This window comes from Variovorax sp. dw_308 (genome assembly GCF_019207085.1).
In the GTDB taxonomy this organism is placed as follows: Bacteria; Pseudomonadota; Gammaproteobacteria; order Burkholderiales; family Burkholderiaceae_C; genus Variovorax.
This window is the reverse complement of sequence record NZ_JAATOM010000003.1, coordinates 449,370-558,116: the sequence shown is the minus strand read 5'-3', so window position 1 is coordinate 558,116 and position 108,747 is coordinate 449,370. Positions and strand designations below refer to the sequence as shown.

Below are 108,747 nucleotides of genomic sequence, written 5' to 3'. Positions count from 1 at the left end.
GCATCAGCCTGGCCACACTGGCTCTGACGCAACTGCTCAACCTCGCACTGGTGCCCTTCCTGCAGCATGCGGGGCTGACGCTCTCGATCGGCATTGCGCAACTGGTCAACGCCACGGCGTTGCTGATCGGGCTGCGCCGCGTCGGCAGCTTCAAGCCGGGGCCGGGATGGTGGCTCTTCATCGCGCAGGTGACCGCGGCCACGCTGTTGATGGGCGCCTTGCTGGTCTGGGCCAATGGCCATTTCGACTGGATCGGCCTGCGCGAGCAACGCCTGCTGCGCATCGGCCTCCTGGCGGCCGTGATCGCAGGCGCCGCTGCGCTCTATTTCGGGGCGCTGGCGCTGGCGGGCGTCAAGCTGCGCAGTTTCATGCGGCGCTGAGGCCCGCAACAGGGCCGCACAGGGCCGCACATGGCTGCAAATGCGCCGGCTGGCGTACTCCGCCTTGACGCTCCCCGCCCGCTCTACTACAAAGACACATGCCGTTGAGCCTTTCCGCTCCCACCGCCCTGGAGTACTTCCGTACCCTGGTGGAGAGCGACGACCATTTCCCCCTCCTGGAGGCCGCTGCCAGCCTCGCGCAGGACGAATACCCCGACCTCGACGTGCAGCAGGTGCTAGGCGACATCGATCAGTTGCTGGCCCGTTTGAAGCGCCGCCTGCCCGCCGATGCAGCGCCCTTGCAACGGTTGCGACTGCTCAACCAGTTCTTTTTCCATGACCTGAACTTCGGCGGCAACGTCAACGACTACTACGACCCCGACAACAGCTACCTGAACGCCGTATTGCGCACACGCCGCGGCATACCGATCTCGCTGGCCGTGCTGTGGATGGAACTGGCGCAGGGCCTCGGCCTGCAGGCGCGCGGCGTCGGGTTTCCGGGGCACTTCATGCTCAAGGTCACGCTGCCGAAGGGGCAGGTGGTGATCGATCCGTTCACCGGCCGCTCGCTCTCCCGCGAGGAACTCACCGAGCGGCTGGAGCCCTACAAGCGCAGCAACGGCCTGGTGGGAGATTTCGACGTTCCGCTGGGCCTCTACCTGCAGCCCGCCACGCCGCGCGACATCATCGCGCGCATGCTGCACAACCTGAAGGAAGTGCATCGCACGCAGGAAGACTGGCAGCGCGCCATCGCGGTGCAGGACCGGCTGATCGTGCTCCTGCCCGAGGCTTGGGGCGAGCATCGCGACCGCGGCCTGGCGCATGCCGCGCAGGGCAATGCATCGCTCGCGGTGCGCGACCTCGAAACCTACCTGGCCCATGTGGAAGACGCGCTCGACATCGACGCGATTGCCGAGCGTGTCGCGGCCTTGCGCCGCGCCGAAAACTGATGGCTGCGGACCGCGACGGCGGGCCCCTCGGGCTGCCGCGCAGGACCGAGGCGGCGCCAGGCGTCGGTGTCGCGGGCGGCCTGGGCGCCCGGCATCAATTCCATGGCATCCAGCCGGTGTTGCCGGTTTCCGACGTGACGCGCGCGGCGCGCTATTTTCGCGACGTGCTGGGCTTCGAGCTGGACTTCATCGCCGGCGAGCCGCCGAGCTATGCGCGGGTTCGGCATGTGCCCGCTTTCGATGCCTTCGATGCGGACGCTCGAAGCGGCGGAAATGGACTCGTCCGGCACGCCATCGTGCCGGACGGCCACGGCCAGGGCGACGCCGTCTACATCCGCCTGTGGCAATGCAATGCGCGGGAAACGCGCCAGTGGCGCGGCGAAATCGTCATCCATGTGGGTTATGACGTCGATGGATTGCATGCGACCTACCTCAAGCGCGGCGTCGAGGTGGTCGAGCCGCCTGCGTCGCAGCCCTGGGGCTTGCGCGAATTCGCCATTCGCGAGCCGGACGGCCACGTGCTGCGTTTTTGCGGCTATCTGTAGGCGTGCGTCAGCGCCGTGCGGGCGCTGCCTGCCTGGACGGTGACCCGGGCAGTCCGAACTGCCGCCAAGCGCGGCGCAGTTGCGTGTCGGAACTGAATCCCGCCCGCTCCGCCGCGCGCGTGACCGTGGCGCCGGAGCCCAGCGCGAGCTGTGCACTGGCCAGGCGGATGCGGCGCAGGTACTCCAGCGGCGGCACGCCTGCATGCTCGACGAACAGCCGCGTCAGGTGCCGCGGCGACGTCAGGGCGACACCGGCCATGCGTGGCACGTCCCACTTGTTGCCGGGTTGCTCGCTCACCGCGTCCTGCACACGGTGCAACGCGGCATGCATGTGGTTGCGATAGGCGAGGAAGGGCGACAACTCCGGGTCGTGCGGGCCGCGTCGCAGCGCCACCACCATCGTCTGCGCCACCTGCGCCGCGAGCGCCTCCCCGCAGGTCTCGCCGATGCGGTGCAGCACCAGGTCGATGCCGGTCGTCACGCCGGCGCTGCTGTAGAGGGGCGCGTCGAGCACGAACACGCGATTGGCGACCACGTCGCAGCGTGGCTCGATACGTTGCAACTCGTCGAGGTGATGGTGGTGCGTGGTGGCGCGCCGGCCGGCGAGATGGCCTGCGTGCGCGGCGAGCACGGCACCTGCGCAGACCGTCACCAGTTCGAGCCGGCCGGCCTCCAGCCGCAGGCCACGCAGCCAGTGCAGCAGCGCGCGGGCCTCAGGGTTCTCGACGTCAATGGCGTCGCCCGGCAACCCGACCAGCACCACCCAGGTGGCCCGATCGTCCCAATGCGTCGGCAGCGGCGCCAGGCCTTGCAATGCGACGCCCACGGACGTGACCGATGCAGACTCGGCACTGACGAATTCCAGCGCGAATCGGGCCGCGTCGCCACGAGCCACCAGCTGCTGGTTGGCGATACGCAAGGCCTCGGCCGGCCCGGCCCAGTCGAGCACCAGGCTGCGGGCCTGCAGCACGAAGACTACGCGGGTTCTTGGGTCTCGTTCTCGGTCCATTCGAAGTCCATCTGACGCGCCGTGCGCTCGGCCAGTGCGCGGCCGGCCAGGCGTTCGACCAGGTGCAGGCTCATGTCGATGCCCGCGCTGATGCCGGCCGATGTGACGACGCGGCCGTTGTCCACCCAGCGGGGGCCTTGCTGCACCTGCAGCGCCGGAAACTGTCGACGCAGATCAGCCACGTCTTCCCAGTGCGTCGTGACGATGTCGCCATCGCCGGCCACGCCGGCCGCGGCCAGCAGGAAGGCGCCGGTGCATACGGAGGCCGTGATGCGCGCCGCGCCCGCCTGCCTTGCGATCCAGGCCAGCGTGGCGCTGCTGGCCATCGGCGTGTCGACGACCCCGCCGGGCACGATCAGCACATCGGCCGGAGGGCTCTGGGCCAGGGTGTGGTCCGGCAGCAGGCGCAGGCCGGCGCGTGCGGCGACCGCCTGCCCTGTATCGGCAACGTCCGCCACCGAGGCCACGGAGAACAAGGGCGCGGCATCGGGATGCAGGCGCTGGTGCATGCGGGTGGCTGTGGTGAAGACCTCGAACGGTCCTGCGAAGTCCAACGCTTCCACGCCATCGAAGGCCAGGATCAGCACCTTAGACATGGACCGCCGCCTTCCTGTCCGCGAGCAGGTCGGCGGGCGCAGCCCAGCCGGGCAACTGGCTGATGCGCTCGAGCCAGCCGGCCACGCCCGGCGGCACATCGACCTGCGCCTGGTCGGCCCAGTAGAGGTAGCCGCACAGGCTGAAGTCGGCAACGCTCGGCGCGTCGTCGAGGACGAAGCGGCGACCATCGCGGAACTCCTGGTCCAGCCGATGGATGTCGTGCGCATAGCGTCGCTCGAACCACACCAGCGAGCCCTCCGGATAGCTCAGCGCATCGAAGCGCCGCGCGAAGCGCAGGTGCGCCAGGCTCAGGCCCAGCCGGTTGGCCTCCCAGAACAGCCACTCCTGCGCACGCGCCAGGCGGGCAGTGTCCTCTCCGCCGAAGCGGTGCGTCTGCGCCGCCAGGAAGAGCAGGATCGCGTTGGACTGCACATAGGCCTGCTGCCGGTACACCAGCACCGGCACCTCGCCATAGCGCGCCAGGCTGCGGAAGGGCTCCGGGCGCTCGGGGTGCGGCCCGGAGATGTCGACCACCTCGTAGTCATGCGGGATGTCGGCCACTTCCAGCGCGAGCTTGACCTTGAACGAGTGGCCGGATTCGGGATGCCCGTAAAGCGAGTAGTCCATCGGTGTCCTGACTTTCCTGACCTGTCAGCCCAGCCTGGCCAGCGCTTGCGACACCGTGCAGACATGGGCGAAGCGGCCTTCGAGCACGGTCGCGGTGCGCGCCTTGATGTCCGCGGCGGGCAAGGGCCGGCCGTCCGGCTGCACCATGTCGTAGGTGAGGGTGGCGTCGAGCACGTAGTCGACCTGCCAGCCGCTGTCCCAGGCGTGGCGGGTGGTCGTCTCGCAGCATTGCTCGGTGCGGATGCCGCTGACGATGATCTTGCCGATGCCGTTCTGCGTGAGCCACACGTCCAGGCCGGTGCCAACGAGCGCGCTGTGGCGATGCTTGGTGAAGGTGGCTGCGGGTGCGAAATCGGTGAGCCCTTCCAGCGGGCGCACATGGCCCGAGGCCAGCGCAAAGGGGTTGCCGGCGACTTCCGGCCCGTCCGAATGAAGCACCCGTACGACCGGCACATCGGCCGCCACGCAGCCCTCGATCAACGCATTCTGCGCAGCCAGGTACGGCGTCATGTCGCGTTCCGTCGAATAGGGGCGATGGCGGAACGACTCCTGGACGTCGATCACTATGAGACAGCTTTTCATGGGCGCGCCCTTTTCGGCGAAGTGGATGGTGCGCCTGATCTTCCTTCGCGACAAGCCCGCCGTCCCAGCCGGGAAGGACACGAACCGATCAATAACGGACAACAAGCGTCTGTCGCGCGTTCAAACGAGCTTGGCCGCCTGGAGCTCTTTCTTGAGATACGCGTAGAACAGCGGCGCCGCCACCAGCCCGGCCGGGCCGAACACCGCCTCGGCCACGAACATCACCGCCAGCAGTTCCCACACGGCCATGTGCGTGCGGCTACCTACAACCTTGGCGTTGATCACGTACTCCGCCTTGTGGATCAGGATCAGGAAGACCAGGCACGCGGCCGCTGCCATCGGCGACACCGACAGCCCCACCAGCGTGAGCACCGCGTTGCACAGGAGGTTGCCCACGATCGGCACCAGTCCGGCCACGAAGGTCAGCGTGATGAGCGCCGGCGCATACGGCAACTCCAAGTCCCAGAGCGGCAGGATCAGCAACAGGAACAGCGCGGTCAGCATCGTGTTGAAGGCTGCAATCCAGAACTGCGCCGCCACGATCTGCCGAAAAGCCTCGCCAAACAAGCGGATGCGCCGGCGCAATTCATTGGCTAGCGGCCCCTGGAGCTTGCTGTCGCGCGCCAATCCGGCCAGCGAACCGACGATCAGGCCGACGTATGAAAACAGCAATCCACCCAGCCAGGCCCGTCCCGTGTTCGCCAGGGCGCCAGCCTGCGCGCGCAGATAGTTCGCCACCATGCGTTGAACCTCGCCGGAACCTTCAGGCAGGTACATCGCCACTTCCGGCGGCAGCTTGAGCTTCAATTCAAGGATGGTGCGGGCGATGTAATCGAGCAGTTCCTGGTATTGCTCAGGTGCATTGAGCACGAACTCGCGCGCTTCCGTGTAGCCCAGCGCCAGCAGCCCGATGGGCGCCAGCACCACCAGCGCGGCGGCAGCGCCTCCGGCCCAGGAGGACTGTCTCGTGCCGTCGCCGAATGTCCATGCGCGGCGCAGCAGGCCGTGGAAGAGCCGCGAGAGACGGCGCGTGCCAAGGAAGCCGATGCAGACGAACAACAAGCCCGGGAGCAAGTTCTGCCACAGCACCAGCAACAGGCCGCCGGTGATCAGCAGGTAGCTGGCGATCACCACGTTGCGGGAGGCCGGCGTGCCGCGGCCCGCCACTTCGCGCAAGTCAGGATTCGCCGCCGCGGAGGCGCGTTTCTCCTGTGTCGGGACGCGCTGCGGCCGGAGTTCCTTCACGTCAGCGGACCACCACCACAGCGCCCTCGCCGCGAGCGGCGATCACGCCAATTTCGTGGACCGATTCGCCGGCTGCGCGCAGCGTCGCGGCGCAGGCCGCCGCGTGCGCGGGGTCGATCACCACCACCATGCCGATGCCATTGTTGAAAGTACGGTTCATCTCGATGTCGTCGATGCCGGCCACCTTCTGCAGCCAGGCGAAAAGCTCAGTTTGCGGCCAGCTGCCCTTTTGCAAGTGGGCGGCCATGCCCTCGGGCAGCACACGCGGGATGTTCTCCAGCAAACCGCCGCCGGTGATGTGGGCCAGTGCCTTGATCGGGTGCAGGCCGAGCGCCTCGAGCACCGGCTTCACGTAGAGCCGCGTCGGCGCCATCACGGCCTGGCGGAAGGGCCGGCCATCCAGCGTCGCAGGCAGGTCGCTGCCCGCGCGTTCGATCACCTTGCGCACCAGGCTGAAGCCGTTCGAATGCACGCCCGCGGAGGCAAGCCCCAGCACCACGTCGCCCGGCTTCACGCTGGCGCCGGTGAGGATCTTCGACTTCTCGACCGCGCCGACCGCGAAGCCCGCCAGGTCGTATTCGCCGGCCGGGTACATGCCGGGCATCTCCGCCGTCTCGCCGCCGATCAGTGCGCAGCCGCTCAATTCGCAACCGCGCGCAATGCCGCCGATGACCGCCGCAGCGGTGTCGACTTCGAGCTTGCCGCAGGCGAAATAGTCCAGGAAGAACAACGGTTCGGCGCCTTGCACCAGCACGTCGTTCACGCTCATCGCGACCAGGTCGATGCCGACCGTGTCGTGCATGTTCCATTCGAAGGCCAGCTTGAGCTTGGTGCCGACGCCATCGGTGCCGCTCACCAGCACCGGTTCCTTGTAGCGCTTGGGCACTTCGAACAGCGCGCCGAACCCGCCGATGCCGGCCAGCACGCCTTCGCGCATGGTTTTCTTCGCAAGCGGCTTGATGCGGTCGACCAGGGCATCGCCCGCGTCGATGTCGACTCCTGCATCCTTGTAGCTGAGAGGGGCGGGCGAGTTCGAGGTCATGGTGTGTGCGGGGACAGCGGGAAGCCGAGGGAGTGGGGAGGGGCGCCGGGCGCGATGCCCGGGCCGATAGAATTCGACACGATTTTAAGGGCCGCCGGCCCGCGCCTCTTCCTGCTCCATGAACCTCAGCACAGCGCCCACGATTGAATTGGCCGGTCACGGCACGGTACAGCGTTGCCGCGTCGGGGCATGAAACAACTCGCGCTCGATATCGGCCTGGCAACCAGCCCGACCCTGGCCGGCTTCTTCGCCGGTCCGAACGAGGCTGCCGTGCGCCACCTGCAGGTGTGGGTCGGCGAGGGCGCGCAGGCCTTGCATTCGCCGGTGCCCACCTACCTGTGGGGCGACGGCGGTTGCGGCAAGACGCATCTGCTGGAGGCGGTTTCCTCGGCGCTTCATGAGCAGGGCGGCACGGTGGGCTGGCTGCACGCGGACCTCGCGGAGCCGCCGGATTTCGACGAACGCTGGGTCGCCGTGCTGATGGACGATGTGCACCTGTACTCGGCGGTGCAGCAGCACGCCGCGTTCAACTGGTTCGTCAATGCACAGAGCCTGCAGCGCGGCGTGGTGGCAGCCGGTGCGTTGCCGCCGGCCGACCTGCCGCTGCGCGAAGACCTGCGCACCCGGCTCGGCTGGGGCCATGTGTTCCAGTTGCAACTGTTGAGCGAGGCCGAGCGTCGCGCGGTGCTGCGCCGGGCCGCCGACGCGCGCGGCGTCATGTTGTCGGACGAGGTGCTCGACTACATGCTGCACCGCTTCAGCCGCGACCTGGGCAGCCTGATCGAGTTGCTCGACCAGCTCGACGGCTTCGCATTGCGCACCCAGCGCGCCATCACGATCCCGCTGATCCGGGCGATGCTCGAGAACGAATGAGCGGCGCGAGCCGCGAACAGAACCCATGATCAAGAAATTCATAGACAAGCTCCTTGGCAAATCCTCCGGCGCCACGCGCTTCGGCAAACGCCAGGAAGTCCCTGCCAGCGTGCACGGCATCGACCCTGCGCTGGTCGACGAGCGTGCGAAGAACGTCGTCACCACGCTGCAGCAAGCGGGCTACGAGGCCTACGTGGTCGGTGGCGCCGTGCGCGACCTGCTGCTGGGACTGAGGCCCAAGGATTTCGACGTGGCGACCAACGCCACGCCCGAGCAGGTCAAGAGCCTGTTCCGCCGCGCCTTCATCATCGGCCGGCGCTTTCGCATCGTGCATGTGGTGTACGGGCGCGGCCGTGAGCATGAAGTCATCGAAGTCTCGACCTTCCGCGCCTACATGGACAACGCCGCCGCCGAGCAGGTCAAGGGCAACGAGCGCACCAGCAAGGGCGAGCTCGCGAGCATGAAGCATGCGGTGGATTCGTCGGGCCGCGTGCTGCGTGACAACGTCTGGGGCCCGCAGGACGAAGACGCTGCGCGTCGCGACTTCACCGTGAATGCCATGTATTACGACCCGGCCAACCAGGTCGTGGTCGACTACCACAATGGCATCAAGGACGCGAAGAAGCTCACGCTGCGCATGATCGGCGACCCGGCCACGCGCTATCGCGAAGACCCGGTGCGCATCATTCGCGCCATCCGCTTCTCGGCCAAGCTCGCCGGGCTCGGCTTCTCGCTGGAGCCCAAGACCAAGGCCCCGCTCGTCGATTCGAGCAAGCTCTTGGCCGACGTGCCGCAGAGCAGGCTGTTCGATGAAATGCTCAAGCTCCTGCAGACCGGGCACTCGATCGCGACCATCGCGCAGCTCAAGAAGCTGGGCCTGAGCACCGGCATCTATCCGCTGCTCGACGTCGTCGTCGAGCGCGCGGACCAGCCCTTCGTCACCGCCGCCTTGCAGGACACCGACCGCCGCGTCGGCGAGGGCAAGCCTGTCGCGCCGAGCTTCCTGCTCGCCTGCGTGCTGTGGGCCGACGTGCGCGACGGCTGGGCCGCGCGCATCGCAGGTCAGCACGGACAACGCGGCCAGCCCTCGTATCCGGCGCTGCAGGATGCGATCGATGACGTGTTCAATTCGCGCATCGGCGACGTGTCGGGCCGCGGCAAGCTGGCCGCCGACATGCGCGAGATCTGGATGATGCAGCCGCGCTTCGACAAGCGCGTCGGCGCCACGCCCTACAGCCTGGTTGAGCAGGCGCGCTTCCGTGCTGGCTTCGATTTCATGCGCCTGCGTGCGGACGTGGGCGAGGTCAGCGAGGAAATCGGCGAGTGGTGGCAGGAGTTCAGCACCGCCGATGACATGCGCCGGCAGGACCTGATGGACCAGGTGCGCGACGAGCAGAAGAAGGGGCCACGCGTGCGCGTTCGTGCGCCGCAGTCGCAGCAGCCAAAGCAGGAGGTGTCGCAGCCTCGTGCCGCCGCAACGTCCGCGTCGGCGCCGGAGATTGCCGTTCCACCCGATGGCGAGGCTGTCGCGCCGCGCAAGCGCCGGCGCCGCCGCAAGCCGCGCCCGGAGGGCGGTGGCGGCGGCGATCAGAACGCATCTTCGGGCGAGTGAGCATGCGTGCCTACGTCGCCCTCGGCGCCAACCTGGGCGACGCGAAGGCCACCGTGGAGCAGGCAATGGGAGCGCTGGATGGCCTCGCGCAAACGCGCGTCGTGGCGCGTTCGTCCATGTACCGGAGCGCACCCTTCGAGGCATCGGGGCCGGACTTCTACAACGCCGTCGTGGCGCTCGAATCGGGCCTGGATCCGGTCGCCCTGCTGGCCGAATTGCAGCGGCTCGAATCGCAGGCCGGCCGTGAGCGCCCGTACCGCAATGCGCCGCGCACGCTGGACCTGGACCTGCTGCTGCATGGCGCCTGCGCGCTCGACACGCCCGCGCTGACCTTGCCGCACCCGCGCATGCTGCAACGCGCGTTCGTGTTGCTGCCCCTTGCCGAGATCGCGCCAGACCTGGTCACGCCGCAACAGATCGCGGCGGTGGCAACCCAGGCGATAGAGCGCATTTGAGGTCGAGTGGTTCGCGACGAGAGGACGCAATCTGTTACACCAAATCCGGATCCTTGTCCAGTCCGCGGGCTACGGCCTAACCCTATTACACTTGCGCGGTTTTTCACAGCGGCGTCACGGACATGTGGTAGCCGCAACACTCCCAGGAGAGGCCATGTTCGGCAAGCTGCTGCCCCGCGAGGGGAATTTTTTCGAGATGTTCAACCAGCATGCCGACCGCATCGTGGAGGCGGCGCGTGCTTTCGAGCAACTGGTTGCCAACTACAACGACGTGCACCTGCGCGAGCAGTACAACCGCGACGTCGATAACGCTGAGCGTGCCGCCGATCGCGTGACCCACGACGTCAACCGCCTGCTGCACAAGACCTTCATCACGCCGATCGACCGCGAGCAGATCCACAAACTCATCAACACGATGGACGACGTGGCTGACCTGATCCAGGACTCGGCCGAAACCATGGCGCTGTACGACGTGCGCCACATGACCGATGAAATCGTGCGCCTCACCACGCTGAGCGTGAAGTGCTGCGACAAGCTGAAGGACACCGTCAAGTTCCTCGGCCGCATCGCCGAACCGGCCATCGCCGAGGCTGCGCTCAAGGGTTGCGAGGAAATCGACCGCATCGAATCCGATGCCGACCGCGTCATGCGCAGCGCCATGAGCAAGTTGTTCCGCGAAGAGCCCGACGTTCGCGAAGTGATCAAGCTCAAGGCGATCTACGAACTGCTGGAAACCATCACTGACAAGTGCGAGGACGTCGCCAACGTCATCGAAGGCATCATCCTCGAGAACTCCTGATGGAAGCGGTTCAGGTCAGCTTCTGGGTGGTCGCCCTGCTGGTCGCGCTGGCGATCGGCTTCGACTTCATGAACGGGTTCCACGACGCGGCCAATTCGATCGCGACCGTGGTGTCCACCGGCGTGCTCAAGCCGGGCCAGGCGGTGGTGTTTGCGGCCTTCTTCAACCTGATTGCGATCTTCATCTTTCACCTGAGCGTGGCCGCGACCGTCGGCAAGGGCATCGCGGACCCGGGCGTCATCGACGTGCACGTGGTGTTCGGCGCGCTGGTCGGGGCCATCAGCTGGAACCTCGTGACCTGGTACTACGGCATTCCGAGCAGTTCGTCGCATGCACTGATCGGCGGCATCGTCGGCGCGGTGATTGCCAAGTCCGGCTCCGGCGGACTGGTGGCCAGCGGCATCTGGAAGACGGTGGCCTTCATCTTCGTGTCGCCGCTGCTGGGCTTTTTCCTCGGCTCGATGATGATGGTGCTGGTGGCCTGGATCTTCCGCAAGTCGACACCGTCGCGCGTGGACCGCTGGTTCCGGCGGCTGCAACTGGTCTCGGCCGGTGCCTACAGCCTGGGCCACGGCGGCAACGATGCGCAGAAAACCATCGGCATCATCTGGATGCTGCTCATCGCCACCGGCTATGCCACTGCCAGCGATGCCAATCCGCCCACCTGGACCATCGTGAGCTGCTACACCGCGATCGCGCTCGGCACCATGTTTGGCGGCTGGCGCATCGTGAAGACCATGGGGCAGAAGATCACCAAGCTCAAGCCCGTCGGCGGCTTTTGCGCCGAGACGGGTGGAGCGCTGACACTCTTCCTCGCGACCGCGCTAGGCATTCCCGTGTCGACGACGCACACCATCACCGGCGCCATCGTCGGCGTGGGCTCGGCGCAGCGCGCCAGCGCGGTGCGCTGGGGCGTGGCGGGTACGATCGTGTGGGCGTGGATCTTCACGATTCCGGCGTCGGCCTTCGTGGCCGCGATCGCTTACTGGGTCAGCTTGCAGTTGTTCTGACCATCTCTGCATTCGGACGAGACGTCTGCGCGAACCGCTTCCGTCATCGCGACCTGGTGCGCCTGACGGGCTGCGTGGCCTACTGCGAAATCTTCCGGCCTTCCTCGACCTGGTATTCGAAGTAGCGCTGGAAGCTGAACGCGATGCTGGCCATCAGGATCGTGCTGCCAAACAGCAACGCCAAGACCACCGCCCCGATCGTCAGCCACTGCGTGCGGCCCGGCGGCGCGTCGAGCGGCGCACTGGCGTTGTAGCGGGCATTCCACTTCTCCGGCGTCATCAGGCCGTAGACGATGGCCGTCAGGGCGCAGCCCGCGATGGTGAAGCCGAGCAGCGGCACCAGCACCCAACTCCATGCGTCGTCCATCCCGTACATCCGGGCGCGCTCCAGGCCGTAGGCGCCGAGCGCAGTCGGGATGGGCAGCAACCAACCGGGCAGGCTGCCGAGGCCGCGCAGGTAGAAGCAGTGCAGGCCCAGCGGCCCGCCCAGGAAGGCGAGCCACGCGGCAAAGGTCTTGTTCTTCATTCGGGGTTTGTCGTGCTGCCTTGGCCGATCACTTTTTCCATCAGGACGATGTCGCGCCATTGGCCGAATTTCCAGCCGCAATCCTTGAGCACCCCGACGTGGCCGAAGCCCTGCGCGCGATGCACGCCGACGGAGCCGAGGTTTGCGGAATCGCCGATCACCGCGATCAGCTTGCGCACGCCGACAGCTTCCGCTGCCAGCGTCAGTTCGGCGAGCAGTTTCGCGCCCAGGCCCTGACCGCGCGCTGATTCGGCGATGTAGATGGAGTCCTCCGCTGAGAAGCGATAGGCCGGACGCGGCTTGAACCAGTTGCAATAGGCAAAGCCCACCACCTCGCCGTCCTGTTCCGCGACAAGGTAGGGCAGGTTTTTGGAGAGCACATCGGTGCGGCGCCCGGTCATGTCGGCCTCGGTCGGTGGCTCGGTTTCGAAGGAGCCGGTGCCATGCAGCACGTGGTGGGCGTAGATGGCGGTGATGGCTGCGACGTCTTCGTCGCGGCTCGGGCGAATGGTGAGCATGGGGAAGGGAAAAACGAGAAAAACGGCCTGTTGCCGGAGCAGGCTATAATAGAAGGCTTTTCAGCGTGTCGCTGGCCGGGTGGTCATTGCGCGTGTCTCAACGCTGAAAGAACTCGCTGGAAGAAATTCCACCACCCCAAGGATAAAACATGGTCGTCATTCGACTCTCCCGCGGCGGCTCCAAGGGCCGTCCGTTCTTCAACATCGTCGTGTCGGACAAGCGCGTTCGCCGCGATGGCCGTTTCATCGAGCGCCTGGGTTTCTACAACCCGATCGCCAAGGAAAACGAAGAAAGCATCCGCATTGCGCAAGACCGCCTGACCTACTGGAAGAGCGTCGGCGCCCAGGCTTCGCCCACCGTGGCACGCCTGATCAAGCAAGCCGCCGCAGCGGCTCCCGCGGCGGCAGCCTAAGCCGCGCCGGCGATGCTGACCACGCTCGAAGCCGCCGAACTCCCGGCGGACGCGATCGAGGTAGGGCGCATCGCCGATGCCTGGGGCATCAAGGGCTGGTTCAAGGTCCTGCCCCACAGCGCCCAACCCGAGGCGCTGTTCTCTTCCAAACGCTGGTTCCTGCAAGCCCCCGGTGCAGCAGCCGGCGTTTTCCGCTTGCCCATCCGGGAAGCGAAGGACCATTCCGACTGCATCGTCGCCTGCTCCGAAGACGTGGTGGACCGCACTGCGGCCGAGGCCCTGCGCGGCGCGCGCGTGTTCGTGCCGCGTTCGAGCTTTCCCACGGCGGGCATTGACGAGTACTACTGGGTCGACCTGATCGGCCTGGACGTGGTGAACCGCGAAGGCGTCAAGCTCGGCACGGTGCGCGAGTTGCTCGCCGCGGGTCCGCAGACCACGCTGGTGCTGGCGGCGGAAGAGGGCGGCGTCGCGGTCGAGCGGCTGGTGCCATTCGTCTCGGCATTCGTCGACAGCGTCGATCTGGCGGGCCGGACCATCACGGTCGACTGGCAGCCTGACTACTGAACGGCCTGCCGTCCCGGCAGCCGGCGCATCCATGCGCTTCGACGTTCTCACGCTTTTCCCCAAACTGTTCGCTCCGTTCCTCGTGAGCGGCGTGACGCGCCGCGCGTACGAATCGAAGCAGGTCGAGGTGGTGCTGTGGAATCCGCGCGACTTTACCGCAGGCAACTACAAGCGTGTGGACGACCGGCCCTTCGGTGGCGGCCCGGGCATGGTGATGATGGCGGAGCCGCTGTCCGCCTGCCTGGACGCCGTGCTGGCTGCGCGCGGCGAAGCGCCAGTGCCGGTCCTGCTGTTCTCCCCCATCGGCGAAAAGCTGCAGCACGCTGCAATCGAGCAATGGTCCGGCAGTGCTGGCGCGGTGCTCGTCTGCGGCCGCTACGAGGGCATCGACCAGCGCTTCATCGACGCCCGCGTTACGCACCAGGTGAGCCTGGGCGACTTCGTACTGTCAGGCGGCGAGATTCCCGCCATGGCCCTGCTCGATGCGGTCGCGCGCCTGCAACCGGGCGTGCTGGGCGACGAAGCGAGCCATGTGCAGGACAGTTTCAATCCGGCACTGGACGGCCTGCTCGACTGCCCCCACTACACGCGGCCCGAGCAATGGCAGGGCCGGCCGGTGCCGGCGCCGCTGATGTCGGGCCATCATGCGAAGATCGAGCGCTGGCGACGCGACCAAAGCTTGGCTATCACCTCTGCGCACCGCCCCGAATTGATCGAGGTGGCGCGCGCCGCAGGCCGCCTGGACAAGGTCGATGAAGCTGTGCTCAAAAAAAAGCTATAATCTTTGGTTCCCCGATCCTCTGGCCGGCCGCGTCCGCAATCATCCACTCTGCTGGATTCGATCAGCGAACGCCTTTAGTGCAGCGCGGACAAGATCAATCACAGGAAATCATGAACCTCATCCAGACCCTCGAGCAGGAAGAAATCGCCCGGCTCAACAAGAAGATCCCCGATTTCATGCCTGGTGACACCGTCATCGTGAGCGTGAGCGTCGTCGAAGGCACCCGCAAGCGCGTGCAGGCCTACGAAGGCGTCGTCATTGCCAAGCGCAATCGCGGCCTCAACAGCGGCTTCACCGTGCGCAAGATCTCCAGCGGCGAAGGCGTGGAGCGTACGTTCCAGACCTACAGCCCGTTGATCGCCGGCATCGAAGTCAAGCGTCGTGGCGATGTGCGCCGTGCCAAGCTGTACTACCTGCGCGAGCGCAGCGGCCGGTCGGCACGCATCAAGGAAAAGCTGCCGGGCAAGTCGACCAACGCTGCCGCCGCCCAATAAGCTGCGCCTTCCGTTGTGCAAAAAGCCGCCAGTCCAGGCGGCTTTTTGCATTGGGCCCGGCCCATGTCTTGCATTGAAATTCCAAGGAGCCTCAACTGACCGACCGATCCCCCATGGAATCCGCCGCCGTTGTCGAACCCGCCACCACCATTGCGGCTGCGTCCCTGCTTTCCTTCGACCCGCGCGCAGTGCCGGTGGTGGCCGTCGACCGCGGTCTGCCGGCGGTCGCTCGTGCCGAACTCACGCCCGCGGCGCTGCGCGCACGCTTTGCCGCGCCACCCGATTGGGTGCCGGAACTGCGCCGCGAACCCCGTCTGATGGATCGGGCCCCGGCGCAGGCAGCGGTGCTGGTGCCGATCGTGCTGCATGACGGCGAGCCCACGGTGCTGTTGACCGAGCGCGCGTCGCGCATGACGACGCACTCGGGCCAGGTCGCGTTTCCGGGGGGGCGCGTCGACCCTGAAGATGCCAACGTCGCTGCCGCGGCGCTGCGCGAAGCCTGGGAAGAAGTGGGGCTGTCGGCTGGATATGTCGAGATTCTCGGCAGCCTGCCGACCTACACCACCGTGACTTCATTCATCGTCACGCCGGTGGTGGCGCTGGTGCAGCCGGGCTTCACGCTGATGCCGAACCCCGACGAAGTGGCCGATGCCTTCGAGGTGCCGCTCGCGTTCCTGATGGACCCCGCCAATCACCGCCGCCATGCGATGCCCGATGCCGAGCGCAAGTCGCGCGAGTGGTACTCGATGCCTTACCAGGATGGGGTGAACGAGCGCTTCGTGTGGGGTGCGACAGCGGGGATGCTTCGCAACCTCTATCGCTTCCTGATCGCCTGAAAGAAACCCACCCGCGAATGTGCCTGCGGCGCTCCCTCGAGAGTGCGCACCCGGCAGCCCGGCAACGCGCCTTCCGCGGGCACCCACGAAGGGGCTCTTTACCTGACTCCCGGGACGCGTGACGAGGGGCGCTGGATCGGAAATCGAGCGGTGCTCGCTATCATCGAAACATGAGTTTCTTCGCCATCCTGTGCGCTTTGCTGATCGAGCAGGTCCGGCCGCTTGCGTATCACAACCCGGTCTACGGTGCCGTATTGGCCTGGACGCGCTGGGTCAGTCGCAACTTCGACGCCGGCAAGTCTCACCACGGCTGGATTGCCTGGGGCTTGGCGGTCGGCTTGCCGACGCTGTTTTCATTTGGCATCTACTGGGGGCTGGTGCTCACGCTGGGCCTGCCTTTTGCGGTGGTCTGGAGCATCGCAGTGGTCTATACGACGCTGGGATTCCGGCAGTTCAGCCACCACTTCACCGGCATTCGCGATGCCCTCGACAGCGGCGATGATCCGCTCGCGCGATCGCTGCTGGCCCAGTGGCAACGGGTCGATGCTGCCAACCTGTCGCGCAGCGAAGTCATCCGGCGGGTGATCGAGCATTCGGTGATCGCGGCGCATCGGCACGTGTTCGGCGTGCTGGCCTGGTTCTCGATTCTTGCGGCGTTCGGCCTGGGGCCGGCTGGCGCGGTGTTCTACCGCATGAGCGAGTTCGTGGCGCGGTACTGGGCCCACAAGGATGGCGCATCGGTGCAGCCGTCGAGCAAGTGGGTCCAGCATTCGTCGGCCGGCGCCTGGAATGCGATCGACTGGGTGCCGGCGCGCATCACTGCGCTCGGTTTTGCGGTGGTGGGCAGCTTCGAGGACGCGATCGATTGCTGGCGCAATGATGCCCGGCGTTTCCCGGATCCCAACGACGGCGTGATCCTGGCCGCGACCTCGGGCGCGGTGAATGTGCGGCTCGGCGGCGGCGGGCTGCGGCCCGCGCCTGTGACCGATCCGCTCTCGCGCGCCCAGGCGGGCGAGTCGATCGCGAGCATCCATGGGCCGGACAGCGGCAGCACGCCGGGGCGCGAGCCCGAGCCGGGACACCTGCGCAGCGTGGTCGGGCTGGTCTGGCGCTCGGTCGTGATGTGGATGCTGTTGCTTGCGTTGCTCACGCTGGCCCGCTTGCTGGGCTGATCGATGTCCGCATCCCAGCCGAGCTTCTACAGCCCGCGCCTCGCCGCGCTCGAGCCGTACGTGCCCGGCGAGCAGCCGCGCATCGCGAGCTTGGTCAAGCTCAACACCAACGAGAACCCGTATCCGCCGTCGCCGCTCGCTGTCGATGCCGTCCAACGCGCTGCGGCGGCGGGGCTGGAGCGCTATCCCGATCCGGAGTCGCTGGAATTGCGTGAAGCGGTGGCACGGCGGCATGGTCTCCACGCCGATCAGGTGTTTGCCGGCAACGGCTCCGACGAAGTGCTGGCGCATGCGTTCTTCGCGTTCTTCCGGCAGGCCGAGCCGCTGCTGTTCCCGGATGTGACCTACAGCTTCTACCGCGTCTACGCACAGCGCTACGACATCCCTTGCGAGTTGCTTCCGGTGGACGATGGCATGCGCATCGACGTCGATGCGCTGGCCGCGCGTGCCGCGCGTGGCTGCGGCGGCATCGTGCTGGCCAATCCGAATGCGCCAACCGGCATCGGCCTGCCGCTCACGCAGATCGAGCGCCTTCTGCAGGCTTGCCCGGGTCGAGTGGTGCTGGTCGATGAGGCGTACGTCGATTTCGGCGGCGAAAGTGCGTTGCCGCTCGTCGCGAGGTATCCGAATCTGCTGGTGGTGCAGACGCTTTCCAAGTCGCGCGCCTTGGCGGGCCTGAGGGTTGGCTTCGCGTGCGGCCAGGTGCACCTGATCGAGGCCATGACGCGCGGCAAGAATACTTTCAATTCGTACCCGCTGGGGCGCCCCGCGCTGGCCGGCGCCGTGGCCGCGCTGCAGGACGAAACCTGGTTCGACCGGACCTGCAAGGCCGTCATGGACACGCGCGAAGGTTTGAGCCTGCAACTGGAAGACCTGGGCTTCGAGGTGCTCCCATCGCAAGCGAACTTCGTCTTTGTGCGGCACCCGCAACATGACGCAGGCGAGATGGCCGCTGCGCTGCGCGAGCGCGCCGTACTGGTGCGGCACTTTGGCGCGCCGCGGATCGCCCAGTACCTGCGCATCAGCATCGGCACGCGCGATCAGTGCGGTGCGCTGATCAACGCACTGAACGGCATCCTCGCGCCCTGAATCGACTCATACGACTTCGCGATCAAACGCATGACTGCGTTGGGTCGCCTTGCCGTGCTACAGCACTGTCTGCGGCCTCGCCTTGTTCTGCGCTTGATTTCAAAGTCGTATCAGGGGAAGCGCCGCTGGCTCAATTCGGCAAAAAGCTCGCCGTAGATCCGGTAGCGCGTTGCGCTGATCGGGCCGGGCTGCGTGGCGGTTTCCACGTGTGGAATCACGCCGCAGCCGGGTTCATGCAAATGCGTGCAGTTGTAGAACTTGCAGTTCGATGCATGCTCGGCAATGTCGGGCATCAGGCCGGCCAGTCGCATCGGCTCGATGTGATTGAGGCCGAATTCCTGGAAGCCCGGTGAGTCGATCAATGCCGTCTCGCTGTACTTGTCGACCCAGTACCAACTGGTGCTGGTGGTCGTGTGCTTGCCGGAATTGAGCGCCTTCGAGATCTCGCCGGTCTGGGCCAGCGCGCCGGGCACCAGCAGGTTGATCAGCGTGCTCTTGCCTGCGCCGGAGGGGCCGAGCACCAGCGTTGTCTTCCCGGCAAGCAGCTTGAGCAGTGACGCATGGTCGACCTCGCCGGATGCCTTCAGCGACAGCGGCAGTACGCCGTGGTGCATGCGCCGGTAGGGCGCCAGCCGTGCCCAGGCGCGTTCGAAGGGGACGACCAGGTCGCTCTTGTTGAGGGCGATGATCGGCGCGATGCGCTCGGCCTCGGCCGCGATGAGCGCGCGCGCCAGTTGGTGCTCGGAGAATTCCGGTTCGGCCGCGATCAGGATCAGCACATGGTCCAGGTTTGCGGCAAAGGACTTGGTGCGGATTTCATCCTGGCGGTAGAAGAGGTTGCGGCGCGTCTCGACGCGCTCGATCGTGCCTTCGTCCTCACTCGCCTGCCAGCGCACGCGGTCGCCAACGACGGCCTGGCTCTTCTTGCCGCGCGGATGGCAGATCACCTGTTCGCCCTCGGGCGTCTCGACCACGCAGTGCCGGCCGTGACTGGCCACCACGATGCCGACATCCAGTTCGGCCATGGCCGGCGCGCTGTGCTGCTTAGCCACCGGCTTGTTCCATGGTTGCGGCGGCGTTCAATGGGCGAGCAGCGCGTCGGCTTGCGTGGCGCAGTCGAAGTCGCTCGACGAGATGCCGCCGACATCGTGCGTGTTGAAGCGGACCACGCAGCGGTTGTAGTGCACGGAGAGGTCGGGATGATGGTCTTCGCGGTGCGCGATCATCGCCAGCGCATTGACGAAGGCGATCGTCTCGAAGTAGTTGGCGAAGGTGTAGGTCTTCTCGATGGCCACGTTGGCGCCGTCGCCGGCGAGCTTCCATCCGTCGAGGCGCGCGAGGCTGGCCACGACTTCGGTGGCGCTCAGCGCGCGGCGCGCATGGCCTTGCCATTCCTTGGCCTTGAACATGCTGGTGGACATTCCCGGGGATTCCGTTCGGATCAGCTGGCGGCCATGCGCGCGAGGCGCTCGGACGCAGGGGGGTGCGAGTAGTAGAACTTCACGAACACCGGATCGGGTGTCAGCGTCGCCTTGTTGTCGTCATAGAGCTTGAGCAGGGCGGCGCGCAGGTCGTTGCCGTTGGTCTGGGCCACGGCATAGGCATCCGCCTCGAACTCGTTGCGCCGCGAGAACTGCGCGAACAACGGTCCGATGAGGAAGGTGAACACCGGGATCGCCAGCATGAACAGCAGCAGCGCGAGGCCGTTGTTGGGCGCGGCCATGTTCGGCTGCACGCCCAGTCCGGTATAGAACCAGGACTGCGCGCAGAGCCACCCCAGCAACGCGAATCCGATCAGGCTCATCGTGAACGACAAGGCGAGGGCCTTGATGATGTGGTGCCGCTTGTAGTGGCCGAGTTCATGCGCGAGCACGGCTTCCATTTCGCCGGCGCTGAGCTGGCGCAGCAGCGTGTCGTAGAACACGACGCGCTTGTTGGCGCCGAAGCCAGTGAAGTAGGCGTTGGAATGGGTGCTGCGCGTGCTTCCATCCATCACGAACAAACCCTTGGCGACGAAGCCGCAGCGCTTCAGCAGCGCGGTGACGCGCGCCTTGATCGTGGGGTCGTCCAGCGGCTTGAACTTGTTGAAGAGCGGCGCAATCAGGTTGGGATACACCAGTTGCGCGAGCAGCATGAAGAGGGCGACCGCACCCCAGGCCCAGATCCACCACAGGGCGCCGGTGGCGCCCATGAGCCACAGGACCAGCGCGGTGATCGGCAGTCCGAAGGCGATGAACAGTCCCGCCTTGATCAGCGCATCCAGCACCCAGCGCTTCCACGTCATCTTGTTGAAGCCGAAGCGTTCTTCGAGCACGAAGGTACGCCAAAGCGCAAACGGCAGTTCGAGGAGGCTGCCGATGGCCGTGAATGCGCCGAGCAGCGCCAGTTGCTGCACCATGCCGCCGCCCAGCCAGGCGAGCAGCGCCTTGTTGAGCAGGTCGACGCCGCCGAGCAACGTCCAGGCCAGCAACAGGGCGGCGCCCCAAGCCACTTCGATCAGGCCGAAGCGGGCCTTGGCGATGGTGTAGTCGGCTGCCTTCTGGTGCGACTCGAGCGTGATGGCCGAGGCATAGTCGGCCGGAACGACGTTTCGGTTTTTCGCCACATGGCGGATCTGCCTTGAGGCCAGCCAGAACTTCAGCAACAAGTCGACCAGCAGGGCGGCCGCAAAGGCGGAAGTGAAAAGGAGTGAGGCATTCATGGGCCGCCGAGTTTAGTCGTCGCGCCCGGAGCCGGCGAGCCTTCGACGACAATCCCACGATGCCCGAATCGACAGAACAGACTCCCCCGACCCTGAAGAAAAGCGACCAGAACCTGGTCTGGCTCGACTGCGAGATGAGCGGGCTCGACCCCGAGAAGGAACGCCTCCTCGAAATCGCCGTGGTCGTCACCGGCCCCGACCTGACGCCGCGCATCGAAGGCCCGGTGCTCGTCATCCACCAGACTGACGAGGTGCTCGACGCCATGGACGCCTGGAACAAGGGCACGCATGGGCGCAGCGGCCTGATCGACAAGGTCAAGGCTTCCACCCTGGACGAAGCGGCCGCCGAAGAGCAGTTGCTGGAGTTCATCAAGGGCTACATCCCCAAGCAGGGCTCGCCCATGTGCGGCAACACCATCGGGCAGGACCGCCGCTTCCTCGTCAAGTTCATGCCCAAGCTCGAGGCCTACTTCCACTATCGGAACCTCGACGTCAGCACCCTGAAGGAAATCGCCAAGCGATGGAAGCCGACGGCCTACAACGGCTTCAAGAAGCAGCAGGCGCACACTGCGCTGGCCGATGTTCATGAGTCGATCGATGAACTAGTTCACTATCGGGAAACGTTACTGAATCTTGAATGATTAGGTAAATACCCGAATTCGTGCCATAATCTAGGGCTTCGCTACACGTTGTAGCGACTTCTTGCATCTCCCCGTCTTGCACTAGCGCCCAAACGAATGGGCCCGGCTTCGCGAAAGCGATCGCTGTATGTCGTTGGATGGTTGATGTTTTTAACCACCCGACGGGGCGCCGCCTGCGGCAGCGCTCGCGTAGAGAAAAAAGTTACATGACCGACGCTTTTGAAGCGCAGGGCGAGTTCGCGCCTGTGCAATCCGCATCCGCATCCATCAACGATTTCGCGCCCGTGGAGTCGCATTCCGACATCACCTTGCTCGACACGCTCGACGTGGCCGCAGTGCCCGCCGACGAACCCAAGGCGCCCAACGGCTTCATCCGCCTCGGCCTCGCCCAGGAACTGGTCGCCGCCGTCGCCGACCTCGGCTTCGAGCAGCCGACCACCGTGCAGGACAAGGTCATTCCCCTGGCCATGGGCAGCGCCGACGGCGCCGCCAAGTTCATCGACCTGATGGTCTCGAGCCAGACCGGCAGCGGCAAGACCGCCGCCTTCCTGCTGCCCGTTCTGCACACGCTGCTGAAGCAGGAAGCCGAAGCCGAAGCCGCCGCCAAGGCCGAGTTCCAGCGCCAGTCCGACGAAGCCATCGCCCGCGGCGAAGCACCGCCGAAGAAGGCCAAGCGCAAGGACCCGACCAACACGCGCAATTTCAAAGCCGCCACCCCCGGCGCCCTGATCCTGTGCCCGACGCGCGAACTCGCGCAGCAAGTCGCGCACGACGCGATCGACCTGGTTCGCCATTGCCGCGGCCTGCGCGTCGCCAGCGTAGTCGGCGGCATGCCGTACCAACTGCAGATCGCCAAGCTGCAGAACGCCAACCTGGTGGTTGCAACGCCCGGCCGCCTGCTGGACCTGCAACGCTCGATGCAGATCAAGCTCGACCAGGTGCAATTCTTGGTCGTCGACGAAGCCGACCGCATGCTCGACCTGGGCTTCTCGGACGACCTCGCCGAAGTCAACCAACTCACCATCGAGCGCAAGCAGACGATGATGTTCAGCGCGACCTTCGCGCCGCGCATCCAGCAACTCGCCGCCCGCGTGATGCGAGCGCCGCAAAAGGTGCAGATCGATTCGCCGCAAGAGAAGCACGCGAACATCAAGCAGTCGCTGTTCTGGGCCGACAACATGGTCCACAAGCGCAAGATGCTCGACCACTGGCTGCGCGACACCACCATCAACCAGGCGATCGTTTTCGCCAGCACCCAAGTCGAGTGCGACGGCCTCGCCAACGACCTGCAACAAGACGGCTTCAGCGCTGTCGCACTGCACGGCGCGCTGAGCCAAGGCCTGCGCAACCGTCGCCTGATGGCGCTGCGTCAAGGCCAGGTGCAGATCCTCGTCGCGACCGACGTGGCTGCCCGCGGCATCGACGTGCCGACCATCACGCACGTGTTCAACTTCGGCCTGCCGATGAAGGCCGAGGACTACACCCACCGCATCGGCCGCACCGGCCGTGCTGGCCGCGACGGCATCGCCGTCACGTTCGCCGAGTTCCGCGATCGCCGCAAGATCATGGACATCGAGCACTACAGCCACCAGAACTTCAAGGCCGAGACCATTCCTGGCCTGGAACCACAGCAACGCATGCCGCAGTCGCGCCCGCAAGGCTTCGGCGGCGACCGCGACCGTGGTGGCGCCCCGCGCGGCGACTTCCATTCGCGTGACCGCAAGTTCGGCGGCGGCAATGGCGGTGGCCATCGCAGCGCCCCGAGCGGCGGCTATGCCGGCGCCAGCGGCTTCAACGACCGTGGCGCGCGTCCCCCGATGGGCGGCGGCGCCCCGGCACCGCGTGGTTTTGGTGGCGGCCGCGACCGTGATGAAGGCAGCTTCGGCCGCAAGCCGGGCTGGGGCGACAACGCCGCACCGCGCGGCAACTTCGGCGGCGGTGGCCGCAACGAAGGCTTCGGCGCACCGCGCGGCAACGGCGGTGCTGGCAAGGTCTTCGTGCCGCGCGACGCGCAGCAGAAGCGTGGCTTCAAGCCCAGCCGCTGATCAGCGAATAGCACCATGAAAAAGGCCCGCTGCCGAAAGGAGCGGGCCTTTTCCAATTCGGCATTGCGTCAATCAACGCCAAGGGGCCAGTTCTTCGCGCGGTTCGAGTGACCAGTTGGCCATGGCCTTCTCGGCTTCGCGTGCGTTCTGTTGGTCGATGCGGCGCGCCGCAAGCTGGGCCGACATCTCCAGCTTCTTCAGGTCGCGCTTCGTGAGTTCGTCGTTCGGCGCGTAGCTGAAGCAGCAGAGGGTGCCGTACACGCGGCCATCGTTCAGGATGATCGGCGTGCTCAGGTGCGCGCCGACGGGGAAGGGCGTCGCGGGCAGGTCCGCCGAGAGGGCATGGGCGGCTGCGTTGGCCACCATGCGCGGCAGGCGGCCGTCGATGACGCGCTGGCAGAAGCTTTCTTCGAGCGGATCGGACTGGCCGACTTCGATCGGGCGCTTGCGGGTGCCGGTCTCCACGCGCCGGAACACACGCCGGTTGTCCACGAACTCGGAGACGAACACCACGTCCATCTTCAGGTGCTCGCGCAGCAGGCGCAGGACGTCGGGAACCACGTCGCTGATCAGGGCGTCAGCGCCTTCCGGCGTGGCCACCAGCAGCTCGGAGATGCGGACTTCCAGCATGTCCGGTTCGTATCCGTGGTCTTTGGTTAACAAGTTCAATGAAATGGCCCTCAAGCATGATCAGTTGAATCAAGTTTAGACAAGGAAACATTGTTTTCGCCAGCATACTGGCGCCGTGCCCCTCAACCTTTTGCATCGCCTGGCTGATCAAAAGCTTCCCGTTGCCGTCACGCATGGCAGGGATGTGGATTCGGTGCGCGTGCTCGCCCTTGCCGGGCACGTCAAGGCGTCCATTCCAAAGCCGGTGCGAACGCTCGACGGCTTCGACCAACCGCCAGCGGTGGTCGCTTCGATCACATCGCTGGGGCGCAGCATGATCAAGCGCTTTCCGAGGCGGTAGGGCGGCAATGGCCTCGGCGCGCCACGCCAAAAAATACCCGCCGAAGCGGGTAAAGGAGTCCAGCGCAAGATTAAAGCCGGGCTCTGAGGAATAGAGGTCCCGTGAAAGCCTGCCATCCGCGCACAATTCGCCGACTGTGTCGTCGTTGGCTTCGGCCGAAGGCAGCCCGGGGCTGCCCGCGAAATGACGTTACTTCGGCGTGCCGCCCTGAGTTGAACGGCGCTTCTTGGTGCCATCCTTGTTGGTGCGGCGCGTGTCGCGGGTTTCGGCGCGCGCTTCGCCACTGGTTGCAGCCTTGTCTGTGCCGATTGCACCGCCTTCAGGGGTCTTGGCAATGTCCCCGGCCGGAGCCTTCACCTGACCTTGGGCCTTCGAGTTTTTCTTGGCCTCAGCGCGTTGCTGCGACTTGCTGTTGGTGGCGTTGCCTTGCTCATCCGAGGTGCCGGAAGGGTTCTGGGCATACGCACCTGCTGCGAAAAGGCCGGCGATCATGACGGCGAGAAACTTGCTCATGAAAAATGTCCTTCGGAAGTTGGTTTTAAGAACCTCTTGATCAACAGAGAGGTATGCCGACAACGAGCGATCTTCAATGTGCGTTGACAGTGTTTCAACACGGCAACTTTGAAGTAACCCCGCCTGCATCCTGCCTACTTTTTACCTCTGCCCTCTGCCAATTGCAACGCACGGTTAATTCCTCGGTGAGAAGCGGCGCCGCGAATCTGAACGGCGCTCTAAGTGAAACGCCGGGCTTGATGCCGGGCCGAGGAAGGTCGCGACAGGAGTTTCGATGGTCGAGAAATCGGCGCGGCGCACCCGCCGCAAGCACACGCCGGCGTTAAAGGCTCAGGCGGCGGTGGCCACTTTGTGTGAAGACGAGACTCCGGCCGAACTTGCCACGCAGTTCGAGTTGCATCCCAATCATGGAGCGGACGCGGCAATTGCCCGGGCACGCGGCCCAAGCCTTCGGCGGCGGCGCAGCGGCGCCAGCCGAACCGGTCGACCTGAGCCCGCCGCACGCCAACATCGGGCAGTTGACGCTGGAGCCAAGGTGGCGTGACACGATTGCACCCGAACTACGCAGAAGGCTCGGCAATGAAAAAAGCCTGCTACCGATGAGATAGCAGGCTTTTCAACGCTGACGCGAGTGTTGGTGGTGGGCCCTGAGTGACTCGAACACTCGACCTACGGATTAAGAGTCCGCTGCTCTACCAACTGAGCTAAGAGCCCCTGAGTTCACATTGCTGTGATCAGGATTGGGTGGGAAGTGTCTATTGCCGGCATCCGGTTCAAGAACAACATCCTGTTCATCCAAGCCCGCTAGTATAGCATGGTTTTTGGAGAGGTTCGGTGTCTCGCGGACTCGCTTCGCAACTTTCAGACATGCGCATCCATCCTGCCTCGTCGCGACAGGGCGCGGCGCTAGGATGCGCGCCTCATCCCACCTTCCCGCGCTTTCACCGCTACACCTCAAGGACGCCTCCATGACCGAGCCTACTTCCACTCCCGCGCATGTCGTGTTGACCGGCGCCGCAGGCGCGCTTGGCCGCGCAGTCGCACAACAGTTCCTCAGCATGGGTGCGCGCGTTGCCTTGCTCGATCACCACGCCGACAAGCTCGCCGATGCCTTTCCCGGACTCGACAATTCACGGCACTTGCTGATGGCCTGCGACGTGACCTCTGCGCCATCGATGCATGAGACTTCGGCGAAGGTTCTAGAGTCGTTCCGGCACGTCGATACCCTGGTGCACGTGGCGGGTGGCTTCGAGATGGGCGCGCCGGTGCAGGCGCTGGAGCGTGCGAGCTGGGACCGGATGATGAACCTCAACGCCTGGTCCTTCGTCGCGGTGAGCCAGGCTTTCGTGCCGGCCATGATCGAACGCAAGAGTGGTTGCGTGGTCGCGGTCTCTGCCGGGTCCGCCTCGCGTGGCCTGGCCGCGATGTCCGCCTATGTGGCATCCAAGAGCGCGCTGCAGCGCCTGGTGGAAGCGTCGGCCGTGGAACTGAAGCCGCACGGGATTCGCGTCAATAGCATCGCGCCCACGATCCTGGACACCCCGGCCAATCGGCAGGCGATGCCTGACGCCAATCCTGCCGATTGGGTGTCCACCGCAGTCGCCGCGCAAACCATCGCGTACCTTGCGTCGGCGGGTGCGGCGGCGCTGCATGGGCAGCACCTGCTGCTGGACTGACAGAAGCAAAGGCCCAGGCAGATGCCGAGGCCTTCTTGATTCGTTGCAGGAGAAGATGAGGATCGAACGCACGTCCTCCAGATTGCGAAGGCGTGCGCCTGTTTTTGTTCAGTCGATCAACGATCCTGACAAAAGAGCGTGCGAGGCGTCAGCCTTGATACCGTGCGCATCAATCGAGACGTATGTTCTTTTCCTTGATCAACTGGCTCCAGCGAATGGACTCCTTCTTGACCTCCGCAGCCATCTCATCCGGTGTGGACGTGACAGGTTCGGCGTAGGCCAGTTTCAGCTTCTCGATCAGTTCGGGATCGCGGCTCGACTTGGAGACTTCCTGGTTCAGTCGCATGACGATGTCTCTTGGCGTCCCGGCGGGTGCCCAGAACCCTTGGAAGCTCGCGACGTCGGCGCCGGGGACGAGCTCGGCGATGTTCGGGACGTCGGGCGTTGCAGCGTTGCGTTTGCCATAGCCCCAGACGGCCAAGGCCCGCACGCGCCCTTCCTTCATGAAGGGAATCGCGTTCGCAGCAGGTTCCCACACCATGGGCACCACGCCGCCGACGACATCCGTCAGCGCCCCGCCTTTGTAGGGAGCGTGGACCATGTCCACCTTTTCCTGGTTGAGCACAAATTCCATGACCAGATGCGGAAAGCCTCCCAACCCATAGGATGCGTAGCTGTACTTTCCGGGGGCGGCGCGAGCCAGCTTCATCGCCTCGGGCAAGGTCTTGGCAGGGAAGTCCTTGTTGACCACGAGGTAGAGGCCATTGCGTACCGTCTGGGCCACGGGAACGAAGTCCTTGTTGACGTCGAACGGGAGTTTGCTGAAGGCATAGGGGTTGCTGACAAACGAATTTGAAACGGCGTAGAGCAGCGTGTAGCCATCCGCGGGCGCCTTGGCCACCGCGTCTTGCGCGATGTTGCCGGTCGCTCCTGGCCTGTTGTCGACGACGATCGGCTGTCCGAGGGCCTTGGAGAGCTTTTCGCCGTACATGCGTGCAATGACGTCCGCGGCCAGTCCGGCAGGCAGGCCAATGACGATCTTGATGGGTTTGGTCGGCCACGTCGCCTGTGCCGATGCGCCTGCGCAGGCGGCTGCCACCGAGGTAGCGGTGAGAAGTTTGCGAATGAGGGAAGCGGTGGTCATCTTGTCTCCTTTGTGGGCTTCTATCGAGTTGCGAGTGGAACGGGCGGATCCCCTTGTCGAATGCCTCGCAGCGTTCCGCAAGGAGCTGGGCACCGTCGTTGTCCGTGCCCTGGCAATGCGCGGCGCAGGCTTCACCTGGACGGATCGGCCGCCCACGAGGACGTTGACGCGAAGCGGCGCAGTCACCTTTGCTTCACCTCGTCAATGACGCGGTTGCGCAGCAACCCGACACTCTCGACCTCCACCTCAACCACGTCGCCGTCGAACAGGAAGAGCTGGGGCGTCCTGGCAAGCCCGACGCCGGAGGGTGTGCCCATCACGATGACATCGCCGGGTTCCAGTGCCATCGCCTCGCTGACGAGAGAGACGACTGTTGCCGTGTCGAAGACCATCTCCGATGTGTTGGCGGACTGCACCGTCTCGCCGTTCACACGCGTCTCGATCTTCAGGCCGGCGCCACCTGCGGGAAGCTCGTCAGCCGAGACGAACTCCGGTCCGATCGATCCCGAGCGGTCGAAGTTCTTGCCGATCGTCCATTGCGGAGACTTGAACTGGTAGTCCCGCACGGAGCCTTCGTTGGACACGGAGTAGCCCGCGACATGGTCCAGCGCAGACGCCTTGTCGATGTGCCTGCCGCCCTTGCCGATGAAGGCGACGAGTTCCCCTTCATAGTCGAATTGCTGCGAGCACTGCGGTCGCTCGATGGGCTCGTCGTGGCCCACGAAGCTCGACGCCACGCGCAGGAACAGCGTCGGGTACGACGGCTGTTCGAACTTGCTTTCCTTGGTGTGGTCCAGGTAGTTCAGGCCGACGCAGATGATCTTCGTGGGGCTCGGTACGGGCGGAAGGTACTCGATGCCCGCTTCGTCCAGCGGCTGACCCTCTTGCTCGATGGCGATCGCCGCTGCGCGCATGGCTGCGGGGCCTTGCTCGATCAACGCTTTCAGATCCTGGGGGTGGCGATGGGCTTGGCTTTCGCTCAGGGCGCGCAGGCCCGAGGCAGTACGGAGCGCAAGGCGCGGGGACTTCGCAGCCTGGGTCGTGTAGGTCACAAATCGCATGGTTATTTCCGGTGGGACAAGAGGTGTTTAGTAGGTCGGGCTGAATGGCGCCGGTTTGAGAATCCTGGTTTCCTGCGTCTCGATGTACTGGAAGATCCTTGGCGCGTATTCCTGCCACTTCGGATCTGCAGACAAGGCCGCACGGCGCTGCTCGCGGTCGTTCAGGTCGTCGTAGGCCCAGAGATGAACGATCTCGTTCAAGGGGCCGATCTCCGTGTTGAAGTAGCCGACGAGTCGGCCGAGATACTTTCGCTGCAACCCAAGGCCGCCTTCGTGCTCATAGGTGCGCAGGTAGTCGCGGACAGTGCCGGCCTTGACGCGGTAGGTCCGTTGCTCAACGATCATGGCGGTCTCCTTTTTGGACGTGCGCCTGCCCAGCCGGGGCAGGAATGCCTGTACCGGATGCCGGGCAAACGCGGGGTTGCTCAGTGCGGCGCGGGGAAGTTGGTGTCGTGCCTCTTGCTGATCTCCGCCACCTTCTCGCCGGAGAAGCCTGGCCCGGCAAGCGCCGAGATCTCCTTGAAGTAGCGGTCCTGTCCGCCCGGTACGCTCCAGTCGAGCATGCGGGCCGTGGTGGTGCCCGCGTTCTTGAAGCGGTGCACGACACCTCGCGGCAGGTAGACGATGCTGCCCGGACCCACGGTGCGCGTGACGTCGCCTACCGTCAGTTCGTAGGTGCCTTCCACGATGAAGAAGCACTCCTCCTGCGTGAAGTGCAGATGGTCCGGCGGTCCTTCGCCCGGCCTGTGGCACGCCATGATCACGGAGATCGTCCCGCCGGTGTCTTCGCTGCTGAGCAGCACCTGCATGTCGAGTCCGAATGGCTTGATCGCGGTCGCTTCCTCTGGCGTGACGATGAGTCCGCCGCTCTTGAAGTGCTCTGCTTGCATGCTATGTCTCCTGTGGGGAAAGGGTCGTTCTGGAAGCGGCAATGAACGCTTCCATTGGAAGCACCGAGCGGCCGCGCACCATCGGTACGCAGTCAGGCGGAAACTCCTGCCGGAAGGTGAATCCTTCCGCGAGGGCCTTGTCAAGATAGGCCTCGAGGTTTCGCATCGCGCCGGTCTCGTAGTCGTGCAAAACCGTGAGCGCCCATTCCAGTCGGCGCGCTTGCGCAAGAGCCGTTTCGACCCAGCCGTCCGGGTCTTCCCAATCGCGTGGGATGGAATTCCAGAACACGCACGTGTAGCGATTCGTCTTCAGAAGCTCGAATGCTTCCGGACTGAGCAAATGCGTTCCAAGCACGCCGCCGCCGCCGAACGGGCGGAACAGCCTGTCGGGGTGGGCAAGGCGACCGATCAGGTCTTGGGTGCGGCCGATTTCCTTGAGGGGCGCGTCGGGGTCGGTCGTCTCGCCAAGAGGTACATCGTGGGTGTACGTGTGATTGCCGATCCAGTGGCCTTGTTCAGCAGCTCGTTGCGCCAGCGCCATGGTTTCCCTGGACATCAGGTTCTGGCCGAGCACGAAGAAGGTTGTCCGGATGCCGTAGCGTGCCAGCACATCGAGGACGTGAGGCGTGACCGCTGTGGTCGGCCCGTTGTCGAAGGTGAGCGTGATCGGCCGGCTCATTGGCGCTCCGTTGCCGTCCGCTGGTCGACCGGGTCACATGCTTCGGGGGGTCTTGCCACCTGTGTCTCCAGAACTGTTGTTGAACCTGGTGCTGATGATCAACAGTCGGGCATTTATGCACAATACGGAAACTAAAGAAGATACTTTTTCCAGAACGAGAGGAATGCCACACCATGCCCGACTTCCTGAATCAGGCGAGCGTGCTCTCGCTGCGATGCTTCGTTGCGGTCGTGAATGCGAACAGCTTCTCGACTGCCGCTCGTCAGCTGCGCATGGCGCCGTCGTCGGTCACCAAGCATCTGCAGCTTCTTGAGCGTGCAACGGGCGCAGCACTGGTCCACCGGACAACGCGGCGCATCAGCGTCACCGACGCTGGCGAGGCGTTCTATGCGCGGTGCGTGGACATCCTCGAACAGCTCGAGGGCGCGGTCGCCGGCATCGCTGGCGAGCAGGCAGCCGGAGGTCACTTGCGCGTGACCGCGCCGCCGTCTTTTGCCTCCGCTGTGCTGGCGCCCGGATTGCCCAGGTTCCTTGAGCAACATCCCGGCGCCACGGTGGACCTTGTCGTGAGCAGCGATGTTCCCGACCTGGTCCGCGAGCGGGTGGATCTCGCCATCTTCATCGGGGATGAACTGCCTACGAAGCAGGCGCAAGTCGTCCTCGCCGAAGGCCCTCAAGTGCTGTGTGCGTCGCCGGCATACCTGAAAGCGCATGGCACGCCGCTGTCATTGGCCGACCTTGAACAACACCGCTGCTTGTGTCCACGCTTTTCTGAGGTGGCCGAGACGTGGCACTTGCGATCCGGCAAGGAGTGGCAGTCGATGCGGCCAAACGCAGTGCTTCTGTCGGACAACGGCGACGCGCTAAGGAGCGCGTGCATTGCGGGTGCGGGCATCGGCAACTTCTATCGCTTTCATGTCGCGGAAGGCCTGGCGAAGCGCACGCTTGTCGAGGTGCTGCCGCAACATCCCCTCCGCGCCAAGACGATCTACGCGGTCCTGCCGCATCGCCACATGATCCGGCCGCTGGTGCGGGGCTTTACAGCCTTCCTGCGAGAGGAGGTGGAGGGTGCGCTGGGTGCAACCGCAAAGTTGACGTCGCAGCGATCGGGCAGGAAGGCGAGGACTGCGAGTTGACCTGGATTGACGTGCGGCCGGTGTGGCCGGTCCGTTTGCCGATGGGTGCCATCGGCGTGTCCCACGGTCGTCCTGCCGATGGCAGAACGTGCTTCCGTAGGACACTCGATTCGTTGGTGGAGAGGATGAGGATCGAACTCACGACCTCCGCATTGCGAACGCGGCGCTCTCCCAGCTGAGCTACCCCCCCAACGCGGTGCGAGTGTAGCGCGATTCACGGGAAGTTTGCGCGCGTGCAAAGATCATGTCCTCACTGCTCGCACAAGGAATGACGCATGGTGCCGTACGACGATCCGGACTGGCTCGACCGCATGTACAACAACCGGGCGCGCGTGCCCGAACACCCCGCGTATTTCGCCCAGTGGGCGGAAAAATCGGCGAGCGTGCGGGCTGCGCAACCGGACGGTATCGACCTGGCCTACGGCAGCGGCGTGAACGAGACGCTCGATGTGTTCCGTGCCGCCAAGAAGGGCGCCCCGGTGATGGTTTTCATCCACGGCGGCTACTGGCGTTCGCTCGACAAGAGCGACCACTCGTTCATTGCGCCGGCGTTCACCAAGCGCGGCGCCTGCGTGGTCGTGACCAACTACGCCCTTTGCCCCGGCACCGTCGAACAGCCCCTCACCATTCCCGACATCGCGTTGCAGATGGTCAAGGCGCTCGCCTGGACTTCACGGCACATCGCGCAGTTCGGCGGCGATCCGGCACGCATCACGGTCGCCGGTCACTCGGCCGGCGGGCATCTGGCGGCGATGTTGCTGGCCTGCCATTGGGATGCGCTCGGGCTGCCGCCCGGCACGGTGCGCAATGCGCTGTCCTTGTCGGGGCTGTATGACCTGCGACCGCTGATGCACACGCCCTCGTTGCAGGGCGCACTGCGCCTGACCGAAGAAGACGTCCGCCGCGCCAGTCCCGCCTTGTGGCAGGCACCTGCGATCGGCCAGCTCTACAGCGTGGTCGGCGGCAGCGAGAGCGAGGAATTCCTGCGCCACAACATGCTGATCCGCGAGGCCTGGGGCTCGCACGCCGTGCCGGTGTGCGAGGTGTTATCCGGGCTCGACCACTTCAGCATCGTCGATGCGCTGGCCGAGCCGGGCCACAGGCTCCATCGGCTCGCGATGGAGCTGCTTTCGGCTACATGAGCAGGTGTTCGCCGGCGTTGTCGCCGCCCAGGGTGACGTAGTTGACCTTGCGGATGTCCATCAACTTCTTGCCGCCGGCGTAGCTGATGGAGCTTTGCACGTCCTGCTCCATCTCGACCAGCGTGTTGGCCAGCTTGCCCTTGATCGGCTCGAGGATGCGCTTGCCTTCGACGTGCTTGTACTCGCCCTTGTTGAAGTCGCTGGCCGAGCCGTAGTATTCCTTGAACAGCACGCCGTCCACCTCGACCGTCTTGCCAGGCGATTCCTCATGGCCCGCGAACAGCGAGCCGATCATCACCATCGACGCACCGAAGCGGATGCTCTTGGCAATGTCGCCGTGGTCGCGGATGCCGCCGTCGGCAATGATCGGCTTGGTGGCGACACGGGCGCACCACTTCAGCGCGCTGAGTTGCCAGCCGCCGGTGCCGAAGCCGGTCTTGAGCTTGGTGATGCAGACCTTGCCCGGGCCGATGCCGACCTTGGTCGCGTCGGCGCCCCAGTTTTCCAGGTCGATCACGGCTTCAGGCGTGCCGACGTTGCCGGCGATGACGAAGGACTTCGGCAGCTTCTCCTTGAGGTAGCCGATCATGTTCTTCACGCTGTCGGCATGGCCGTGCGCGATGTCGATGGTGATGTATTCGGGCACCAGGCCCTTGGCGACGAACTTGTCGACCGTCTCGTAGTCGGCCTTCTTCACGCCGAGCGAGATCGAGGCGAACACGCCCTTGCCCTGCATGTCCTCGACGAACTTGACGTTGTCGAGGTCGAAGCGGTGCATCACGTAGAAGTAGCCGTTTTGCGCGAGCCAGAGGCAGATGGTCTCGTCGACCACCGTCTTCATGTTGGCGGGTACGACCGGAATGCGGAAGCTGCGGCCGCCCAGTTCGACGCTGGCGTCGCACTCGGAACGGCTTTCCACGCGGCACTTGCGCGGGAGCAGGAGGATGTTGTCGTAGTCGAAGATTTCCATGATGAACCAAGGCTCCTTGAGAGGATCGTTTGAACGAACGAATGAGCGCTTGGTCCGGCCGGCTTTTGCGACGCCCCGCGAGGGACGCCCACAAAAAACCGGGCGCAAGAAACTTGGGCCCGGTGTCTGATTCTACGCCCTCGCGGCGGCGTCCGGCCAAAGCCTGTTCGTATACACCCTATACGTCGCGCAGATGCGCGGCGACCGGGGCGGGCGCGCTTCCTACAATCGACGGATGCTCATCGATCTTGCGCCACAGACTGGCTCGCCCCTGCTCCAGAACCTCAATCCGGAGCAACTGGCCGCAGTCACCTTGCCCGCCGGCAACGCGCTGATCCTGGCCGGCGCCGGCTCGGGCAAGACCCGCGTCCTGACCACGCGCATCGCGTGGCTGCTGCAGACAGGACAGGTGTCGCCGGGCGGCATCCTGGCCGTGACCTTCACCAACAAGGCCGCGAAGGAAATGATGACGCGGCTGTCGGCGATGCTTCCGGTCAATGTGCGCGGCATGTGGATCGGCACCTTCCACGGGCTGTGCAACCGCTTCCTGCGCGCGCACTGGAAACTGGCCGGCTTGCCCTCGACCTTCCAGATCCTCGACACGCAGGACCAGCTCTCGGCCATCAAGCGGCTGATGAAGCAATTCAACGTCGACGACGAGCGCTTTCCGGCCAAGCAGACGCAATGGTTCATCGCCGGTGCGAAGGAGGACGGGCTGCGTCCGCGCGACGTCGAGGCGCGCAGCGAAGACGATCGCAAGAAGATCGAGCTGTATCAACTCTACGAAGAACAATGCCAGCGTGAGGGCGTGGTCGACTTCGGCGAACTCATGCTGCGCAGCTACGAACTGCTGCGCGACAACGATCCCATTCGCGAGCACTACCAGCGCCGCTTTCGCCACATCCTGATCGACGAGTTCCAGGACACGAACCGGCTGCAGTACGCCTGGATCAAGATGCTCTCGGGTGCGACCATCGAGGGCACGTTCCGGCCGGGCGGCAACAGCGTGATCGCGGTGGGCGACGACGACCAGAGCATCTATGCCTTCCGCGGCGCGCGCGTCGGCAACATGGCCGACTTCGTGCGCGAGTTCCATGTGCAGCAGCAGATCAAGCTGGAGCAGAACTACCGCAGCTACAGCAACATCCTCGATTCGGCGAATGAGCTGATCGGACACAACACCAAGCGGCTCGGCAAGAACCTGCGCACCGAGCAGGGGCCGGGCGAGCCGGTGCGCGTGTATGAATCGACCAGCGATTTCGCCGAGGCCCAGTGGATGGTCGACGAGATTCGGCAACTGGTGCGGGATGGCATCGACCGCAGCGAAATGGCCGTGCTCTATCGCAGCAACGCGCAGAGCCGGGTCATTGAGACCGCGCTGTTCAATGCGTCGGTGCCGTACCGCGTGTACGGCGGCCTGCGTTTCTTCGAGCGCGCGGAAATCAAGCATGCGCTGGCCTACCTGCGGCTGCTGGAAAACAAGGACGATGACACGAGCTTCCTGCGCGTCGTCAACTTTCCGCCGCGCGGCATCGGCGCGCGAAGCATCGAGCAGTTGCAGGACGCGGCGCGGGCGCGGGGGCAGTCGCTGCACGATGCGGTGGGCTTGCTCGGCGGCAAGGCCGGCTCGAACCTGTCGGCCTTCGTCGCGAAGATCGATGTGTTGCGCGAGCAGACGCAGGGCATATCGCTGCGGGAGATCATCGAGCTCGTGCTCGACCACAGCGGGCTGGTGGAGCACTACAAGGCCGACCGCGAAGGCGCCGACCGCCTGGAGAACCTGGACGAACTGGTGAACGCCGCCGAGAGCTTCGTCACGCAGGAAGGCTTTGGCCGCGACGCGGTTGCGCTGCCGGTCGACGAGTTGCGCCAGAGCGCCGCGAGCCAGGGCATCGACTCCAGCCGGCCGCTGCTGGACATCCCGCTGGCAGATCTTGCGCCCGACGCGGACACCGGCGAAACCCTGAGCCCGCTGGCCGCCTTCCTCACGCATGCGGCGCTCGAGTCCGGCGACAACCAGGCCAAGGCCGGACAGGATGCCGTGCAACTCATGACGGTGCACGCCGCCAAGGGCCTGGAGTTCGACTGCGTGTTCATCACCGGCATGGAAGAGGGCCTGTTCCCGCACGAGAACTCGATGAGCGACCGCGACAGCCTCGAGGAAGAGCGCCGCCTGATGTACGTCGCGATCACGCGCGCACGCAAGCGCCTGTACCTGAGCCATTCGCAGACACGCATGCTGCACGGCCAGACGCGCTACAACCTCAAGAGCCGGTTCTTCGAGGAGTTGCCCGAGAGCGCGCTCAAGTGGCTGACGCCGAAGAACCAGGGCTTTGGCCAGTTTGGCGGCGGTACGTCGAGCGCGGGACGCGCGGGTGGCGGAAGCTACGGCAGCCGGTTCGGAGCGGGGTCAGGCTACGGCAGTGGCAGTCGCGCACCCGAAACCTACGGCAGCGGCGCGGTGCCGGTCCAGAAGGCCGCACCGGCGCACGGCCTGCGTATCAGCCAGCAGGTGTTCCACAACAAGTTCGGCGAAGGCACGGTCGTGGCGCTCGAAGGCAGTGGAGACGATGCGCGCGCGCAGATCAAGTTCTCGCGGCACGGCATCAAGTGGCTGGCGCTGTCGGTGGCCAAGCTGACGCCGGTGTGAGCGGCGCGCCGGCCGCGACCCTGGCCGGTAGATTCAGTCCGCGTCGAAGGTATCGCGGAAACTGAACCAGGTGGAACTGAGCGGCATCGCCGCCAGCGACAGGGCGCAGGCGATCATGAGCGCGCCGCCGAGCACCGATGCCGCGTCCCCCAGCGCCAGCGCGCCGACGCCGACCAGCAGCGTGGCGATCAGCGCGAAGCCGACGGCCGCGAGCATGCACACGCCGAACCACGACAACAGGAACATCGCATACGCGCTGAAGTTGCGAAACAGCGCCACCAGGCTGAAGAAAAGGCTCTTGACCGGCTCGACGCCGTGCCAGTGCACGAGCCCTGGCGCATGCCACATGGCCAGCGACAGCGGCAGGTTCAGGCACATCACGAACAGCTGCGCCAGCTGGAACCGGCGGCCGGCCATGACCTCCGGCGCGACGCTGCTGTTGAACAGGTAGGCGCCTGCAACCAGTCCGCCGTCGATCAGCGCGGAAAATCCGACCACCACTGCGAAATACAGGGCGGAGATGACGCCCAGCACCATCATCGGTCGCCACCGCAGGCGAAAGGCCTGGATGGCCGCGGAGAACATGGCGGCACCGACGGGCTTTGGCGTCTCGGCGTTGCTCGCTACCGACGCCGCGACCATCATGCCCAGCGTCAGCACCGGCACGAACAGGAAAGGCAGGAAGCCGCCGAGGAACGGCACTTGCGCGACGATCGAGATCAGCGCCATCAAGGCGAAGAACAGCGAGATGAAAGCCAGCGGCTGCCGCCAGAAGGTGCGCAGGCCGAGCCGGACCCATTCGACTCCTGCGCGGGCTGGTACGAGGTGGAGTTTCATGGGCGGGCGGTTTGCAATGCGGGCCGCACGTGCAGCGGGGCGTCCAGTTGCCGGACACGCTGGCGCAGGACACGCTCGAAGTGCGTCGGGTCGTGCGGCTTGAGCATGCTGGCTTCACGCGGCAGGTGGAAGTCCCACAGGCGCGAGATCCAGAAGCGCAGCGCGGCGGCGCGCAGCATGGCGGGCAGCAGCTTGCGTTCGGACGGGTTCAGGGGGCGCACGGCGCAGTAGGCGTCGAGCAGGGCGGCGGAGCGGTCTTCGTCGGGCGCGCCGGTGGGCAGGTCGATGGCCCAGTCGTTCAGGCACACGGCAAGGTCGAACAGCCAGGTGTCGGTGCCGGCGAAGTAGAGGTCGAACACGCCGGTCAGGCGCGGCTTGCCGTCCTCGTCCACGGAGAACATGGCGTTGTCGCGGAACAGGTCGGCATGGATCGGGCCGCGCGGCAGGGCGAGGTAGGCGGAGGACTCGGCCACATGGTTCTGGTAGGCCAGTTCGCCTTGCAGCAATGACGCCTGCGGCGCATCGAGATAGGGCAGCACGACCGGGGTGGTTTCGTTCCACCAGGGCAGCCCGCGCAGGTTGGGCTGGATGCGCGGGAAGTCGCGCGCGGCGATGTGCATGCGGGCCAGCAGGCGGCCCAACTCGGTGCAATGCGCTGCAGTCGGCTGGAGCTCGCTGTGGCCGGCCAGCTTCTGCACCACGGCGGCCGGCTTGCCCTGCACCGTGTGCAGCAGTTCGCAAGGCGCGTTGGCGGCGCGCTCCAGCGCATGGCCCATCGGCGCGAGATGGATGGCCGGATCGGCGGCCGGCGCGGGCACCGGAATGCCGCGCTCCGCCAAGTGCTGCATCAGGCAGAGGTAGTAGGGGAGCTGGTCGCAGTGCAGCCGCTCGAACAGCGTCAGCACGTATTCGCCACGGTCGGTGGTGGCGAAGTAGTTGGTGTTCTCGATACCGCCCTGGATGCCGCGCAACTCGCGCAGTTCACCGAGGTCCAGGCGTTGCAGCAACGCGCGCGCTTCATCCGGCGCGACTTCCGTGAAGACAGCCACGGACGCTCAGAACTTGAAGACGTTCCAGACCCGCGGGCCATTGCCCCCGGCGTCGGATTGGCCAGGCTGGTTCTGCTGCGCGCGGGCGCCGGTGCCTGGCAGCACCTCGTACTCGGGAGCGGTGCCCTTGGGCTTGACGGTGATGCTCTGGGTCTGGCCGCCGTAGCGAACCTCGTCGACCGTGGCGTTGCCGTCTTCGACGTGGATGTTCTCGATCTTCTGGTTCTGCCGGCCCGACGCGCCCTCGGGGACGGGCGGCACCTGCGGCGCGGCTTGCGCAGGCGCCGGCTGTGGCGTCTGGGCATGGACGGCTGCCAGCGGCAATACACAGGCGAATACCGCAAGGGTATGGCGAACGGGCAGCAAATGGAGTCGGCGCATGAGCGGGATTGTAGGCCGCTGCACATGCCCGCGTTGTAAGAAGGTGCCAGCGGCGGGCGCCCGTCGGAGGCGCTTTCGGCGCGGGGCAAAATGGCCCGATGACCGACAAGAAAACGCTGCTGCTCGTCGACGGATCGAGCTACCTTTACCGTGCCTTCCACGCCATGCCGGACCTGCGCGCCGTGCCCGGCGACGCGACCAGCCCCGCCACCGGCGCGATCCGCGGGATGATCAACATGACCCAGGCGCTGCGCCGCGAAGTGCGGGCCGACTATGCCGCCTGCGTCTTCGATGCGCCGGGCAAGACTTTTCGCGACGACTGGTATGGCGACTACAAGGCCAACCGCTCACCGATGCCCGACGACCTGCGCAGCCAGGTGCCGCCGATCTACGAGGTGGTGCGGCTGCTCGGCTGGCCGGTGATGGTGGTGCCGGGCGTGGAGGCCGACGACGTGATCGGCACGCTGGCGCGCACCGCCGCCGACCAGGGCGTTGAAGTCATCGTGTCGAGCGGCGACAAGGACATGAGCCAGCTGGTCGACGAGCACATCACCATCATCGACACGATGAACGGCAAGAAGCGCGACGTGGCGGGCGTGACGGCGGAATTCGGCGTGCCGCCCAAGCTGATGATCGACTACCAGACGCTGGTGGGCGATTCGGTCGACAACGTGCCGGGGGTGGAGAAGGTCGGGCCCAAGACTGCCGCCAAATGGCTGCTGGAATACGGCTCGCTCGACGGACTGATCGCGCGGGCGGCAGAGGTCAAGGGGCAGGCCGGCGAGAACCTGCGCAAGGCGCTGGACTGGTTGCCGCAGGGCAAGCGCCTCGTGACGATCCGCACCGACTGCGACCTGGCGGAACACGTGGCCGGCCTGCCTGCGCTCGACGCGCTGGTGCCCGGTGCGCAGCAGGTCGAGGAGCTCAAGACCTTCTACGAGAAATACGGTTTCAAGAGCCTCGTGAAGACGCTTGAAACGCATGCCGTTCCGCCGGAGCTCATCGAGGAAAGCAACAAGGGTCAGAAGAGCGCCGATCCCAACCCCGGCCTGTTCGACGAGCCGGCGATGGCGGCGGCCGAGAAGGTCAGCAACCTGTCCTACGACACCGTCACGACGTGGGAGCTGTTCGACGCCTGGCTGGCGAAGATCGAGGCGGCAGAACTGGTCGCGATCGATACCGAGACCACCTCGCTCGACGAGAGTCGCGCCGAGATCGTCGGCGTCAGCTTCAGCGTGAAGCCGGGCGAGGCGGCCTATGTGCCGGTGAGCCACGACTACCCCGATGCGCCCGCGCAGTTGCCGCGCGACGAGGTGCTCGCCAGGCTCAAGCCCTGGCTTGAGAACGGCGCGAGGAAGAAGCTCGGTCAGCACGTCAAGTACGACCGCCATGTGTTCGCGAACCACGGCATCGAGGTGCAGGGCTATGCACACGACACCATGTTGCAGAGCTATGTGCTCGAAGTGCACAAGCCGCATGGCCTGGCCAGCCTGGCCGAGCGCCACCTGGGCCGCAGCGGCATCGACTACGAAGACCTTTGCGGCAAGGGCGCTCACCAGATCTCGTTCAACCAGGTGTCGATCGACAAGGCAGCGGAATATTCGTGCGAGGACAGCGACCAGACGCTCGACGTTCACCTCGCGCTCTGGCCCCGGTTGCAGGCCGACGAGAAACTGAACTTCATCTACCAGCTGGAGATGCAGAGCAGCGAGGCGTTGTATCGCATCGAACGCAACGGTGTGCTGATCGACGCGGCGCAGCTCTCGGCGCAAAGCCACGAGCTGGGCACGCGCATCATGGCGCTGGAACAGGAGGCCTACGAGATCGCGGGGCAGCCCTTCAACCTCGGCTCGCCGAAGCAGATCGGCGACATCTTCTTCAACAAGCTCGGCCTGCCGGTGATCAAGAAGACACCGAGCGGCGCGCCGAGCACGGATGAAGAGGTGCTGGAAAAGCTGGCGGAGGACTATCCGCTGCCGGCCAAGATCCTCGAGCACCGCGGCCTGTCGAAGCTCAAGGGCACCTACACCGACAAGCTCGGCCAGCTCGCGAACCCGCGCAGCGGCCGCGTGCACACGCACTACGCGCAGGCGGTGGCGGTGACGGGGCGGTTGAGCAGCAACGATCCCAACCTGCAGAACATCCCGATCCGCACGCCGGAAGGCCGGCGCGTGCGCGAGGCCTTCGTGGCGCCGGCGGGCAGCGTGATCGCGAGCGCCGACTATTCGCAGATCGAGCTGCGCATCATGGCGCACCTGAGCGACGACGCGTCGCTGCTGCGCGCCTTCACCGAGGGAATCGACGTGCACCGCGCGACCGCGGCGGAGGTGTTCGGCAGCACGCCGGACCAGGTGTCGAGCGAGCAGCGGCGCTATGCGAAGGTGATCAACTTCGGCCTCATCTACGGCATGAGCAGCTTCGGACTCGCGCGCAACCTCGGCATCGAGACCAAGGCTGCGGCAGCGTATATCGACCGCTACTTCCAGCGCTATCCGGGCGTGAAGGTCTACATGGACGAGACCAAGGCGCTGGCCAAGGAGAAGGGCTATGTCGAGACCGTGTTCGGGCGCCGCCTCTACCTGCCGGAGATCAATTCACCCAATGGCCCGCGCCGCGGCGGCGCGGAGCGCGCGGCCATCAACGCGCCGATGCAGGGCACGGCGGCCGACCTCATCAAGCTCAGCATGGTCGAGGTGCAGCGCGTGCTCGATGCCGAGCAGCGCGGAACGAAGATGATCATGCAGGTGCACGACGAACTGGTTTTCGAAGTGCCCGAGACCGAAGCCGACTGGGTGCGCACCGAGATCCCGCGCATCATGGCCGGCGTGGCCGCGCTGAAGGTGCCGCTGCTGGCCGAGATCGGCTTCGGGCCTAACTGGGACAAGGCGCACTGAACGCCTTCGTGCGGACGGCCTTGGGATAGGACGTCGCGGATGCGGGATCGGGCAGCCGAACGCAGAAGTCGCAAAGGTTTCGCAGAAGTCGCAAAGGGAAGACCAAGAAAATTCTTGAATCTCTCTTTTGCGACTTTTGCGACTTTTGCGACTTTTGCGACTTTTGCGACTTTTGCGTATTTTTGACTTCCTTCTGCGTTCGGCTGTCCGCTTTTCGATCCGCGTTGCAACGACTGAAGTAGGTGCATTCCTTCACCACGCGGGGGCGTGCGCCGCTTTCCGTCACAGCGCCTGTTTTTTCTCATCGGCTCGGTGATTCCACGCCAAAGGAATGTCGATGCTCCACCCAGACCTGAAGAACGAATTCGATTCCCTGCACCCCGGCGATTCCAGCGCGGCGGGCGCGTCGCGCCGCACCGCGCTCAAGATCGCGATCGGCGTGGGCTATGCGGCGGCGACGCTGCCGATCGCGGCGCAGACCGTGGTCAACACGACAGGCGAAGGCCTGAAAGCCGGGCCGGTGAGGTACGCGGTGAATGGCTTCGACGTGCCGGCCTACATGGCCATGCCCGCCGGCAAGGCGGACCTGCCGGTGATCCTCGTGGTCCAGGAGGCGTTCGGCGTGACCGACTACATCGCCGACACCTGCCGCCGCTTCGCGCACCAGGGCTTTCTCGCGATCGCGCCGGAGCTCTATGCGCGCCAAGGGGATCCGCGCAAGTTCGCCGACACCTCGAAGCTCATGGGCGAGATCGTGTCGAAGGTGCCGGATGCGCAAGTGCTGGCCGACCTGGATGGCGCACTCGACTTCGCGGGCGCGAATGGCGGCAACGTGGCCAAGGCCGGCATCACCGGGTTCTGCTGGGGTGGGCGCATCGTGTGGCTGTATGCGGCCACGGGCAAGGTCAAGGCTGGCGTAGCCTGGTATGGCCGGTTGGTGGGACAGGCGAGCGCGCTCACACCCCGGCAACCGGTCGACGTCGGCGCGATGTTGCAGGCGCCGGTGCTGGGTCTCTACGGCGGCCAGGACCAAGGCATTCCGCTTGACACGATTGATAAGATGAAATCGGTCCTGGCGATCGGTACGCCTGCTGCCAGGGCCTCGCAGCTCGTCGTGTACGCGGAAGCGGGTCACGCCTTCCATGCCGACTACCGCCCCAGCTACGTGAAGAGCGCGGCCAATGATGGCTGGCGGCGCGCGCTGGAGTGGTTCACGGCCAACGGCGTGGGCTGACGACGACAATCGCCACCACGGCATTCGCGCTGAGCGCATACGAGCCGTCCTTCGGGGCGGCTTTTGTTTTACCCATGAACCTGATAGCCATCCTCGTCGCTACCCTGATTGCCGGCATCGGCAGCGTCTGGATCGCGGCCCTGCTGCTGCGCCTGGGCGTGCAGCGCAACGACAGCGCGCAAGGCGCGCAATACCTGCTGAGCCTGGCGGCCGGGGCGCTGCTGGCCACGGCCTTCATGCACCTGTTGCCCGAGGCCTTCGAAAGCGGCCTGGAGCCGGCCACGCTGTTCGCGATGCTGCTGTTCGGGCTGGTGGTTTTCTTCCTGCTCGACAAGGCGGAGTTGTGGCATCACGGGCATGAACACCACCATGACCACGACGACGCGCATCAGGGCCACGACCATGGCCACGCGCACCATCATCACCACCACGATGACGCGCCGCGTTCCGGCAGCTGGGCCGTGCTGACCGGCGACAGCGTGCATTGTTTCGGCGACGGCGTGCTGATCGCCTCGGCGTTCATCGCGGACCTGCGCCTGGGCATGGTGGCCGCGCTGGCCGTGCTGGCGCACGAGGTGCCGCATCACATCGGCGACCTGGTGGTGCTTCGCCAGACCTCGGCCAACCCGCGTGCCGCACTGGTGAAGGTGTCGCTGGCCGGCACCATGACCGCTCTTGGCGGGCTGGTCGGCTGGGCGCTGGTCGACTCGCTGCACGGCCTGCTGCCGTACTTCCTGGTGCTGGCCAGCAGCAGCTTCATCTACGTGGCGCTGGCCGACCTGATCCCGCAATTGCAGAAACGCCTGACCACGCGCCAGACCGTGGCGCAGATCGCCTGGCTGGCGCTCGGCATCGTCCTTGTCACAGGCGTGAGCCGGCTGGCGCACGGCGGGCATGGGCATGAGCCCGGCCACGGGCATGACCATGGCGCGGCGCACGCGGCGTCTCGCCCGACGGCATCGAATGCCAGCGTATTTCAACGGCTGTTGACCCTTTGAACCCAAATCAGGCGCACCATTGGGGGTCTGAGAGGAAATCCAAGGAGCACGAACATGAGCAGGGCCCCATCCACCCGCCGTACCGTCAAGCCGCCTCCGGGCGCACCTGACGTTCCCATGCTTGGCGATGGCCTGGAGGCGTCGGACGACGACCTGGCCGACGAACTCGAGGAAGAAACCGGCATCGACCTCACCGATGCCAGCGAACTCGATGCCGACAACGTCCCGATGGACGAGGAGTTCGACCGCGTGATGCAGGCGCCTGACTGATCGGCCCCGCTCCGCCGACAGCCCGCAGCGGCTTCAGGCCCTGCGCACGGCGGCGCGCACGGCGGCCTTGACGGAGGGCTGGTCTGCGTAGAAGTGAAGGTCTTCCACGCCTTCCGATGTCGCCTTGGCGGCGTAGGCGTTGATTTCCGCAGCCGTCACCTTGTCCAGCGGGCCGGCCACGGGCACGATCAGGTCGTGCTCGGCGCCGGCGGCCTCCCACAGCTTGATCGAGGTGGCGTAGTTGTCGGCGGGATCGCCATGGTCCACCTTGCCCCGGCCGCCGCGCCACCATGCCTGCGGCAGCAGCACCGTCGCATGCTCGAAGAATGCGGCCCAAGGCAGGTGCGGATGTCGGGCCATCGCGCGATAGTGCGAGGTCACGCCGAAGGGGCGGCCGTTGGCCGCGCCGCAGACGGTCTCGCAGAAGCGGCTGGCCAAGTCGGCCAGGCCGGGACGGTCCCAGTCGCAGGTGGTCTGTCCAGGCGCGCCCTCGGGGCCGACGTAGTAGCCGTCGAGGCCGTGCGCGAACAGGGTGACCGCCTGCTGCGCTTGCTGCATGGCCGGATCCCGCAGGGCCGAGGGACGGCCCCATCCGTACACCGCCATGCCCGCTGCGTGGAACACGCCGATGGCCTTGCGCACGTTGTTGTCGGTGTGGATCGCCACGCCGGTGGCGCCGTATTGCTGCGCGCTCTCCAGGAAGCCATGCACATCGTCATAGTGGACGACCCAGAGGACCTTTTTTCGAGACATGACACTGCCGCCCGTCAACATGGGATGAATGGTGTCGGTAGCGTGCGCGTGCCAGGGCGATTCGGCATCCCTTCCGCGAGGGAGTCGGTGGGCATGCGGGGGGCATAGCATCCGCACATGACGAGCTTCATGATGCGCGGCTTCTCCATCGCTCTCGCAAGCGTTGCGAGCATGTTTGCAGCCGCGGCGGCGACGCAGGAGGTGCAGGTCTACCGCGGCACCTGCGATGCATCCGCCGCCTCTGCGCTGGGCCCCGACCACTTCGTGGTGGCGAGCGACGAAGACAACATCCTGCGCATCTACCGCCACGGCCAACCGGAGCCGGTGTCGACGCTGCCATTGGCCGCATTCCTCGGGAGCGGCGACGAGGAATCCGACATCGAGGGCGCGGCCACGGTCGGCAATCGCATCTACTGGATCAGCTCGCATGGGCGCAACCGCAATGCCAAGCCGCGCCCGGCACGCCAGCGCTTCTTCGCGACCGACTTCGACCTGTCGACCACGCAGCCCACGCTGCGGCCGGCCGGCAAGGCTTATGCGGGGCTGCAGGCCGACCTGCTGGCAACGCCGGCAGGGCAGCGGCTGGGGCTGGCGCAAGCAGCCCAACGCGCGCCGGAGGCGGAAGGCGGCTTCAACATCGAGAGCCTGGCGGCCACGCCGAAAGGTCCGCTGCTGGTGGGATTTCGCAATCCATTGATTGGCAGTGACGCGCTGCTGATGCCGCTGCTGAATCCGCTCGATGTGCTGGAAGGCCGCCCCTCCGAATGGGGCGCGCCGATCACGCTGGCGCTGGGCCAGCGCGGCCTGCGCAGCATGGAAACGACGAGCACGGGCTACCTGCTGGTGGCCGGCCCGACCGCCGACGCGGGCACGTTTGCGCTGTTTCGCTGGTCTGGGCAGGCGGCGGACGCGCCCGTGCAATTGAAGCAGGTGGACCTCGGCACCCTGCGGCCCGAGGCGCTGTTCGCCATCCCCGGCAGCAGCGAGATGCAGTTGCTCAGCGACGACGGCGGCCTGACCACCGGCGGTGTCGAATGCAAGGCCCGCCCGGCCGCCGAGCGCACATTCCGCAGCCTGCGCTTCAAGCCCTGAGTCGGGCTCTGTCGATCACTCGAGGGTGAAGCCCACCTTCAACGTCACCTGCCAATGCGCGACCTTGCCGTCCTTCACATGGCCGCGCGTTTCGAGCACCTCGAACCACTGGATGTTGCGCACCGACTCGCTGGCCTTGGCGATGGCGTTCTTCACCGCGTCGTCGCTGCCGTTGGGCGACGAGCCGGTGAGTTCGATGTGCTTGTAGATGTGCGTGCTCATGGTGTCTCCGTCGGGTTGGAAGCTGATCACGGGCATCTTATGACCGAAGAGGCTGTCAGTGCACGCCGACAGACAGGCGCGCCGCGCCGCGGCCCAATCCGGCAGGGCTGCTGGAGATTGCACCGATGACGCCCATCGATTCCACGCGCTGCTGCATCGTCGGCGGCGGACCGGCCGGCATGATGCTCGGCTTCCTGCTCGCGCGCGCCGGTGTGCCCGTGGTCGTGCTGGAGAAGCACGGCGACTTCCTGCGCGACTTTCGCGGTGACACGGTACATCCGTCCACGCTCGACGTGATGGCCGAACTGGGCTTGCTCGACCGCTTCCTGGCCCGGCCGCATGACGAGGCGCATCAGTTGCGCGCGCACATCTCGGGGCAGACGGTGGGGCTGGCCGACTTCTCGCACTTGGCGACACACTGCAAGTTCATCGCATTGATGCCGCAATGGGACTTCCTGGATTTCATCCGCGACGAAAGCGAGCATTACCCGGCGTTCCGCCTGATGCTGAACACCGAGGCCATCGGGCTCGTCGAGCGCGATGGACGCGTCGTGGGTGTCAAGGTCGTCACGGCGGAGGGGCCATCGCAGATCGACTGCGACCTGGTGGTGGCGGCCGATGGGCGCCGCTCGGTGCTGCGCGGCGCGGCGGGACTGACGGTGCGCGACATCGGTGCGCCGATCGACGTGTTGTGGATGCGCCTGCCCAAGCACCCCGACGACCCGGACGGCTCGGGCGGCTACATCGACGCGGGCCACTTCATGGCGACCATCGATCGCACCAGTTACTGGCAGTGCGCCTATGTCATTGCGAAGGGCGGCATCGCGGCGCTGCAGGCGCGCGGGATCGAGAATTTCCGCAAGGAGGTTGCCGCGATCGTCCCGCCGTTTGCGGACCGCGTGGACCAGATCGGCAGCTGGGACGATGTGAAGCTGCTGAGCGTGACGGTCGACCGGCTGGAGAAATGGTGGAAGCCGGGGCTGCTGTGCATCGGCGATGCGGCACATGCGATGTCGCCGGTGGGCGGCGTGGGCATCAACCTCGCGGTGCAGGACGCGGTGGCCACCGCCAACATCCTGCGCGACGTGCTGGCCGACCCCGACAAGGACGCCGACGCCGTCACGACCTTGCTGGCACAGGTCCAGGAACGGCGCGAGTTCCCGGCCAAGGTGACGCAGGCGGTGCAGGTGGCCGTGCAGAACCGCGTGCTCGCGCCGGTGCTGGAGGGTGCCGCGGAAAAGGGCAAGCGATTCACCGTGCCGTGGATCTTGCGTCTCGCGCAGCGCTATCCGATCCTGCAGGGCATTCCGGCTTATGCGGTCGGGATCGGCGTGCGGCCGGAACACGTGCGGAAGGGATAGTTCGCGTCCTCGCCTCGTAATGCCGTGCGATTCCGGCCGGCGCCAGGCCGTATTGAACGGGAGCGGCGTCACGGTTTGTTCGGGTCGTCGGGGCGTTGGCCGGGTCGGCCGGGGGCGCCGTGTGCCTGCTGTTCCTGTGGACGATGCTGTTGCGACTGCTGTGCTTGTGCTTGCTGCGCCTGGCGGGCCTGGGCTTGGGCAAGCTGCTGGGCTTGCTGAGCCTGTTGCTGGTGTTGCTGCTGTTGCTGTTGCTGTGCCATTTGCTGCTGGCGCTGCGCCTGTTGTTGCTGCGTTTGCTGCTGCATCTGCTGCTGGTGTTGTGCTTGTTGTTGCTGCGCCTGCTGCTGGTGGGCCTGCTGGGCTTGTTGCTGTTGCAACTGCTGCTGATGCCGTGCCTGGTCCTGCTGCTGTGCCTGGAGCTGACGGGTCTGCGCTTGCTGGGCGGCCTGTTGCGCTTGTGCTTGTTGGCGGCGTGACTGCTCCTGAAGCTGCTGGGCCTGCTGCTGGTGGGCCTGGTCCTGCTGCGCCTGCCGGGCTTGCAACTGTTGCTGCTGTTGCAGCACCTGCTGCCGCTGCGCATCCTGCTGCTTGCCCTGCTGCTGCGCCTGCTGTTGACGAAGCTGCGCCTGTCGAGCGTCGTCCTGCGCCTGCCTGGCCTGTTGCGCCTGCTGTGTCTGGAGTTGACGTGCCTGCTCCTGCTGCTGGCGCATCTGCTGCTGTTGCTGTTGCTGCCGCATCGATGCCTGCTGCTGCGCTTGCGCCTGTTGCGCCGCCTGTTGCTTGCGGATCTCGTCAAGCTGGGCCTGTTGCTGCCGTTCCTGCGCCTGTTGCGCCTGCATCTGCTGCGACCTGGCGCCGTTGTTGTTGAAGAAGTTGTTGCGGGTGTTGTTCTGGATCATCGTTTCCGAGCGCGACACGTAGGCTGTGCGGTTGTAGATCACGGCCGGCCTTTCTGGGACCGCCATTGCTTGCCGCGGAAGCGCACCGCGTGGGTAGGGCGCCGGCCGACCCCAATTCATGTTCCACGCGTGCCAGCCCCAGTCGTGCCGCTCCAGCGCGCTGCCGACCATCACCCCGGCGCCGAAAGTCAGCAGGCCGGCCGTGGCAATCTGCGCATTGCTGTAGCGCGGCTCCGCGTAGACGGGAGGCGACCAGGCATAGCCGGGGTACGCGGGAACGGGTTCGCCATAGATGACTTGCGGGTCATAGCTCGGCACGTAGACCATGTCGGGCTGGGTCGGCGCAATGGTGATGTAGGGGTCAGGACCCGGTGCGGCGGCGACGCGGAGCTTCGGCGTGCTCTTGAGCTTGCCGGCGCGCGAGGCGCGCTGGCGCATCGCCTGGATGGCGTTCAGCGTGCCGTCCGGGTCGTTGTAGTAGGCCTGGCCGAGCGCCGTGGTCCATGGCAGGTTGTTCGCCATCTGGTCGAGCACGGGCCGGAAGGCGGTCAGCGACTTGATGCTCGGGTCCCATGGTTGCGATTCGGCGGCATCGGCGAGCGGGCCGGCCTTCAGCGTCCGGTTCTGGTCCAGCCAATGGTCGGCGGCGCTGACCTGGTCGGGCCAGGTGGCGCCGGCCAGGACCTGGGCGACCAGCTTGTCGGGATACAGCGCGATCGGGGCGACGAGCTGGTCGAGCTCTTCCCCCCTGGGGGGCGTGTAGGCCGGTGGCTGCGCCGGCGCTGCAACGGCGACGGGCTGCGGCGGCGGTTCGGCCTGCGGCGGCGCCATCCCGGATGTCGGTGGAGGCGCTGGCGGCGCGGTGGGGTTGGGAACGCCCTTGAGCTTGTCGCAGCCGCCGAGCGCCAGGGCACCCGCGCAGATCGCCAGGATCAGGAGCCTGGAAACGGGGCCAACGCGGCCGATAGGGAGGGGAGCGGGAGCAGAGGTCATCGCGTCATTCGCATGCGTGTGGTCGTGGTCCTCCCCAGCTTTCAACGTGGATGGTCCGCAGTTCGACGACATCCGGCTGCCAGCCAGCGCCGCCGCGCCCTGTCGGCGCAGCGCTTCCGGCCCGCTATTTCGCGCCGCCGGTGTAGCGGGTGACGCTGTCCGCCGCGACGTGGTAGCCGCTCGTGCCCATCATGGAATCGTTGCGCAGGGTCTGCATCTTGCCGGTGACCCAGATCGTGTCCATCGCGCGCAGGCCCTTGTCGGCGCTGGCGGTTTGCACATGGATGATCTGGTTGGCCGGTGGCGGCGGCGTGTGGATGCAGGCGCCGAAGTAGGGCACCAGCAGGAACTCGCTAACCTGGCCGTTCTTCTCCTCGAGCGGCACCAGGTAGCCGGGGATCCTGACCATGACACCGTCCATCGCGGGGTTGGTGGGCGCGTTGTCGGAGGCCTTCTGCAGCTTCATCAGCATCTCGTTGGCGCGCGGATCGTTGTCGTCGAGCTTGCTGAAGTCGATGCCCTTGAAGGCCTTCATCGGGTCCCAGTCCTTGGGCACCAGTTCTTCCCAGGCGATCAGGCGGGGTTGCCCCGGCGCGATCTTGGCGGGCACGGCCTTGCCGCCGAGCGGATTGGCGGCGCTGGTTCCCGAAGGCGCGAGGTCGCCAGCCCAGGCGGCAGCGCCGAGTGTCGTGATGATCAGGGCAAGGGCGAGGCGACGCGGCATGGTGTTCAAGTCAGTTCAAATGCGTGGCGAGAGGCCGTCGGCCAGCGACAAGCGATAGGCGCGAATGCTGGGCAGCAGCCCGGCGAGCCAACCGGCCACCAGCAGGCTGCCCATCAGCCACCACTCGTTGAGTGTAGGTTCGGACAGATGCAGCGCCAGGCCGAACCGCGATTGCAGCCACGGCGACAGCAGGGCGATGCCCAGCGCGGTTACGAGCACACCCAGCAGCACGCCCAGCAGCGTCACGATGCCGCCTTCCAGTGCCAGCAGCGCCAGCACATGGCGCAGGCCCGCGCCGACTGCGCGCAGCACCGCCAGCTCACGCCGGCGCTCGTTGAGTCCGGCCAGCACCACCGACACCAGGCCACCCAGGCTGACCAGTGCGACCAGCGCCGACATCAGCAGCAGCGCGTTCTCGCCGACACCGACGACACGCCACAGCTCGTCCAGCGCCACGCCGGGCAGGATCGCCATCAGCGGTTCGTCGGGATCGTTCGCCACCCAGCGCTGCACGGCGAACACCGCGGTGCGGTTCTTCAACCCGACCAGCACGGCCGTCACGGACTTCGGCGTGAGGTCGAACTTGCGCACTGCATCCGCGGGGATCGTCACGCCCGGCATCGGCGCGCCGCCGGCCCAGTCGAGATGGATGGCCTCCATCGCGCTCAATCCGATGTGCACCGTGCGGTCGACCGGCGTGCCGGTGCGCGCCAGCACGCCGACCACGGTGAAGGGCTTGTCGGCATGCGCATTGGCGTCGAACTCGCCGCTGCCGTGGGCCAGCGTGATCTTCTCGCCCAGGCGATAGCCGAGCTGCGACACCACCTCCGCGCCGATCACGGCGTCGAAGATCTCGCCGAAGGGCTTGCCTTCCCGAAGCGCCAGCGGCTGCCTGTCGCCGTAGCGAAAGTGCGTGAAGTAGTCGGGCGTGGTGGCCAGCACCGGAAAGCCTCGATGCGAGTCGCCGAGCGACAGCGGCACCACCCACGCCACGCCCTTGTGCCCGGCCAGCGCCTGCACGCTTTTCCAGGACATGTTGCTGGTGGCGGCGCCGATGCGGAACACCGAATACAGCAGCAGCTGCGTCGAGCCGGTGCGCGGGCCGACGATCAGGTCGGTGCCCGAGACGGACGAGGCGAAGTTCTGCCGAAGCTCGGTGCGGATGCGCTCCACGCCGAGCAGCAGGCAGGTCGACAGGGCGATCGACAGCAGCGTGAGCGCCAGCGTGAAGCGGCGGTTCCAGGCGCTGCGCCAGGCGATGCCGAACAGCGCGGTCATCGGGCAACCTTCGCGCTGCGCGTAGCGGGGGCGCGCCGCTCGTTCATCGGCCTTCGCTCGCGAGACCGGCCCGGTTGATGTCGGGCAGCCAGACATGCCGGCCAAAGCGCTGCGCGATGCGCCTGTCGTGGCTGACGAACACCAGGGCGCTGTGGTTCGCCTGGCAAGCACTCATCAAGGTGTCGAGGAAGGCCTCCCGTCGGTCTTCGTCGAGGGCGGAGGTGGGCTCGTCGGCGATGACGAGTTCGGGATGGCCGATGAGCGCGCGTGCCGCCGCCACGCGCTGCTGCTGGCCCACCGACAGTTGCAGCGCCTGCCGTTGCCAGAGCGGCTGGTCGAGGCCCATGCGGGTGAGCAACTGCTCGGCCTGTGCGCGCGGCGAACCGTCGGCCCGTGCCGCGCGGCGCGGGGAGAAGCGGCAGGGCAGCAGCACGTTGTCGATCACGCTGAGGTAGGGCAGCAGGTTGAACTGCTGGAAGATGTAGCCCACATGCGCCACGCGCGTGCGGTCGCGCTGCCGGCGGGAGAGCTGCGCCCAGTCGTGCCCGAGCAGGCGCGCTTGGCCCGCGTCGGCCACGAGCACGCCGGCCATCAGCGACAGCAGCGTGCTCTTGCCGCAGCCGCTCGGCCCGTGCAGGAACAGCGCCTCGCCCGCGCTCACCGTCAGCGTCTCGATGTCGACCACCGGTGCCGCGTGGCCGGGCCACGCGAAGCGCAGCTGGTCGACGCCGAGGACGGCCGTCACTTGCTGCCCCAGGTGAGACGGCCCGAGGGGCGCTTCAGCGTGCGCTGGAACTGGCCATCCGGCGCGGCGATCTGCACGTCGATCTGACGCACGCCGGGGAAGGCCTCGAACAGCGCGACATCGATGTAGCGCGCCTGCACCGGGCTGCGGCATTCGAAGACGATGTTGCCTTCGACGTCGCCATGACCCTGCGCCTGGCCCGGCACGGCATCGCCGAGCCCGAGCGCCGGTGCGTCGAGGTCGACCTGGGCCAGCGCACAACCGGCGGCCGGGTCGATCGTGAACAGCTTGCCGGCCGAGCGGAGCTGGGCCAGGGCCTGCTGCGCAGTCTTGCGCTCGGCCTCGGTGCGTGGTGCACGCTCGAAGCCGACGATGTTGTCGAGCGGCGAATCGACGTGGAACGTGATGGCCCGCACGTCGATCGCGACGTCGAGCTTGAGTTGGCCGTGCACGTGGGCATGCCGGGGTTGTGCCTGCGCGTGCAGCATGCAGAGCGCCAGCAAGGGCGCGACTGCGGCGCAAAGGAAGAATCGATTCATGCGAGCTCTGCCTTTCGGCTTGCGTTGATGCGTGACTGCAATGGGAGCGCCCCGCGGGCTTGCGGTTCCCGCGGCCTCGCTGTCGGTGGCAACGCCGTTCGCGGGGTGACCGTCGTCAGCCCCTGGCCACCGGCCTCGCCGCATCGCTGCACCATTCGCTCCAGCTACCGGCATAGAGGCTGGTCGCGTCATAGCCCGCCACGCGCATGGCCAGCAGGTTCGGCAGGGCGCTCACGCCGCTGCCGCATTGGTGCACCACGCCGGCCGGGTCGCGCCCGGCCAGCAGCGCATCGAATTCCTGGCGCAGTTGCGCGGCCGGCTTCAAGCGGCCGTCGGCGCCGAGGTTCTCGCTGAAGGGCCGGTTCAGCGCACCGGGAATGTGGCCGGCCACCGGATCGAGCGGCTCCACTTCGCCGCGATAGCGCGGCGCGGCGCGCGCATCGATGACGGTCTGGCCGCTGTCGCCCAGCCGCTGCAGCACCGTGTCGGTCACGACCAGCCGCGCCAGTTCCGGCCCCAGCACGAAGTTCGACTGGAAGTGCGATGGCTCCTCGCGCCCCGTGACCTCGCCGCCCGAGGCTTGCCACGCCTGCAGCCCGCCGTCGAGCACGGCCACGGCTTCATGCCCGACCCATTGCAGCATCCACCAGAGCCGGCCGCAGTAGTTGAGGCCGTTGCGGTCGTACACCACGGCCTGCATGTCGTTGCGGAAACCGATGCTCGACAGCCATTCGGCGAAGCGTTCGCGGCTCGGCAGCGGATGGCGACCGCCCGAGGCCGGCAGGCCCATGTCCGCGGCGATCACGGTGCCGCCCTTGCCCGGCGCACCGTGCGGCGCGCTCAGGGCGGTGTCGAGGTTGGCATACACCGCGCCGGGGATGTGGGCTTCGCGGTATTGCTGTTCGCCGGCATGCGGCCGGGCCAGGTCGAAGGTGCAGTCGAACACCATCAGCGGCGCGCCCGCGGCCTGCAGCGCCTTCAGTTGTTCGACGGAGATCAGGGTCGTGTACATCGCGATCGGTCCTTCGTTCAATGTTCTTCTGCCGGTGCCCTGGGAACGGCGCGCTGGCGCAGGATGGTCGCGGCAATGCCGCTTCCCACGATCATCGCCATGCCGCCCCAACCCATCCCGTCGATGCGGTCGCCGAACCACACCACACTGTAGATCGCGGCGAAGACGATGCCCGAATATTGCAGGTTGGCGACCAGCAGCGTGCCGCCCGGCGTCTTGGCCCGTGAGTAGGCGCGCGTCATGCAAAGCTGTCCGAGGGCGGCCAGCACGCCGACCGGCAACAGCCACATCGCGTGCAGGCCGCCGGGCCAGTCGGAGAAGCCGGTCGCGACCGTGCCCATGCCGCCTGCCACCGCCGAGCCCACGGCAAAGTAGAAGACCGTGCGCGACTCCGGCTCGCCCATCTTCGACAGCGCCACCACCTGCATGTAGGCGAAGGCCGCCGTCAGCCCCGACATGAGGCCGACCAGCCCGGCGAAAGCCTGGCGGTCGCCGATCGTCGGACGCAGCATCATCACCACGCCGGCAAAGCCGACGACCACGGTGAGCATCAGCGTCCCTTGCAGCGGCGGTCGCCTCACGCGGCCGTCGCGTCCGGGCAGCGGCACCCACGCGAGCAAGGTGCCGCCGATGAGGAACACGGCAATCCACACGCTGCTCATGTAGTTGAGCGTCATCGCGGTGGCCAGCGGCAGGTGGGCGATGGCATAGAACCAGGCGCCCAGCGACACCACGCCGATAAAGCTGCGCCAGGCATGCATGCCGGGATACTGCGTGCGCAGCGACACGCCCTGGCTGCGCGCCAGCAGCGCCAGGAACGCGATGCCGATGAGGCCGCGGTAGAAGACCAGTTCAGCCGGGTTGAACCATTCCGAGGCGATCTTCACGCAGACCCCCATGGTCGCGAATATCAGTGCGGCCAGCACCATCCAGAGCGCTTGCATCTTGCCTCGAACGTCGAAAAAGAAGGGAAGCGGCGCCGGTTGCGGCGGCGCCGCGCAGGATCAGGCCGAGAGGGCCTGCTGGGGCAAGGTGTCCGCGGGCAACATCGCGCGCCGATACCACTCGTGGAAGTGCTCCATGCCGTCTTCCATCGGGCTCTGGTACGGGCCGCTCTCGTCGTCGCCGCGCAGCATCAGCGCGCGGCGGCCGGCGTCCATGCGCTCGGCGATCTCGTCGTCTTCCACGCAGGTTTCCATGTAGGCGGCCTGCTGCGCCTCGACGAATTCGCGCTCGAAGGCGACGATTTCCTCGGGGTAGAAGAACTCGACCATGTTGAGCGTCTTCTGCGGCCCGATCGGGTGCAGCGTCGACACGGTCAGCACGTGCGGGTACCACTCGACCATCACGTTCGGATAGCAGGTGAGCCAGATCGCGCCGTACTTCGGCGGCTTGCCTTCGCGGTATTGCAGCAACTGCTCCTGCCACTTCTGGTAGACCGGGCTGCCCGCGCGGCCGAGCCGGTTGGCCACGCCCACGGTCTGCACCGAGTACTTGTCGCCGAACTCCCAGCGCAGGTCATCGCAGGTGACGAAGCTGCCCAGGCCGGGGTGGAACGGGCCGACGTGGTAGTCCTCGAGGTAGACCTCGATGAAGGTCTTCCAGTTGTAGTTGCACTCGTGGAGTTCGACGCGGTCGAAGGCGTAGCCGGAGAAGTCGAGGTCGGCGCGCGGGCCGAGCGTGGCCAGGTCGGCCGCGATGCTGCGGCGGCTGCCGCCGGGGCGCGTCTCGAACAGCAGCCCGTTCCACGCCTCGAGCGGATAGTTGTGCAGGTTCAGGCAGGGGTCCTGCGCGAAGTGCGGCGCGCCGATCAGCGTGCCGGTGGTGCGCGGGTCGGCCGCGGCATAGGTCCAGCGGTGCAGCGGGCAGACGATGTTGCCGCCGGTCTTGGCGTCGAGCGCGCCGCGGCCTTGCAGGATCACGGCCTGGCGATGGCGGCAGACGTTGGAGATCAGCTCCACGCCCTTGGGCGTGTGCACCAGGGCGCGGCCTTCGTGCTCCTGCTGCAGCGTGTGGTAGTTGCCCAGTTCGGGCACCGCGAGCTGATGGCCGACGTAGCGCGGGCTGTCCGCAAACAGCGTGGCCATCTCGCGGGCGTAGAGCGCCTCGTCGAAATACGAGGAAACATGAAGAGGGCTTGAGGCCTGCTGCAGTTGAAGACTTAAATCAGACATGAGGACCTGACCAAGCTCCCCACAGGGAGAAAGATGGAAACGGGAGACGCCGTCGCGAAGGAAGAAACGGCCCAAAAAAGATATCGGCAACCTGCCGGGGCAGGAAGGGCGGATTGTACCCGCCGGGTTTCATTCCGGCCTCCGCCGGTCGTACCATGCGGTTCGTCACGCTCTGGTACCGGAGGGGGACGCCCGCGGGTCGGACCCGATTGCGGTCCCCACCCTAAAATGCCCGGTTTGACCGACGATCCCCGCATGCCCAAGCCAACCCCTCCCGCGTCCGCGCCGGCCGCGCCGCTGCCGGCCAGCTACGAAGCCGGCCTGCAGGAACTCGAACAACTGGTGGCCGCCCTCGAATCGGGCCAGTTGCCGCTGGACGAACTGCTCGGCAGCTACCAGCGCGGCGCTGTCCTGCTGCAGTTCTGCCGCGAAAAGCTGCAAGCGGTCGAGGACCAGATCAAGGTCCTGGATGCCGGCAGCCTGAAGGCCTGGACACCCGAATGACAGTGCGCCAACTGGAATCCTTGGAGTCCTGGAATGGCGCCCGCCTGGCCGCCTGGTGCAACCCCTTGCTTGCCGAGGTCGAAGCGGCGCTGTCGCGCTGGGTCGGCGTCGACGGGCCGCCGCAGCTTGGCGACGCGATGCGCTATGCCGTGCTTGATGGTGGCAAGCGCCTGCGTCCGCTGCTGGTGCTGGCCGCGAGCGAGGCGGTCGGCGGCGACCCTCAAGCCGCGTTGCGCGCCGCCTGCTCGACCGAGTTGATCCACGCCTATTCGCTGGTCCACGATGACCTGCCCTGCATGGACAACGACGTGCTGCGCCGCGGCAAGCCGACGGTGCACGTGAAGTTCGGCGAGGCCGATGCGCTGCTCGCCGGCGATGCCTTGCAGGCGCTGGCCTTCGAACTGCTCACACCCGGCGACGGCAGCGTTGCCGATCGCGTGCAGGCGCGCCTGTGCCGGCTGCTGGCCCTGGCCGCCGGCAGCCACGGCATGGCCGGTGGCCAGGCCATCGACCTGGCCAGCGTCGGCGTGGCTCTCGATGAGCCGCAACTTCGGCGCATGCACCAGCTCAAGACCGGCGCGCTGCTGCAGGCCAGCGTCGAAATGGGCGCCTCATGCGCCGAAGGCGTCCCCGCCGAAGCCATGCGCGCCTTGCGCGAGTACGGCGCGGCGCTCGGCCTGGCCTTCCAGGTGGTCGACGACATCCTCGACGTGGTCGCCGATTCGGCCACGCTCGGCAAGACGGCGGGCAAGGACGCCGAGAACGACAAGCCCACCTACGTATCGCTGCTCGGCCTCGACGGCGCCCGCGCCCGCGCACAAGCGCTTCTGTCCGACGCACTGGCCGCCCTGGGACGCACTACGCTGCCCGACACGGCGGCGCTGCGCGCGCTGGCCCACATGGTCGTGGACCGCGACCGATAAAAGACAAACATGGCTCCGCTCCTCCCCACATTGCACGACCCTTCGGCCTTGCGCCGCTTCGACCGCGTCCAGCTCAAGCAACTGGCCGACGAGGTGCGCGACTGCGTGCTCGACAACGTGTCGCGCACCGGGGGCCACCTCAGCTCGAACCTCGGCACGGTCGAGCTGACCGTCGCCCTGCACCACGTCTTCAACACGCCGCACGACCGGCTGGTGTGGGACGTGGGCCACCAGACCTACCCCCACAAGATCCTGACCGGCCGGCGCGAGCGCATGCCGACGCTGCGCCAGCTCGGCGGACTGTCGGGCTTCCCGCAGCGCGGCGAGAGCGAATACGACACCTTCGGCACCGCGCACTCGTCGACCAGCATCTCGGCCGCGCTCGGCATGGCGATGGCGGCCAAGCAGAAGGGCGAGGACCGGCACTCGGTCGCGATCATCGGCGACGGCGCGCTCACGGCGGGCATGGCCTTCGAGGCGCTCAACAACGCCGGCGTCTGCGACTGCAAGCTGCTCGTCATCCTCAACGACAACGACATGTCGATCAGCCCGCCGGTCGGCGCACTGAACCGCTACCTGGCGCAGCTCATGAGCGGCCAGTTCTATGCAGCCGCCAAGAACGTCGGCAAGAGCGTGCTGCGTGGTGCGCCGCCGCTGTTCGAGTTCGCCAAGCGCTTCGAGCAGCATGCCAAGGGCATGGTGGTGCCGGCCACGCTGTTCGAGAAGTTCGGCTTCAACTACGTCGGCCCGATCGATGGCCACGACCTCGACTCACTGATTCCCACGCTGGAAAACCTCAAGCACCTAGACGGCCCGCAGTTCCTGCACGTGGTCACGAAGAAGGGGCAGGGCTACAAGCTGGCGGAGGCAGATCCGGTGGCCTATCACGGGCCCGGCAAGTTCGATCCGTCAGTCGGATTGGTCAAGCCCGCGACCGCGCCCAAGCAAACCTTCACGCAGGTCTTTGGCACATGGCTGTGCGACATGGCCGCGAACGACGGCCGGCTGGTCGGCATCACGCCGGCGATGCGCGAAGGCTCGGGCATGGTCGAGTTCGAGAAGCGCTTTCCGGGGCGCTACTACGACGTCGGCATCGCCGAGCAGCATGCGGTGACCTTCGCCGCCGGCCTGGCCTGCGAAGGCCTGAAGCCGGTGGTGGCGATCTACTCGACCTTCCTGCAGCGTGCGTACGACCAGCTGATCCACGACGTGGCGATCCAGAACCTGCCGGTGGTGTTCGCACTGGATCGCGCCGGCCTGGTCGGCGCCGATGGTGCGACGCATGCGGGCGCGTATGACATCCCGTTCCTGCGCTGCATTCCGAACATGAGCATCGCCTGTCCGGCGGACGAGGCCGAATGCCGGCAACTGCTGTCGAGCGCCTATCAGCAGAACCACCCGGTGGCGGTGCGCTATCCGCGTGGCGCCGGCGCGGGCGTCACGCCGCACCTCACGCTGGATGCGCTGCCTTTCGGGAAGGGCGAGATCCGGCGCAAGGGCGAGCGTGTCGCGATCCTCGCCTTCGGCACCTTGCTTTATCCGGCGCTGCAGGCGGCCGAGGCGCTGGGCGCCACGGTGGTCAACATGCGCTGGGTCAAGCCGCTCGACGTCGAACTGCTGCTGCAGGTCGCCAGGTCGCACGAGGCCATCGTCACGGTGGAAGAGGGCGCGGTCATGGGCGGCGCCGGCAGTGCGGTGACCGAGGCGCTGAACGCCGCCGGCCTGCTCAAGCCGGTGCTGCAACTGGGCCTGCCGGACCAGTTCATCGAGCACGGCGACCCGGCCAAGTTGCTGGCCCTCCAGGGGCTGGATGCAGCGGGCATCGAAGCCAGCATCCGCGCGCGCTTCCCGAAAGCGCGCCTTGAATCGGTGGCTCCGGTTGCGGCTCAACTACCCAGGTAGGCGTCCTGGACCCTCGGGTTGCCGAGGAGTTCGCGCCCACTGCCTTCCAGCACGATCGCGCCGGTCTCGATGACATAGGCGCGGTCGGCGATCTTCAGCGCCTGGCGCACGTTCTGCTCCACCAGGAAGATCGTCAGGCCCTGCTTGTTGATCTCGCGCAGCGTGCGGAAGATGTCCTGCACGATGATCGGCGCCAGACCCATCGACGGTTCGTCCAGCAACAGCACGCGCGGCCTGGCCATCATGGCGCGGCCGATGGCCAGCATCTGCTGCTCGCCGCCCGAGAGGTTGCCGGCCAGGCCTTCGGCCCGGTCCTTCAGCACCGGGAACAGCGTGAAGATGCGCTCCATGTCCGCGGCACGCGCGCCGGCCCCGTCGCGACGCGTGTAGGCCCCGAGCTCCAGGTTCTCGCGTACCGTCAGCGTGGTGAGCGTGGCGCGGCCCTCGGCCACCTGCACCACGCCGCCTGAGACGATCTTGTGCGGTGCCAATCCGGTGATGTCGTGTCCATCGAACGTCACGCGGCCCGCGGTCTTCTTCACCAGGCCCGAGAGCGCGAGGAGGGTGGTCGACTTCCCCGCGCCATTGGCGCCGACCAGCGTGGTGATCTGGCCCTCGTGCAACTGGAAGTCGATGCCCTTGACGGCCTCGACGTGGCCGAAGGAAACCTTCAGGCCCTGGACCTGCAGCAGGGGTGCGCTCATGCGGCGGCTCCTTCGTCGTTGGTCGCTTCGTCGTCCTCGCGGCCCAGGTAGGCCTCGATGACTTGCGGATCGTTGCGGATCTGGTCCGGTCCGCCGCGCGCGATGATGCGGCCGAAGTTGAGCACGGCGATCTGCTCGCACAAGCCCATCACGAAGCGCATGTCGTGCTCGATCATGAAGATGGTGTAGCCGCGTTGGGCAATGTTCTCGATCTCGCGCATGAGATCCGTTTTCTCGGTGCTGTTCATGCCGGCGACGGGTTCGTCGAGCAGCAGCAGGCGGGGCTCGGTGGCGAGGGCGCGGGCCAGTTCGAGCTTGCGCTGGTCACCGTACGAGAGGTTGTCGGCGAGCTGGTCGGCCTTGTGGTCGAGCTTGACCCAGCTCAGCAGTTCGCGCGCCCGGTCGCGCGCGCGGCGCTCCTCGCTGCGGAACATGCCCGTGCTGGCCAGCAGCCCGAAGGCGCCGTAGCGCAGGTGCGCATCCATGCCGACGATGACGTTCTCGGTCAGCGACATTTCCTTGAACACCCGGATGTTCTGGAAGGTGCGCGCGATGCCGCCACGGGTGATCTCGAAGGGCTTGCGGCCGACCAGGTCCTGCCCGTCGAAACGGATGCTGCCGCTGGTGGGCGGAAGCAGGCCGGTGATCAGGTTGAACACGGTCGTCTTGCCGGCGCCGTTGGGGCCGATCAGCCCGAACACGCCCTTGTCGGGCACGGCCAGGTTCACGTCCTGCAGGACCTTGAGGCCGCCGAAGTGGCGCGAGACGCTCGTGAGTTCGAGCAGGTTCTTTGAAGCGGTCATGGGTGCTGGCGCTGCGCTCATGCGGCTTCTCCCTTGCGGCCGAACCATTGGCGGAAGCGCGCCGGATCCCAGATGCCCTTGGGCAGGAACAGCACGATCAGCACCAGCACCAGCCCGTTGACCACGAGGCGGAAGCCGCCGAGTCCGCGCAGCACCTCGGGCAGGATCGTCAGGATCACGCCGCCGAGCACCGGGCCGGTCAGGCCGTTGATGCCGCCGAGGATGGTCATCGTGAGGATGTCCACCGCGCGGTTGAAGCCGTATTCGCCGGGGCCGATGAAGAAGGTCAGGTGCGCGTTCAGCGTGCCGGCCAGCCCCGCGATCGCGGCGCCGAGCACGAAGGCCAGCATCTTGTGGCGCGCCACGTCGATGCCCATCAGGCCGGCGGCCGTCTCATCCTCCTTGATGGCCTCGAAAGCGCGGCCCACCTTGGAGCGGCGCAGGCGCCACAGCAGCAGCAGCGTGAGCACCAGCGCCAGCAGCACATGCCACCACTGCGTGAGTTGCGGAATGCCATTGAGGCCCAGCGCGCCGCCGGTGATGGATTCGGTGTTGAGCACCGCGATGCGGACCACCTCGCCGAAGGCCAGGGTGGCCATCGCCAGGTACACGCCCGACAGCCGCAGCGTCGGCCCGCCCATGATGGCCGCGACCAGCGCGGGCGCCGCCATGCCGCCGAGGATGGCGACCGGGAACGGCATGCCGTAGTTCATCGTGAGGATGGACGCGGTGTACGCCCCGATGCCCATGAAGGCCGCGTTGGCCACGGACAGCATGCCGCAGGCCAGCGTCAGCCAGATCGAAAGCGCCAGCAGTCCGTTGATGCCCAGCGAGAGCACCAGGTTGCTGTAGACGGCCCAGAAGTTGTCGAGTGAAGCCATATCAGACCTTGCGCTCCTGCAAGGAGCCGAACAACCCTTTCGGCCGCACCAGCAACACGAGGAACAGCAAGCCGAAGGCCACCGCGTCGCGCATGCTGGAACCGATGTACGCCACCGACAGCACCTCCGCAAAGCCGAGGAACAGGCCCGCCAGCATCGCGCCGCGGATGTCGCCCATGCCGCCGAGGATGATCACGGCGATGCCCTTCTCGAGCATCGGCTGGCCCATCAGCGGGAACAGCGCGTTCGAATACAGGCCGATCAGCACGCCGGCCAGGCCGCCGAGGCCGGCTGCGATGAACGACGTCAGGTAGAACAGCCCTTCGACGTTCACGCCGACGAGGTACGCCGCCTTGGGCGACTCCGCGATCGCGCGCAACGCGCGTCCCATCTGCGTGCGCTTGAGCGCCAGCATCAGCACGCCCATCAGCACGAAGGACACCAGCACGATGCCGAGTTCCAGCACGGTGACGTGGATGCCCGCGAACTCCAGCGCGTTGTCGGGAATGGTGCCGGCCGGGAAGCGCACGTTCTCCGCGCCGAAGATGGCTTGCACGCCGTTGTTGAGGACGATCGCCACGCCGATGGTCGCGATCATCGGGATCAGGTGGGGCGCGTTGCGCTTGCGCAGCGGCTTGAGCACCAGCACGTCGATCAACAGGCCGAACAGGCCGCTGAACAGGAACGCAGCGAGCAGGCCGGTCCACAGCGGCAGCGAGAACACGCGCATGAAGGTGGCCGCCGCATAGGCGCCCACCATGAAGATGGCGCCATGCGACAGGTTGATGACGCCGAGCACGCCGAAGATGAGGGTGAAGCCCAGCGCAAAGAGTGCGTAGACGCACCCTAGCGACAAGGCGTTGACGAGTTGCTGATCGAGCACGATGGGCTCCTGACTGCCACGGCACCGCGCCGCGGCCTGACAAAAAAGAAAACGGCGCAGATGTCTGCGCCAGAAGCAAGGGCGAAACGCAAGGCCGCGCGTGCGACCCTGCGAATCGGGCGGCTTACTTTTCGATTTCGAACTGCGTGCCCTTGGTCACGCTGACGATGGCTTGCTGCTTTGCATCATAGCCAGCAGGCTTGCCGGCCTTGTCGTTGGCGCGCGTGAAGCTGAAGGCGCCGGTGGCGCCGGTCCACTTGGCGTTGGGCAGCGCGTCGCGCAGGGCGGCACGGTCGGCCGGCAGCGTACCGGTCAGCTTGACCGTCTTCAGCGCCTGCGTGGCGATGTACATGGCGTCGTAGGCCTGCGCCGCGAACTGGTCGGGCGCGGTGCTGTACTTGGCGGTGTAGGCCTTGATGAACTTGCTGTTCTCCGGCGTCGCGTTGCTGGACGACCAGGGGCTGCCGACGTACAGGTTGTCCGAAGCGCCCTTGGCCAGTTCGAAGACCTTGACCGAGTTCATGCCGTTGCCGCCGATGAAGGGCACGTTGATGCCCAGCTGGCGTGCCTGCACCATGATCGGTGCGCCTTCGGCCAGCAGGGCCGACAGCACGATCGCGTCAGGGTTGGTGGCCTTGATCTTGGTCAGCTGCGCCTTGAAGTCGACGTCGCCCTTGGCGAAGGTCTCGGTGGTGGTCACCGGCATCTTCGCGTCTTCGAGGGCCTTCTTGAAGTTGTCGTAGCCGCTCTTGGTGAACACGTCGTCGTTGCCGTAGAGCACCGCGACCTTCTTCACGTTGGCATGCTTGACGGCCACGCGCAGCGTCTCGGGCAGCACGTCGGCTTCGGTGACCGAGTTGCGGAACACGTAGTCGCCGATGGAGGTGATGCCGTCGGCGGTGTTGGAGGTGCCGAAGGCCACGGTCTTGGCGGCTTGCGCGATCGGGTCGGCGGCCTGGGCCGAGTTCGACAGCGTGGGGCCGAAGACCATCAGCACGTTGTCCTGGAAGATCAGCTTCTTGAAGACGTTGATCGCGTCTTCCTTCTTGCCCTGCTCATCCTCGACCACCAGCACGATCTTGTTGCCGTTGATGCCGCCGGCGGCATTGATCTCGTCGGTGGCCAGCTGGAAGCCGTTCCGGATGGCCGTGCCGTACTGGGCGGCGCCGCCGGACAGCGCTTCCGCGACACCGATCTTGATGTCGGCAGCCTGCGCTGCGCCAACGAATGCGGTGGCAGCGAAGGCCGCGAGAAGCGCAGGTCTGAATCGGGTTGAGTTCATCTTTGAAGGCACTTTGGATAGAGTTGGAAGATAAGCGGGTTGACATTTTAAGACGGGCCTGCAGGGCCAAAGTCCGCCGGTGCGCATTGGCTTGCAGGGGTATCCCCTCGTCGCCGCCGGGGCAGCGTTCATGATGCGGCGTGCTGCAATGCCCCGAACCACATTCTTGGAGAACGATTCAATGGACCGTCGCGGGCTGATGAGAAACGCAGGGGTGGCGGGCGTGCTGGCCGCAGGACTGGCGCCAGCCGTCCATGCGCAGGTGGCCGTGCGCTGGCGCCTGGCATCGAGCTTTCCGAACTCGAACGCCAACCTTTTCGGCGCAGCGGTCGCTTTCGCCGATGCGGTGCGGGCCATGTCGGGCGGCCGCTTCGACATCTCGGTGCACGCGGGAGGCGAGCTCATGACGCCGCTCGGCGTGCTCGACGCGGTGCAGCGCGGCTCGATCGAGATGGCCCATACCTTGCCGTCGTACTTCTATGCGAAGGACCCCGCCTTCGCGATCGGCGCGGGGCTGCCATTCGGGCTCGACGCGGCGCAAACGGCCGCCTGGATGCAGGCGGGCAATGGCCGCAAGCTCATGAACGGGTTCTACGCGGCCTATTCGATGGTGGGGTTCGACGCAGGCAACACGGGCGTGCAGATGAGCGGCTGGTATCGCCGCCCGATCCGTGGCGCGGGCGACTTCCAGCAACTCAAGGTTCGCGCCACCGGCGGGCCGATGGACGCAGTCATGTCCCGCCTGGGCGCCGCTCCCCAGCCCGTTGCTGCGGCCGACCTGCGCCAGGCGCTGGCAAAGCGGCGCATCGATGCGGCAGAGTGGCTGGGGCCGACCGACGACCTGGCCCTGGGCCTGCCGGGCTCGGTGCCCTACTACTACGCGCCGGCCTGGTGGCCGGGCGGCCTGAACATGAGTTTCCTGATCAACCAGAAGTCGCTGGCCACGTTGTCGGCCGAAAACAAGGCGATCGTCGACGCCGCCGCGGCGCAGGCGAGCGCGGCGATGCGGGCGCGCTATGACGTATCGAACGCCGCTGCGCTGAAGGACCTTGCGGCGCGCGGCGTCGTTGTCCAGACGATCCCGCCGGCGGTGATCCGGGCCGTGTTCGCGGCGGCCAGGGAGGTCCATGACGACAACGACCAGAAAAGCCCCGAGTGGAAAAGGATCCATGCGGACTACCTGGGCTTCCAGCGCGCGCAACTGCGCTTGTCGCGCCTCGGCGGCAGTCGCATGGAAGCGTTCGTGTCCAGAATGCAGCCCTGATTGCCAGGCCCACCATGCCCACGTCCTACACCGACCTGCCTGACTCGATCGACTCGCCATCGATGCGCCGCGCCGGTCGCGAGTTGTTGTCGCTCGCGCTGATCGACGCGCGCAATCACACGCTGCACCTGCTTTCGCTCTACGAGCAGGCGATGGGCACCGCCACCTTGCCGGTCGAGCGTCTCGACGGCGTGCTCCCGCCGATCTGGCTGGCAGGTCATGTCGCCTGGTTTGCCGAATGGTGGATCGGCCGCAACACGCAGCGCGCCTTCGGCATCGACTGCCCGTCGCGGCCCACGCGGCTGGCGGCCATCGACCCGCAAGCCGACGAGTGGTGGAACCCGCAGCAGGGGGGCGCCGAAGGAGCCTGGTCGCGAGACATTCCGGATCTTGGCCAGACCAAGGCCTACCTGCTCGAGACGCTGGAGAGCACGCTCGAACTGCTGGAGCGTGCCGCCGAAACCGACGCCGGCCTGTACTTCTATCGGCTCGCGCTGTTCCACGAGGACATGCGCGGCGAGCAACTCGTGGTGATGGCGCAAACGCTGGGCCTGCCGATCGGCATCGAGATCGCGCCCGCCCCGCCGCCGCGCGAACCGTTGCTCGTGCCGGCCGCGCGGTGGGAACTCGGGCTGCCGGCGCAGGGTTTTTCATTTGCGCAGGAGCAGGGCCTGCACGAGGCCGAAGTACCCGAGTTCGAGATCGATGCGCAGCCCGTCACCTGGAGCCAGTACGTCGAGTTCGTCGATGACGGCGGCTATGACCGCAGCGACCTCTGGCTGTCCGAAGGCCTGGCCTGGCTGGCGCGGCATGCCGAGGAAGGGCGCCGCGGCCCGCGCCATGTCGAGCAGATCGGCGTCGAACGGCACGGCACGGGCGGCTCGGTGCTGCAGCACCGCTTCGGCCGCACCGTGCGCGCGGCGGGGCATCAAAGCGCCGTGCACCTGAGCTGGTGGGAGGCCGATGCGTGGGCGCGCTGGGCGGGGCGGCGCATCGCCACCGAGGTCGAGTGGGAGATTGCCGCCGAGACCGCATCGCGCCGGGGCTTCAGGTGGTCCGACGTGCACGAGTGGACTGCCGGCACGCTCAGGCCCTGGCCCGGGTTCCGTGCCGACCCGTGGAGCGAGGGCACGCCTTTCGACCCGGTGCCCGCATTCGGCCAGGCGCGTGTGCTGCGCGGCGCCTCGCTGGCGACGCGCGCCAGGCTGCGCTCGACCAGGTCCCGCGGCTTCGCGCTGCCCGCGCGCGACGAAGGCTTCTACGGATTTCGTACCTGCGCGATCTGATCGCGCAAGGCGGTGCGCCTATCCGACCGACCTGCCGCGCATGGCGTGCTGCACCAGGCGCGCAAACTCATCGACTGCGAATGGCTTGGCAATCATCTCCATGCCCGGAGCCAGGAACTCCGCCCGCGTGCGTACGTGCTCGGCATAGCCGGTCATGAAGAGCACCGGCAACCCGGGCCGAACCCCGCGCGCGATTTCGGCCACCTGCCGCCCATTGATGCCGGGCAGTCCGACATCGCTGACAAGCAGGTCGATGCGCTCCTTCGATTGCAGGATGGGAATCGCGGATGCCCCGTCTTCGGCATGCACGGTGCGATAACCCATCTCGGCCAGCACGTCGAGCACCAGCAGGCGCACGGCCGGGTCGTCCTCGACCACCAGCACCACTTCGCCCCGGCCCTGCGGCAGGTGGGCATCGCCGGAAATTCTCGAGGTGTCGCCACGGACTGCGACATGAGCGCGCGGCAGATACAGCGTGACGGTGGTCCCCGTTCCCGGCTGGCTCTGGATGCGCACCAGGCCACGCGACTGCTGCGCGAAACCGTACACCATCGACAGGCCCAGCCCGGTGCCCTGGCCGATCGGCTTGGTCGTGAAGAAGGGGTCGAAGGCCTTGGCCAGCACCTCGGGCGTCATGCCGGTGCCGGTGTCGGCCACGGAGATGGCGCAGTAGTGGCCGGGGGGCAGGTCGTGCTGGTGTCCGGCCGCTTCGTCGAACATCACGCAGGAGGTGCCTATGCGCAACTCGCCGCCATCGGGCATGGCGTCGCGCGCGTTGATGGCCAGGTTGAGGATCGCGCTTTCGAGTTGGGCCGCATCGCCGAATGCGGCGCCGGTTCCCGTATCGGCGGCGATGGCCAGGCGCACGTGTTCGCCGAGCGTGCGGTGCAGCAGTTCCCCCATGGAGCCGAGGAGTTCGTTCACGTCGGTCGGTTTGGGGTCGAGCGTCTGGCGCCGCGAGAAAGCGAGCAGGCGCTGGATCAATGACGCGGCGCGCCGCGCTGATTGCGCGGCCGAATCCATGTAGCGCTCCAGGCCCTCGGTGCGGCCGAGCGCGACGCGCCGGCGCATGAGTTCGATCGGTCCGGTGATGCCCTGCAGCAGGTTGTTGAAGTCGTGCGCGATGCCGCCGGTGAGCTGGCCGATGGCTTCCATCTTCTGGCTCTGGCGCAGGCGGGCTTCGGACTCGCGCAGGGCCGTGACGTCGCGCCCGACCGCATGCAGGAGACCCTCGTCAGGCACGGCCGTCCACGACAGCGTGCGGTAGCTGCCGTCCTGGTGGCGCACCCGGCTCTCGATGCGCGATTGCGCCTGTCCCCCCTTGAGCCGGCGGCTTTCGGCGATGACGGGCGCGAGATCGTCGGGATGCAGCAGCCTGAGGAGCGGACGTCCAAGCAGTTGCGCCTCGCTCCAGCCGAGCAGTGCCTGCCAGGCGGGGTTGACGGCCACGATGCGGCCCCGGATGTCGGCGATGAGCATGATGTCGGCCGAGAGTTGCCACAGGCGGTCGCGGTCGCGCGTGCGCTCGGCCACGCTCTGGGCGAGCCGGTGCTGTGCCGCTTTCTGGTCTTCGATGTCGGTGTTGATGCCGACCCAGCGCAGCGGCGTGCCGACTTCGTCGCTGCCCAGCGGCTGGGCGCGCGACAGGTGCCAGCGCCATGCGCCGTCGTGGCGGCGCAGGCGGCCTTCGTTTTCGTACGGAGTGCCGGTGGCCAGCGCATGCGCCCAGCGCTTCTCGGCGTGCGGGATGTCGTCCGGATGCACGAATTGCCCCCAGCCGTCGCCCAGCAATTCGACGTGGCTGAGTCCCGCATAGGTGCTCATGCTCTCGCTGACCCAGTCGAGCCGCCCGTCGGCCGTCGCCGTCCAGACCTGGTTGGGCATTTGTCGCGCCAGCGTCCGAAACCGCGCTTCGCTCTGGCGCAGCGTGGCTTCGGTCAGCTTGCGGTCGGTGATGTCCTGCACCACGCCGCGCATCAGCACCGGCTTGCCCGCGCTGTCGCGCACCAGTTCGCCGCGGCGCGAGATCCAGCGCACGGCGCCATCGCCGGCGCGCCGGATCTGGTATTCCACATCGAGCGGCGCCGTGCCGGCGACCCGGGTTTCGCGCGTGGACATGTGCTCGCCCCGGGTGATGCGCAGGTGCTCGATCGCGGCGAGCGGAAGCAACTCCACCAACGGCAAGCCGAAGACGCTGCAATACTCGCTCGACACGCTCAGCATGTCGGTCTGGATGTCGAGCGAGAAGACACCGACGCCGCCGGCCGACTGCGCCATCTGCAGGTGCTCGCCCCCCTCGCGCGCGGTTCTTTCACTGTCGGCAAGGGCTTGGGTCGCATGCATGCGTTCCGTGGTTTCGGTGGTGATGCAAAGGACGCCGCCGATGCGGCCGTTGTCGTCGAACACTGGTGACCATGCGTAGTCGAAATACGCCTGCTCGAGTTCGCCATTGCGATTGATGGAAAAGGGCTGGTCGCGGCCGCTTGCGCTCTCGCCGCGGTAAAGGACGTTGTCGAACTGCGGCTCGAGGCTGTCCCAGATTTCCGTCGTGAACTCCCGCGCCGGTCGCCCCAGGCTGCCGGGGTGCTTGTTGCCGATCATGCCGGCGTGCGCGTCGTTGTAGATGGCGACGTAGTCCGGCCCCCAATAGACGGCCATCTCGGCCGATGAGCGCAACAGCAGGTCGACAATGTTGCGCAGCGCCCTCGGCCATTGATCCGGTGCGCCGAGCGGCGTGGCGTCCGGGCCGAAGCCGCGTATCAACTTCGCGCATTCGCCAGCGCACGCCGGCCAGCGGCCTGATCGATCGGTATCGTTCATCGAGTGTCCCCCCTGTCCTTCGGCCTTGACGCTGCGCCATCGCGACGCAGCGAGCCGCCATCCTGCCAGCCTCGTGCATCATGCGCACCCGTGCGCGTGCGCGCCACCTGTTTTCGTGCTTTTCAATGAATACCTTCGAGTCAAGTCTCCTGTCCGCGTGGCAGCTGGTCGTGTCGGGCGACCCGGTGCTGCTCGGCATCGTCGGGCGGTCGCTGGCCGTGAGCGCCAGCGCATGTGCGCTCGCCTGCGGCCTTGGCCTGCTGGCCGGCGCTTGGCTGGGTGTGGCCCGTTTCCGTGGCCGCGGCGCGGCGCTGGCGCTGCTCAACACACTGCTCGCGCTGCCTTCGGTGGTGGTGGGGCTGGTGGTCTACCTGCTGCTGTCGCGCTCGGGGCCGCTGGGTTGGCTGGGCTGGCTGTTCAGCTTCAAGGCGATGGTGCTGGCGCAGGCGGTGCTGGTGCTGCCCGTCGTGACGGCGCTGACGCGGCAGGTCATAGAAGACGCCGACCGCGCCCATGGCGAGCAGTTGCGCTCGCTCGGCGCCGGTTCGCTGGTGCGCGCGCTGCTGCTGGTGTGGGACGAGCGCTATGCGCTGGTCACGGTGCTGATCGCGGCCTTTGGCCGGGCCGTGTCGGAGGTGGGCGCGGTGATGATCGTGGGCGGCAACATCGACGGCTTCACCCGCGTGATGACCACCGCGATCGCGCTGGAGACCAGCAAGGGCGACTTGCCGCTGGCGCTGGCATTGGGATTGGTGCTGCTGCTGGTGGTGCTGGCGCTGAACGTGCTGGTGGCGCTGGTGCGCAGCTGGCGCGAACGCGTCGACGGCGGCGCGGCGGTGGCGATGCGGATCGCCGCATGACGTCGCTGTTTGCGCTGAGCCATGTCGACGTGCGCTTCGGCCGCGTGACGGCATTGCGCGATGCTTCCCTTGCGATTGATGCGGGCGAGCGCGTCGCGCTGATCGGCGCCAACGGCAGCGGCAAGAGCACGCTGCTGCGCTTGCTCCATGGCCTGGTGCCGCATGCGTCCGGGCAATTCGCCAGCCATGCACCCCGGCGCGAACTGGCCATGCTGTTCCAGCGTCCGCACATGCTGCGCGCCACAGCGCGGACCAACGTGGCGATCGCCCTCTGGCTGCGCGGCACGCCATGGGGCGAGGCGAAGCGCCAGGCCGGCCCCGCGTTGGCGCGCGTGGGCCTCGAGGCGCTGATCGGACGCAATGCGCGAACGCTCTCCGGCGGTCAACAGCAGCGCCTCGCGCTGGCCCGTGCCTGGGCCCTGCAGCCCAAGGTGTTGTTGCTCGACGAGCCGACGGCCAGCCTCGACCCCACCGCCAAGCACGAGGTCGAAGCCTTGCTGGCGGAGGCCGCGCAGGGTCGCACGCTGGTGTTCGCCAGCCACAATCTGGGCCAGGTCAAGCGGCTGGCCAGCCGCGTGGTCTACCTTGAGCAGGGCAGGGTCGTGGCCGACCTGCCGGTGCATGATTTCTTCAACGGGCCGCTGCCCGAGGCGGCCCGTTTGTTTGTCAAAGGAGAGCTGGTATGAAGGTGTTTTTCAAGCGGTTCGGCGTGGGGCCGACCGCGCAGGCGACCGTCGCGCTGGTGCTGCTGGGCGCCAGCATCCTGGTGGCGCGCGCCGAGACGATCACCATGGCCTCGACCACGTCGACCGAACAGTCGGGCCTGTTCGCCCACATGCTGCCGGCGTTCAAGCAGGCGACCGGCATCGACATCAAGGTGGTGGCGGTCGGCACGGGGCAGGCCATCGACATGGCACGCCGGGGCGATGCCGACGTGCTGTTTGTGCACGACACGGCGGCCGAGGAGAAGTTCGTGGCCGAGGGCTATGCAGCCAAGCGCTATCCGGTGATGTACAACGACTTCGTGCTGATCGGGCCGAAGAACGATCCGGCCGGTGTCAAGGGCAATGACATCGTCGCGGCGCTGAAGAAGCTGGCGGCGGGCAATGTGGCCTTCGTATCGCGCGGCGACAAGAGCGGCACCGATGCCGCCGAGCGTCGCCTATGGAACCAGACCGGCCTGGGCGATGCGGGCCAGCCCCTGCCGAATGAGAAGAAGGGCAGTGGCTACAAGGAATGCGGCTGCGGCATGGGCCCGGCGCTGAACATCGCGGCCTCCACCGGCGGCTATGTGCTGTCGGACCGCGGCACCTGGCTGAGCTTCAAGAACCGCGCCGACATGGCCGTGCTGGTGGAAGGCGACAAGCGCCTGTTCAACCAGTACGGCGTGATGGTGCCGAGCGCCGCGAAGTTTCCGAACCTCAACCACACGGGCGCGCAGAAGTTCGTCGACTGGGTGATCTCGCCTGCGGGGCAGAGCAATATCGCGAGCTACAAGATCGACGGCGAGCAGTTGTTCTTCCCGAACGCAAAGTAGGCTCGCCCCCGGGCTCCGCGGCACTTCGTGCCGCTCCTCTCACCCCCTTCCGAGCCCAGCGGGGGCAATGCCCGGGGCCCGGCAAGGCGGGTTCCACAGTATTCCTGGAATGAAGGCGCTAATCGCCCGCAGGCTTCAAGGTCCCCGCGATCGCCGCATCCACGCCCCGGTGGAATCGCAGCACGTCGCTCTCCAGCCGCCCCGCAACCAATCCTGCGTTGGCGCCGCTGAGCAGGCCCTTCTGGATGCCGACGGCCGTCGCGATGTCCTCCTGCTGGAACACCGTCTTCTCGATGAGGTTGAAGGTCTTCTCCCAGTGCGCGTGCCAGTCATCGCCGGTGCGATCGGGCGGGATCAGCATGGTGTGCACCCAGCGCACCTCGTCCGGCGCCGGCGAGAACATGCCGATCAGGCTGACGTAGTCGGGGTGCCAGATCAGGAATGAATTCGGGAACAGGAACTGCGTCGGCGTGGCCACCTTGCACAGCGCGCTGCGGTCGCGCGGTGGCTCGAAGCCTTCGAGGGCCGTGCGCCGCGCGACCAGTGAATCCTGGTGCGGGCCGGCACGCAGGTTGACCGCCATCGCGTCGGCAAAGAACGGATAGATCGTGTCGCGGTGCAGCACGCGGATGTGATAGCCCTCGAGGAAGGCATCGGCGGTGAGCTTCCAGTTCGCGCGGTACACATGGTCGACCTTGCGGAACACCTTCATGTCGGCCAGGCCCAGCCATTGCAGGTGCGCGTCGAGGCCCTGCAGGAAGGTGGCGGCGGAGAAGGGCGGGCCGGGCGTGCGTTTCACGAAGATCAGGCCGCCCGCTTCGTCGCAGGGCAGCTCGACCAGGTTCAGCGTGGCGGGGTCGATGCCGTCGAAGGTCTCGGCATGGAGCCGGTGGCGCAGGCGCCCATCCAGTTCGTAGGTCCAGCCGTGGTAAGGGCAGACGAGCGCCTTGCAGGGCGTTGCCTTTGGCGGTGCCGAGCCCTTGGTCGTGACGAGCGCCATGCCGCGGTGCCGGCACACGTTGAAGAAGGCGCGCGCACGGCCCTCGATGGACCGGGTCACGACGATGGGCACGCCGAGCGCGTCGAAGGGCAGCGCCGAGCCCGGCGCCACCTCCGCGCTGTGGGCCGCGACGATCGGCCAATGCGCGAACAGCGAATCCTGCTCGTTCTGCCAGTGCACGCGGTCGGTGTAGTGGCTGGCGGGAACGCTGCCCGTTTCGGCGCCCAGTTCGCGGGTGCCGGTGCGGCAGCTCCGATCGAGGCGCGCCATCAGGTCCGCCAGCGCGGGCGGCGGTGGGGCCGTGTCGAGTGTGAGGTCCGTCAAGTCCAGTGCTCCCAAAACCCCATCGTAAGAGCAGAGGCCGTTTCATGGCCAACGCGATTACCCGCGGGCATGACCTCCGGAGTCATCGACGCGACACACGCGGTTCGCGACCATCCGTTCACCCCGCGCTGTTGCGGGTTCCAACCCTGAAAGGAATCGCGCCATGGACACCACCACCGCCACTCTCGATGCCGTCGACGCCGTCGGAATTGCCCACCGCTACATCGCCCTCTGGAACGAGTCCGACGCCGCGCGCCGCCAGCAGATGCTTGAAACCGGCTGGGCCGAAGATGCGCGCTACGTCGACCCGATGGGGCGGGCCAGCGGACATGAAGAGATCAGCTCGATGATCGGCGTCGTGCAAGCGCACTACCCGGGCTTCCGCTTTGCCCTGGCTGGCAAGGCCGATTCGCACGGTGACAACCTGCGTTTTAGCTGGACCCTCGGGCCGAGCGGTGCGGCGGACCTGATCCAGGGCACGGACTTCGCGCAACTCGACGACGGCAAGCTGCAATCGGTGACCGGCTTCCTGGACAAGGTGCCGGCCGGCGCCTGATCAGGGGACTCTCCTTGGGGCAGGCCCATGCAAGAGCAACGCCTCCTCAGTCCAGCGGACGGACCTCGATGCGCGCCAGGTTGCGCACATAGCGCGCGCCCAGGTTGCGATCTGCGGTGGACATGAGCGCGATGCGGCCTTCGCGCTCATCGAGCGGCTTGCCGTCGCGTTCGAACAGCAACAGCACGCCGTCGCCGCCGGCCGTGTTGGTGACCTCGGGCCAGGCGAACACCGCGCGATAACCGTCCGTCGCGGTGGCCACGATGACCAGCGTCTTCCATCCGTCGCGGCCCTTCGCCACGAGGCCCGCGCGCTCGATGAGGGCGGACAGCTTCACGCCGCGCACCGTGCTTTTGGTCTCGACACCCTGTGCGCTGCGCGTCTGCACGAAGGTGACGATCTGCTGCGCTTCCGACGTGGCCAGCTCGGTGGCGTCGAGCCGCAGCGTGCGCTGCACCGCGCCCGACACCTCGACCTGCATGCTCACCTGGGCGGCTGCGCCGCTCCACAGTGCGCAGAGCGCGAACAACATGGTGGCGCATCGAAACAGTCGAATCATCATCGTCAGGCTCCAGTGGTTTCGGCTGGCACGACATGGCCGTTGTCGAGATGGATCGCACTGTGGGCCAAGGCCTCCACGTCGTGCGGGTCGTGCGTCACGAGCAGGGTCGGCACCTGCACGCGGTCCAGCATCTCGGCCAGTTCCGCCCGCAGGCGGGTGCGCAATTGCGTGTCGAGGGCGGAAAGCGGCTCGTCGAGCAGCAGGAGCCGTGGATTCGGTGCCACCGCGCGCGCCAATGCGACGCGTTGCTTCTGCCCGCCGGAGAGATGCCGTGGATAGGCGCTGGCCAACTGCTCTAGCCCGAACTGATGCAGCAGTTCCTCGATGCGAGCCGTGGTCGCCGGCGACGCGGCACTGCCGAGACGGTGCATGCCGAACATGATGTTCTGCATGACCGTCATGTGCGGGAACAGCGCGTAGTCCTGGAACACGAAACCGATGCGGCGCTCGCGCGCGGGCAGGTCGACATGGGCCGCGGTGTCGAGCAGCGTGGTGCCGTTCAGCCGCACATGGCCCTTCGCACCCGGAACCAGTCCGGCCATCGCCAGCAGCACGGTCGACTTGCCCGCGCCCGATGGCCCCAGCAGCGCCGTGCGCATCGATTGCGTGCGGAAGCAGGCATGCAGCGCGAAGTCACGCTCGTCGGAGTGCAGGGCGACGTGCAGGTCGACGTCGAGCAGGTCGGCCATCAATGCTTCGCCTGCAACAGGCGCCCCGAGATCACCAGCACGACGATGCAGACCACCGAGATGACCAGCGTGAGCCACAGCGCCTGCGCGTCGTTGCCGGCCTGCACCGCGTCATACACGGCGATCGACAGCGTCTGCGTCTTGCCGGGCAGGTTGCCGGCGATCATCAGCGTCGCGCCGAATTCGCCCATGGCGCGCGCAAAGGCCAGCATCAGGCCGGCCGCGATGCCGCGCACCGCCAGCGGCAGGCTCACGCGCAGGAACACTTCCAGCTCGCCAGCGCCCAGTGTGCGTGCCGCATGGGCGAAGCGGTGGTCGACATCCTCGAAGGACGCGCGCGCCGCCTTGTAGATCAGCGGCAGCGAGACGATCGATGCCGCGATCACCGCGCCCTGCCAGGTGAAGATCAGGTTGATGCCGAACCAGCGGTCAAGGTACTGGCCGAAGACGCCGTTGCGGCCGACCAGCACGATCAGGTAGTAGCCGAGCACCGTGGGCGGCAGCACCATCGGCAGCATCAGCACCGCATCGAGCACGCCCTGGCCGAGGAAACGGCGCCGCGACATCCACCATCCGAGGCCGATCCCGGCCGCGCCTGCGATCAGCGTGGCGATCAGCGCGACCTTGAGCGTGAGCCAGAGAGGAACCAGCAAGGGTCAGGGTTTCGAGAAGCCGTAGCGCGCCAGGATCTCCTGGCCTTCCGCACCGCGCACGAAGGCGATGAACGACTTGGCCGATGCCGCGTTCTTGCTCGCGGCCAGTTCCGCGATCGGATAGGTCACGGGCGTGCTGGTCGGCACGGTCAGCGCGATCTTCGCCTTGTCGCGCTCGATCATTGCGTCGGTGCGGTAGACGAAGCCGGCATCGACTTCACCGCGCGCGACGTAGTTGAGCACCTGGCGCACGCTTTCGCCATAGATCCACTTGGGCTCCAGCGCGGCGGTGAGGCCGGCTTGCTGCACGGCCTCCATCGTGTAGCGGCCCACTGGCACCGAGGCGGGCGTGCCGGTGGAGATCCGCTTGTACGCATCGCCGGTCAGGTCGCCGAGTCTCTGCGGCGTCGCGGTGGCGGTGGCGGGGACGATCAGCACCAGCGTGTTCTGCGCGAAGTCGACGCGCGTGCCGTCGGCGATCAGTTTGGCGGTGACGGCGCGGTTCATCGTCTCCTGGTCCGCGGAGGCGAACACGTCGACCGGTGCGCCCTGCGTCATCTGCGCCAGCAGCGCGCCCGAGGCCGCGAAATTGAAGGTGACCTTGGCGCCCGGTTGCGACTTCTCGAAGGCCTTGCCGACTTCCTGGAAGGCGTTGGTCAGGCTGGCCGCGGCCGACACCACGATCTCTTGCGCCTGCGTGGCCACGGCGCCCAGCGAGAGGGTGGCCAGTACGGCGGCGGTGCGTAGCCAGCGAGGGCAGGTCTTCATTGCGGGCGTCCTTTCGCGTCGTGCGCTATTCATCTTTGGAATAGCGAATCATAGCGGCGTGGCTGCGCCCGCGAGGGGCGCGCCGTCAGGTCATGCGGCGGTCGGACAAGGCCGTGGGCAGGGCGCCAAGCTTGTCGGCGAACCAGCCGATGCGGTCGGTCTCGCGCACGTCGAAGCGCGGCACGTAGGGCTTGATGTCGAGCACCGGCGTGCCGTCGACCATGTCGTTGCCGGCGAAGTGCAGCGTGGCGCCCTCGACCCGCAGCAGGCGGACGATGGACAGGCCGAGCCGGTTCGGCCGCGTCGGTGCGCGCGTGGCGAACACGCCGTGCGGCGTGTTGTCCAGGAAGGGCGTGACCTCCAGCGGCTCGCGCGTGCACAGGTGCATGTGCGTGATGAAGATGAGGTAGTCGAAGCCTTCGATGTCGCGCAGGCCCGGCGCAAAGTCATCGCGCACTTCGAGGCGCGCGATGTCCTGCGACGCCACGGCCTGGATCGGCATGCCTTCGACCTGCACGAAGTGGCTGCGCACGAAGCCGATCGGGTGGCAGGCGACCTGGCCCGCATCGGCTGTCATGGTTCCATGTCGTTGAAGTTCCAGGCCACGCGGGGACGCTGTGCCGTGCGCAGCGGCACGACCTGCGGCGACCAGCAGGACCAGACGGTCTGCGACAACGGCCGCGTCGTGTCCGGCGGCGGCTCGGCGATGGTGCCGATGCTGATGAAAGCGGCCAGCGTTTCGCCTTCGACCAGGCCCAGTTCGGCAGCGATGTGCGGGTCGAAGCAGCGGTCGCCGCTCAGGACGATCGCGCCGAAGCCGAGTTCGTGCGCTGCGTTCATCAGGTTGCCGAGGGCCGCGCCGGCAGCGATCCACTGTTCGCGCAGCGGCACCTGCTTGCGCTGGCGCAGCGACACCACGAAGGCGAGCAGGCACGGCGGCTCCGTCGCATGACCGCGGGCGCGGCGGATGTCATGGGCGCTCGCGATGGGGTCGCGACGGCGCTTCTCGTCCTCGAACAGGTCCGCAAGACCTTCGCGCGCATCGGAGCGGAACTCGATCACGCGCCACGGATGCAGGCGGCCATGGTCGGGCGCGCTGAGGGCGGCTTGGAGCATCAGGTCCAGCTGATCGGCCTCGGGGCCGGGTTCCATCAGCCGACGCGGCGACACCGAGCGGCGTCCCAGCAGCATCGGCAACGGGCCTGTGGGTTGCGGCGTCGCCAGCATCTCGACGTCGCCGAATGCGTGATGGCGCGCCAGTCGTCCGGCTGCGGGATGGGTCAGCACCGCCCAATAGGCGCCGGGCATGTCCGGCGTGCCGGCGGCTGCGGTCCACAAGGCCAGCAGCGCGATTTCGTTGCGCGCGGATTCGAAGCGCCGGATGGCCTCGTGATGCATCTCGTCGAGCGCGCGGTGCAGCGCCTCGGCCTCGCGAGCGTCTTCGGCCACGATCCGCACCGCCGCTTCGACCAGCAACGCGTCGGAGCCGCCGCTTGGCAGGCCACCGTGGCGCATCGCTGCGCGCAGCGCGTCGGCCGGCAGGCAGGTACGCAGCACCGAACGATGCAGATGCCGTCCCAGGCTTGAGAAGGGGTGGCGGTGGCCGGTGGATTGCGGCGGGGCTGCAGGCATGGAAGCGATCGGTGATGGCGCCGGCCTGACGCCAGCGCTATTCAATGGGTGAATAGCGAAAGTGTAGACCGGGCCCGAAGTCCTTGTCAGGCCGCCAGCGCCGCGCCAACGGTGGCCGGCATCGGCGTCGTCGGGCGGCCGATGAGCTTGCCGAGCTGGCCGCCGTCGTCGAACAGCGCACCCTTGGACGCGCCGACGTCGGAGTCCGCGAGCATGGCGGCGATGGGTCCGGGCAAGCCGAAGCCGAGCAGCGCGGCCTCGTGCTCGGCCTCCGACACGTTCCTGTAGGCCACGGGCTTGCTCGACTGCTTCGCGATCTCGGCGGCCAGGTCGGCCAGGGTGTAGGCGGAATCGCCGGCCAGTTCGTACACCAGGCCCGCCTGGTTGTCGCGGGTGAGCACGGCGGCAGCCGCTTCGGCGTAGTCGGCGCGCGCGGCCGAGGCGATGCGGCCATCGCCCGCGCTGCCGATCAGCGCGCCGCCGGCAACGGCTGCGCCGGTCCAGCCGGTGTAGTTCTCGGTGTACCAGCCGTTGCGAAGCAGCGCGAAAGGCAGGCCCGATTCCCCGAGCATCACCTCGGTGGCCAGGTGCTCGACGGCCACGCTCAGCGGCGAGGTGTCGGCCCTGAGGATGCTGGTGTAGGCGATGAACTTCACGCCCGCGTCCTTGGCCGCGTCGATGGCGGCACGGTGCTGTGATGCGCGTTGACCGAGCTCACTCGACGAGATCAGCAGCAGCCGATCCGCTCCGGCGAAGGCGGTGCGCAAGGTGTCGGGCTTGGTGTAGTCGGCCTGCCGGACGGCGACGCCCAGGGCGGCCAGGTCCTTCGCCTTGTCGGGGCTACGCACAGCCGCGACGATGTCGCTGGCAGGGACGGTGCGCAGCAGCGCGCGGATGACGAGGCGGCCCAGTTGGCCGGTCGCGCCGGTGATGACGATCATGGTGAGTGTTCCTTGTTGCAGTGAGATGGGGTGAGGTGCAGAATAATCCCCTAACTCACTTTTTGTAAGTACGTACCAAAAGGTTAGCTTGATGAAATCCACCGAAGCCGCCGCCATCGCGAAGCCCGGCACCCTCGCCGACGTGATCCGGCGCGGCGAACTCCTGTCTGCCGAATGTCCCTCGCGCGAGGTGCTGAAGCACGTGACGAGCCGTTGGGGCGTGCTGCTGCTGGTGGTGCTGCTGGGCGGCACGCACCGCTTCAGCGAACTGCGCCGCAAGATCGGCGGCGTGAGCGAGAAGATGCTGGCGCAGACGCTCAAGTGGCTGGAAACGGATGGACTGGTGCTGCGCAAGTCGTATCCCACCGTGCCGCCGCACGTCGAATACACCCTGACGCCGTTGGGCCTGGAGGCGGGCCGGCGCGTGGAGTCTCTCGCCGACTGGATCGAGTTCAACCTGCCGCGCATCATGGAGGCGCGCCGCGAGGAGCCGGCGGTGGCGGAGCCGATGGAAGCGAGGATGTCGTGATGCGTTTCGGACTGGTGGCCCATCGCCTGCACAGGCAGCGTGTCGACGGTGCGCTCGTGCGTTGGGCGCGCGCCTGCGAGGACGATATTCGCACGCTGGGGCTCGGCCTGCATGCGGTCGGCGGCACCTACGATGCGCTGGCCGGGCAGCAGCTGCTGTCGGGCGCGTCGCTTGTGCGGTTGCCATCGGGCGTCGAAGGCGGCGTGATGCGGCTGGCCTCGTGCATCGCGGGCGGGCTGACGCCGGCTGACGAACTGGATGGCGTGATCTATTTCATCGACCCTGTCGATCCGTCGTCGCTGTACCCGGAGACGCAGGCGCTCAAGCGGCAGTGCGTGATCCACGGCAAGCCATTCATCTCCACCGCTGCGGGCGCGACGGAATGGATCGCGGTGGAACTGGCACACGCCGGCAAGGGCGACGCGGGCTTTGCGTCGGCCATCGGAAAGCAGACTGTCGCGCTGATCGCGCACGATGCCTTGAAGACGCGCATGGTGGACTACGCGTCGAGGCACTTCGACCTGCTGTCCCGCTTTGCGATGCGCATCGGCACGGGCACGACGGGCGGGCTGCTCAACGACCTGGCCTGGTCCCGTGGCTGGCCCGCCGACGTACCCTGGGTCACGCGCTACCTGAGCGGCCCGATGGGCGGCGATGCGCAGATCGCCGAGCTGGTGCTGGACCGGCGCTGCGACAAGGTGATCTTCTTCGAGGACCCGCATGTGGCGCGCCAGCATGAAGCCGACATCCAGTTGCTGGAGCGCGCCGTGTGCGCCGCCACGTACGACACCACCTGCTTCAACTCGCCGGCCACTGCCGAGCGATGGGCCGCCGCCGTCACCGCATAGCGCTGCGCCGTGAGGCTGGCGCCTGCCAGCACAATCCGGGCATGACAGTCCCCCGCTTCAGCGACGCGCTCGGCCACGGCATGAGCGACAAGCGCATCGACATCCTGCGCGGCATCGGCCGCACCGGCAGCATCTCGCAGGCCGCGCGCGACGCCAGGGTCAGCTACAAGGCGGCCTGGCAGGCGATCGCGACGCTGACCAACCTGGCCGGCGTGCCGCTGGTGGAACGCTCGGTGGGTGGCGCGGGCGGTGGGGGCGCGGTGCTCACAGGAGAGGGCCGTCAACTGCTGGAGCTGGCCGATGCGCACGAGGTGGCGCGACGCGCCGTGCAGACTGTCGGCACCGCGTCCACGGCGATGGCGCGACTCTCGATTCGCACCAGCATGCGCAACCAGCTGCCCGCCACGGTGAGCGCGCTGGAACGCGCCGGCCGAGTGGTGCGCGTGCGCATGAGCCTGCCGGGCGGCGATGGCATTGCGGCACGCATCACGCAGGAGAGCGCCGAATTGCTCGGTCTCGCGGAAGGGATGGCGGCCATCGCGTTGTGCAAGGCGACGGCGGTGCGCGTCGAGCGCGCGGATGCCGCCGCGCAACTGCACGCACAACCGCTGGGGAACCAACTCGGCGGCACGGTGGCGCGCATTGCGCGAGAGAGGGACAGCGACAGCGGTGACGAGGTGGTGGTCACCTTGGCCGGTGGCGTGCAGGTCGTTGGCTTTGCGGCGGGTGGCAGCGCCTTGCGCACGCGTCAGCGCGTCACTGCCGTGGTCGATGAAGCAGCAGTCGTCGTGGCGCTGCCCGGTTGATTCCTCGCGGGATTCCGCGCCAGGTTGCTGAAGGCATCTTCGAGCACGGGATGGCGCCAGGCATAGCCCGCGGCCAACGCGGCGCGTGGCACGACGTTCTGCCCGTCGAGCAGGATCGTCGCCATCTCGCCGACCAATGCACGCAGCGGTGCGGCCGGCATGCGCAGCCACGCGCGGCGGCCGAACGATGCAGCCAGTGACCTGGCGAAGCGCGCTTGCGGCGGCGTGTCGGGCGCGACGGCATTGAGGGGGCCGCTGATGCTGTCGTCGTCCATCGCGAAGCGGATCATGCCGACGGCATCGTCCAGGTGAATCCACGGCGCCGGCTGGTGTCCGCTGCCCAGCACCGCCCCGAAGCCCATCCGCGCGCTCAGCGCCAGCATCGGATACGCGCCATCGCCACGGCCCAGTACGACGCCGAAGCGCATCCGCACCACGCGCACCTTCAAGGCTTCGGCGCGACGTGCCTCGTGCTCGATGGCGGCGCACAGGTCGGACTGGAATTCGCCTGGCCGCGCGGGACTGTTCTCGTCGAGCAATTCGATGGCGTCCCCGGGCGAAGTGCCGTAGTAGCCCACCGCCGACGCGCTGACCAGCACCCGCGGCGGCTGCTGCAGGCGGCGCATCAGGTCCACCAGCGCCGACGTCACGTCGACGCGGCTCGCCAGCAGTTCGCGGCGCCGCCTCGCCGTCCACGGCATGCCGAGCACGCGCGCGCCGGCCAGGTTGACGATGGCATCGATGCGCGTGCGCTGCATGCCTGCAGGAGGGCCGCGGCTCCAAGCCTGCCTGCGCAGCCTTGGACGGCCCCGCAAGAGCAGCCGCCTCTGGCGTCCGCCCGTGGCGCCGCAGGTGCATTCGGGGGTGGGTCAGCTCTAGGGCGCTGACATGCCCTTGTCCTTCATCACCGTGCGCGCCTCGGGGCCAGCCAGCATCGCCAGGAATGCACGTGCCGCATCCGCGTCGCGTGCGGCCGAACCGACGCCGCCCGCATACACCGTGTAGTTCTGGATCTCCGCAGGAATCGGGCCGAGCACCGTCACGCCGGGAACCATCATGAGTTCACTGATCTGCTGCAGCGCGATGTCGGCTTCGCCGCTCACAAGCTTCTGCGCCGTCAGGCCGCCGGGCACGAGCACGGCCTTGGCCTGCATCTGCGGTGCAATGCCCATCTTCCCGAAAAGCTGCGACAGGTAGATGCCGCTGGAGCCCCCGGCGGCCGGGTCGATCATCGCGACCGCGCGGGCTTTCAGCAACGCCTGCTGGAAGGCGGCAACGCTCCCGATGTCCTGCGCCGGGCTGCCTTGCTTGATGGCCACGCCGATGCCGACGCGGGCGACGGGCATCGACGTGCCAGGCGCGACCTTCCCGCCTTTCGCCTGATCGTCGATCCCGGCGGTGGTGAGGATCGCCACATCAAAGGCCTCGCCGCCGGCGATGCGCTTGGCGAGCGCGCCGGCCGTGTCGGAGTCGATCGTCAACCTGTGGCCGGTGCGCTGCTCGAACAGCGGCGCCATGGCTGCGACGACGGGCTTGAACGCGCCGGCCGTGAGGACCTTGACCTCCGCTGCGACAGATGTTGCCGCCGCTGTCAGCGCGACGAAGGCCAGCACGGCCGTACGGAAGACATTGCGTTTCATCGCCCGCGGTGCCCCAGTTTTCGATACACGGTCGCGCGGCTGATCCCCAGCACACGCGCTGCCTCGGCCACGTTGCCGCGGGCCTCGGCAACGGCCTTGCGAATCAGCGCCGCCTCCACGTCGCGCAGCCTGGGACGCGGCGTTGGCGCGCCCGCCGCCGTCATCGCATCGTCAGACCCACGCCCGGCCAGCGGCAGTGCCTGCAGGCGCAGCCCGGACCACAGCGGCACCTCGATCGGCGTCGCGTCGGCGCGCCGCGCGGCGTCCCACAGCACGGTCCAGGGCAGAGCGAACAGATCGCTGGCGTGCAAGGGTGAAGACGAAGCGGCCGTCATCGCGGACTGATTGACCATCTCCCGCGCCGCTGCATTGCTGGCCGTCACATGGCCATCGCTGTCCAGGCACAGCAGGCCCTCGGATTCCGCGTGGCCGCCCCAGCCCGGCCAGTTCAGGCGCACCAGCAGGTCATGCGGCTGCCGCAGCACAAGCGCGTTCTCGATGCTGCGCGCCGAGAGCGCAGCCAGTTGCCTGAGTTCCGGCCGCTCCACCGCATTCACGGCGCTCAGGTCCAGCATGCCGACGCAGCGCCCGTCATGTCCGAACAACGGGGCGCCGGCGCAACTGAACACGCTGGTGTCGTCGAAGAAATGTTCCCCGCGATGCAGCCACACCGGCTGCAGCTCCGACAGCGCCGCCCCGATGGCGCTGGTGCCAACGGCGCGTTCCGACAGGTCGACGCCGACGCGCGCAATGTTGGTGGCCGCTCGCTCGGCATTCGGCGGCAGGCCGCGCGCATCGATCACGACGCCGCGCGCATCGGTCAGGATCGCGAAGTAGCCAGTGTCGGCAATGGCCCGCGCCAGCCGGTCGAGCACCGGCCGCGCCGCGGCAACGAGGCCTCGGTTGCGCTCCGACATGCGGCGTGCGTGCTGCGCCGACACGGCATCGAAACTCACGCGCTGCTGCGGCCTGTGGCCGGCGGAAAGACAGCGCAGCCACGAGCGCGAAATCCAGGGTGCGACGCGCGGACTGTCGGGGGCGGCGGATTCGATCACTTCGCGGCGCGCCTGGGCGATTTGCGCGGCGCGTTCAGGCGGCAGGGCGGGAGGGTTGGAATGCATCAAGGGCGGATTGTGAACGCGCTGTTCAATTTTGAGAATTTCACCGCAACCGTACAAACGTCTAGGGTTTTGCCTAGCATTCGGCCACGGACCCGCGCCGAAGATTCAACTCGCCGAATTCGGCCATCAGCCATCCCCATAAAAGGAGTCAGCCAAATGCAGGTCAAGCTCACGGTCAACGGACGCGCGGTCACTGTCGACGCGCCGCCCAACACCTTCCTCGTGCACGCCATCCGCGAGCATCTCCACCTGACCGGCACCCACGTCGGCTGCGACACGGCCCAATGCGGCGCCTGCACCGTCCACGTCAACGGCCGCGCCGTCAAGTCCTGCAACGTGCTGGTCGGCCAGGTCGCCGGCGCCGACATCACCACCATCGAAGGCATCGCCCAGCCCGATGGCACCATGCACCCGATGCAGGCGGCGTTCAAGGAATGCCACGGCCTGCAATGCGGCTTCTGCACGCCCGGCATGGTGATGAGCGCCATCGACCTGTGCACGCACCATCCCCGGTCGAGCGAGACGGAGATCCGCTCGCTGCTCGACGGCAACCTGTGCCGCTGTACGGGCTACCAGAACATCGTCAAGGCCGTGAAGATGGGCGGCGAGGCGATGCTGGCCGAGCCGGCCAAAGCCACCGTCCCGGCTTGAACGAGGAGCACACGACATGGGTGCATCCGACTTCTCCAAACTGCCGCACATCGGCGAATCGATCCGCCGCAAGGAAGACTATCGCTTCCTGACCGGCGCCGGCAACTACACCGACGACATCAACCTGGCGCAGCAGTCGCACGCCGTTTTCGTGCGCTCGCCGCATGCGCACGCCACCGTCAAGTCCGTCGACACTGCCGAGGCGCTGAAGATGCCCGGCGTGATCGGCATCTTCAGTGGCAAGGACATCGAGGGAAAGATGGGTGGCCTGCCTTGCGGCTGGCTCATCAACAACCCCGACGGCACGCCGATGAAGGAGCCGATGCACCCGATCCTCGCGATCAAGAAGGTGCGCTACGTGGGTGACCACGTCGCGATGGTCGTGGCCGAGACGATCGAGCAGGCCAAGAACGCGGCCGAGGCCGTGGTCGTCGACTACGACGTGCACACGCCGGTCGTCAGCGTGGCCGACGCCGCGAAGAAGGCCAGCGGCGTGACCATCCACGACGAGGCGCCGGACAACCAGTGCTACAAGTGGGTGCTCGGCGACAAGGGCGCTGTGGATGCCGCTTTTGCCAATGCCGCGCACGTCACCAAGCTGGACCTGGTCAACAACCGCCTGATCCCCAACGCCATCGAGCCGCGCGTCGCCATCGGCAGCTACAGCCGCGCGACCGAGGAGTACGTGCTCTATGTGTCGAACCAGAACCCGCACGTCGAGCGCCTGCTGATGACGGCCTTCGTGCTCGGCCTGCCCGAACACAAGGTGCGCGTGATCGCGCCGGACGTGGGGGGAGGATTCGGCTCGAAGATCTACCTGTATGCCGAGGACGTGGCGCTGACTTGGGCCTCCAAGCAGCTCAACCGCAGCATCAAGTGGGTGGCCGAGCGCTCGGAATCCTTCCTGAGCGATGCGCATGGCCGTGACCATGTGAGCCACGCCGAAATGGCGATGGACAAGGACGGCAAGTTCCTCGCCCTGCGCGTGCACACCGACGCGAATCTCGGTGCCTACCTGTCGACCTTCGCGACTGCCGTGCCGACGATCCTGTATGCGACCCTGCTCGCGGGCCAGTACGCGACACCGCTGATCTACGCGGAGGTCGACGCCTGGTTCACCAACACCGCCCCGGTCGATGCGTACCGTGGTGCCGGGCGACCCGAGGCCACGTACCTGCTGGAACGCCTCGTCACGCGCTGCGCGTGGGAGATGAACCTGAAGCAGGACGAGATCCGCCGCCGCAACTTCATCACCAGCTTTCCGTACCAGACGCCGGTCGCATTGCAATACGACACGGGCGACTTTCCGCCTCTGCTCGAGCGTGCCAACGAACTCGGCGACGTCGCAGGCTTCGATGCCCGCCGCGCCGAGAGCGAGAAGAACGGCAAGCTGCGCGGCATCGGCTACTCCAGCTACATCGAGGCATGCGGCATCGCGCCGTCGAACGTGGCGGGTGCGCTCGGTGCGCGCGCCGGCCTGTTCGAAGCCGGCGAAGTGCGCGTGCATCCGACTGGCAGCGTGACGATCTTCACCGGCTCGCACAGCCACGGCCAGGGCCATGAAACGACCTTCGCGCAACTGGTCGCGGCAAGGCTCGGCATCGCAGTGGAAGCCGTCGACATCGTGCACGGCGACACCGGCCGCGTGCCCTTCGGCATGGGCACCTACGGTTCGCGTTCACTGGCCGTCGGCGGCACGGCGATCATGAAGGCCCTTGACAAGATCGAGACAAAAGCCAAGAAGATCGCCGCGCATCTGATGGAAGCCAGCGATGCCGACATCGAGTTCGCGAACGGCGAGTTCACGGTGAAAGGCACCGACAAGAAGATCCCCTTCGGCCAGGTGGCACTGACGGCCTACGTGCCGCACAACTACCCGCTCGACAAGCTGGAGCCGGGCCTGAACGAAACCGCGTTCTACGACCCGACCAACTTCACCTACCCGGCCGGCACCTACATCTGCGAGGTGGAGATCGACAAGGGCACGGGCGAGGTCAAGATCGACCGCTTCACCGCGGTGGACGACTTCGGCACCATCATCAATCCGATGATCGTCGAGGGCCAGGTGCAGGGCGGCATCGTGCAGGGCATCGGCCAGGCGCTGATGGAAAACTGCGTGTACGACCACGAGACGGGCCAGCTCCTCACCGGCAGCTTCATGGACTACGCCATGCCGCGCGCCGAGGACTTCCCGAACTTCAAGCTCGACACGCTGAGCACACCGTGTACGCACAACCCGATCGGCTCCAAGGGCTGCGGCGAGGCGGGCGCGATCGGCTCGCCACCAGCGGTCATCAACGCCGTGCTGGACGCGCTGGCGCCGCTCGGCGTGAAGGACTTCGACATGCCCGCATCGCCGCACCGCGTGTGGGAAGCCATGCAGAAGGGCAGCACCACGCCCACGCAGCAACCTGAAACCCCGTCGCTGGCCGCCAGCACCCAGGGCCGTCCGGCCGTCTAAGACAAGAAGGAAAAACAAACCATGTACGCCTTCACCCTCGAACGTCCCGCCACCGTCGCCGATGCCGTCAAGCTGGCTGGCGCAGGCGGCAAGCCGCTGGCCGGCGGCCAGACGCTGCTGGCCTCGATGAAACTGCGCCTGTCGGCACCCGAGCAACTCGTCGATCTCGGCGGCATCAAGGAACTCACCGGCATCAGGAAAGACGGCAACACCATCGTCGTCGGCGCCATGTCGCGCCACCTCGACGTGGCCAACAACGCCGACGTCAAGGCCGCCTACCCGGCGCTGGCCAACCTGGCCTCGCGCATCGGCGACCGGCAGGTGCGTGCCATGGGCACCATCGGCGGCTCGGTGGCCAACAACGACCCGGCTGCCTGCTACCCGAGCGCGGTGCTGGGCTCCGGCGCGACCATCGTCACCAGCAAGCGCGAGATCGCGGCGGACGACTTCTTCCTGGGCCTGTTCACCACGGCGCTTGAAGACGGCGAGCTGATCACCGCGATCCGCTTCCCGATCCCGAAGAAGGCGGTGTACGAGAAGCTGCGCCAGAAGGCCTCGCACTTCCCGCTGGTCGGCGTGTTCCTCGCGCAGTACGACAGCGGCGTGCGCGTGGCCGTGACCGGCGCAGGCAATGGCGTGTTCCGGCACAAGGGGCTGGAAGATGCGCTCAACAAGAGCTTCACGCCCGAGTCGGCAGCCGCGGTGAAGATCGATGCGAGCGAGCTCAATTCCGACCTGCATGCTTCGGCCGCCTATCGTGCCAACCTGATCAGCGTGCTGACGCAGCGGGCGGTCAAGGCGCTGGCTTAACCGGGCTCGCCCAGGTCGCCGCGCGCTTTTCGCGGGCGACCCAAACCCCTGTCGCAGGCAACATTGCGGACCGGCCCCCTCCCGATCCGCGATGTTTCCCGACGAAACGCCGAGCGAACTCGCGGTAAAAAGACATATGACTTCTGAAACGCCGACCGCTCCGTTCGCCTCCATCGACGAGGTCACGCAAGCGCTGCAGGCGGCCGGCTATTTCGCGGACCGCCGGCTGGCAACCGCCGTCTTCCTCGCACTCAAGCTGCAGCGCCCGCTGTTGCTGGAGGGCGAGCCCGGCGTCGGCAAGACCGAACTGGCCAAGGCCCTTTCCAAGGCCCTGACGCGCGAACTGCTGCGTCTGCAGTGCTATGACGGGCTGGAGCAGCGCGAGGCACTCTACGAATGGAACTACGCCGCCCAACTGTTGCACATGCGCGCGGCCGAGGCGCATGGCGCGTCGAGCGACATCGAGTCGGAGGTGTACCAGCCCCGCTACCTGGTGCGCCGGCCCCTGCTGCAAGCCTTGCAGGCGCCAGCGCCCGGCGCCGTGTTGCTGATCGACGAAGTGGACCGCGCCGACGAGCCCTTCGAGGCCTTCCTCCTCGAATACCTCGGCGAATACCAGGTCAGCATTCCCGAGCTGGGCACGATCAGCGCGCTGGTGCCGCCGGTGACCATCCTCACCAGCAACCGCACGCGCGACCTCAATGACGCGGTCAAGCGCCGCTGCCTCTATCACTGGCTCGACTATCCCGAGCGCGAACGCGAACTCGCCATCGTTCGCGCGCAGGCGCCGCAGGCCAGCGCCGTGCTGTCCGCGCAGGTGGCTGCCTTCGTCGGCAAGCTGCGCTCCCAGCCCTTCAGCAACGCCTTCCAGCGCGCGCCCGGCATTGCCGAAAGCGTTGAATGGGCCAAGGCGCTGGTCGCGATGGACACGCTCGAGCTCGACCCCGAAGTCATCGTCAACACTGCCGGCATCCTCTTCAAGCAGCGCGACGACGTGGCTGCGCTGACGCACACATTGGCAGCCGACCTGCTCAAGCCGGAGGAGGCCGGGGCATGAAAGCCGGAGCAGAACGCAGAAGTCGCAAAGGTCTCGCAGAAGTCGCAAAGGAAAACCTTCAAAGTTTTCCTTGTCTTTTTCGCGTCCTTTGCGAAGCCTTTGCGAGCTCTGCGTTCGGTCCCCGTATTTGCATCGGACAGCCATGCAACAACTAGGCGACGCCCGCTCCGGCAAGCTCGCCGGCAACATGGCGAGCTTCGGCCGTGCGCTGCGCCGCGCCGGCGTGCGTACCGATGCCGCGCGCATCGCGCTGGCGGCAGAGGCGGCCATGCTGGTGGGCGTCGACACCCGCTTCGACTTCGCGGCCGCGCTGGAATCCGTGATGGTCAGCCGCGAACAGGACCGCATGGTGTTCCGCGAACTCTTCGACGCATGGTTCCGCGATCCGGAGCTGGCCAAGAAGATCCTGCAGCAGATGCTGCCCAGCGCCGAAGGCAAGGCCGAGCCCGTCAAGCGCCGGCCGCGCGTGCGGGAGGCGCTGGCCGCGCCGCGCGCCAAGGTCATGCCGGCCAGGACCGAGCGCGAGGTCGAGTTCGACGCTGCCATGACAGCCAGCGACCGCCAGCGCATGCAGCATGCCGACTTCAACGCGCTGGGCGCGGCCGAATACCAGCTGGTGGAGCGCCTTGCCCGCGACATCTCCTTGCCGGTGCCGAAGCTGCCCGCGCGCCGCTTGCGTGTGGCCAGCGGCGCGAGCAGCCATTCACGCATGCACTGGCCCGGCGTCCTGCACCAGGCCGCGCGCACCGGCGGCGAGTTGATCCGCCTGCCGCGCCTGGAGCGGCGCAAGCAGCCCTTGCCCCTGCTGATCCTGGTCGACGTATCGGGCTCGATGGAACGCTACGCCCGCCTGCTGCTGGCCTTCCTGCATGCGGCCACACGCAGGGCCGGCCCGCGCGACGTGTTCGCCTTCGGCACGCACCTGACCGATCTCACGCCCGCGTTCCGCATCGCCGACACCGACGTCATGCTCGAAGCCGCCAGCGCCGCCATCGACGACTTCGCCGGCGGCACGCGGCTCGGCGGTTCAATGACCCAGCTGCGCCGCCGCCACGCGAGGCGGCTGGTCGGCCGCCGCACGCTCGTGCTCGTGATCAGCGATGGCCTCGACACCGGCGAGCCGGCCGAACTGGAGCAGGAGTTGCTCTGGCTCAAGCGCCACTCGCGCAAGCTGCTCTGGCTCAACCCGCTGATGCGCTACGAGGGCTACGCACCCCTTGCGCGCGGAGCGGCTTTGCTGCACCGCCATGCGGACGCGATGCTCGCGGTCCACAATTTGAGCGCGCTGGAAGAGCTGGCCGCGAGCCTTGCCGCGCTGATGCGGGCGGGTCGATAGCCCTTCGGCCGCGAACGACAGAACAAAGAAGGAAACACCATGGAAATGCTCGGCACCCGCCAACTCGGCGTCACCCAACAACAGGCTTGGGAAGCGCTCAACGACCCGGCCACGCTGAAGGCCTGCCTGGCAGGTTGCGACAAGTTCGAGCCCGCCGGCGACGACACCTATGTCGTCGGCATGGCGGTCAAGGTCGGCCCCGTGTCGGCCAAGTTCAACGGCAAGGTCGCGCTGACCGAGATCGTGCCGCCGCAGAGCTACAAGCTGTCCTTCGAAGGGCAGGGCGGCGTCGCCGGTTTCGGCAAGGGCGCATCGAGCGTCTCGCTGACCCCGAACCCGGGCGGCTGCGAGCTCGGCTACACCGTGCAGGCCCAGGTCGGCGGCAAGATCGCGCAGTTGGGCCAGCGACTGGTGGACGGCGCCGCCAAGTCGATGGCCGACGACTTCTTCAAGCGCTTCGACGCGCTGATGGCCGAGCGCTATCCGGCGCCCGCCGCCGCCGTGGCCGGCGCCGACGACGAGGAGGAAGGCGGCACCTCCTTCGGCAGCATCGATTCGCTCGCGCCGCGCACCCGGCCGATGTCGCCCTCGGGCGAGTCCGCCGGCGGGTCGAGCCAGAAATGGATCTGGGTGGTCGTGGCCGTCGTGGTGGCTGTGGGCGCCTACCTGTATCTGCGCGGCTAGGACGGGCGGCCATGGAAAACCTGGACGTGATGGTGCTGCGAACCCTGCGCGACTGGCGCCTCGCCGGCCGTCGCGCCATGCTGACCACCGTGGTGCGCACCTGGGGTTCGTCGCCCCGGCCGGTCGGATCGATCATGGCGCTGGCGGAAGACGGCGCGGTGTCCGGCTCGGTCTCGGGCGGCTGCATCGAAGATGACCTCATCGCTCGCTATTCGCGCGCCCATGGCGGGCCCGGCACCATGCCGCATGGCGCGCCGGCGCTGGTCAAGTACGGTATCACCGCCGACGAGGCACACCGCTTCGGCTTGCCCTGCGGCGGCACGCTGGAACTGCTGCTCGAATACGACCCCGATGCCGCGTCGCTGCAGGCGCTCGTGGCCGAGCTGGAGCAAGGCACGCTCATGCAGCGCAGCGTCTCCCTGGCCGACGGCAGCGTGAGGCTGGCCTCGGCTTCCTCGCCAGCCGCGCTCAGGGTGGATGAGCGCGAATTGGTCAACACCTTCGGCCCTGAATACCGCATGCTGCTGATCGGCGCCGGCCAGCTCGCCGAATACCTGGCCACGATGGCGCGCTTCAGCGGTTTTGCCGTCACGCTGTGCGACCCGCGCGACGAATACCGCAGCGAGTGGTCGGTCCCCGGCGTGACCATCACCACCGTCATGCCCGACGACGCCGTCACCGCTTTCCGGCCCGACCGGCGCAGTTGCGTGGTCGGCCTCACGCATGACCCCAAGCTCGACGACCTGGCCCTCCTCGAAGCGCTGCAATCCGAAGCCTTCTATGTCGGCGCGATCGGCTCGCGCCGCAATGCCGACGCACGACGCGAGCGCATGATCGAGCACTTCGACCAGACCGAGCAATCCCTGGTGCGCCTGCGCGGCCCGATCGGCATCTACATCGGCAGCAAGACGCCGCCCGAGATCGCGGTGAGCGTGATGGCGGAAATCCTGGCCGTCAAGAATGCGGTGACCTTGCCGCGCGAGGCCGAAGTGGCGCATGCCAAGGCGTTGCAGGAAGCAGACTGACCTTGAACATTTCACGGGTATCCGGCCTCGTTGCGCGAGCGGCGCGGAAAGTGGCTGTCCCGTGTAGTAGATTGGGCCGTCTTGCTCGGTGCCAAGCTGAATTGGTGGCGCAGCGTCTGTCCACTTGCTTGTTCCCATGTTCCGCGACCCTCTCGATGATCTCTCCGTGACCGCCCCGCCAGCAGTCGATGTTTCATGCCGACGCTGGGTGGAATCCCGCGACCCGGCCCGCTGGCGGCAGGTCGGCGAGCAGTCGTTTGCCTTCCACCACAACCTCGCCAGTCATCCCTTGTTCGAACTCGATCGGCTCGGCGCGCTCGTCGAGACCCTGTTCGACCGGACAGACTGGATGCGCGAGTTCTCGTCCGCAGAGCGAAGCCAGGGGCGCACCGCGCTGCGGGATCGCCTGCGCGATTCGGTGCTGCACATTGCCAGCGCCGACGAATGGGTCGTGCTGCACTTCGTGGACCAGGCGGACCCGGAATACCACGCGTTGTACGAACAGGTGCTGGCGGACCTCGAGCGCGCCGCGGGCATCCAGTTCCGCAAGGACATGACCTGGGCCGGGATGAGCATCGTCATCCAGCCGCCCGGCTTCGTGGCGCCTTACCACTTCGATCATTCGAACTCCTTCATGCTGCAGGTTCGAGGCGCAAAGAACCTGACGGTGTTCCCGAACGAACGCCACGTCGTCACGGAGGAAGAGATCGAGGACTACTACCGGCACAACCCGCTGGCGGCAAAGTTCCGCAGCGAAGTGGAGGACACCGGCATCGAATACCTGCTTCGGCCCGGCGTCGGGGTCTACAACCCGCCGTTGTCGCCGCGGGTGACGCGCACCGGCGATGAGGTCTCGGTGAGCATTTCGATCCACTATTCCCTTCCCGAGGCCGATGCGCGTGCACATGTGTACCAGGCCAACTACGTGCTGCGTACGCTCGGCTTGCGACCCACGCCGCCCGGCCGCTCGCAGGCGCTCGACAGGGCCAAGCATCGCTTCATGACCGCGCTGTCGAAGTCCAGGCCGCGTAGCTACGACGAAGCGATCTTCTCCGGCGTCGACCGCCTGGGCGCGCCGCTCCGGGTAGCCAAGCGGATCGTCCGGAAGCTCCGGCGCTAACCCTGCTGGGCAGGCCCGCGGCAATGTCGAGAGTGCGCATGTTGTGGACCGCCGGACCGGGTTGTGAGGTATAAAACCTTGCTCTGACATGACGTTGTCGCACCTGATCGTCGAGCCATCATGGCCGGCAGGCACTATGCACCACCCACGCAGCCCTTTCGGTCTTTCCCCTGGCAGCCTCCGCAACGGCCTTTGCGTCGTCGCGGCATTGAGCATTGCAGGCTGCGCGACAGAGCGTGTTCCCTTGCCGCCGCTGCCGCCATTGCCCTCGTCGACGACCTCTGCCGCGCCACCGGCGCCAGCGCCTCCTCCGGTGGTGGCGCCCCGGCCAGCGGGCGCCTACCTCCGGCCTGCGCCGGGCCCGATCCTGGCCCGGTACGATCGCGAGCGAAACAAGGGGCTCGACATCGCGGGCGCCGCTGGCGATCCGGTGCTGGCTTCACGCGACGGCCGTGTGGTGCTGGTGAGCAGCGCCTTGCCCGAATACGGGACGATGATCGTCGTCAAGCATGACGAGAACTTCATCACCGCCTATGCCCATGTCGGCAAGGTGCTCGTCAAGGAAGACGACGCGGTCCGGCAAGGCCAGCAGATTGCGGAGATGGGCAGCACCGGCACCAACCGCGTGAAGCTCCATTTCGAGATCCGCAAGCAAGGCGTCGCGCAGGACCCGGAGCCCTACTTGAACGGCGCGTTGCGCTGATCGACTCCCGGCCGCGCGCCGTCGGATGCAGCGGCTTCCGACGCTTCGAGGCCCTCGGTTGGTGCCGCTTCGGCGGACGCACGGTCGGCCTTGCGGGCACGGAACAGCGCCGCACGCATGAGGAAGATCGTGGTGATCGGCGCGGTCATGGCGACGAACAGCGAAATCAACCCCGCATGCAGGAACAGGTGCAAGCCCTGCACCGAGAAATAGACGCCGGTCGCCAGCGTGATGCACCAGACGCCGAAGGTCGCGCCCAGCGTCGGCGCGTGGATGCGGCGGAAGAAGGTCGGCAACCGGACCAGCCCGAACGAGCCGATCGCGGCGAACGCGGCCCCGAGCACGGCGAACACGGCCGTCAGGACCTCCGCCCACAGTGGCAGCGCATCCGTGCTGTTCATTCGATCACCTCGCCGCGCAAGAGGAACTTGGCCATCGCCATCGATCCCACGAAGCCGAACAGGGCGATCAGCAACGCCGCCTCGAAGTACACGTCGCTGGCGTAGATGATGCCGAGCACCAGCATCATCAGCATGCCGTTGATGTAGAGGCAGTCGAGTGCCATCACGCGGTCCTGCGCGGTCGGGCCGACCAGCAGGCGGCCGAGCGCGCAGAGCATGCCGACAGCGAGCAGGAAGAGCGCGGCCTTCAGGGCCCAGAGCAGCAAAGGGGTCATTCGAAGATCTCCATGAGCAGGCGTTCATAGCGCTGCTTGATCATCGCGATGAAGGCTTCGTCCTCCCCGTCCAGGTCGAACACGTGGATCAGCAGTGTCGACCGGTCCAGCGCCAGTTCTGCCCAGGCCGTGCCCGGCGTGAGGCACAACACCATCGCCAGCATGGCCAGGCCGCTCGGATCGCGCATGTCCAGCGGCACCTGCACGAAGCGCGACGAGATGGCGGCGCTGCGGCGCGTCAGCAGCAGCCGCGCCACGTCGAATGCCGACGCCACGAGGTCCACCGTCACACGGACCGCCAGCTTGAACAGCAGCGCCGGATTCCGCACACGCGCCTGGGCCGGTCGCAGGCTTCGGGTGAGCATTGGTACCGCGATGGCCAGCACCGCGGCCAGGAGCAGCGTGGCGGCGTCCAGCGACTGGTTCAGCACCACCCACACGGAGAAGAGGAACACCGACAGCGGCAGAGACGACAACCAGCGATTCATGGCGTGCGCTTTCCGGCGACGGGGTTGGGCACCTGCCGTGCGCCCATCACGGCCTTGCGATAGGCGGTGGGGGTGAACAAGCCCCTGGCCGTCGCCGTGGCGTGCTGCATCACCGGGCCTGCCTCGGTCGTCAGCGCCACGCAGCAGAGCAGCAGCGCCGCCACCGGCAGCAGCTCGACCGCGCGCAGCAGCGGAGGGGTTTCCACGGGCTGGGTCCAGAAGTGGCGTATGCCGGTGCGGGTCATGGCCACCAGGGTCAGGAAGCCCGACACCAGCAGCAAGGCCATGAACATCCAGCCAGAGGCGCCCGTCTCGCGCGCGCCAAGAAGGCCCGAGAGCATCGCGAACTTGCCCAGGAAGCCCGACAGCGGCGGCATGCCTGCCAGCAACAGCGTGCAGCCTGCAAAGCCCAGCCCCAGGAAGGCCACGCCCGCCGGGATGGCGCGGCCGTAGATCTCGCGCTGGTCGTCGTCGAGGTTCACGCCTTCGATCTGCTGCAGGTCGGGCGTGAGGAAGGGCGCGTGGTCGGCGACTTCGTGCGGCGCGATGCTGGCGCCCTCGTTGCGCCAGCGTTCGATCATGTCGATCAGCAGGAAGAACGCACTCACCGCCAGCGTCGAGCTCAGCAGGTAGTAGAGCGCCCCGGCCCACACCGCGGGCTCGCCGAGACCGATGGCCGTCAACAGCGTCCCGGCCGACACCAGCACGCTGAAGCCGGCCAGGTTCGACATGCGCTGCGTGCCGATGATGCCCAGCGCGCCGACGAACAGCGTGGTCATGCCGAACGCCATCAGCACGTTGTGGCCGAACTGTGCCGACGCGCCGGTATCGGGCGCGAACATCAGCGTCCACAAGCGCAGGATGGTGTAGATGCCGAGCTTGGTCAGCAGCGCGAACACCGCGCTCACCGGCGACACTGCCGCGCTGTACGCAGGCACCAGCCAGAAGTTAAGCGGCCAGGTGCCGGCCTTGGCCAGGAAGGCGGTGAAGAGGATGGCCGTCGCCGCATGCACGAGGCCACGGTCGGCCGGCGCGATCTGTGCGATGCGCATGCCGAGGTCCGCCATGTTCAGCGTGCCGGTCGCGCCGTAGAGCATGGAGGCGCCGATCAGGAACAGCGACGAGGCCGCCAGGTTGATCGCGATGTAGTGCAGGCCCGCCTGCACGCGCAGCCGGCCCGAACCGTGCAGCAGCAGTCCGTAGGAGGCCGCCAGCATCACCTCGAAGAAGACGAAGAGATTGAACAGGTCGCCGGTCAGGAAGGCGCCATTCAGGCCCATCAACTGCAACTGCAGCAAGGCGTGGAAATGCACGCCCGCGCGGTCCCAGCGCGAGGTGGAGTAGATCGAGGCCGCGAAGCCGATCACTCCCGTGAGCGCCACCATCAATGTCGAGAGCCGGTCGGCCACCAGCACGATCCCGAACGGCGCGCGCCAGTTGCCCGGCAGGTAGACGCCGATGGAGCCGGCCCCGCCGCCCACGTCGGGGGCGTTCACCCAGCGCAGCAGGGCCAGCGCGGCCACCAGCCCCGCGAGGCCCGACACCACGCTCAGCACCGCCTTCTCGCGGCGCCGCTTCTCGTTGAGCAGCAGCATCAGCGCAGCGGTGAGCATCGGCACGAGGATCGGCACCGCCACCAGGTGCGGCATCGTGGCGTCGAGCAGCCGGTCGAGCAACTGGGTGACGGTCATGGGCCGGCCTCCTGCTCAGGGGTGCGGGTGCGGGTACCGAACGCAGAAGTCGCAAAGGTTTCGCAGAGGTCGCAAAAGAAAACCCAAAAATTTTCCTTGAAGTCCTTTTGCGGCTTCTGCGTAGCTTTTGTCTTCCTTCTGCGTTCGGTACCCGATCCCGATCCCGATGCCGTATTCATGACGTGCCATCCCCGCTGTCCGCATGCTTGTCGCCGTCCACATGGTCGTTGCCCGCAAGACCGCGCGAGGCGAGCATGACGACCAGGAACAGGGCGGTCATGGCAAAGCCGATGACGATGGCGGTGAGCACCAGCGCCTGCGGCATCGGGTCGGCGGTGTTGGCCAGCGTGGCGCGGATGCCTGGCGTGAGCACCGGCTCGCTGTCGACCATCAGCCGGCCCATGCTGAAGATGAACAGGTTCACCGCGTACGACACCAGCGTGAGCCCCATGATGACCTGGAAGGTGCGCGGCCGCAGCAGCAGGTACACGCCCGATCCGGTGAGCACGCCGATGGCAATGGCCAGCACGGCTTCCATCAGCGGGCGCCTCCGGCGTCGACGGGTGCGAGAGGCGGGGCGTCGGCTGACGCAGCGGCAGCGGCCAGGCGTTCGGCTTCCTTTTCCATCTGTTCCGCCACCCAGCGATGGCTGCGGATCGACTGGTGGGCCAGCGCCGTGAGGATCAGCATGGTCGAGCCCAGCACGATTGAAAAAACGCCCGTGTCGAACAGTGCCGCGCTCGGAACATGGATCTCGCCCAGCACCGGCAAGTGCAGGTGCGCGGTGTGCGTGGTCATGAACGGATAGCCGAGCAGCACCGAACCGCCGCCGGTCGCCAGCGCCAGCAGCATGCCGACCGCGATCCAGCGGCGCGGATAGATGCGCAGATGTTCCTCCACCCACTCGGTGCCCGACACGATGAACTGCAGCAGCAAGGCCACCGACATCACCAACCCGGCGACGAAGCCGCCGCCGGGCGCGTTGTGCCCGCGCATGAAGAAGTACACCGACACCAGCACCGATAGCGGCAGCAACAGGCGGATCAGCACCGCCGGCACCATCAGGTAGCCCACGGCCGTGTCCTTCGCGAGCCGCGGGTTCAGCAGGTCGGTGCTGCCGTCATGGCTTTGCGCGCGCTGCTGCTCGGGCAGCGCCATCGATTCCGGCGCGGGCCGGAAGCGCCGCAGCAGCGCATACACCGTCAGCGCCACCACGCCGAGCACCGTGATCTCGCCGAAGGTGTCGAAACCGCGAAAGTCGACCAGCATCACGTTGACTACGTTCGCTCCGCCGCCCTCGGTCATCGCGCGGTCCAGGAAGAAGGGCGAGATGCTGAGCGGGAAAGGTCGCGTCATCATCATCCAGGCCAGCAGCGCCATGCCGCTGCCGGCGCAAGCGGCCACCACCAGGTCGCGGCCACGCCGCCTCCAGAGCTGCAGGCGCGCCCGCATCGGCTGCACCGTCGCCTTGCGCAGCGGCAACCAGCGCAGGCCCAGCAGGATCAGCACCGTGGTCACGGTCTCGACCACGAGTTGCGTCAGGGCCAGGTCGGGCGCGGAAAACCAGATGTAGGTGATGCAGCAGGTCAGGCCTGCCCCCGCCGCGAGCATCAGCGATGCCAGCCGGTGGAACTTCGCCTGCCAGGCTGCCGCGACGGCACAGGTGCAGCCGATCAGCCAGGTCATCGCGAACATCGGCGAGAACGGCAGCAGCTCACGCGTACCGCGCGATGCCGGCGTCAACCAGAGCGCGGCAGCCGCCAGGCCCATCGCCACCAGCACCAGCACCAGCAACTGCGGCTGCAGGCGGCGCGTGCTCAACAGTCGCCGGCCGCGTCGCCCGGCCTCGCTCATCCGCGCGATCACGTTCTCGAAGATGCGCTGCCCGTCGAGGTGCTGCAGGAACGGCGTGCGCACCAGCCCGCCGCGTTCGCGCCGGCGCCGCTGCAGCAGGAACAAGGAGAGGCCGCCCGCCAATGCGATGAAGCTCATCAGCAGCGGCAGGTTGAAGCCGTGCCACACCGCCAGGCTGTAGTCGGGCAACTCCCCACCCACCACCGGCCGTGCGGCGGCGGCCAGCAGCGGGCCGATCGACCAGGCCGGCGCCACGCCCACCACCAGGCACACCAGCACCAGCAACTCGACCGGCACGCGCATCCAGTGCGGTGGCTCGTGCGGCGTCTTCGGGACCTCGGAACCGCAGGGCGGTCCGAAGAAGACGTCGAACACGAAGCGGGACGAATACGTGACGCTGAAGATCCCGCCCAGCGTGGCGACGATCGGCAGCGTCCATTCGACCCACGGCGCGGCGTCGACCAGCACCGCCTCGGCGAAGAACATTTCCTTCGACAGGAACCCGTTGAGCAGCGGCACGCCGGCCATCGCGGCGCTCGCGATGATCGCCAGCGTGCCGGTGATTGGCATGAGCTTGATCAGCCCGCTGAGCTTTCGGATGTCGCGCGTGCCGCTCTCGTGGTCGATGATGCCGGCCGCCATGAACAGCGAGGCCTTGAAGGTCGCATGGTTCATCACGTGGAACACCGCGGCCACGGCGGCCAGCGTGGAGTTGAGCCCCAGCAGCAGCACGATCAGCCCGAGGTGCGAAATCGTCGAATAGGCAAGCAGGGCCTTCAGGTCGCGCTGGAACATCGCGACAAACCCGCCGAGCAGCAGCGTGATGGCGCCGGCCCCGCCGACCAGCCAGAACCACTGCTCGGTGCCCGACAACACCGGCCACAAGCGCGCAAGCAGGAACACGCCCAGCTTCACCATCGTGGCCGAATGCAGGTACGCGGACACGGGCGTCGGCGCGGCCATGGCGCGCGGCAGCCAGAAGTGAAACGGAAACTGCGCGCTCTTGGTGAAGGCGCCCAGCAGCACCAGCACCAGCATCGGCGCATACAGCCCGTGTGCCCGAATCCGCGCGCCCGAGGCAAGCACCGCGTCCAACTCGTAGCTGCCGACGATGCGGCCAAGCACCAGCACGCCCGCCAGCAGGCACAGCCCACCCGCGCCGGTCACGGTGAGCGCCATGCGCGCCCCGCGCCGCGCATCGCGCCGGTGGTGCCAGTAGCCGATCAACAGGAAGGAGAACAGGCTGGTCAGTTCCCAGAACACCACCATCTGCACCAGGTTGCCCGACAGCACCACGCCCATCATGGCGCCCATGAAGGCCAGGAAGAACGAGAAGAAGCGGGGCACCGGATCGGACGGCGACATGTAGTAGCGCGCGTAGAGCACCACCAGCGCCCCGATGCCGAGCACCAGCATGCAGAACAGCCACGCGAAGCCGTCGAGCCGGAAGACCAGGTCAAGCCCGAGCGAGGGCAGCCATTCGAAGCGCTCGCGGATCACCTCGCCGCCGGCAACTCGGGGAAACAGCCACGCGACCTGTGCCGCGCAGCCCAAGGCGACCAGGCCCGCAAGCGTCGATTCCCGGTTGCGCGCGTTCGACGGCATGGCTGCCGCCAATACGCTGGCGACGAAGGGGAGCGCGACGAGGAGTACCAAGGGCATCGCGGTGGATTATGGGTCGCGCGCGCGCGCGACGCCATCGCGAAACCGGAGCCTTGCCTATGTCGCGATGAAGTGGACCGTGCGGATGCCGAGCCAGGTCAGGACCAGCGAGCCTGCAAGATGACTGGCCGCGGTAACCAGCGCCACCCCGGCGCGTCCCTCCATCAGCATCGTCGTTACCTCGGCCGAGAAGCTCGAGAACGTTGTCAGCCCGCCCAGGAAACCGGTGACGATGGCGAGCCGCCACACGGGATCGATGTCGGGCATGGCCGCAAAGATCGCGACCATCACGCCGACGAGATAGCCGCCGATCAGGTTGGCCGCGAGCGTGCCCCAGGGCATGAAGCCGCCGACGCCAAGCCAGAGCGCAAGGCCCCAGCGGGAAAGGGCGCCCAGCGAGGCGCCGACGCAGATCGCGAAAACGGGAAGCAGCATGGCCGCGACTTTACTTCTCCGCGCCCATCAACAGGTCGGGCAGGATCGTCACGGTGCCCGGGGAACAGCGTGATGAGCGCGATGCACACCACCGGGCAGAGAAGAAGGGGTCGCGGTCTTGGTGTTGATGTTGCTGTCCTTGCCCGTGCTGCTCCCGCCCATGAAAAAAGCCGCCCGAAGGCGGCTCGACGCGATCAGCGGATCGCGGCCTACTTGCCAGCAGCAGCCTTTGCAGCCGGTGCCACCGCAGCAGTGGCGGCGGGTGCTGCGGCCGCAGCGGCGGATGCGACCGCCGGGACCACGGCGGGCTTGGCCGGGGCGGCAGGCGCTGCCGGTGGCGCAGCAGCAGGAGCCGGTGCAGCCGCCGCTGCCGGTGCAGCAGCCGCCGGTGCAGCAGCAGCGACCTGCGCGTTCTTGCCATTCTTCTTCTTGCCGTCGGCATGCGCCATCGGCGTAAAGGCCTGGCCATTGATCGTGAGGCCTTCGTTCGACAGCTTGGCCGCGGACTTGTCCTTCACCCCCTTGACGCGGCTCATGAAGTCGCCCCAATCCTTGAATTCGCCTTGCGCGCGCGCATCGACGATGCGCTTGGACATGGCCGGGCCGACACCCTTGAGGCTGTCGAGTTCTGCGGCGGTGCCCTTGTTGGCCTCGACTGCGGCCCACGACGAAACGGCGAACAGTGCAGCGGCAAACGCGGCCGCGATCTTCTTGAACATGTTGAAACTCCCTGATTGTGTGAAATGAAGCCGCCGACGCAAGCGCTGCGCGGCGGCCTCGTTTCAACGGTGTTCGCGTCCGGTTCGTTGACCGGCCCGTGCGATCACGAACCTACAGTTCCTCGACGCGGCGCGGCGGATAGCTGTCCCACGCCTGGCAACCAGGGCAATGCCAGAAGTACTGGTGCGCCTCGAAGCCGCACGCCGCGCAGCGATAGCGCATCAGCGGTCGCGTGGCCTGGTCGAGTGCGCGTTGCACCTGCGGGTGGAATTGCTCGCGCGTGAAGTGCTCGCCGGAGAGCCAGCGCGAAGCGGCCACCAGCGAGGGATGGTGCGCCAGGTGCGCGATGTAGCCGTCGCGGGGTTCTGGCGGCGTATCCGCGGGCTGGTCCTGGTCGGGCACCTTCGGATTTCCGCCCAGCGCGATGATCGCCTCCAGCACATCGATCGAGGGCGACGCGGCATAGCGCCGCTGCAGCAGTGCGATCGCTTCACCGGTGCGTTGCGAGGCGATGGCGGCCTGCTGCAAGGCCGCCGCGAACAGCGGCAAGGCCAGCGGCGCGTTGTCGCAGAGGTTGGCAAGCGTATCGAACGCGGCGGCCGCTTCACCGTTACGCAACTGGAGGTTGGCCGTGTCGATCGCCGGCCGCGGCGCCTGCGGGGCGAGTTCTACCGCCTGCCGCAGCAGTTCGCCGGCAGCGTCGAGATCCCCTGCGGTTGTCCGCTCCGCCGCCTGCTCGCACAGGTGGTGCGCGCGCCGCGTGGCGTAGCTGGCCTGGTCCGATTCGTCCAACTTCTGCGCCACCGTGGCGGCCTGCGCCCATTCGCGGGAACGCTCGTAGATGGCCAGCAGTGCCAGTCGCGACTCGGTCTCGTAGCGCGTGCCTTCCAACTTCTGCAATGCGGCCTCGGCCCTGTCGAGCAGGCCGGCGCGAAGGAAGTCCTGCGCCAGCGCATGCTGTGCCCGGTCGCGGTCGTCCCGGCTCAGGTCGCCACGGCCGAGCAGGTGTTCGTGCACGCGCACCGCGCGCTGGTACTCGCCGCGACGCCGGAACAGATTGCCGAGCGCAAAGTGCAACTCCTGCGTGTCGGGGTCGTTCTGCACTGCCTCGATGAATGCGTCGATGGCCTTGTCCTGCTGCTCGTTCAGCAGGAAGTTGAGGCCGCGGAAGTAGGCCTTGGGCGCCTGGCGGTTTTCAAGCTTCAACTGCCGCAGATCGAAGCGGGACGCCAGCCAGCCAAGGACGAAGGCCAGCGGCAGGCCCGCCAGCAGCCATGTGTAGTCAAAGTCCATGTTGGCGCACGATCGGCAGGTCAGTGGGGGGTGACGCGGCCGCGGCGTCGGCTGCCGCGGCAGGCGCCGGCGGGATGGCGGCGGCAGATGCGGAGGAGGATTCGGCGAGCCGCTGATTCGCGGCGCCGCTGCGATGCTTCCACCAGCCCGGCAGCATCCCGAGCGCGCCCACCACCAGCCCGCCCGCAAAGGCGACGAGCACCACCAGCACCAGTGGCGCACGCCAGTAGGTGCCGAAGAAAAAGTTCACCGTCGCATCGTGCTGGTTGTTCAGCGCAAACGCGAAGAGGGTAAAAAAAATGGCTGCCTTGAGCAGCCACAGGATGTATTTCATCGGGTTCCCCGTTGGCGGCCCGATTTTAGTGGCCTGTAGCAGTCGATTCGCGAGTGAAGGCTGCGTCAGCGGGGCGCAGGGCAAGGCGCAAAGCGCAGCAATAGCCATTGCTATTGCGAGCATTTGCAACGCCGCCATGCGCGTCGCTGGCGCGGCAGGCACTTGCGAATTGTCTGTTGCAGGTCGCTCTATTGGTGCCTGCTTGACGGCGTCAGGGCTTGCCGCGTTGCGCCTGGGCGTCGAGTTCGGCTGTACGGGCGTCCACGGCTTCGCGCAGGGCCTTGCCCGGCTTGAAGTGCGGCACGCGTTTCTCGGGCACCTGCACGCTCTCGCCGGAGCGCGGGTTGCGTCCGATGCGCGGCGGCCTGCGGCTCACCGAGAAGCTGCCGAAGCCACGGATCTCGATCCGATGCCCGCGCACCAGGGCGTCACCCATGGCGTCGAGGATGGTCTTGACGGCGTACTCGGCGTCGCGGTGCGTGAGTTGCGCAAAGCGGGCGGCGAGTTCTTCGACGAGGTCGGAGCGGGTCATTGAGTCAGGGTCGGCAGGAAACTGGAAGGCGAAAAAAGGGACAGAGCGGCGAGCTTAACGCCCGCCAGTCTGTCCCGTTCAACAGCAGATGATTTCATCTCCGGACCCACCGCTCGCACGGCCGGTCCGGATTCAAGATCACTTGTTGTCGTTGTTGTCCAGCTTGGCGCGCAGCAGGGCGCCCAGGCTGGTGGTGCCGGCGTTTTCACGCGACGACTGCTGGCTCAGCGTGGCCATGGCGCCTTGTTCGTCGGCCATGTCCTTCTGCTTGATCGACAGCTGGATGTTGCGGGTCTTGCGATCCACGTTCACCACCACGGCCGTGACTTCGTCGCCTTCCTTCAGCACGTTGCGTGCATCTTCCACGCGATCGCGGGAGATTTCGCTGGCGCGCAGGTAGCCGAGGATGTCGTCGCCGAGGTCGATCTCGGCGCCGCGTGCGTCAACCGTCTTGACCTTGCCGGTCACGACCTGGCCCTTGTCGTTCACGGTGGTGAACGTCGTGAAGGGGTCGCTGTCGAGCTGCTTGATGCCGAGGCTGATGCGTTCGCGGTCGACGTCGACTGCCAACACCAGCGCTTCCACTTCCTGGCCCTTCTTGTAGTTGCGAACGGCGGTTTCGCCGGCTTCGTTCCACGAGAGGTCGGACAGGTGAACCAAGCCGTCGATGCCGGCAGCCAGACCCACGAACACGCCGAAGTCGGTGATCGACTTGATCGGGCCCTTGACGCGGTCGCCGCGCTTGGTGTTCTGCGCGAACTCTTGCCACGGGTTGGCCTTGCACTGCTTCATGCCAAGGCTGATGCGGCGCTTGTCTTCGTCGATTTCGAGGACCATGACTTCGACTTCATCGCCCAGCGAGACGATCTTGTTCGGAGCGATGTTCTTGTTGGTCCAGTCCATTTCGGAGACGTGCACCAGGCCTTCGATGCCGGGTTCGAGTTCGACGAACGCGCCGTAGTCGGCAATGTTCGTGACCTTGCCGAACAGGCGGGTGCCTTGCGGGTAGCGGCGCGAAACGCCCATCCACGGGTCGTCGCCCATCTGCTTGAGACCCAGCGAGACGCGGTTCTTTTCCGTGTCGAACTTGAGGATCTTCGCTGTGATTTCCTGGCCGGCTTGCACCACTTCGCTCGGGTGGCGAACGCGGCGCCACGCCATGTCGGTGATGTGCAGCAGGCCGTCGATGCCGCCGAGGTCCACGAACGCACCGTATTCGGTGATGTTCTTGACCACGCCTCGGACAACAGCGCCTTCCTTCAGGGTTTCCATCAGCTTGGCGCGTTCTTCGCCCATGCTGGCTTCGACCACGGCACGACGCGACAACACGACGTTGTTGCGCTTGCGGTCGAGCTTGATGACCTTGAATTCGAGGGTCTTGTTCTCGTACGGGGTCAGGTCCTTGATCGGACGCGTGTCGATCAGCGAGCCCGGCAGGAATGCGCGGATGCCGTTGACGAGGACCGTGAGGCCGCCCTTGACCTTGCCGCTGGTCGTGCCGGTGACGAAGTCGCCCGACTCGAGTGCCTTTTCCAGTGCGAGCCACGAAGCGAGGCGCTTGGCGGTGTCGCGCGAGAGGATGGTGTCGCCGTAGCCGTTTTCGACGCTGCCGATGGCAACCGAAACGAAATCGCCGGCCTGGACTTCGAGTTCACCCTTGTCGTTCTTGAACTCTTCGATAGGCACATAGGCTTCGGACTTGAGGCCTGCGTTGACCACGACGTGGTTGTGCTCGACACGCACGACTTCGGCGGTGATGACCTCGCCGGTGCGCATTTCGGAACGCTTCAGGGATTCTTCGAATAGGTCGGCAAAAGATTCAGACATGTATGTTCCTTCCGTCAGGCAGGGTTTGCAGCTGCACCATTGCAGCTGGCGTGTATCTGTAGACGGCGGTTGTGGGCTTGGGGCCCGGTTAAGTTAAAAAACCAGAAGGTCAGTGCGCTGTCGCGCGGCGGGGACCTGCTGGACGGAAACACCCTCCGGCGGACCGGTGGGTTGTGTAGCGCCGCCTTTCAGCGTCCACTGAAAGGTTGCACCTGCTGCCACCAGTTCAAGACCTCGTTGACCGATTGCTCGATCGACAGATTGGAATTGTCCAGGCGGCGGGCATCTTCTGCCGGCTTGAGGGGCGCGACGCTGCGGGATGAATCGCGCAGGTCTCGTGCTTCCAAGTCGGACCGAAGACTGTCGAGTGTAGTCGAAATTCCCTTTGAAATCAACTGCTTATACCGGCGCTCGGCGCGCTGGGCGGCGCTCGCGGTCAGGTACACCTTGAGCGGGGCGTCCGGGAAGATCACCGTGCCCATGTCGCGGCCGTCGGCGACCAGTCCCGGAAGCGCCCGGAAGCTGACCTGCAGATCCTTCAGGGCTGCACGCACGGCGGGCAGGGCCGAGACGCGCGAGGCGTCCATGCCGGCTGCTTCCGAGCGGATCGCGTCGCTCACGTCCTCGCCGGCGAGCATCACCTTGCCGGCGTCGAAGCGCAGCGGCAGGGTGCGCGCCAGGTCGGCGATCTGCATCTCTTGCGCCGGATCGGCTTCCAGCCCGGCGCGGCGCATGGCAAGCCCGGTCACGCGGTAGAGCGCACCCGAATCCAGATAGTGGTAGCCGAGCGCGTGCGCCACTTCCACGGCCAGCGTGCCCTTGCCGGAAGCGGTCGGGCCGTCGATGCAGATCACTGGCACGCTGAGCGGCCGGACCACCGAAAACAGCGTCTCGAAGTAGTCCGGGAATGTCTTTGCCACGCAATGCGGGTCCAGGATGCGAACCGGGATCGACGCCGGGTTGAAAGCCGCCAGCGAGAAGCACATGGCCACCCGATGGTCGTCGTAGGTCTTGATGCGGGCCGCGCGCCAGCCGTCGGCAGCGAGCGGAAACACGCGGATGAAATCCGGGCCCGCCTCGACCCTGGCGCCGAGCTTGACCAACTCGTTGGCCATCGCGTCGATGCGGTCGGTTTCCTTGACGCGCCAACTCGCGATATTGGTCAGCGTGGTCGGTCCGTCGGCGTACAGCGCCATCACCGCCAGCGTCATGGCTGCATCCGGGATGTGGTTGCAGTCCAGCGTGATCGCCTTCAATGGCCAGGCGCCCCGCGCGACCCGCAACCAGTTCGAGCCGCTCTCGATCCGCGCGCCCATCTGCCCGGCGGCTTCGACGAAGCGGATGTCGCCCTGGATCGATTCGGCGCCGACGCCCTCGATCCGCAGTCCCTCGCTGGCGATGGCGCCCAGCGCAATGAAATAGCTGGCGGACGACGCATCGGCCTCGACGTGGATTTCGCCCGGCGACTGGTACCGACTCCCCGCCGGAATGGTGAACCGCTGCCAGCCTTCGCGCCGGACATGGATGCCGAAGCGCGCCAGCAGGTTGAGCGTGATCTCGATGTAGGGCTTGGAAATCAATTCCCCGACCACGTCGATCGTGATGTCGCGGCGGCTGGCCAGCGGCAGTGCCATCAGCAGGGCTGTGAGGAACTGGCTCGATACGTCGCCACGCACGCGAATCGGCGTGTCGAGCTGCAGCGACTGCAGCGTCACCGGATGAATCCGGAGCGGCGGATAGCCCGGATTGCCCAGGTAGTCGATGTGGCAACCGAGCTGGGTGAGCGCATCGACCAGGTCGCCGATCGGCCGCTCGTGCATGCGGGGCACGCCGCTGAGTTCGAAATCACCGCCCAGCAAGGAGAGCGCCGCCGTCAGCGGTCGCATCGCGGTGCCCGCGTTGCCCATGAACAGATTGGCTTGCGGGTTCGAAAACTTGCCGCCGAGGCCAGTGATGCGCAGGGTGCCATCGGCCTGTTCGATACCGCAGCCCAACTGCGCCAGTGCCGCGAGCATCACGCGGGTGTCGTCCGAGTCGAGCAGGTCGTGCACCCTGGTCGTTCCGCTGGCCAGCGCCGCCAACAGCAGCACGCGGTTGGAAATGCTCTTGGAACCGGGCAGGCGAACGGTGCCGGCCGCCTCTGTCAATGGCGGAATGTCGAGGAAATCAGTGGAGAACATGTTCAGTCGGCGGGCATCGCGCCGCCGGGTTGCCATTGGGCGCGCACGCGCCGGGCCGACTCGATGGCGTTTTCAAGGCCTTGTGCATCGCCGGTGGCGACCATCAGTTCGAGGGTTTCGAGCGCCTCGCGAAAGCTGCGGGTCTGCGCCAGCACCTGTTCCCGGTTGGCCAGGAGAATGTCGCGCCACACGGCCGGGTCGCTGGCCGCGATGCGCGAGAAATCGCGAAAGCCCGTCCCGGCAAGTCGCATGAAGCGCTCGCCGTTCTCCTGTCCCGCGATGCCGTTGATGAAGGCGAAGGCCAGCAGATGCGGCAGGTGGCTGACGGCGGCAAAGGCGCTGTCATGGTCTTCATGCGACATCTGGATGACGTCGGCGCCGACGGCCGTCCAGGTGCGCGTCGCGGTCTGGACCAGCGAGCGACGCGTGGCCTTGACCGGCGTCAAAACCACCTGCCGGCCCTTGAACAAGCCCGCTTCGGCGTGTTCGATGCCCGACACCTCCTTGCCCGCGATCGGATGCGCCGGCACGAAGCAGCCGAACTGTTCCTGCAGTCCGCGTCGCGCCGCCTCGATCACGTCGCCCTTGGTCGAACCCACGTCCATGACCAGCGTGCCGTCCGAGATGCCGTGGCGAATCGCCTTGAACGTGGCTTCGGACGCGGAGACCGGCACGGCGATCAGGACCAGGTCCGCGCCCGACACGGCCAGCAAGGCCGATGGCGCCGCCACGTCGATGGCGCCAAGCTGCCGGGCTCGCTCGGTGGTCGAGGGCGACTTGCTGTAGCCCACCACCCGCTTGACCAGCTTGGCCTTCTTCAGCGCGAGCGAGAAGGAGCCACCTATCAGGCCGCAGCCGATCAGTCCGAGTTGCTCGACCATGAGGCGATCGGTGTCAGGCGGTCACGGGATAGGCGCCCAGCACCTTGTAGAAGGCGCACAGGGTTCGCAACTCGGCCAGTGCGGCCGCCACATGCGGCTGCGACGGATGACCGTCGAGGTCGATGTAGAAGTAGTACTCCCACTGCCCGGTGCGCGCCGGCCGCGACTCGAAGCGCGTCATCGACACGCCATTTGTCTTCAGCGGCACCAGCAGGTCGTGCACAGCGCCCGGCCGGTTCGGCACCGAGACGATGAGGCTGGTGCAGTCGCGCCCTGAAGCCGGCGGCATGGCCAGCGTCTGCGGCAGGCAGATGATGGCGAAGCGGGTACGGTTGTAGGCATCGTCCTGGATGGCGTGGGCCACGATGTGCAGCCCGAAGCGCGTCGCGGCGCGCTCGCTGGCCAATGCGGCCCACGCCGGGTTCTCTGCGGCGAGCCGCGCGCCTTCGGCATTGCTCGACACGGCGCGCCGCTCGACGCCGGGCAGGTGCTTGGCCAGCCAGCTCTGGCACTGCGCCAGCGCCTGCGGATGGGCGAGGACTGCCTCGACGCCGTCGAGCGAATTCTCCTTGCGCATCAGGTTGTGACGCACCAGCAGGCTGACTTCGCCGACCACGTGCGCCGGCGAATGCAGGAACATGTCGAGCGAACGCGTGACCACGCCTTCGTTCGAGTTCTCCACCCCGACCACTCCGTATTGGGCGCTGCCGCCGGCCGTGGCGTGGAACACCTCGTCGAAGTTGGCGCAGTAGACCAGGTCGGCCGCGCCGCCGAAGTACTCGATGGCCGCCTGTTCGCAGAAGGTGCCCTCGGGGCC

Annotated in this window: 113 protein-coding genes and 2 tRNA genes (2 of these 115 running past the window's edge); 49 read left to right on the top strand and 66 right to left on the bottom strand. The window is 66.9% G+C overall.

Annotation, left to right across the window (positions count from 1 at the left end):
* From murJ to HCU76_RS09100, 3 genes are all read left to right on the top strand, one after another.
* Nucleotides 1-380: the 3' portion of a murein biosynthesis integral membrane protein MurJ gene (murJ, locus tag HCU76_RS09110; RefSeq protein ID WP_213955533.1), read on the top strand. It extends 1,183 nt beyond the left edge of the window; only the last 380 of its 1,563 coding nucleotides appear in the window; its start codon lies off the left edge, out of view; its stop codon occupies nt 378-380.
* Nucleotides 381-478: 98 nt separating this feature from the next.
* Complete coding sequence (locus tag HCU76_RS09105; protein WP_213955534.1) at nt 479-1,330, top strand: SirB1 family protein; 852 nt, start codon at nt 479-481, stop codon at nt 1,328-1,330.
* Nucleotides 1,330-1,875, top strand: coding sequence for a VOC family protein (locus HCU76_RS09100; protein WP_213955535.1), 546 nt, complete (start codon nt 1,330-1,332; stop codon nt 1,873-1,875). The genes HCU76_RS09105 and HCU76_RS09100 overlap by 1 nt, the downstream gene beginning before the upstream one ends.
* 7 nt (nt 1,876-1,882) lie before the next feature.
* Here HCU76_RS09100 and HCU76_RS09095 read toward each other — a convergent pair whose 3' ends face one another.
* The 6 genes from HCU76_RS09095 to purM all read right to left on the bottom strand — a co-directional run bounded on the left by HCU76_RS09095 (nt 1,883) and on the right by purM (nt 6,977).
* Nucleotides 1,883-2,884 carry a GlxA family transcriptional regulator gene (locus tag HCU76_RS09095; RefSeq protein WP_213955536.1) on the bottom strand — a complete coding sequence of 334 codons (1,002 nt, stop codon included), beginning with the start codon at nt 2,882-2,884 and terminating at the stop codon, nt 1,883-1,885.
* Nucleotides 2,851-3,480 carry a DJ-1/PfpI family protein gene (locus HCU76_RS09090; protein WP_213955537.1) on the bottom strand — a complete coding sequence of 210 codons (630 nt, stop codon included), beginning with the start codon at nt 3,478-3,480 and terminating at the stop codon, nt 2,851-2,853. The genes HCU76_RS09095 and HCU76_RS09090 overlap by 34 nt, the downstream gene beginning before the upstream one ends.
* Nucleotides 3,473-4,108, bottom strand: coding sequence for a glutathione S-transferase family protein (locus HCU76_RS09085; protein ID WP_213955538.1), 636 nt, complete (start codon nt 4,106-4,108; stop codon nt 3,473-3,475). The genes HCU76_RS09090 and HCU76_RS09085 overlap by 8 nt, the downstream gene beginning before the upstream one ends.
* A 24-nt stretch (nt 4,109-4,132) precedes the next feature.
* Nucleotides 4,133-4,690: a cysteine hydrolase family protein gene (locus HCU76_RS09080; protein ID WP_213955539.1), complete on the bottom strand. Its 558-nt coding sequence runs from the start codon at nt 4,688-4,690 to the stop codon at nt 4,133-4,135.
* A 120-nt stretch (nt 4,691-4,810) separates the two neighbouring features.
* Nucleotides 4,811-5,866, bottom strand: a complete 1,056-nt coding sequence (locus tag HCU76_RS09075) for an AI-2E family transporter (protein ID WP_213955540.1) — start codon at nt 5,864-5,866, stop codon at nt 4,811-4,813.
* 70 nt (nt 5,867-5,936) lie between these two features.
* A complete protein-coding gene (gene purM / locus HCU76_RS09070) occupies nt 5,937-6,977 on the bottom strand; it encodes a phosphoribosylformylglycinamidine cyclo-ligase (RefSeq protein WP_213955541.1) in 1,041 nt (346 codons plus the stop codon).
* Nucleotides 6,978-7,166: 189 nt separating this feature from the next.
* Between purM and hda the strand changes: the two genes are divergently transcribed.
* The 5 genes from hda (at nt 7,167) to HCU76_RS09045 (ending at nt 11,726) form a co-directional block, all read left to right on the top strand.
* A complete protein-coding gene (hda, locus tag HCU76_RS09065; protein ID WP_213955542.1) occupies nt 7,167-7,850 on the top strand; it encodes a DnaA regulatory inactivator Hda in 684 nt (227 codons plus the stop codon).
* Nucleotides 7,851-7,875: 25 nt separating this feature from the next.
* A complete protein-coding gene (gene pcnB / locus HCU76_RS09060) occupies nt 7,876-9,462 on the top strand; it encodes a polynucleotide adenylyltransferase PcnB (RefSeq protein WP_213955543.1) in 1,587 nt (528 codons plus the stop codon).
* Between the two features lie 2 nt (nt 9,463-9,464).
* Nucleotides 9,465-9,917: a 2-amino-4-hydroxy-6-hydroxymethyldihydropteridine diphosphokinase gene (folK, locus tag HCU76_RS09055; protein WP_213955544.1), complete on the top strand. Its 453-nt coding sequence runs from the start codon at nt 9,465-9,467 to the stop codon at nt 9,915-9,917.
* A gap of 154 nt (nt 9,918-10,071) precedes the next feature.
* Nucleotides 10,072-10,716, top strand: a complete 645-nt coding sequence (locus tag HCU76_RS09050) for a DUF47 domain-containing protein (protein WP_213955545.1) — start codon at nt 10,072-10,074, stop codon at nt 10,714-10,716.
* Nucleotides 10,716-11,726, top strand: coding sequence for an inorganic phosphate transporter (locus tag HCU76_RS09045; RefSeq protein ID WP_213955546.1), 1,011 nt, complete (start codon nt 10,716-10,718; stop codon nt 11,724-11,726). Before HCU76_RS09050 ends, HCU76_RS09045 begins: the two co-directional genes overlap by 1 nt.
* A 79-nt stretch (nt 11,727-11,805) precedes the next feature.
* Here HCU76_RS09045 and HCU76_RS09040 read toward each other — a convergent pair whose 3' ends face one another.
* Together HCU76_RS09040 and HCU76_RS09035 are read right to left on the bottom strand one after the other, a co-directional pair.
* Nucleotides 11,806-12,252: a hypothetical protein gene (locus tag HCU76_RS09040; protein WP_213955547.1), complete on the bottom strand. Its 447-nt coding sequence runs from the start codon at nt 12,250-12,252 to the stop codon at nt 11,806-11,808.
* Nucleotides 12,249-12,770, bottom strand: a complete 522-nt coding sequence (locus HCU76_RS09035) for a GNAT family N-acetyltransferase (protein WP_213955548.1) — start codon at nt 12,768-12,770, stop codon at nt 12,249-12,251. The genes HCU76_RS09040 and HCU76_RS09035 overlap by 4 nt, the downstream gene beginning before the upstream one ends.
* 149 nt (nt 12,771-12,919) lie before the next feature.
* On the opposite strand from HCU76_RS09035, the gene rpsP reads away from it, so the two are divergent.
* The 7 genes from rpsP to hisC all read left to right on the top strand — a co-directional run bounded on the left by rpsP (nt 12,920) and on the right by hisC (nt 18,119).
* Nucleotides 12,920-13,183, top strand: coding sequence for a 30S ribosomal protein S16 (gene rpsP / locus HCU76_RS09030; RefSeq protein WP_213955549.1), 264 nt, complete (start codon nt 12,920-12,922; stop codon nt 13,181-13,183).
* 12 nt (nt 13,184-13,195) lie between these two features.
* On the top strand, nt 13,196-13,747 hold the full coding sequence (gene rimM / locus HCU76_RS09025) for a ribosome maturation factor RimM (RefSeq protein ID WP_218509053.1): 552 nt from the start codon (nt 13,196-13,198) through the stop codon (nt 13,745-13,747).
* Nucleotides 13,748-13,778: 31 nt separating this feature from the next.
* On the top strand, nt 13,779-14,528 hold the full coding sequence (trmD, locus tag HCU76_RS09020) for a tRNA (guanosine(37)-N1)-methyltransferase TrmD (protein WP_218509052.1): 750 nt from the start codon (nt 13,779-13,781) through the stop codon (nt 14,526-14,528).
* A gap of 110 nt (nt 14,529-14,638) precedes the next feature.
* A complete protein-coding gene (rplS, locus tag HCU76_RS09015; protein WP_213955552.1) occupies nt 14,639-15,022 on the top strand; it encodes a 50S ribosomal protein L19 in 384 nt (127 codons plus the stop codon).
* Between the two features lie 113 nt (nt 15,023-15,135).
* The gene (locus HCU76_RS09010; RefSeq protein ID WP_213955553.1) at nt 15,136-15,858 is read left to right on the top strand and encodes a CoA pyrophosphatase; all 723 of its coding nucleotides are present in this window, start codon (nt 15,136-15,138) and stop codon (nt 15,856-15,858) included.
* A 170-nt stretch (nt 15,859-16,028) separates the two neighbouring features.
* Nucleotides 16,029-17,030, top strand: a complete 1,002-nt coding sequence (locus HCU76_RS09005) for a CobD/CbiB family protein (RefSeq protein WP_213955554.1) — start codon at nt 16,029-16,031, stop codon at nt 17,028-17,030.
* A gap of 3 nt (nt 17,031-17,033) precedes the next feature.
* On the top strand, nt 17,034-18,119 hold the full coding sequence (gene hisC, locus HCU76_RS09000) for a histidinol-phosphate transaminase (RefSeq protein ID WP_218509051.1): 1,086 nt from the start codon (nt 17,034-17,036) through the stop codon (nt 18,117-18,119).
* 110 nt (nt 18,120-18,229) lie between these two features.
* Here hisC and rsgA read toward each other — a convergent pair whose 3' ends face one another.
* Genes rsgA through HCU76_RS08985 form a run of 3 tightly spaced genes read right to left on the bottom strand, consistent with a single transcriptional unit; the run spans nt 18,230 to nt 20,820 of the window.
* Nucleotides 18,230-19,144, bottom strand: a complete 915-nt coding sequence (gene rsgA, locus HCU76_RS08995) for a ribosome small subunit-dependent GTPase A (protein ID WP_218509085.1) — start codon at nt 19,142-19,144, stop codon at nt 18,230-18,232.
* Between the two features lie 54 nt (nt 19,145-19,198).
* Entirely contained in the window at nt 19,199-19,540 is a 342-nt protein-coding gene (locus tag HCU76_RS08990; RefSeq protein WP_218509050.1) for a 4a-hydroxytetrahydrobiopterin dehydratase, read from the bottom strand.
* A gap of 20 nt (nt 19,541-19,560) precedes the next feature.
* Nucleotides 19,561-20,820: a M48 family metallopeptidase gene (locus HCU76_RS08985; protein WP_213955557.1), complete on the bottom strand. Its 1,260-nt coding sequence runs from the start codon at nt 20,818-20,820 to the stop codon at nt 19,561-19,563.
* Nucleotides 20,821-20,879: 59 nt separating this feature from the next.
* Between HCU76_RS08985 and orn the strand changes: the two genes are divergently transcribed.
* A complete protein-coding gene (gene orn, locus HCU76_RS08980; RefSeq protein ID WP_213955558.1) occupies nt 20,880-21,461 on the top strand; it encodes an oligoribonuclease in 582 nt (193 codons plus the stop codon).
* A 206-nt stretch (nt 21,462-21,667) separates the two neighbouring features.
* The gene (locus tag HCU76_RS08975; protein WP_218509084.1) at nt 21,668-23,506 is read left to right on the top strand and encodes a DEAD/DEAH box helicase; all 1,839 of its coding nucleotides are present in this window, start codon (nt 21,668-21,670) and stop codon (nt 23,504-23,506) included.
* A 72-nt stretch (nt 23,507-23,578) separates the two neighbouring features.
* On the opposite strand, the gene HCU76_RS08970 is transcribed toward HCU76_RS08975, so the two are convergent.
* Entirely contained in the window at nt 23,579-24,136 is a 558-nt protein-coding gene (locus tag HCU76_RS08970; protein ID WP_213955560.1) for a GAF domain-containing protein, read from the bottom strand.
* A gap of 115 nt (nt 24,137-24,251) precedes the next feature.
* On the opposite strand from HCU76_RS08970, the gene HCU76_RS08965 reads away from it, so the two are divergent.
* Nucleotides 24,252-24,476 (top strand): hypothetical protein, encoded by a 225-nt coding sequence (locus tag HCU76_RS08965; protein ID WP_213955561.1) that lies wholly within the window; start codon nt 24,252-24,254, stop codon nt 24,474-24,476.
* Nucleotides 24,477-24,665: 189 nt separating this feature from the next.
* On the opposite strand, the gene HCU76_RS08960 is transcribed toward HCU76_RS08965, so the two are convergent.
* Both HCU76_RS08960 and HCU76_RS08955 read right to left on the bottom strand, forming a co-directional pair.
* On the bottom strand, nt 24,666-24,989 hold the full coding sequence (locus HCU76_RS08960; RefSeq protein ID WP_213955562.1) for a cell envelope biogenesis protein TolA: 324 nt from the start codon (nt 24,987-24,989) through the stop codon (nt 24,666-24,668).
* Between the two features lie 638 nt (nt 24,990-25,627).
* A tRNA-Lys gene (locus HCU76_RS08955) sits at nt 25,628-25,703 on the bottom strand.
* A gap of 254 nt (nt 25,704-25,957) precedes the next feature.
* Between HCU76_RS08955 and HCU76_RS08950 the strand changes: the two genes are divergently transcribed.
* Nucleotides 25,958-26,665, top strand: coding sequence for an SDR family NAD(P)-dependent oxidoreductase (locus tag HCU76_RS08950; RefSeq protein ID WP_213955563.1), 708 nt, complete (start codon nt 25,958-25,960; stop codon nt 26,663-26,665).
* 169 nt (nt 26,666-26,834) lie between these two features.
* On the opposite strand, the gene HCU76_RS08945 is transcribed toward HCU76_RS08950, so the two are convergent.
* From HCU76_RS08945 to HCU76_RS08925, 5 genes are all read right to left on the bottom strand, one after another.
* Nucleotides 26,835-27,764: a tripartite tricarboxylate transporter substrate binding protein gene (locus HCU76_RS08945; RefSeq protein ID WP_218509049.1), complete on the bottom strand. Its 930-nt coding sequence runs from the start codon at nt 27,762-27,764 to the stop codon at nt 26,835-26,837.
* Nucleotides 27,765-27,991: 227 nt separating this feature from the next.
* Nucleotides 27,992-28,870 carry a fumarylacetoacetate hydrolase family protein gene (locus HCU76_RS08940; RefSeq protein ID WP_213955565.1) on the bottom strand — a complete coding sequence of 293 codons (879 nt, stop codon included), beginning with the start codon at nt 28,868-28,870 and terminating at the stop codon, nt 27,992-27,994.
* A 27-nt stretch (nt 28,871-28,897) separates the two neighbouring features.
* Entirely contained in the window at nt 28,898-29,215 is a 318-nt protein-coding gene (locus HCU76_RS08935) for an NIPSNAP family protein (RefSeq protein ID WP_213955566.1), read from the bottom strand.
* Nucleotides 29,216-29,295: 80 nt separating this feature from the next.
* On the bottom strand, nt 29,296-29,760 hold the full coding sequence (locus tag HCU76_RS08930; RefSeq protein WP_218509048.1) for a cupin domain-containing protein: 465 nt from the start codon (nt 29,758-29,760) through the stop codon (nt 29,296-29,298).
* 1 nt (nt 29,761) lies between these two features.
* The gene (locus HCU76_RS08925; RefSeq protein WP_218509047.1) at nt 29,762-30,439 is read right to left on the bottom strand and encodes a polysaccharide deacetylase family protein; all 678 of its coding nucleotides are present in this window, start codon (nt 30,437-30,439) and stop codon (nt 29,762-29,764) included.
* 173 nt (nt 30,440-30,612) lie between these two features.
* On the opposite strand from HCU76_RS08925, the gene HCU76_RS08920 reads away from it, so the two are divergent.
* Nucleotides 30,613-31,575: a LysR family transcriptional regulator gene (locus HCU76_RS08920; RefSeq protein WP_218509046.1), complete on the top strand. Its 963-nt coding sequence runs from the start codon at nt 30,613-30,615 to the stop codon at nt 31,573-31,575.
* Nucleotides 31,576-31,689: 114 nt separating this feature from the next.
* Here the strand turns inward: HCU76_RS08920 and HCU76_RS08915 are convergent.
* Nucleotides 31,690-31,765, bottom strand: a tRNA-Ala gene (locus HCU76_RS08915).
* 85 nt (nt 31,766-31,850) lie between these two features.
* On the opposite strand from HCU76_RS08915, the gene HCU76_RS08910 reads away from it, so the two are divergent.
* Nucleotides 31,851-32,717 (top strand): alpha/beta hydrolase, encoded by an 867-nt coding sequence (locus HCU76_RS08910; RefSeq protein WP_218509045.1) that lies wholly within the window; start codon nt 31,851-31,853, stop codon nt 32,715-32,717.
* On the opposite strand, the gene HCU76_RS08905 is transcribed toward HCU76_RS08910, so the two are convergent.
* On the bottom strand, nt 32,710-33,687 hold the full coding sequence (locus tag HCU76_RS08905) for a GMP reductase (RefSeq protein WP_218509044.1): 978 nt from the start codon (nt 33,685-33,687) through the stop codon (nt 32,710-32,712). The genes HCU76_RS08910 and HCU76_RS08905 overlap by 8 nt on opposite strands.
* A 235-nt stretch (nt 33,688-33,922) precedes the next feature.
* Here HCU76_RS08905 and HCU76_RS08900 point away from each other — a divergent pair, with 235 nt between their 5' ends.
* Nucleotides 33,923-36,337 carry a UvrD-helicase domain-containing protein gene (locus HCU76_RS08900; RefSeq protein ID WP_256354085.1) on the top strand — a complete coding sequence of 805 codons (2,415 nt, stop codon included), beginning with the start codon at nt 33,923-33,925 and terminating at the stop codon, nt 36,335-36,337.
* 33 nt (nt 36,338-36,370) lie between these two features.
* On the opposite strand, the gene HCU76_RS08895 is transcribed toward HCU76_RS08900, so the two are convergent.
* The 3 genes from HCU76_RS08895 to HCU76_RS08885 are packed head-to-tail and all read right to left on the bottom strand — an operon-like array spanning nt 36,371 to nt 38,604.
* A complete protein-coding gene (locus HCU76_RS08895) occupies nt 36,371-37,174 on the bottom strand; it encodes a BPSS1780 family membrane protein (protein WP_218509042.1) in 804 nt (267 codons plus the stop codon).
* Nucleotides 37,171-38,223 (bottom strand): homoserine kinase, encoded by a 1,053-nt coding sequence (locus tag HCU76_RS08890; RefSeq protein WP_218509041.1) that lies wholly within the window; start codon nt 38,221-38,223, stop codon nt 37,171-37,173. Before HCU76_RS08890 ends, HCU76_RS08895 begins: the two co-directional genes overlap by 4 nt.
* Before the next feature lie 6 nt (nt 38,224-38,229).
* Entirely contained in the window at nt 38,230-38,604 is a 375-nt protein-coding gene (locus HCU76_RS08885; protein ID WP_218509040.1) for a hypothetical protein, read from the bottom strand.
* 98 nt (nt 38,605-38,702) lie between these two features.
* Between HCU76_RS08885 and polA the strand changes: the two genes are divergently transcribed.
* The 4 genes from polA (at nt 38,703) to HCU76_RS08865 (ending at nt 44,000) form a co-directional block, all read left to right on the top strand.
* Complete coding sequence (polA, locus tag HCU76_RS08880; RefSeq protein ID WP_218509039.1) at nt 38,703-41,498, top strand: DNA polymerase I; 2,796 nt, start codon at nt 38,703-38,705, stop codon at nt 41,496-41,498.
* 337 nt (nt 41,499-41,835) lie between these two features.
* Complete coding sequence (locus tag HCU76_RS08875; protein ID WP_213955577.1) at nt 41,836-42,732, top strand: dienelactone hydrolase family protein; 897 nt, start codon at nt 41,836-41,838, stop codon at nt 42,730-42,732.
* A 74-nt stretch (nt 42,733-42,806) separates the two neighbouring features.
* Nucleotides 42,807-43,730, top strand: a complete 924-nt coding sequence (locus HCU76_RS08870) for a ZIP family metal transporter (RefSeq protein ID WP_213955578.1) — start codon at nt 42,807-42,809, stop codon at nt 43,728-43,730.
* Nucleotides 43,731-43,784: 54 nt separating this feature from the next.
* Entirely contained in the window at nt 43,785-44,000 is a 216-nt protein-coding gene (locus HCU76_RS08865) for a hypothetical protein (RefSeq protein ID WP_213955579.1), read from the top strand.
* Nucleotides 44,001-44,033: 33 nt separating this feature from the next.
* Here the strand turns inward: HCU76_RS08865 and HCU76_RS08860 are convergent, their stop codons facing one another.
* Nucleotides 44,034-44,753 (bottom strand): hypothetical protein, encoded by a 720-nt coding sequence (locus HCU76_RS08860; protein ID WP_213955580.1) that lies wholly within the window; start codon nt 44,751-44,753, stop codon nt 44,034-44,036.
* Between the two features lie 117 nt (nt 44,754-44,870).
* Between HCU76_RS08860 and HCU76_RS08855 the strand changes: the two genes are divergently transcribed.
* Nucleotides 44,871-45,845: a DUF3616 domain-containing protein gene (locus tag HCU76_RS08855; protein WP_213955581.1), complete on the top strand. Its 975-nt coding sequence runs from the start codon at nt 44,871-44,873 to the stop codon at nt 45,843-45,845.
* Between the two features lie 15 nt (nt 45,846-45,860).
* Here HCU76_RS08855 and HCU76_RS08850 read toward each other — a convergent pair whose 3' ends face one another.
* On the bottom strand, nt 45,861-46,067 hold the full coding sequence (locus HCU76_RS08850; RefSeq protein ID WP_213955582.1) for a dodecin: 207 nt from the start codon (nt 46,065-46,067) through the stop codon (nt 45,861-45,863).
* Nucleotides 46,068-46,192: 125 nt separating this feature from the next.
* Here HCU76_RS08850 and HCU76_RS08845 point away from each other — a divergent pair, with 125 nt between their 5' ends.
* Nucleotides 46,193-47,428, top strand: a complete 1,236-nt coding sequence (locus HCU76_RS08845; RefSeq protein ID WP_213955583.1) for an FAD-dependent oxidoreductase — start codon at nt 46,193-46,195, stop codon at nt 47,426-47,428.
* Nucleotides 47,429-47,496: 68 nt separating this feature from the next.
* Here the strand turns inward: HCU76_RS08845 and HCU76_RS08840 are convergent, their stop codons facing one another.
* The 8 genes from HCU76_RS08840 to HCU76_RS08805 all read right to left on the bottom strand — a co-directional run bounded on the left by HCU76_RS08840 (nt 47,497) and on the right by HCU76_RS08805 (nt 55,792).
* On the bottom strand, nt 47,497-49,320 hold the full coding sequence (locus HCU76_RS08840) for a DUF3300 domain-containing protein (RefSeq protein ID WP_218509038.1): 1,824 nt from the start codon (nt 49,318-49,320) through the stop codon (nt 47,497-47,499).
* Nucleotides 49,321-49,444: 124 nt separating this feature from the next.
* A complete protein-coding gene (locus HCU76_RS08835; protein ID WP_213955585.1) occupies nt 49,445-50,044 on the bottom strand; it encodes a DUF3299 domain-containing protein in 600 nt (199 codons plus the stop codon).
* Nucleotides 50,045-50,059: 15 nt separating this feature from the next.
* Nucleotides 50,060-51,322, bottom strand: a complete 1,263-nt coding sequence (locus HCU76_RS08830; RefSeq protein ID WP_218509037.1) for an ABC transporter permease — start codon at nt 51,320-51,322, stop codon at nt 50,060-50,062.
* A 43-nt stretch (nt 51,323-51,365) separates the two neighbouring features.
* Nucleotides 51,366-52,067 (bottom strand): ABC transporter ATP-binding protein, encoded by a 702-nt coding sequence (locus tag HCU76_RS08825; RefSeq protein WP_213955587.1) that lies wholly within the window; start codon nt 52,065-52,067, stop codon nt 51,366-51,368.
* Nucleotides 52,064-52,606 (bottom strand): DUF2796 domain-containing protein, encoded by a 543-nt coding sequence (locus tag HCU76_RS08820; protein WP_218509036.1) that lies wholly within the window; start codon nt 52,604-52,606, stop codon nt 52,064-52,066. Before HCU76_RS08820 ends, HCU76_RS08825 begins: the two co-directional genes overlap by 4 nt.
* A 115-nt stretch (nt 52,607-52,721) precedes the next feature.
* Nucleotides 52,722-53,618 carry a sulfurtransferase gene (locus HCU76_RS08815; RefSeq protein ID WP_218509035.1) on the bottom strand — a complete coding sequence of 299 codons (897 nt, stop codon included), beginning with the start codon at nt 53,616-53,618 and terminating at the stop codon, nt 52,722-52,724.
* A gap of 17 nt (nt 53,619-53,635) precedes the next feature.
* Complete coding sequence (locus tag HCU76_RS08810; protein WP_218509034.1) at nt 53,636-54,562, bottom strand: DMT family transporter; 927 nt, start codon at nt 54,560-54,562, stop codon at nt 53,636-53,638.
* Between the two features lie 60 nt (nt 54,563-54,622).
* The gene (locus tag HCU76_RS08805) at nt 54,623-55,792 is read right to left on the bottom strand and encodes an aromatic ring-hydroxylating dioxygenase subunit alpha (protein ID WP_218509033.1); all 1,170 of its coding nucleotides are present in this window, start codon (nt 55,790-55,792) and stop codon (nt 54,623-54,625) included.
* Nucleotides 55,793-56,047: 255 nt separating this feature from the next.
* On the opposite strand from HCU76_RS08805, the gene xseB reads away from it, so the two are divergent.
* From xseB to dxs, 3 genes are read left to right on the top strand one after another with little or no spacing between them, the layout of a single operon-like run.
* Complete coding sequence (gene xseB, locus HCU76_RS08800) at nt 56,048-56,296, top strand: exodeoxyribonuclease VII small subunit (RefSeq protein ID WP_213955591.1); 249 nt, start codon at nt 56,048-56,050, stop codon at nt 56,294-56,296.
* The gene (locus HCU76_RS08795) at nt 56,293-57,219 is read left to right on the top strand and encodes a polyprenyl synthetase family protein (protein ID WP_213955592.1); all 927 of its coding nucleotides are present in this window, start codon (nt 56,293-56,295) and stop codon (nt 57,217-57,219) included. Before xseB ends, HCU76_RS08795 begins: the two co-directional genes overlap by 4 nt.
* A gap of 9 nt (nt 57,220-57,228) precedes the next feature.
* The gene (dxs, locus tag HCU76_RS08790) at nt 57,229-59,121 is read left to right on the top strand and encodes a 1-deoxy-D-xylulose-5-phosphate synthase (protein ID WP_218509032.1); all 1,893 of its coding nucleotides are present in this window, start codon (nt 57,229-57,231) and stop codon (nt 59,119-59,121) included.
* Here dxs and HCU76_RS08785 read toward each other — a convergent pair.
* From HCU76_RS08785 to HCU76_RS08765, 5 genes are all read right to left on the bottom strand, one after another.
* Nucleotides 59,106-59,825 (bottom strand): ABC transporter ATP-binding protein, encoded by a 720-nt coding sequence (locus tag HCU76_RS08785; RefSeq protein WP_218509031.1) that lies wholly within the window; start codon nt 59,823-59,825, stop codon nt 59,106-59,108. The genes dxs and HCU76_RS08785 overlap by 16 nt on opposite strands.
* Nucleotides 59,822-60,610, bottom strand: a complete 789-nt coding sequence (locus HCU76_RS08780) for an ABC transporter ATP-binding protein (protein WP_213955757.1) — start codon at nt 60,608-60,610, stop codon at nt 59,822-59,824. Before HCU76_RS08780 ends, HCU76_RS08785 begins: the two co-directional genes overlap by 4 nt.
* 35 nt (nt 60,611-60,645) lie before the next feature.
* Nucleotides 60,646-61,509: a branched-chain amino acid ABC transporter permease gene (locus HCU76_RS08775; protein ID WP_213955595.1), complete on the bottom strand. Its 864-nt coding sequence runs from the start codon at nt 61,507-61,509 to the stop codon at nt 60,646-60,648.
* Between the two features lies 1 nt (nt 61,510).
* The gene (locus tag HCU76_RS08770) at nt 61,511-62,392 is read right to left on the bottom strand and encodes a branched-chain amino acid ABC transporter permease (RefSeq protein ID WP_213955596.1); all 882 of its coding nucleotides are present in this window, start codon (nt 62,390-62,392) and stop codon (nt 61,511-61,513) included.
* A 124-nt stretch (nt 62,393-62,516) separates the two neighbouring features.
* The gene (locus HCU76_RS08765; protein ID WP_213955597.1) at nt 62,517-63,674 is read right to left on the bottom strand and encodes an ABC transporter substrate-binding protein; all 1,158 of its coding nucleotides are present in this window, start codon (nt 63,672-63,674) and stop codon (nt 62,517-62,519) included.
* 199 nt (nt 63,675-63,873) lie between these two features.
* Between HCU76_RS08765 and HCU76_RS08760 the strand changes: the two genes are divergently transcribed.
* A complete protein-coding gene (locus HCU76_RS08760) occupies nt 63,874-64,938 on the top strand; it encodes a TRAP transporter substrate-binding protein (RefSeq protein ID WP_371319781.1) in 1,065 nt (354 codons plus the stop codon).
* A gap of 14 nt (nt 64,939-64,952) precedes the next feature.
* Nucleotides 64,953-66,224, top strand: a complete 1,272-nt coding sequence (locus HCU76_RS08755; RefSeq protein WP_218509029.1) for an SUMF1/EgtB/PvdO family nonheme iron enzyme — start codon at nt 64,953-64,955, stop codon at nt 66,222-66,224.
* Between the two features lie 18 nt (nt 66,225-66,242).
* Here the strand turns inward: HCU76_RS08755 and HCU76_RS08750 are convergent, their stop codons facing one another.
* A complete protein-coding gene (locus tag HCU76_RS08750) occupies nt 66,243-69,044 on the bottom strand; it encodes a PAS domain S-box protein (RefSeq protein WP_218509028.1) in 2,802 nt (933 codons plus the stop codon).
* 125 nt (nt 69,045-69,169) lie between these two features.
* Between HCU76_RS08750 and HCU76_RS08745 the strand changes: the two genes are divergently transcribed.
* The 3 genes from HCU76_RS08745 to HCU76_RS08735 are packed head-to-tail and all read left to right on the top strand — an operon-like array spanning nt 69,170 to nt 71,441.
* Entirely contained in the window at nt 69,170-69,904 is a 735-nt protein-coding gene (locus HCU76_RS08745; RefSeq protein WP_218509027.1) for an ABC transporter permease, read from the top strand.
* Nucleotides 69,901-70,590 (top strand): ATP-binding cassette domain-containing protein, encoded by a 690-nt coding sequence (locus tag HCU76_RS08740; RefSeq protein WP_218509026.1) that lies wholly within the window; start codon nt 69,901-69,903, stop codon nt 70,588-70,590. Before HCU76_RS08745 ends, HCU76_RS08740 begins: the two co-directional genes overlap by 4 nt.
* A complete protein-coding gene (locus HCU76_RS08735) occupies nt 70,587-71,441 on the top strand; it encodes an extracellular solute-binding protein (protein ID WP_218509025.1) in 855 nt (284 codons plus the stop codon). The genes HCU76_RS08740 and HCU76_RS08735 overlap by 4 nt, the downstream gene beginning before the upstream one ends.
* Nucleotides 71,442-71,559: 118 nt before the next feature.
* Here the strand turns inward: HCU76_RS08735 and HCU76_RS08730 are convergent, their stop codons facing one another.
* Nucleotides 71,560-72,765 (bottom strand): aromatic ring-hydroxylating dioxygenase subunit alpha, encoded by a 1,206-nt coding sequence (locus HCU76_RS08730; RefSeq protein ID WP_218509024.1) that lies wholly within the window; start codon nt 72,763-72,765, stop codon nt 71,560-71,562.
* A gap of 163 nt (nt 72,766-72,928) precedes the next feature.
* Between HCU76_RS08730 and HCU76_RS08725 the strand changes: the two genes are divergently transcribed.
* Nucleotides 72,929-73,321, top strand: coding sequence for a nuclear transport factor 2 family protein (locus HCU76_RS08725; RefSeq protein ID WP_218509023.1), 393 nt, complete (start codon nt 72,929-72,931; stop codon nt 73,319-73,321).
* A 46-nt stretch (nt 73,322-73,367) separates the two neighbouring features.
* On the opposite strand, the gene HCU76_RS08720 is transcribed toward HCU76_RS08725, so the two are convergent.
* The 7 genes from HCU76_RS08720 to HCU76_RS08690 all read right to left on the bottom strand — a co-directional run bounded on the left by HCU76_RS08720 (nt 73,368) and on the right by HCU76_RS08690 (nt 78,566).
* Nucleotides 73,368-73,883 carry a molybdopterin-dependent oxidoreductase gene (locus HCU76_RS08720; protein ID WP_218509022.1) on the bottom strand — a complete coding sequence of 172 codons (516 nt, stop codon included), beginning with the start codon at nt 73,881-73,883 and terminating at the stop codon, nt 73,368-73,370.
* Between the two features lie 2 nt (nt 73,884-73,885).
* Nucleotides 73,886-74,572, bottom strand: a complete 687-nt coding sequence (locus HCU76_RS08715; protein WP_218509021.1) for a sulfate/molybdate ABC transporter ATP-binding protein — start codon at nt 74,570-74,572, stop codon at nt 73,886-73,888.
* Entirely contained in the window at nt 74,572-75,225 is a 654-nt protein-coding gene (gene modB, locus HCU76_RS08710) for a molybdate ABC transporter permease subunit (protein WP_213955608.1), read from the bottom strand. The genes HCU76_RS08715 and modB overlap by 1 nt, the downstream gene beginning before the upstream one ends.
* 3 nt (nt 75,226-75,228) lie before the next feature.
* Nucleotides 75,229-75,993, bottom strand: a complete 765-nt coding sequence (gene modA, locus HCU76_RS08705) for a molybdate ABC transporter substrate-binding protein (protein WP_256354084.1) — start codon at nt 75,991-75,993, stop codon at nt 75,229-75,231.
* A gap of 85 nt (nt 75,994-76,078) precedes the next feature.
* Complete coding sequence (tsaA, locus tag HCU76_RS08700; protein ID WP_218509019.1) at nt 76,079-76,570, bottom strand: tRNA (N6-threonylcarbamoyladenosine(37)-N6)-methyltransferase TrmO; 492 nt, start codon at nt 76,568-76,570, stop codon at nt 76,079-76,081.
* The gene (locus HCU76_RS08695; RefSeq protein ID WP_256354083.1) at nt 76,567-77,625 is read right to left on the bottom strand and encodes a nitroreductase; all 1,059 of its coding nucleotides are present in this window, start codon (nt 77,623-77,625) and stop codon (nt 76,567-76,569) included. The genes tsaA and HCU76_RS08695 overlap by 4 nt, the downstream gene beginning before the upstream one ends.
* Before the next feature lie 86 nt (nt 77,626-77,711).
* The gene (locus HCU76_RS08690; protein ID WP_218509018.1) at nt 77,712-78,566 is read right to left on the bottom strand and encodes an SDR family oxidoreductase; all 855 of its coding nucleotides are present in this window, start codon (nt 78,564-78,566) and stop codon (nt 77,712-77,714) included.
* 91 nt (nt 78,567-78,657) lie between these two features.
* Here HCU76_RS08690 and HCU76_RS08685 point away from each other — a divergent pair, with 91 nt between their 5' ends.
* The 3 genes from HCU76_RS08685 to HCU76_RS08675 are packed head-to-tail and all read left to right on the top strand — an operon-like array spanning nt 78,658 to nt 80,749.
* Nucleotides 78,658-79,095 (top strand): helix-turn-helix domain-containing protein, encoded by a 438-nt coding sequence (locus HCU76_RS08685; RefSeq protein WP_218509017.1) that lies wholly within the window; start codon nt 78,658-78,660, stop codon nt 79,093-79,095.
* Nucleotides 79,095-79,943, top strand: a complete 849-nt coding sequence (locus HCU76_RS08680; RefSeq protein ID WP_218509016.1) for a methylglyoxal synthase — start codon at nt 79,095-79,097, stop codon at nt 79,941-79,943. The genes HCU76_RS08685 and HCU76_RS08680 overlap by 1 nt, the downstream gene beginning before the upstream one ends.
* A 41-nt stretch (nt 79,944-79,984) precedes the next feature.
* Nucleotides 79,985-80,749: a TOBE domain-containing protein gene (locus HCU76_RS08675; protein ID WP_218509015.1), complete on the top strand. Its 765-nt coding sequence runs from the start codon at nt 79,985-79,987 to the stop codon at nt 80,747-80,749.
* On the opposite strand, the gene HCU76_RS08670 is transcribed toward HCU76_RS08675, so the two are convergent.
* The 3 genes from HCU76_RS08670 to HCU76_RS08660 form a co-directional block, all read right to left on the bottom strand.
* Entirely contained in the window at nt 80,692-81,507 is an 816-nt protein-coding gene (locus HCU76_RS08670) for a TIGR01777 family oxidoreductase (protein ID WP_218509014.1), read from the bottom strand. The genes HCU76_RS08675 and HCU76_RS08670 overlap by 58 nt on opposite strands.
* 117 nt (nt 81,508-81,624) lie before the next feature.
* The gene (locus HCU76_RS08665) at nt 81,625-82,389 is read right to left on the bottom strand and encodes a substrate-binding domain-containing protein (RefSeq protein ID WP_218509013.1); all 765 of its coding nucleotides are present in this window, start codon (nt 82,387-82,389) and stop codon (nt 81,625-81,627) included.
* A complete protein-coding gene (locus tag HCU76_RS08660) occupies nt 82,386-83,510 on the bottom strand; it encodes a helix-turn-helix domain-containing protein (protein WP_218509012.1) in 1,125 nt (374 codons plus the stop codon). Before HCU76_RS08660 ends, HCU76_RS08665 begins: the two co-directional genes overlap by 4 nt.
* 156 nt (nt 83,511-83,666) lie before the next feature.
* On the opposite strand from HCU76_RS08660, the gene HCU76_RS08655 reads away from it, so the two are divergent.
* The 9 genes from HCU76_RS08655 (at nt 83,667) to HCU76_RS08615 (ending at nt 93,357) form a co-directional block, all read left to right on the top strand.
* The gene (locus tag HCU76_RS08655; RefSeq protein ID WP_218509011.1) at nt 83,667-84,161 is read left to right on the top strand and encodes a (2Fe-2S)-binding protein; all 495 of its coding nucleotides are present in this window, start codon (nt 83,667-83,669) and stop codon (nt 84,159-84,161) included.
* 16 nt (nt 84,162-84,177) lie between these two features.
* Complete coding sequence (locus tag HCU76_RS08650; RefSeq protein ID WP_218509010.1) at nt 84,178-86,622, top strand: xanthine dehydrogenase family protein molybdopterin-binding subunit; 2,445 nt, start codon at nt 84,178-84,180, stop codon at nt 86,620-86,622.
* Nucleotides 86,623-86,643: 21 nt separating this feature from the next.
* Nucleotides 86,644-87,432 carry a xanthine dehydrogenase family protein subunit M gene (locus HCU76_RS08645; protein WP_213955620.1) on the top strand — a complete coding sequence of 263 codons (789 nt, stop codon included), beginning with the start codon at nt 86,644-86,646 and terminating at the stop codon, nt 87,430-87,432.
* Between the two features lie 136 nt (nt 87,433-87,568).
* Nucleotides 87,569-88,489 (top strand): MoxR family ATPase, encoded by a 921-nt coding sequence (locus HCU76_RS08640; protein WP_213955621.1) that lies wholly within the window; start codon nt 87,569-87,571, stop codon nt 88,487-88,489.
* Between the two features lie 142 nt (nt 88,490-88,631).
* Nucleotides 88,632-89,825, top strand: a complete 1,194-nt coding sequence (locus tag HCU76_RS08635) for a VWA domain-containing protein (RefSeq protein ID WP_213955622.1) — start codon at nt 88,632-88,634, stop codon at nt 89,823-89,825.
* Nucleotides 89,826-89,864: 39 nt separating this feature from the next.
* Complete coding sequence (locus tag HCU76_RS08630; RefSeq protein WP_213955623.1) at nt 89,865-90,509, top strand: CoxG family protein; 645 nt, start codon at nt 89,865-89,867, stop codon at nt 90,507-90,509.
* A gap of 11 nt (nt 90,510-90,520) precedes the next feature.
* On the top strand, nt 90,521-91,534 hold the full coding sequence (locus tag HCU76_RS08625; protein ID WP_213955624.1) for an XdhC family protein: 1,014 nt from the start codon (nt 90,521-90,523) through the stop codon (nt 91,532-91,534).
* 136 nt (nt 91,535-91,670) lie between these two features.
* Nucleotides 91,671-92,654, top strand: coding sequence for a hypothetical protein (locus HCU76_RS08620; RefSeq protein ID WP_218509009.1), 984 nt, complete (start codon nt 91,671-91,673; stop codon nt 92,652-92,654).
* A gap of 244 nt (nt 92,655-92,898) precedes the next feature.
* Nucleotides 92,899-93,357 (top strand): M23 family metallopeptidase, encoded by a 459-nt coding sequence (locus HCU76_RS08615; RefSeq protein WP_256354082.1) that lies wholly within the window; start codon nt 92,899-92,901, stop codon nt 93,355-93,357.
* On the opposite strand, the gene mnhG is transcribed toward HCU76_RS08615, so the two are convergent.
* From mnhG to pheA, 15 genes are all read right to left on the bottom strand, one after another.
* Entirely contained in the window at nt 93,333-93,758 is a 426-nt protein-coding gene (gene mnhG / locus HCU76_RS08610) for a monovalent cation/H(+) antiporter subunit G (RefSeq protein WP_213955627.1), read from the bottom strand. The two genes, HCU76_RS08615 and mnhG, sit on opposite strands and share 25 nt — an antisense overlap.
* Complete coding sequence (locus tag HCU76_RS08605) at nt 93,755-94,033, bottom strand: K+/H+ antiporter subunit F (RefSeq protein ID WP_213955628.1); 279 nt, start codon at nt 94,031-94,033, stop codon at nt 93,755-93,757. The genes mnhG and HCU76_RS08605 overlap by 4 nt, the downstream gene beginning before the upstream one ends.
* On the bottom strand, nt 94,030-94,521 hold the full coding sequence (locus HCU76_RS08600) for a Na+/H+ antiporter subunit E (RefSeq protein WP_213955629.1): 492 nt from the start codon (nt 94,519-94,521) through the stop codon (nt 94,030-94,032). Before HCU76_RS08600 ends, HCU76_RS08605 begins: the two co-directional genes overlap by 4 nt.
* Nucleotides 94,518-96,212 (bottom strand): monovalent cation/H+ antiporter subunit D, encoded by a 1,695-nt coding sequence (locus HCU76_RS08595; protein WP_213955630.1) that lies wholly within the window; start codon nt 96,210-96,212, stop codon nt 94,518-94,520. The genes HCU76_RS08600 and HCU76_RS08595 overlap by 4 nt, the downstream gene beginning before the upstream one ends.
* A gap of 175 nt (nt 96,213-96,387) precedes the next feature.
* The gene (locus HCU76_RS08590) at nt 96,388-96,750 is read right to left on the bottom strand and encodes a Na+/H+ antiporter subunit C (RefSeq protein WP_213955631.1); all 363 of its coding nucleotides are present in this window, start codon (nt 96,748-96,750) and stop codon (nt 96,388-96,390) included.
* Nucleotides 96,750-99,728: a monovalent cation/H+ antiporter subunit A gene (locus HCU76_RS08585; protein WP_213955632.1), complete on the bottom strand. Its 2,979-nt coding sequence runs from the start codon at nt 99,726-99,728 to the stop codon at nt 96,750-96,752. The genes HCU76_RS08590 and HCU76_RS08585 overlap by 1 nt, the downstream gene beginning before the upstream one ends.
* A 57-nt stretch (nt 99,729-99,785) precedes the next feature.
* The gene (gene crcB, locus HCU76_RS08580) at nt 99,786-100,163 is read right to left on the bottom strand and encodes a fluoride efflux transporter CrcB (protein WP_213955633.1); all 378 of its coding nucleotides are present in this window, start codon (nt 100,161-100,163) and stop codon (nt 99,786-99,788) included.
* A gap of 209 nt (nt 100,164-100,372) precedes the next feature.
* Nucleotides 100,373-100,882 carry a helix-hairpin-helix domain-containing protein gene (locus tag HCU76_RS08575; RefSeq protein ID WP_218509008.1) on the bottom strand — a complete coding sequence of 170 codons (510 nt, stop codon included), beginning with the start codon at nt 100,880-100,882 and terminating at the stop codon, nt 100,373-100,375.
* 112 nt (nt 100,883-100,994) lie between these two features.
* Nucleotides 100,995-102,176: a lipopolysaccharide assembly protein LapB gene (gene lapB / locus HCU76_RS08570; RefSeq protein ID WP_213955636.1), complete on the bottom strand. Its 1,182-nt coding sequence runs from the start codon at nt 102,174-102,176 to the stop codon at nt 100,995-100,997.
* Nucleotides 102,166-102,510 (bottom strand): lipopolysaccharide assembly LapA domain-containing protein, encoded by a 345-nt coding sequence (locus HCU76_RS08565; RefSeq protein WP_213955637.1) that lies wholly within the window; start codon nt 102,508-102,510, stop codon nt 102,166-102,168. Before HCU76_RS08565 ends, lapB begins: the two co-directional genes overlap by 11 nt.
* A 211-nt stretch (nt 102,511-102,721) precedes the next feature.
* Nucleotides 102,722-103,042: an integration host factor subunit beta gene (locus HCU76_RS08560; protein WP_213955638.1), complete on the bottom strand. Its 321-nt coding sequence runs from the start codon at nt 103,040-103,042 to the stop codon at nt 102,722-102,724.
* 138 nt (nt 103,043-103,180) lie between these two features.
* On the bottom strand, nt 103,181-104,869 hold the full coding sequence (gene rpsA / locus HCU76_RS08555; RefSeq protein WP_213955639.1) for a 30S ribosomal protein S1: 1,689 nt from the start codon (nt 104,867-104,869) through the stop codon (nt 103,181-103,183).
* Between the two features lie 188 nt (nt 104,870-105,057).
* On the bottom strand, nt 105,058-107,049 hold the full coding sequence (locus tag HCU76_RS08550) for a bifunctional 3-phosphoshikimate 1-carboxyvinyltransferase/cytidylate kinase (protein ID WP_218509007.1): 1,992 nt from the start codon (nt 107,047-107,049) through the stop codon (nt 105,058-105,060).
* A 2-nt stretch (nt 107,050-107,051) separates the two neighbouring features.
* The gene (locus HCU76_RS08545) at nt 107,052-107,930 is read right to left on the bottom strand and encodes a prephenate dehydrogenase/arogenate dehydrogenase family protein (protein WP_213955641.1); all 879 of its coding nucleotides are present in this window, start codon (nt 107,928-107,930) and stop codon (nt 107,052-107,054) included.
* Nucleotides 107,931-107,943: 13 nt separating this feature from the next.
* Nucleotides 107,944-108,747 carry the 3' portion of a prephenate dehydratase gene (pheA, locus tag HCU76_RS08540; protein ID WP_213955642.1) on the bottom strand. Its footprint extends 321 nt past the window's final position, so the window shows 804 of its 1,125 coding nt (coding positions 322-1,125); the start codon falls outside the window, past its right edge; the stop codon is at nt 107,944-107,946.

Excerpts from the sequence above, each read along its gene's own strand:
- HCU76_RS09105 (WP_213955534.1), top strand. The coding sequence starts at position 479 with ATGCCGTTGAGCCTTTCCGCTCCCACCGCCCTGGAGTACTTCCGTACC.
- HCU76_RS09100 (WP_213955535.1), top strand. The coding sequence starts at position 1,330 with ATGGCTGCGGACCGCGACGGCGGGCCCCTCGGGCTGCCGCGCAGGACC.
- HCU76_RS09095 (WP_213955536.1), bottom strand. The coding sequence starts at position 2,884 with ATGGACCGAGAACGAGACCCAAGAACCCGCGTAGTCTTCGTGCTGCAG.
- HCU76_RS09090 (WP_213955537.1), bottom strand. The coding sequence starts at position 3,480 with ATGTCTAAGGTGCTGATCCTGGCCTTCGATGGCGTGGAAGCGTTGGAC.
- HCU76_RS09085 (WP_213955538.1), bottom strand. The coding sequence starts at position 4,108 with ATGGACTACTCGCTTTACGGGCATCCCGAATCCGGCCACTCGTTCAAG.
- HCU76_RS09080 (WP_213955539.1), bottom strand. The coding sequence starts at position 4,690 with ATGAAAAGCTGTCTCATAGTGATCGACGTCCAGGAGTCGTTCCGCCAT.
- purM (WP_213955541.1), bottom strand. The coding sequence starts at position 6,977 with ATGACCTCGAACTCGCCCGCCCCTCTCAGCTACAAGGATGCAGGAGTC.
- hda (WP_213955542.1), top strand. The coding sequence starts at position 7,167 with ATGAAACAACTCGCGCTCGATATCGGCCTGGCAACCAGCCCGACCCTG.
- pcnB (WP_213955543.1), top strand. The coding sequence starts at position 7,876 with ATGATCAAGAAATTCATAGACAAGCTCCTTGGCAAATCCTCCGGCGCC.
- folK (WP_213955544.1), top strand. The coding sequence starts at position 9,465 with ATGCGTGCCTACGTCGCCCTCGGCGCCAACCTGGGCGACGCGAAGGCC.
- HCU76_RS09050 (WP_213955545.1), top strand. The coding sequence starts at position 10,072 with ATGTTCGGCAAGCTGCTGCCCCGCGAGGGGAATTTTTTCGAGATGTTC.
- HCU76_RS09045 (WP_213955546.1), top strand. The coding sequence starts at position 10,716 with ATGGAAGCGGTTCAGGTCAGCTTCTGGGTGGTCGCCCTGCTGGTCGCG.
- HCU76_RS09040 (WP_213955547.1), bottom strand. The coding sequence starts at position 12,252 with ATGAAGAACAAGACCTTTGCCGCGTGGCTCGCCTTCCTGGGCGGGCCG.
- HCU76_RS09035 (WP_213955548.1), bottom strand. The coding sequence starts at position 12,770 with ATGCTCACCATTCGCCCGAGCCGCGACGAAGACGTCGCAGCCATCACC.
- rpsP (WP_213955549.1), top strand. The coding sequence starts at position 12,920 with ATGGTCGTCATTCGACTCTCCCGCGGCGGCTCCAAGGGCCGTCCGTTC.
- rimM (WP_218509053.1), top strand. The coding sequence starts at position 13,196 with ATGCTGACCACGCTCGAAGCCGCCGAACTCCCGGCGGACGCGATCGAG.
- trmD (WP_218509052.1), top strand. The coding sequence starts at position 13,779 with ATGCGCTTCGACGTTCTCACGCTTTTCCCCAAACTGTTCGCTCCGTTC.
- rplS (WP_213955552.1), top strand. The coding sequence starts at position 14,639 with ATGAACCTCATCCAGACCCTCGAGCAGGAAGAAATCGCCCGGCTCAAC.
- HCU76_RS09010 (WP_213955553.1), top strand. The coding sequence starts at position 15,136 with ATGGAATCCGCCGCCGTTGTCGAACCCGCCACCACCATTGCGGCTGCG.
- HCU76_RS09005 (WP_213955554.1), top strand. The coding sequence starts at position 16,029 with ATGAGTTTCTTCGCCATCCTGTGCGCTTTGCTGATCGAGCAGGTCCGG.
- hisC (WP_218509051.1), top strand. The coding sequence starts at position 17,034 with ATGTCCGCATCCCAGCCGAGCTTCTACAGCCCGCGCCTCGCCGCGCTC.
- rsgA (WP_218509085.1), bottom strand. The coding sequence starts at position 19,144 with ATGGCCGAACTGGATGTCGGCATCGTGGTGGCCAGTCACGGCCGGCAC.
- HCU76_RS08990 (WP_218509050.1), bottom strand. The coding sequence starts at position 19,540 with ATGTCCACCAGCATGTTCAAGGCCAAGGAATGGCAAGGCCATGCGCGC.
- HCU76_RS08985 (WP_213955557.1), bottom strand. The coding sequence starts at position 20,820 with ATGAATGCCTCACTCCTTTTCACTTCCGCCTTTGCGGCCGCCCTGCTG.
- orn (WP_213955558.1), top strand. The coding sequence starts at position 20,880 with ATGCCCGAATCGACAGAACAGACTCCCCCGACCCTGAAGAAAAGCGAC.
- HCU76_RS08975 (WP_218509084.1), top strand. The coding sequence starts at position 21,668 with ATGACCGACGCTTTTGAAGCGCAGGGCGAGTTCGCGCCTGTGCAATCC.
- HCU76_RS08970 (WP_213955560.1), bottom strand. The coding sequence starts at position 24,136 with ATGCTGGAAGTCCGCATCTCCGAGCTGCTGGTGGCCACGCCGGAAGGC.
- HCU76_RS08960 (WP_213955562.1), bottom strand. The coding sequence starts at position 24,989 with ATGAGCAAGTTTCTCGCCGTCATGATCGCCGGCCTTTTCGCAGCAGGT.
- HCU76_RS08950 (WP_213955563.1), top strand. The coding sequence starts at position 25,958 with ATGACCGAGCCTACTTCCACTCCCGCGCATGTCGTGTTGACCGGCGCC.
- HCU76_RS08940 (WP_213955565.1), bottom strand. The coding sequence starts at position 28,870 with ATGCGATTTGTGACCTACACGACCCAGGCTGCGAAGTCCCCGCGCCTT.
- HCU76_RS08935 (WP_213955566.1), bottom strand. The coding sequence starts at position 29,215 with ATGATCGTTGAGCAACGGACCTACCGCGTCAAGGCCGGCACTGTCCGC.
- HCU76_RS08930 (WP_218509048.1), bottom strand. The coding sequence starts at position 29,760 with ATGCAAGCAGAGCACTTCAAGAGCGGCGGACTCATCGTCACGCCAGAG.
- HCU76_RS08925 (WP_218509047.1), bottom strand. The coding sequence starts at position 30,439 with ATGAGCCGGCCGATCACGCTCACCTTCGACAACGGGCCGACCACAGCG.
- HCU76_RS08920 (WP_218509046.1), top strand. The coding sequence starts at position 30,613 with ATGCCCGACTTCCTGAATCAGGCGAGCGTGCTCTCGCTGCGATGCTTC.
- HCU76_RS08910 (WP_218509045.1), top strand. The coding sequence starts at position 31,851 with ATGGTGCCGTACGACGATCCGGACTGGCTCGACCGCATGTACAACAAC.
- HCU76_RS08905 (WP_218509044.1), bottom strand. The coding sequence starts at position 33,687 with ATGGAAATCTTCGACTACGACAACATCCTCCTGCTCCCGCGCAAGTGC.
- HCU76_RS08900 (WP_256354085.1), top strand. The coding sequence starts at position 33,923 with ATGCTCATCGATCTTGCGCCACAGACTGGCTCGCCCCTGCTCCAGAAC.
- HCU76_RS08895 (WP_218509042.1), bottom strand. The coding sequence starts at position 37,174 with ATGAAACTCCACCTCGTACCAGCCCGCGCAGGAGTCGAATGGGTCCGG.
- HCU76_RS08885 (WP_218509040.1), bottom strand. The coding sequence starts at position 38,604 with ATGCGCCGACTCCATTTGCTGCCCGTTCGCCATACCCTTGCGGTATTC.
- polA (WP_218509039.1), top strand. The coding sequence starts at position 38,703 with ATGACCGACAAGAAAACGCTGCTGCTCGTCGACGGATCGAGCTACCTT.
- HCU76_RS08875 (WP_213955577.1), top strand. The coding sequence starts at position 41,836 with ATGCTCCACCCAGACCTGAAGAACGAATTCGATTCCCTGCACCCCGGC.
- HCU76_RS08870 (WP_213955578.1), top strand. The coding sequence starts at position 42,807 with ATGAACCTGATAGCCATCCTCGTCGCTACCCTGATTGCCGGCATCGGC.
- HCU76_RS08865 (WP_213955579.1), top strand. The coding sequence starts at position 43,785 with ATGAGCAGGGCCCCATCCACCCGCCGTACCGTCAAGCCGCCTCCGGGC.
- HCU76_RS08860 (WP_213955580.1), bottom strand. The coding sequence starts at position 44,753 with ATGTCTCGAAAAAAGGTCCTCTGGGTCGTCCACTATGACGATGTGCAT.
- HCU76_RS08855 (WP_213955581.1), top strand. The coding sequence starts at position 44,871 with ATGACGAGCTTCATGATGCGCGGCTTCTCCATCGCTCTCGCAAGCGTT.
- HCU76_RS08850 (WP_213955582.1), bottom strand. The coding sequence starts at position 46,067 with ATGAGCACGCACATCTACAAGCACATCGAACTCACCGGCTCGTCGCCC.
- HCU76_RS08845 (WP_213955583.1), top strand. The coding sequence starts at position 46,193 with ATGACGCCCATCGATTCCACGCGCTGCTGCATCGTCGGCGGCGGACCG.
- HCU76_RS08840 (WP_218509038.1), bottom strand. The coding sequence starts at position 49,320 with ATGACCTCTGCTCCCGCTCCCCTCCCTATCGGCCGCGTTGGCCCCGTT.
- HCU76_RS08835 (WP_213955585.1), bottom strand. The coding sequence starts at position 50,044 with ATGCCGCGTCGCCTCGCCCTTGCCCTGATCATCACGACACTCGGCGCT.
- HCU76_RS08830 (WP_218509037.1), bottom strand. The coding sequence starts at position 51,322 with ATGACCGCGCTGTTCGGCATCGCCTGGCGCAGCGCCTGGAACCGCCGC.
- HCU76_RS08820 (WP_218509036.1), bottom strand. The coding sequence starts at position 52,606 with ATGAATCGATTCTTCCTTTGCGCCGCAGTCGCGCCCTTGCTGGCGCTC.
- HCU76_RS08815 (WP_218509035.1), bottom strand. The coding sequence starts at position 53,618 with ATGTACACGACCCTGATCTCCGTCGAACAACTGAAGGCGCTGCAGGCC.
- HCU76_RS08810 (WP_218509034.1), bottom strand. The coding sequence starts at position 54,562 with ATGCAAGCGCTCTGGATGGTGCTGGCCGCACTGATATTCGCGACCATG.
- HCU76_RS08805 (WP_218509033.1), bottom strand. The coding sequence starts at position 55,792 with ATGTCTGATTTAAGTCTTCAACTGCAGCAGGCCTCAAGCCCTCTTCAT.
- xseB (WP_213955591.1), top strand. The coding sequence starts at position 56,048 with ATGCCCAAGCCAACCCCTCCCGCGTCCGCGCCGGCCGCGCCGCTGCCG.
- HCU76_RS08795 (WP_213955592.1), top strand. The coding sequence starts at position 56,293 with ATGACAGTGCGCCAACTGGAATCCTTGGAGTCCTGGAATGGCGCCCGC.
- dxs (WP_218509032.1), top strand. The coding sequence starts at position 57,229 with ATGGCTCCGCTCCTCCCCACATTGCACGACCCTTCGGCCTTGCGCCGC.
- HCU76_RS08785 (WP_218509031.1), bottom strand. The coding sequence starts at position 59,825 with ATGAGCGCACCCCTGCTGCAGGTCCAGGGCCTGAAGGTTTCCTTCGGC.
- HCU76_RS08775 (WP_213955595.1), bottom strand. The coding sequence starts at position 61,509 with ATGGCTTCACTCGACAACTTCTGGGCCGTCTACAGCAACCTGGTGCTC.
- HCU76_RS08765 (WP_213955597.1), bottom strand. The coding sequence starts at position 63,674 with ATGAACTCAACCCGATTCAGACCTGCGCTTCTCGCGGCCTTCGCTGCC.
- HCU76_RS08760 (WP_371319781.1), top strand. The coding sequence starts at position 63,874 with ATGAGAAACGCAGGGGTGGCGGGCGTGCTGGCCGCAGGACTGGCGCCA.
- HCU76_RS08755 (WP_218509029.1), top strand. The coding sequence starts at position 64,953 with ATGCCCACGTCCTACACCGACCTGCCTGACTCGATCGACTCGCCATCG.
- HCU76_RS08750 (WP_218509028.1), bottom strand. The coding sequence starts at position 69,044 with ATGAACGATACCGATCGATCAGGCCGCTGGCCGGCGTGCGCTGGCGAA.
- HCU76_RS08745 (WP_218509027.1), top strand. The coding sequence starts at position 69,170 with ATGAATACCTTCGAGTCAAGTCTCCTGTCCGCGTGGCAGCTGGTCGTG.
- HCU76_RS08740 (WP_218509026.1), top strand. The coding sequence starts at position 69,901 with ATGACGTCGCTGTTTGCGCTGAGCCATGTCGACGTGCGCTTCGGCCGC.
- HCU76_RS08735 (WP_218509025.1), top strand. The coding sequence starts at position 70,587 with ATGAAGGTGTTTTTCAAGCGGTTCGGCGTGGGGCCGACCGCGCAGGCG.
- HCU76_RS08725 (WP_218509023.1), top strand. The coding sequence starts at position 72,929 with ATGGACACCACCACCGCCACTCTCGATGCCGTCGACGCCGTCGGAATT.
- HCU76_RS08720 (WP_218509022.1), bottom strand. The coding sequence starts at position 73,883 with ATGATGATTCGACTGTTTCGATGCGCCACCATGTTGTTCGCGCTCTGC.
- HCU76_RS08715 (WP_218509021.1), bottom strand. The coding sequence starts at position 74,572 with ATGGCCGACCTGCTCGACGTCGACCTGCACGTCGCCCTGCACTCCGAC.
- modA (WP_256354084.1), bottom strand. The coding sequence starts at position 75,993 with ATGAAGACCTGCCCTCGCTGGCTACGCACCGCCGCCGTACTGGCCACC.
- tsaA (WP_218509019.1), bottom strand. The coding sequence starts at position 76,570 with ATGACAGCCGATGCGGGCCAGGTCGCCTGCCACCCGATCGGCTTCGTG.
- HCU76_RS08695 (WP_256354083.1), bottom strand. The coding sequence starts at position 77,625 with ATGCCTGCAGCCCCGCCGCAATCCACCGGCCACCGCCACCCCTTCTCA.
- HCU76_RS08690 (WP_218509018.1), bottom strand. The coding sequence starts at position 78,566 with ATGATCGTCATCACCGGCGCGACCGGCCAACTGGGCCGCCTCGTCATC.
- HCU76_RS08685 (WP_218509017.1), top strand. The coding sequence starts at position 78,658 with ATGAAATCCACCGAAGCCGCCGCCATCGCGAAGCCCGGCACCCTCGCC.
- HCU76_RS08680 (WP_218509016.1), top strand. The coding sequence starts at position 79,095 with ATGCGTTTCGGACTGGTGGCCCATCGCCTGCACAGGCAGCGTGTCGAC.
- HCU76_RS08675 (WP_218509015.1), top strand. The coding sequence starts at position 79,985 with ATGACAGTCCCCCGCTTCAGCGACGCGCTCGGCCACGGCATGAGCGAC.
- HCU76_RS08670 (WP_218509014.1), bottom strand. The coding sequence starts at position 81,507 with ATGCAGCGCACGCGCATCGATGCCATCGTCAACCTGGCCGGCGCGCGC.
- HCU76_RS08665 (WP_218509013.1), bottom strand. The coding sequence starts at position 82,389 with ATGAAACGCAATGTCTTCCGTACGGCCGTGCTGGCCTTCGTCGCGCTG.
- HCU76_RS08660 (WP_218509012.1), bottom strand. The coding sequence starts at position 83,510 with ATGCATTCCAACCCTCCCGCCCTGCCGCCTGAACGCGCCGCGCAAATC.
- HCU76_RS08655 (WP_218509011.1), top strand. The coding sequence starts at position 83,667 with ATGCAGGTCAAGCTCACGGTCAACGGACGCGCGGTCACTGTCGACGCG.
- HCU76_RS08650 (WP_218509010.1), top strand. The coding sequence starts at position 84,178 with ATGGGTGCATCCGACTTCTCCAAACTGCCGCACATCGGCGAATCGATC.
- HCU76_RS08645 (WP_213955620.1), top strand. The coding sequence starts at position 86,644 with ATGTACGCCTTCACCCTCGAACGTCCCGCCACCGTCGCCGATGCCGTC.
- HCU76_RS08640 (WP_213955621.1), top strand. The coding sequence starts at position 87,569 with ATGACTTCTGAAACGCCGACCGCTCCGTTCGCCTCCATCGACGAGGTC.
- HCU76_RS08635 (WP_213955622.1), top strand. The coding sequence starts at position 88,632 with ATGCAACAACTAGGCGACGCCCGCTCCGGCAAGCTCGCCGGCAACATG.
- HCU76_RS08630 (WP_213955623.1), top strand. The coding sequence starts at position 89,865 with ATGGAAATGCTCGGCACCCGCCAACTCGGCGTCACCCAACAACAGGCT.
- HCU76_RS08625 (WP_213955624.1), top strand. The coding sequence starts at position 90,521 with ATGGAAAACCTGGACGTGATGGTGCTGCGAACCCTGCGCGACTGGCGC.
- HCU76_RS08620 (WP_218509009.1), top strand. The coding sequence starts at position 91,671 with ATGTTCCGCGACCCTCTCGATGATCTCTCCGTGACCGCCCCGCCAGCA.
- mnhG (WP_213955627.1), bottom strand. The coding sequence starts at position 93,758 with ATGAACAGCACGGATGCGCTGCCACTGTGGGCGGAGGTCCTGACGGCC.
- HCU76_RS08605 (WP_213955628.1), bottom strand. The coding sequence starts at position 94,033 with ATGACCCCTTTGCTGCTCTGGGCCCTGAAGGCCGCGCTCTTCCTGCTC.
- HCU76_RS08600 (WP_213955629.1), bottom strand. The coding sequence starts at position 94,521 with ATGAATCGCTGGTTGTCGTCTCTGCCGCTGTCGGTGTTCCTCTTCTCC.
- HCU76_RS08595 (WP_213955630.1), bottom strand. The coding sequence starts at position 96,212 with ATGACCGTCACCCAGTTGCTCGACCGGCTGCTCGACGCCACGATGCCG.
- HCU76_RS08590 (WP_213955631.1), bottom strand. The coding sequence starts at position 96,750 with ATGGAAGCCGTGCTGGCCATTGCCATCGGCGTGCTCACCGGATCGGGC.
- HCU76_RS08585 (WP_213955632.1), bottom strand. The coding sequence starts at position 99,728 with ATGCCCTTGGTACTCCTCGTCGCGCTCCCCTTCGTCGCCAGCGTATTG.
- crcB (WP_213955633.1), bottom strand. The coding sequence starts at position 100,163 with ATGCTGCTTCCCGTTTTCGCGATCTGCGTCGGCGCCTCGCTGGGCGCC.
- HCU76_RS08575 (WP_218509008.1), bottom strand. The coding sequence starts at position 100,882 with ATGTTCAAGAAGATCGCGGCCGCGTTTGCCGCTGCACTGTTCGCCGTT.
- lapB (WP_213955636.1), bottom strand. The coding sequence starts at position 102,176 with ATGGACTTTGACTACACATGGCTGCTGGCGGGCCTGCCGCTGGCCTTC.
- HCU76_RS08565 (WP_213955637.1), bottom strand. The coding sequence starts at position 102,510 with ATGAAATACATCCTGTGGCTGCTCAAGGCAGCCATTTTTTTTACCCTC.
- HCU76_RS08560 (WP_213955638.1), bottom strand. The coding sequence starts at position 103,042 with ATGACCCGCTCCGACCTCGTCGAAGAACTCGCCGCCCGCTTTGCGCAA.
- rpsA (WP_213955639.1), bottom strand. The coding sequence starts at position 104,869 with ATGTCTGAATCTTTTGCCGACCTATTCGAAGAATCCCTGAAGCGTTCC.
- HCU76_RS08550 (WP_218509007.1), bottom strand. The coding sequence starts at position 107,049 with ATGTTCTCCACTGATTTCCTCGACATTCCGCCATTGACAGAGGCGGCC.
- HCU76_RS08545 (WP_213955641.1), bottom strand. The coding sequence starts at position 107,930 with ATGGTCGAGCAACTCGGACTGATCGGCTGCGGCCTGATAGGTGGCTCC.